Consider the following 115,343-nt stretch of genomic DNA (forward strand, 5'->3'; position numbering starts at 1 on the left):
TTTGTAACCAATTCTCGAACCTCTTTTAAGACAGAACGCGCGGTTTGGTTGATATCCAATATTTCTATTTTAGCGGCTTGTGGATTTTTTTCGATCAATCGACCCGCTAAATCACTTTTAAGTCCGATCAGCGAGAGCTTTTGTCCAAGCGTATCATGCAAATCTCTCGCGATTCTTTCTCTTTCTTCAATAATAATATACTGGGAAATCTTTATTTGTGCTTCTTCTAGTTGGTCCTCTAATGCTTCTCGTTGGTTTCGAGTATATGTATTGAAGGGCAACAAAATAACACCTATCAAACAAATGATAAGAAACGGCATATGGGATAGAAATAACTCAGTTTGGGTAAAAAATCCGATAATAACGGCCACAATTGTAGCAACTAGATGAATACTATAAATAACAAAGAAGCTAAATCTTCTCTTTATATTCCCGATTAAAAAGGACAAGAAAATAGAGAAGTATATATAACCGTATAGGTAGGTCATCCAAACACTGATGGAAATTTGTAGTGCAACGGAGAGATATAGTAACCAACCTTTAGTAGAAAAGGATGAACGATAGGCAATGAAAAATAGTAAGGTTAGTGCTAAACCAATAACAATCTCTAAAGGAGTTGTAGATCTAAATATAAAAAAGAATGGAAAAATGCAAAAAACAATCCAAGCATAAATACTTAGCCAAGGATATTTGGGGAATATTTGATACCATTTGGACATGTATTTCACCTTCTTACCTATGTATAGTTATATTCATTATAATGCAAAAACCATTCCTAGGTAATTCTGGGAATGGTTTTTGCAGAATTTTACTTACTTTCAAATGTTGAGTTTTTTGAGTTCAACTTCGTATTTTGCTTAGTATTATTTAATAAATGTTTTATCTCTTTAAAGTTAACAAAACTTTTATTGTCCTCATCGAATAGTCGGAAGTGGATAGACTCCAAACTCTTACGCAAGTTAATCGTAGTAGCTTGGTGTAAAGGTGGTGTAGAGTCATGCGCTTTTTCTAAGTTATAGTTAGGAACACGTGGACTTAGATGATGCACATGATGGAATCCGATATTTCCAGTTACCCATTGTAAAACACGTGGCAACTTGTAATAAGAGCTTCCTTCTATAGCTGCTTTTACATAATCCCATTCTGACTCATCTTCAAAATAAGAATCTTCAAATTGATGCTGAACATAAAATAACCAAATTCCTAATGAACCAGCTACGAAAAGTATTGTTCCTTGGATAATCGCAAATGCTTGCCATCCAATTAACCAAATCATTAACGCATAAATAGCAACTACAGATATATTGATTAAATACGTATTGTTGCGTTCTTTTCCGCGGGCACCTTTACGGTTTATACGATTGCTTACTAAGAAAAGTAGCGCTGGTCCTAAACCGAACATTACGATCGGGTTTCTATATAAACGATAGGAAAGTCTTTTCATTGGTGTTGCTTCTATATATTCATCAACGGTCATCATCCAAATATCGCCGACACCGCGTTTGTCTAGGTTTCCACTAGTAGCATGATGGATATTATGTTCGCGTTTCCATTTTTCATAGGCAAAAAGCGTAATGATTCCGGTGATTGTTCCAGTAATATCATTGGCTTTTTTATTTTTAAAGAAAGAACCATGTGTACAATCATGAAAGATGATGAATACTCGAACGACAAACCCTGCTGCGATAACAGACAAAGCAACGGTTAGCCAAACGGACACATCTAAACTTATATAAGCTAAAAACCATAAGATGAAAAATGGTGGGATAGTGTTGATTAGTTGAATAATACTCTTATTTAACTCTGAGTTTTCAAAGGGTTTTACGTTTTTACGTAATGCGAGTGTTTTTTCTCTGCTCATTTTATTCCTCCTAGTAAGAACTATTACCTTAATAATAAGGAAAATCACAAATTAGTAGTAGGCATAAACGTCAAGTCATAAGTATGACAAGTGTCATATAGGACATATAGGTTATACCAACATAAAAGAGTGAATAGTCCTTTATAATAAAAGCAAAAGCAGCACCTCCATGAAGAGATGCTGCTTGCATAATCATATAATTATCCTTACCCAGTTATTAAATAACCTTTGAATAACAAAACGTATTCATAGAAATACTTTGTGTAAGAAATTTTTACAAATCCGTGTTATTACTGGATTTTTAATGTTATTTTTCTTTACTTTCCTTCAACAAACGTAATGTTTCATCGAATTCTTTTTCGATTTCAGCATTCGGTTTGTATGTCATTAAGCTGACTACAACTGCCACGATTAATGCAAGAACAAAACCAGGGACGATTTCATATAGTGCTCCTGAAAGTGTATCATTTGTACCCCAGAATACTACAACGACAGCCCCGACAATCATACTTGCTAATGCACCAGTGGAAGTAATTTTTCTCCAGTAAAGTGTTAGCAAGATAACCGGACCAAATGCTGCACCAAAGCCTGCCCATGCAAATGCAACAAGACCTAAGATTGTTTCATTTTGTTCCCAAGCAAGGATTGCAGCAGCTACGGAAACTACTAATACAGCGATACGACCATAGTTTACATATGTTCTGTCGGATGCATCTGTTTTAATAATGGCTTTGTATAAATCCTCTATTAAAGCTGAAGAAGTAACGATTAATTGAGATGAGATTGTACTCATAATAGCTGCTAAAACTGCTGCTAATACTAAACCAGCGATAAACGGATGGAAAACAACTTGTCCTAGTACGATGAATACTGCCTCAGGACTTGAAAGTGAAACATCCGGATTTTGTTGGAAATATGCAACACCAACAAGTGCTGTAGTAATTGCGCCTAGAAGACTTAGAATCATCCAACCAATACCAATTCTGCGAGCTTGTTTAGTTTCTTTAACAGAACTAATAGCCATAAAGCGAACGATAATATGTGGCTGTCCAAAGTAACCAAGGCCCCAAGCTATAGAGGAAATGATACCTGCAGCTGTTGTTCCAGCGATAAGACTTAAGTGCGTAGGATTCACAGCTTTAATAGACTCCACTGTTTCACCAATTCCACCAGTCATAAATACACCAAAGATTGGTACACATATTAAAGCAAGGAACATAAGTAATCCTTGAAGGAAATCTGTATAACTAACAGCAAGGAACCCTCCAAATAATGTATAAGCTACAACTACTGCTGATACGACTAAAAGTCCTGTATGATAGTCTAAACCGAATGAGCTTTCAAAGAAAACTCCTCCTGCTACCATTCCAGAGGATACATAGAACGTGAAAAATAGTAAAATGATTAAACCGGATGCAACACGTAATAATCGAGATGATTGCTTTAAACGGCTTTCTAAATAACTAGGAATTGTAATAGAATTGCTTGATACTTCTGTGTATACACGAAGTCTCGGTGCTACGTATAGCCAGTTTAAATATGCACCAATTGTAAGACCGATGGCAATCCAAGCTTCACCCATTCCTGATAAATAAATTGCGCCTGGTAAACCCATAAGTAACCAACCAGACATATCTGCAGCCCCAGCACTAAGTGCGGTAACAGCGGGACCTAGTGAGCGTCCGCCGAGCATATAATCCGTTAAATTGGTAGTTTTTCTATAAGAGTACCACCCAATTGCGAGCATTGCGATCATATAAATTATAATGGCCGCGAGTTGATAAGTTTCTGCTGACATGATAAATCCTCCTCCCTTTTTTCATCATAACATGGAGGTAAACGAGGTGCATCAAAAATTTTTCAATATCCATAATTTCCTATTACTTTAGAATTATCAAATAAACGAATAATAATAGAAGGAGTGAATTAAATTGAAATTTTTTCACACAGCAGACTGGCATCTGGGTAAATTGGTTCAAGGGATATATATGACAGAGGATCAACGATTTGTATTAGAACAATTTCTCCAAGCAATTGATATAGAAAAGCCAGATGCAGTAATTATTGCAGGAGACTTGTACGATCGAGCAGTACCACCAACGGAAGCGGTACACTTATTGGATGAATTGTTTGCAGAGATTGTGTTGAAACGCAATACCCCATTATTAACTATTGCAGGAAACCATGATAGCCCTAGTCGACTAAACTTTGGTAGCCAGCTTATGAAAGAAACGGGTTTACATATTGTGGGACAATTAAGTCGGAACATGAAATCTATAGTTTTAAACGATACTTATGGAGAGGTGCATTTCCACCTTGTGCCATACGCGGATCCTTCCCAAGTCCGATATCTAATGGAAGATGAGACAATAATTACACATAACCAAGCTATGAAAAAAATAATAGAATTAATAGAAGAGAAGATGGACAAAACAAAAAGGCATGTATTTGTAGGACATGCCTTTGTTACCCCACATGGTCAAGAACAGGAAAATACAAGTGATTCCGAACGTCCTTTAGCTATAGGTGGAGCAGAATATGTAAATGCAAGTCTATTCCAACCGTTTCATTACACGGCTCTAGGGCATTTACATCAAGCCCACTATGTTTTAAACGAAACAATCCGCTATTCAGGTTCACCACTAAAATATTCTATTTCGGAGGAGCACCATAAAAAGGGCTTTTTCATCGTGGAGATGGATGCAGAAGGTAAAACGACTGTAGAAAAAAGATTACTTGCACCAACTCGAGATATGAGAACGGTTGAGGGTTTTTTGCAGGATATATTAATGCAACCTGTTAGTGAAGATTATGTGTTCGTGAAATTACTAGATGATACGCCAGTTTTATCTCCGATGGAACAAATCCGGACCGTTTATCCTAATGCCATGCACGTCGAAAGAAAAGCGTTTCAATTAATTGGTTTGTCAGAAGAACCAGAAGTTGGACGGACGAAAAAGGATGAATATACACTGTTCCGTTCGTTTTACTCCGAAGTTAGTGGTAAAGAAGCATCGGTAGAGACCGGGGAAATATTTAAAGAAGTATTAACTGTATTAGCACGAGAAGAACGGGAAGGGGGAAAATCCAATTGAAACCGATTCAACTGAAAATGAGTGCGTTTGGTCCTTATAAATTCACAGAAACAATTGACTTTACTGAACTAAAAGGAAATAGGCTATTTGTTATTTCCGGAGCAACAGGAGCAGGGAAAACAACTATATTTGATGGGATTTGTTTTGCGCTTTACGGTTCAGGAAGCGGGGAGGATCGTCGCGATACGAAAACGATGCGTAGTGATTTCGCAACAGATGATACACATACTTCTGTTGAGTTAGTCTTCGAGATACATAATAGACGTTACCGCATATTGCGACAATTAGGTCACGTGAAAAAAGGCAATAAAGGTGCAACGGGTGAACGATATGAATTTTTTGAGATACAAGCTGCTGAAGAAGTACCTGTTGTCGAACGACAGATTGTATCGGAGATCAACAAAAAGGTAGAAGAAATCATTGGGTTGACTTTAGATCAGTTCAGTCAAATTGTCATGCTCCCACAGGGAGAGTTTCGAAAGCTATTGACCTCTACTACAGAAAACAAAGAAGCTATTTTACGAAAGATTTTTAAAACAGAGCCCTACAAAATGATTCATGAAAAACTCAAAGAGAAAAAGATAATTGCAGAGGCAGAACTTAGAAAAGAACAATTGACACAGGATAATTTTACAGAAAAAATTATTGCTTCCTTTCCACTACGTGAATCTAACCTTTTTACATTAATAAATGAAGCTAATTTTAACACCTTTCAATTAGTAGAGGCATTAAAAGAAGAGACTAGCTTTTACAAAGAGAAAATTATACAAGACGAACGTAAATATGAAGAAGCATATGAGCTTCATATGAACAAACAGAAGGTCTATCATGAAACCAAAGCTATCAATGATCGCTTTATCGAGTTGGAAGTAAAGGAACAACAACTTAAGGCCTTAAAAGAGCGTGAAAATGAGTTCTTAGAAAAGCAGCAACAGTTAGATTCTGCGGAGCGTGCAAGTATTATAGAGCCAATTGAAGCTTATTTCAATGAGCTTGAGCTAGAGGTTAGAGGAAAGCGGACTTTATTGGAGAAAGCGCAGAAAGAAAATATGATTGCAGAGGATAATTTGAAACAAACAGAAATTATCTTTACAACCGAATCGAATAATAAAGAAGCACGCGAAAAAAGTGTGGAAATGGTTATCTACTTAAACAGTCTATTACCTATATTTGAAGAGTTGGAGATTAAGAGGAAAGAGTTGTTATTACTTGAAAAAGGTAGTTTAGAGGCTGAACAAAAGCTTTCGACAATAGCTGCTAATCTCCAAAAACATAAGAACTTGTTAAAAGAACAGAAGTTAGAAATAGAGAAGTTAGAAGAACTACTAGAACCTTTAGACAGTAAGGTACAACAGCTTACTTTGCTCCAAGCGCAGCATAACAAACTGCAAGAATATAAAGTCGTTGACCAGGAACTGCATATACTGATCTCAGCGGAAGCCAAGCAACAGGACAAATTTGAACAATGCAAAGAAACGTATGAGGATATTGAACAACAGTGGTTAGGGAATCAGGCAAGTTTAATTGCATCTAAACTAGTAGAGGGCGAGCCATGTCCAGTATGCGGTAGCAAAGAGCATTCCACATTGCATATTGATATAGGTGAAAGTTTTGTTGATGAAGGTGAGCTTCGAATGGCGAAGGCTGCGTTAAATAAGGAAGAATCGACTTTATTGACCTTTAAAGCGAAAAAAGAAACAGCAGAAGCTCAAATACAAAAAGTGCTCGTTCAGTTGAAGGAACATGAAGTAGAGGCAGAATTGGTCGAGCAAGTAGAAACCAATCTGCTCGATTTGCAAAGAGAGGTACAGCAACTTCGCTTAAAAAAAGAACTGCTATTTTCTTTAAAACAACCTTATAAAGAGTCCATAGCCAAAGTTGAAAATCTAGAACAGAGTAACTTAGTGATGGAAGCATTTTACAGAGAGCAGTCAAGCCAAGTGAAGCAAGCAAGAGCGGTATATGAGTCGAAGCTTTCCACAATACCTGGTCATATACCGACTTTACAAAATCTACAAACAGAAATTACTTTTGCAACAAAGCAAAAAGAACAATTAGCCCTTGCATGGGAAAATGTACAAAATAGGATGCAGTCAACCCATGATGCGTGTACCACAGCCCGCTTAGCACTAGAGCACACCTCTAAATCATTACAAGAAGCGGAAGTAAAACGCGAAAAAGCTTTAACCCAATTTAGAGAATCCTTGAGCAAAGCAACGTTTGAAACTTTAGGAGAGTATTTGGCTGCTAAACTAACCGAAACAGAGCGCTCAACCCTAAAATATCAATGTGAAGAATATAAGCAAAGGCTCCATACATTTACGGAGCAAGTAAGAGAAAGAAAAGGACAACTGGAAAACAAAACAAAAGTTGAACTAAAGCCTCTCGAGGATGAATTGAATCAGTTAAAAGAAATGTACGAGCAGGCTTTAACGATATGTAATAGTACAAAAGAGTACGTAAAGGCAGGAAAAGAAATAGAAGATAAGATTGCTTCTACTAGTGAGAGAATTACTCTATTAGAGGAACAAGTACATCGAATTATGGATCTCTATGACATATTGAGGGGGCATAACCAAAAGAAAATATCATTTGAGCGTTATGTACAAATAGAATACTTGGAGCAAATTGTTCAGGCAGCGAACGAACGATTAAAGCATATGTCGAATGGTCAGTTCCAATTGCTGCGAAGTGATAGACAGGAAACACATGGGAAACAAAGTGGACTCGGGTTGGATGTATATGATGCCTATACAGGTCAGAAACGAGACGTAAAAACATTGTCAGGTGGCGAAAAGTTTAATGCTTCATTATGTCTAGCACTTGGAATGGCCGACGTTATTCAAAGCTTCCAAGGCAATATTCGTATCGAGACCATGTTTATCGATGAAGGATTCGGATCTCTTGATGAGGAGTCTCTCAACAAAGCAATCGATACATTAGTTGATCTGCAAAAATCTGGACGTATGATTGGCGTTATCTCCCATGTAGCAGAGCTAAAAGCAGCGATCCCAGCCATTTTAGAAGTGGAGAAACAAAAGGCAGGTTATAGCAGTACAAAATTTGTTATTAAATAGACCAATTTCATAATAGATTATTTAGTGAAATCCGGATATGATTTGAGGTTTACACGGACCCTGACAGTTTATAATGAATTAATTAGCAGCAACTAATAAATGAGTAGAAATTGATTAATTATAAATAGAACGGAATAAAATTGTGTTATTTTGGATAGAAGATAATAGTAGTCTAGCTCAATAAAAAGTACCTTTCATTAGTTGTCTAAGAGATGTAGGCAGGCGACTGACTGACAAACAACATAAGAATAACAAAAAAAGTGATATTGGTTATGACGGTCGTCACAACCAATATCACTAAAATTCAAACGATAATAATAGAAAGTCTAAAGTCCTTCGAAAGCAATAGAAACAGGACATCTTATGCTTTATCTCAATACTTATCTTATAATATCTAAAAATTCTTCCTCGCTATACACCTCAAGCATATTTAAGGCGGATAAACCTTGTGGGTCAACTATCTTTGGATCTGCTCCATACTCATATAGGAGAGCAGCCATTTCATAGTTTTGGTATTCCAATGCAGCGGTTAACGTATTAGAGTAATTATCTGAGGTATTTGGATTAGCCCCAGCCTCTAATAACTTTTCTGCTATCGCAATATTTCCTGCGTATATTGCATAATGAAGAGCAGTTGTTCGCTCTGAGTCCATCTCTTCTATATCAATTCCACTAGATAGTAGACTATTAACTTTTTCTTCATCCCCATCTGAAACAGCTTCCATTAGAGGAGTTAAGGTCAATGAATACTCATCACTTAAATAATCTTCTTCAGGAGATAGTTCATTGAAAATACTCCCAGAAAACAAACTAGCATAAGTGAGTGTACCAGCTGCAAATAAAGCTATGACCGCAATATAACAAACAAAGAAAATTCCAATGAGTGCACCCACTCCAAGAGCAATTTTGCTGGAGTTAGAATAGTAATTTGGTGTACCTTCTATTCTCATAAAGTTCCCGACAGCTTGAATTCGTTTAGGTAAAAGTGGATGACTGGATAACACTTCGCTTAACCATACGGCAATATTCGATTCTGTATGGATTTGTTCCAAATATGCGTCTTCGTTTACTTCTGAATATAACTTTTTTCCAACGCCAAGAATAGTAAGCGCTTGTTTAGCAGCCATTCCATTTTGTATATAATAGGCAGCTTCACGATCACAGGTATATTCACAAGATCTACTATACGCTTGCGAGAGAAATGGTATAAATTGTGCAGGCATGATTAAAATGTTCTTCCACACATGTCTTCTCTTTACATGAGAAAGTTCGTGGGCAATGATAAAATCAAGCTCTGCTTCACCTCGTTCTCTAGCTAACTCAAAAACTTCCGAATAAATAACTACCATATTTCTTCCTAGAAATCTTGTAGCAAATGCATTAAATGCTCCTTCTGAATGAATAACGAACACATCAGGAACTTTTTTTATGTTCATTTTTTCAGACAAAGACACGACACGCGCGTATACATCCGGGAATTGCTTTTCACTAATACGTATCCCATTTCCTCGAATAGAGCCGAGCATAACTACATTAGCATAAAGCAAAAATACGAAAAGAATTAATAAAATAGCTATACCAAATAAAGACACGATAGCAAGTATGTATAATAACAAACTGAAAATAACACTAATAACGAAATATGGCATTTCCCTATTAGAAGTTAACTCCTTCGACGACAAATAAATTACCTCCCCCAAATATTTACCAATTTATCATCCTACGTCTTTTCTGTCAAACTAGAAAATTCTGATAGATGCTATCTAGTATACCGTATGTCTTTCACACAAATTCCCCTTTCATCATATTATTTTTACAAGAGGTGGTGAAAAATGCACGAGGAAAAAGAGGGTAAATTATACAATCCCTATGAAATGGAACAACAAGAATGGAAGAAGCGACAGGTAAAAGAGAGAGGAAAACAATTATTAACCATTATTTCTCCTATTTTCATTCTTTTACTTTGGGAAATTTGTTCAAGAACAGGTGTACTTGATATACGATTTTTTCCACCCCCATCTGCCATTGTTTCTACATTTTTTGAATTGATGACAAGTGGGTTGTTATGGACACATATTTCTGTCTCTTTGTATAGAATAGCCGCAGGATTTTTATTAGGTGTAATACCAGGAATAATTATTGGGCTACTAATGGGATTGTACGCCCCGATCCGTCATTTTATCTCACCGATTGTCATGGCTTTTATGCCTATCCCGACTTTGGCTTTACTACCGATCATCATTATCCTTTTTGGTATTGGAGATTTTTCAAAAGTTGTTACTATTGCAGGAAGTGTATTTTTCCCAGTGGTTATTAATACTGTCGCTGGCGTATTGAATATAGAAAAAGTTCACTTAGACGTAGCCAAAAATTATGGTGCAAGCCCCACTGATTTCTTTCTTAGAATTGCTTTCCCGGGCGCCCTTCCAGTTATGTTAGAAGGAATTCAAATGGGGCAGGCGATTGCGCTACTGACGATTGTCGCAGCTGAGATGATGGGGGCAACATCAGGTATCGGTTATTTAATCTGGACTTCCTATAAAGCGTTTATGTTAAAAGAAATGTTCGTCGGATTGATCCTCATTTCTTTCTTTGGATTTATGTTTTCTCTTTTATTACGCGGACTACAAAGAAAAATTATCCCTTGGAGGTGATTAGATGGACCAACCAGTAAAAATTTCTATTGATAATCTCACGAAAGTATTTTATAAAAAAAATAATAGTGTGACAGCTATACAAAATATTACGTTAAACGTAGAAGAAGGAGAGTTTGTCTGTATAGTTGGTCCAAGTGGATGTGGAAAAACAACTTTACTACGAATACTTGCTGACCTGGAACAACCAAGTTCGGGTACATTTTCAATAGAATCAGATACAGACTTCCGGCCATTGCAATCAATGGTATTTCAAGAAAAGGGAGTTATTCCTTGGTTGACTGTAGAAGAAAATGTAGCATTTGGACTGAATATGCGTCATCTGCCTAAAGAGTTTGTTCGAAAGCAAACCAATTATTATTTAAAGAAAGTTGGTCTTACAAAGTTCTCAAAGCTATACCCAAAAGAACTTTCAGGGGGCATGAAACAACGGATAAGTATTGCACGAGCTTTTGCAAATGATCCGGAAATATTGCTAATGGATGAACCATTTGCAGCGCTGGATGAACAGAACAAGTTCATCTTGCAAGAAGAGCTGCTATCTATTTGGTCTGAGACGAAAAAAACGGTGATTTTTATTACGCATAGTATCGATGAGGCTTTGTTATTAAGTGACCGTATTGTATTGATGAGTGCTCAACCGGGAGAGATAGTAGAAGAGATAAAAGTACCTCTGCCAAGACCACGTACGATGGAGCAAGTTCGTGCCAATCTGGAAATGGCGGAGCAGTTTATAGCGATCTGGAATCATCTACAGCAGGAAGTTCAAAAGTCGAGAAAGTAAGGAGGAAATATGTGAAAAAGTGGGGCTTTTTAATTGTAGTATCTTTTGTACTTTTACTAAGTGCATGTAGTTCTAAAGATAAGGACAGTTCATCCAAAGTAGATGATGAGGTGAGTAAAGAAAATCCTTCAGGAGATCTTGCACCACTAGAGGAAAAGGTTAAGGTTGTTATCGCTGAAGATGGATCTGCCTCTGGAGCTGGGTTTTATATCGCAAAAGAAAAAGGGTACTTTGAGGATTACAATATAGATGTAGAGTTTGCGGTGTTCTCGAATAGTGATGAAATGTTGCCGGCCCTTGCTTCTGGAGATGTAGATATCGCAGGAGGAGTATCGACTGCGTCATTCTTTAATGCTATTGCACAAGGAATTGACGTGAAAATTATTGCAGACAAAGGGCATAATGTTCCAGGAAAATCTTATTTTTCATTTGTAATTGGAAATCAAATGGTAGATGAAATAAAAAATTATGAAGACTTTAAAGGAAAAAAAATTGCAATATCCTCTAAAAACTCGATTGATGAATATATCTATTTGGAAATGCTAAAGCATGCTGGATTAACGACTGAGGATGTAGAGCTTGTATTACTTGCGGATTTCGGAAGTATGCTAGGTGCAATTGAAAATGGCTCGATTGATGCAGCGTTACAAATTGAGCCATTAATAGCGCAAGGTGTTGAAAATGGATTTCATCAACGGTTTGGAGATGCGACTGACTATGCACCTGAGTCTCAAATTGCTATGGTATTAGGTTCACCACAGTTCATGAGTGATGAACAGGAGGTCTCCCTGCGGTTCATGGCTGCCTATTTAAAAGGGGTTCGTGATTACAATGATGCCTTTATTAAAGGGGAGAACAAAGCTGAAATTATAGACATCATGACAAAGCATACATCTCTAAAAGATACTTCGCTCTGGGAAAAAGTATTTGTAACTGGATTAAACCCAGACGGTACAATGTTTTTAGATGATGTATTAAAACAATATAATGCATACAAAGAAAACGGAGCTATTAGTGGGGATGTAGATTTTGATAAGGCGGTAGATACGTCGGTAACAGAAAAAGCAGTAGAAATTTTAGGAGCATATGAAAAGTAAACGTCCAGAAATTTGGGCGTTTTTTTTCAAAGATAAGGATAAGTAGGAAGGTTAAAAGGCAATTCCGACAGATTATACTTTACTAGATTGGATATAATATAATGTAAGGATAAGCAAGTGAAAATGAGGTGCGTAAAATGGTAAATGTTTTAGTTGATGCTGACGGATGTCCAGTAGTAGATTTAACGATTTTTGTGTCGAAAAAGTTTAATATGAACGTTACTTTACTATGTGATACTGCGCATTATATGCAACGAGAAGGTGCAGATACAATAATGGTATCTAAAGGAGCAGATGCAGTAGACTTTGTTCTAGTAAATAGAGTGAAAAAAGGGGACATAGTCGTTACCCAAGACTATGGCCTAGCGGCAATGGTATTGGCTAAGCAAGGTTTTGCAATCGATCAAAACGGACGATGGTATACTCCTGAGAACATTGACCAACTGTTAGACAGTCGCCATATATCTAAGAAAATTAGGCAGGCAGGGGGGCGCTTAAAGGGTCCTAAGAAACGTCAAAAAGAAGACAATGAAAAATTTGAAGCAAGCTTCCATAAATTATGTGAGCATGCGCTTCAAGCAGGAAGTTAACTTTCTACTGGAGCTCACTTAAGATGGGATTATCAACAAATACCCCGTTTGCATCAAGATGGATCGCATTCTTCATTTCATTTTCAGTTTTAATAGAATATAGATGCACCTGCATTCCATTTAATTGGGCTTCGTGAATAAATTCTTGATCGACCGATTTTAAATTAACCCCAATTCCACTAGCATAAGTTTGCAAACGTTCATAATCTAAATGAGATAACGCAGCTTTCTCTTTAAAACTAAACAGTTGAACAAGAGGAAGCGTCGGCTCTAGTGTATGAAACTTTGTTAAAGTATCCTCATTGAATGACTCCACAATAACTTTTGGCAAGGTGTGGTCCTCTCCTAATAAATCATACTTTTTTAATAAACTGAAAAGCTTCTCTTCCATTCCCTTATAAATACGTGGTGACTTTAACTCAATATAATAATTTACATCATCCCCGAACTGAACAAAAATCTCTTCTAAGGTGGGGACTTTCTCTTGTTCAAACTCTTTGTTAGCCAAATCTGGATATGCTTCATTAAACCATTTCCCTGCATTTAACTGCTTCAATTCTTCCAACGTATACTCCTTTACAAAGCCAAGTCCATCCGTTGTACGATCAACCTTTTCGTCGTGCATAGCAACTAACACTCCATCCTTTGTCATTTGTAAATCTATTTCAATATAGTCTACATCCGCTTGGTGGGCTATCTCATAAGCAGTCATCGTATGCTCCGGTGCAAAAGCAGAAGCCCCGCGGTGCGCTATGATTAATAACTTGTCGTTGGAAATTGGTTGTATACTGTTTTCCGAGTTATCACAGCCTGCTATTAAACATAAACTTACTAGTATAGTAAATAATAAGCGCATGAGAGACTCCTTTCTAGTAAAGTTTTAATAAGATTTAGTTAAAAATGTAAATATTCAGTAAAAACTGACAATTACTTTACATTATAAAGTTTTGTCTAGTAGAATGAGTTTATTGGAATAATTAACATCTATTTTAGCTAGGTCGTCACTATAATTTTACTTGATAAAGGTAGAGAGGATGGAATGCTATGAAGAGGGTTGAATTGATTGATGTCTCGAAATCGTATGATAAGCAATCTAACGTTATATCCAATATTAACGTAACTATTGAACCGGGGGAATTTTTTGTTCTCGTCGGTCCTTCAGGATGCGGAAAAAGTACAATGCTTCGAATGATTGCGGGATTAGAAGATATAACGGGTGGTATCTTGAAAATTGGTGACATAGAAGTGAATGACTTGCCACCAAGCAAACGAGATTTATCCATGGTGTTTCAAAACTATGCATTATATCCTCACCTATCGGTTGAAGACAACATTCAATTTGGTTTACATGTAAAAAAAATTGATAAAAAAGAGCGAGCTAAACGAACAAGTGAAGTAGCAGAAATGCTTGGGTTGACGGATTACTTAAAGCGGAAACCTAGAGAGTTATCGGGTGGTCAGCGTCAAAGAGTCGCATTAGCTCGAGCAATTGTAACAGAAGCACCTATTTGTTTAATGGATGAACCCCTATCTAATTTAGATGCAAAGCTACGGGCACATATGCGTTCTGAAATAAGGCAAATTCAAAGACGTTTAGGAATTACGATGATTTATGTGACACATGACCAAATCGAAGCAATGACTATGGGTGATCGAATAATGATTCTCCATGAGGGATCCATCCAGCAAATAGGCAAGCCTATCGATATTTATAATAATCCGGCTAACCCTTTTGTCGCTACATTTATAGGTTCACCTCCTATGAATCTAGCAACTGGTGTTGGCGATAAAATAATGAGTACAATTCGATTAAGCGATTCTATTGTGATTCCAATACCAACAGCAGATGCGCATTATTTAACTGAACAAATAATTGTAGGGATACGACCTGAGCATATTAAAGCGGCAACCAAAGAGACAGTGGAAAAAGACAAATTCATAGTGGAAGTTTCTAATGTAGAAATTTTAGGTAATGAAACAATTTTCACCTTTTTATTAAATGGGGAATCCTGGCAAGTTAAGTGGAGTGGACAATGGCAAATTGAAATAGGCGATAATATTCCTCTAATGATGAATTATGAATCCTTCTGCTTCTTTGATAGTGAGACAAAGAAAATTATTAAAACTCCATCAGACGTCGAAAATCATGTATTTGGTAAAGAGGTATTTGTATGACGACGGTAACCAAACGAAGAAAAATTAGCTATTGGCAACGGTCATCTAATGTGAGGACCGCCCTATTGTATTTATTGCCCTCCATTATACTATTTACAGTATTTGTTTTTTATCCGATGTTTCGAACTATTTACTTAAGCTTCTTTTTAACAGATCAAGCAGGTGAAGCTGCGATTTTTGTGGGTCTAGAAAACTATACTTATTTACTAGAATCAGATGCATTTCTCAATAGTATTAAAGCAACGTTCTTATTTGTTTTGTATACAGTTCCAACAGGAATCATTATTGCCCTCATTTTAGCGTTACTTGCAAATGAAAAACTGAGAGGAATCGGGTTTTTCAGAACGATCTATGCTTCCACAATGGGGGTATCTGTAGCAGCCTCCTCAGTCGTTTGGTTATTTTTATTTCACCCAAGTGTTGGGATGTTCAATAAATTTTTGAATATCTTTAATCTCCCACAAATTGAATGGCTATTAGATCCAACATGGGCATTATTTTCAGTGTCCCTCTCGACTATTTGGCTAAATACAGGGTTTTCCTTTTTGATAATACTTGGTGGTTTACAAAACATTGATGAGTATTTATACGAGAGTGCACGTATTGATGGTGCTAGTTATTGGTATCGATTAAAGAGGATTACAATCCCTATGCTTTCTCCAACTTTGTTTTTCATCATTACCATTTCACTTATAAATGCTTTTCAAACTTTTGGACAAATTGATATTTTAACGAAAGGTGGACCCTCTCAATCTACCAATTTAATCGTATATTCCATTTATAGAGAAGCGTTCATCAATTATCAATTCGGAACAGCGAGTGCCCAGGCGGTGTTCTTGTTTATATGTATTTTAATCGTAACAATTTTACAATTTAAGCTTGGGGAAAAGAAGGTGCATTACCAATGAGGGTATGGAAAAAGCTAATTCTTTATTTCTTATTGATTGTTACATCAATTATTATGTTTTTTCCAATCATTTACGCATTTATGATAAGTTTCATGACGGGTGGAGAGATTTTATCTGGAAAGTTACTACCGTCTACCTTTAGTCTTGATAATTATGTAAAGGTGTTTGATCGGCTTCCTTTATTTAATTACCTGATCAATAGTTTTGTCGTTTCACTGGGAGTAATGCTTGGTCAGTTAGTTGTTTGTAGCTTGGCTGCATATGCATTTGTTTTTATCTCGTTTAAGGGTAGAGACTTTATCTTTTTCTTATTTATCTCGACAATGATGATTCCGTGGGAAGCGACGATGATTCCAAACTTTTTCACCATCCAAAAACTAGATTGGATTAATACTTATCAAGGAATGACATTGCCGTTTTTTGCTTTAGCATTTGGGACATTTTTACTGAGACAACATTTTAAGACTATTCCAAAAGAACTTCATGAGGCTTCGCAAATAGCAGGATTGAGTAAGTTTGGATTTTTCTTTCGAGTAGTATTACCTGTTTCAAAAACAAGTCTTGTTACATTAGGGGCTTATGGGTTTTTGACAACATGGAATATGTATTTATGGCCACTTTTAGTGACAACCAATAACTCGGTTCGTACCGTCCAAATCGGTTTGAAGCAACTTCAATCGCAAGAAGTAGCAACAGAATGGGGGGTGGTTATGGCAGGCGTAATTGTAGTAATCATACCAACACTACTATTATTATTTTTAGGTCAAAAGCAATTACAAAAAGGGTTAACGCAAGGAGCTCTAAAATAACGGTTGTTCAAAACTAAAAAAGAGGTGTACGTTAATTATGAGGAAATCATCTAAATTTGGATTTTTAGCTTTATTATTACTTAGTCTTTTTGCTTTAGTAGCATGTACCAACAGTGATAGTAGTTCGTCTGAAAAGGATGGTAATGAGGGAAAAACAGAAAAAGAAGTAGTTACCACTGAAGAAGGCAAAACAGTTATTTCCTTTTGGCATGCAATGTCTGGAGCAGGTCAGACTTCTTTAGATGCTATTGTTGCAGATTTTAATGCATCTCAGGATAAATATGAAGTGCAGGCAGAATTCCAAGGGTCATATGAAGAATCATTAACGAAGCTTCGTAGTGTTGGAGGTACAAAAGATGCCCCAGCCATAACGCAGGTATTTGAAGTAGGAACAAAATATATGATTGATAGTGGCTTTGTAGAGCCAATCCAGAATTTTATCGATAAAGACAAATATGACCTTTCTCAGCTGGAAGAAAATATATTAAATTACTACACGGTAGATGATCAGTTATACTCTATGCCATTTAACTCATCAACACCCGTAATGTTATATAACAAAGATGCATTTAAAGCGGCTGGTCTGGATCCAGAAAAAGCCCCAGAAACATTTTCGGAGGTTATTGATGCAGCTGCAAAATTAAAAACAGATGATATGAAAGGTTTCTCCATGCTGACATATGGATGGTTTTTTGAAGAGTTAGTTGCTACGCAAGGTGGTCTATATGTAAATGAAGAAAATGGTCGTGCTGGTGATGCAACAGAAGCTACTTTCAATGGACCAGAAGGACTAAATGCCTTCAATTTTTTAGACACGATGAACAAAGCAGGAACTTTCGGGAACTTTGGAACAAATTGGGATGATATTCGCGCAGCATTCCAATCTGGAAAAGTTGCAATGTATATGGATTCCTCTGCAGGGGTAAAAGGTATTATTGATAACGCTCCTTTTGAAGTAGGAGCAGCATATATTCCATACGCAGACGAAGTAAAACGTAATGGTGTTGTAATTGGTGGTGCATCCCTATGGATGTCTAAAGGAATTGCAGAAGCAGAACAAGAAGCAGCTTGGGAATTTATGAAATACTTAACTACGCCAGAGATTCAAGCAAGATGGCACTTAGAAACAGGGTACTTCGCCATTAACCCATCTGCATATGAAGAACAAAACGTCAAAGATGCATGGGAGGTTACACCACAGTTAAAAGTTACTGTAGATCAATTGCAAAGCACTGAGCCTTCTATTGCAACACAAGGTGCTCTAATATCGGTATTTCCTGAATCACGTCAACAGATTGTAACGGCTCTTGAAAATCTATACCAAGGAATGGATGCTCAGGAAGCGCTAGATGCAGCTGCAGAAGGTACCAATCGTGCGATAGAAATTGCCAATAAAACAAAATAGACAAGAATATATAAACGAACAAGAGGCATTCATATGCTTGCTTGTTCGTTTTTTGTTATGCTCCCGTAAATAACATAAACATATTATAACGCCTTACCTATGGAGCTCAACTTAATCTTTTTGATGGAGATACGATATACTAAAATTCTATTATTCCAGGGTAGATAATTCCTTGTATTGCTTTAGGACATCCACTAAAAACTGCAGATCATAACCAGTTATATCATTTATTTTTTCAGCCCAATCTTCTATTGAATGCAACTTCGGTTCATTAAACAACCCCTCACTTGTACTTAAAAAACTTTCCCAGTTATAGAATTCCCAATGTGCAATTTCATTTTTAAAAGGAGTTCTACATTCTAATAAAGGTCGCGGCTTAATAAAGTTTTGAGAGAACTCGGCGGCTTGCATAAAGTAATTCATTTCTATTGGTTTAGTATCAAATACCTGATTCGATATTTTCCCATTTGGTCTGTGGTAAAGGATCTCTATACCGCGTTTGCTTGGTTTCACTTGAATCGTTGCTGCTGGAAAAAAACCATTGAGTTTTTCATCAGTATATTCTTGGGTGTCGGTATCTATTAAGATTGGTCTTAACCATTGGTCTCCTAAATCACAAAAAAAACGGTTACCTAACTCATCTAAAGCGATGACTGCAACATGAGCATGAGGGGTACTTAAGTTATGGCCTATCGGATAGGCAGTGATACCATCCTTTTTAAATTCATCAAGTAACAGAAATGCAAGGTCAAAGCAATTACCCGATAAACCAAATTGATGCCGGTGTTCTCTCATAAGAGAAACATCTCTTTGTTTTGTTACGCTATTTTTGTGGTAAAACAAAACTTTTGTCAATGTCTCCATGGGGAAATCATCAAACTTCATCCAGGTATTTAAAATGCTTTTGGATGCTAACATAATATTAAGGTCACCTACTTCTGGAAATTGTTATTATCTACTCGGTAAATTATTTTAAATAAACCTACTGCCACTATATTAGATTCTCTACAAGTACTGTAAAACCTTCACGCCAAACTGCTTAAATACAGTATATGGTGGCTCTACTATTAAACAGAGTACCTAAAAGAGAATTTAAACTTTCTATCTCAAGTCTTTGAGTTGCTTTTTAAATTTTAAAAAGAAACAATCTATTTAACATTTGCTATTTTTTTTGGTATATTATACGGTGGACAAAATTAGAAAAGGTGGAGTAAAAAATGGACACAAATGCATACAGAGTATTACTTTACTATAAATATGTCCCGATTGAAGATCCAGTAACATTTGCGCAAGAACATCTTGCAGCATGTAAGGAAATCGGGTTAAAAGGGCGTATTTTAGTATCAGACGAAGGTATAAACGGAACTTGTTCAGGAACGTTTGAACAAACTGAGGCATACATGAATATGATGAAGGCAGACGAACGATTTGCTGACATGGTGTATAAAATAGATGAAGCAGAAGGACATGCCTTTAAAAAAATGCATGTACGTCCTAAAAAAGAGATTGTGCATTTAGGATTAGCGGACGATATTAATCCAAATGAAATAACAGGACAATACCTTTCTCCGAAAGAGTTTTTCGAACAAATGCAGGCAGAGGATACAGTTGTCATTGATGCTCGTAATGATTATGAATTTGATCTAGGACATTTCCGTGGTGCGATTCGTCCAGAAATTCGCAACTTCCGGGACCTACCAGACTGGATGATTGAAAACAAAGAAATGTTCGAAGGTAAAAAAGTACTTACGTATTGTACTGGCGGAATACGCTGTGAAAAATTCTCAGGATGGTTAGTAAGAGAAGGCTTTGAGGGTGTAGGTCAACTACATGGTGGAATTGCAACTTACGCCAAGGATCCAGAAGTACGTGGACAACTTTGGGATGGACAAATGTACGTATTCGATGAGCGTATCGCTGTCCCGGTAAACCAGGTAGAGCATGTCGTGGTTGGTAAAGACCATTTCACAGGGGAGCCATGTGAGCGTTATGTAAACTGCGCAAATCCTGATTGTAATGACAAAATTCTTTGCTCAGAAGAAAACGAACATAAGTATCTGCGCAGCTGTTCGGACGAATGCCGCGAGCATCCTCGCAATCGCTACATCGTAGAACATAAATTATCTGATGAAGAAGTAGAAGCTAGATTAGCTGCTATAAAATAATAAACGAAAGCCCATGCTGATTTGACTAGCATGGGCTTATTTAATAGATATGAAAATCATTTCCACGAGCACGACTTCAAACTACCGACCTCTAATTTAAATGGAATATTTCTGAAATGATTTCAGCACTTCCTGGAGAAAACATAAATATTGATAACGCAATACATAATAGTCCAACAACTATTAAAATGAATTTTTTGTTTCCAAGTAGCCCCTTAATTACTAAAAATATTCCTACGAATAGTATTAAGAAATACCAAAATCCCATTGTCTCACTCCTCTGGTTAATTTAATATAGGGACGTTAATGTTCCTCATAAGTTCTGCCATAAGCAAACGATACATTGATTTTACTTGCTTCAACGGGCTCACCAAAATAAACACTGATTGTAAATGACGTATACTAAGCAGGACAGTATAAAGCATGGATGATGGTAATATATTAAACATATAGAGGGGATTTGCCTTCCTATATAGAAAGTAACAAAGAGTTCATTTTTCAAAAATAGAATGGAGGAACGTATATGTCAATCGAAGTGAAAAATATTTCAGATTTGAACGCAGTCAACGTATCCAAACTAATTCAAGAAAGTGAAAAGGAAGGGTATCGTTTTGTATCCAGATTAGCTTCCGAATATGAAGACGGGACACATCGCTTCAGCGAACAAGGAGAGGCAATTTATGGAGCGTGGGATGAAGATGAACTGGTAGCACTAGGTGGTTTGTTTAAAAATACTGCTAGTGAAGCTGACAACTCCGCAAGACTATATCGATTTTATACATTACCTGAGCATCGTCGCAAGGGTATAGGAAGCGAACTGTTGAAAGTGGTTTCTGAAAATGCCAAAGGTCACTTTAAGGAAATAACAACTAAAACAGAGTCCGCAAAGGCAGATTCATTTTACCGTGCTAATGGGTTTAAATTTGACGAGCGCTCTCCGGATACTACGCATGTGTTGAGCTTAGAATAGAAAGGGTTTACAACGATGAATAACCAACAATTAGAAATGAAATTCCCCTTAATCTCCAAGATGCAAAGGAAAGAAGAAATAATATGGTTTAATCCAAATAAAATAGATTCAGAAGAGGCATTAAAAAATGTTTCTGTTACTGCTGAAATGGTTCAAGATGCAAGCGATCGTTTAGATCGCTTTGCATCTTATTTATGTATTGCTTTTCCAGAAACAGCAAAAGCAAAGGGGATTATTGAGTCTCCACTTGTAAAAATTCCTACAATGGAATCTTCCATAAAAAAATTCTTTCATACAGAGTTTGATGGAGAATTGCTGTTAAAATGTGATAATGCCTTACCAATTTCAGGATCTATAAAGGCCCGTGGTGGTATTTATGAGGTGCTTAAAATTGCAGAGCAACTTGCGATGCGAGAAGGTTTATTGGAAGAAACAGATGATTATGCTATTCTCTCAACCGATAGATTTAGACAGTTTTTCTCAAATTACTCGATTGCAGTAGGTTCTACTGGAAATCTTGGATTAAGCATAGGAATAATTAGTGCCAAATTAGGATTTCGAGTAACTGTGCATATGTCTAGTGATGCGAAACAATGGAAAAAGGATATGCTTCGTTCAAAAGGCGTAACGGTTGTAGAGTATGACTTTGACTATAGTATTGCGGTGATGGAAGGTAGGAAACAGGCGGAGAAAGATTCAAAGTGCTTTTTTATCGATGACGAAAATTCCATCGACTTATTTGTCGGATATGCTGTTGCTGCAAGTAGGTTGAAAACTCAACTAGAACAAATGCAAATCATTGTCGACGCCGAACATCCACTTTTCGTATATTTGCCTTGTGGAGTTGGTGGTGGGCCAGGAGGAGTGGCGTTTGGACTAAAACTAATATTCGGGGACTATGTGAAGTGCTTTTTTGCAGAGCCTACGAACTCCCCTTGCATGCTACTTGGTTTAATGACCGGATTACATGAAAATATTTCAGTAGCTGATATCGGCCTTGATAACAAAACAGTTGCAGATGGACTGGCTGTAGGTCGACCGTCAGGGTTTGTAGGAAAAACGCTTGAGCAGCTCATAAGTGGAAGCTTCACGATTAAAGATAAAACACTTTATGAGCTTTTAGCTTTATTGGCTGACACGGAAAATATTCTATTAGAACCTTCTGCACTTGCGGGCATGACAGGACCAATTCATTTAACAACACAAGGAGTACCCTTGAAAAAAACTACTCATATAGTTTGGGCAACTGGCGGAGGAATGGTTCCTTCTCAGGAAATGCAAATCTATTATGAAAAAGGAAAACAATATCTTTTGAACTAAATATCAATCCTACTTAGAGTCTAAGTAGGGTTTTTTTATTGTTATTTGCTCTACTATATATAGAACAAATGTGTTATGCTATATATAGAACAAAATAAGGGAGGGTGACTCATGTTTATTGAAATAGAATCTAATTCTGATGTCCCCATCTATTTGCAGTTGGCACACCAACTTATGGAAGGTATAGTACGAGGTGAGTTAAAGCCAGGTGACTCGCTACCGTCTGTTAGAGCGTTTGCGAGTGATCTTGGGATGAATATGCATACAGTAAATAAGACATATCACTATCTAGAGGAAAAAGAGTTTATACAAATAGTGGCAAAATCAGGTGTAATTATTCGACCAAGTGGTATTCCGAAGGCAACAGAGGAAGAAAAGCAAAAACTTGAAGCTCAGCTAAGACCAATTATTACAGAGGGATTAGTTCGAAAGCTCTCAGAAGAAGAACTAGTAGAGATGGTACGCAAGCTCGTACAGAATATTGAGGAGGGGAACAAATGATTATTACACTCTTTGGATTCATCCTATTATTTATAACTATTTTACAAGCATTTATGCCGAAATTTCTAAAGCCAACAGAAGCATTTGGCGTGTATATACCAGATAGTCATACAAAAGATTCAGTGGTGATAAAATTAAAAAATACCTATACGACGGTTGTACTAACGTTCGGAATGATTATTTTTGGGGTCTATCTCTGGTGGGCTTTAACTCAAAATCCGGCAGAAGAAACGTTAGCTTTAGTGAGTGTAGGAGTTCAGTTTACAACGTTGTTTGTGAGCATTGGCTATTATTTTATGATGCATCTTCGAATGAAAAGACTAAAAGAAACACAAGGGTGGTTAATAGGGAAAAGTGAAGTGAGAGTAGTTGATGTAAAGTTTCAGGAAAAACTCAAACTAATACCCCGTGTACTCTTTATCATTCCTATGTTTGTTACTATAGGTTTAATCATATATACATTTATGAAATATGACCAAATGCCAGAGATGATTCCTACTCACTGGGGACCTACAGGAGAAGCAGACGCGTTCAGCGAAAAAACATATTTTAGTGTAGTTGCACTGCCACTTATTTTACTTGTGATGCAAGGTATGTTCCTTATGATGAGTGAAGGTATGAAATTTTCGGGAGCTCGCCTTAATCCAGCCAATAAAAAAGCTTCACTTGTGCAGCAACTAGCATTTCGAAAATATACGAGTTTGTTAGCGCTCTTTATCACTATTGGAATAACACTTATGATGGGATATTTTCACTTGCAGACGATTCATCCCGAGATATCCTCATCTCTTATCATGTGGGCTCTCCCTCTAACTTTCTTAATACTAACATTTGCAGTTGTTGGCATTTATGTAATTAAAGTAGGACAAAGTGGATCTCGATTAAAAGTAGAAGAAAACAGTCCAGCCATAGAAAACAAGATAGCTGTTGACGAGGACCGATATTGGAAGGGCGGGATGTTTTACATGAACAAAAACGATCCAAGTATTATGGTAGAAAAGCGATTTGGTGTAGGTTGGACTTTAAATTTTGCTCATCCTATAAGTTGGATTGTTTTACTCGTGCCTCTTCTACTTATATTCGGCATATCATTTTTATTATAAGAAAAAGCAGCTCCCCAATTATTGGGGAGCTGCTTTTTGCTTGTTTCAAGAAAGAGTATGCTTTGCGCTGCAAAGCGGCGTCAGTTTTCTTATTCAGCGTCGAAAACTTCTACTTTTTCCATTTTAGCGCCATTTTTCATAGCTTTTGCTACTTCAAGTCCACTTGTAACTTGACCGAAAACAGTATGAACACCATCTAAATGTGGTTGAGGTGCGTGTACGATAAAAAATTGGCTAGAACCAGTGTCTTTACCAGCATGTGCCATTGAAAGGCTTCCTGCTTGGTGTTTGTGTGGGTTTCCAGCTGTTTCACATTTAATGTTTTTGCCGCTACCGCCCATACCTGTACCAGTTGGGTCTCCACCTTGACTTACGAAACCAGGAATTACACGGTGGAATACTACTCCGTTATAGAATTCGCTGTTTGCTAACTCTTCAAAGTTTGCAACTGTGTTTGGTGCCTCATTTGGGAATAGATCAAATTCAATTTTTTCACCAGAATCCATTAAGATATAACCTTTTTTTGTCATTTAAAACACTCCTTTTTCGTTTAAATCCTTCATTAGTATAGCATGTACCTAAATCATTTTCCAAAAACAGAGACTGTAGAAGAGTTTCGTATATTTTTAAAAAGAAATTAGCCTATTGTGGTCAAAATCCTTACCTAATACTAATGATGTTTTACAGATAAAGGTTATTTAGCACTCCTGTCGAATTAGTTAATTGAAAGAATCTTTATAAAAATATTAATATTCTATTTATAATTACCAAAATTTGCTTTACAATATAATTATTACCTAAAAAGGGGGACTATTTAAATTGAAGAAGATAGGGATTATATTAACTGCATCTGCTTTATCGATTGGGATGTTTTCATCTGCTGTTAGTGCAGCGAGTACAGTTACTGTAGGAGGACAACCAGTAAATGTGGTAGCACAGGTGAATTCAACAGAAAAGGTTGTTACTAAGGAGGACTTACTTAAAAAGTTTCGCTCTGCTTTTCCAGGGTTTTTTGACTTTGTGAATGCAAGTGATTTTCATATGAGTTCATATGATTACCCGGAGAGGGAGGAAACAAATTATCAGATGTTTTTCAATAAGTTGCAGAATGGGAAGGATACTTATGGGAATATATCGTTTTATGGAGAAGATTTAGAGGTAGAATCCTTCAGCTATGAGCCGATTAGAACTCCAGACTCTTTGTTTCCAGCCAAGGTTTCTAAAGAAGAAGCTAAAAAAGTGGCAACTGACTTCGTTAAGAAGTTTCTTAAAGCTGGCAATTACAAATTAAATGAAGAAAATAATGATTACTTTTATTACTCAAAACAAATATTAACTAGTCCTATTAGTTATTCTTTTTCTTTCAATCGTATGAAGGATGATGTTGCGATTGCTGATCAACTTGTAACTGTAACAGTTCTTGGAAACGGAGACATTGTCAATTTTTATAATTCAGCAATAACTAAATCTCCTACTTTTGACGATGTAAAAAAGGTGAAAGATCAAAAGGACGCATTCGAAAAAATTAAAGAAAATCTTACCGCGAGGCTACAATATCAAGTTAACACCAACTATGAAACTGGGAAAAATGATGTGAAGCTGGTTTATGTGCCTGATGTTCTGAGTGTTAGTGCTGTTACGGGTGAATGGTTTAACGGTAAAGAATTTTTAGTGGAACAACCAACTAAAAAGGAATATGAAAAGGTTACTAGCTCAACATTGCCAGTCAGGCAAAATGGAATGACGAAGGAAGAGGCAAAGAAAGCAGCAGAAAAGTTATTACAAGTAAAGTCTGACAAGGTCAAGTTGAGTATTCAATCAGTAGAAGAAGTAAAAAATAGTTATGGGCAAGAAGTAATAAGTATTCAATATATGTATAACTACGCTAATGGAGGAAGTGGATCCTCATTAGAATTTGATAAGAAAACTGGGGAGTTGCTTCAGTATCATAATGTACAAAATAGTATGATGATTGAACTGAACGGTACTAAGGAGGAAGTTGCTCCTATTTCTAAAGAAGAGGCGATTGCTCAAGCGGTCAAGTACTTAAAGGAATTAGTGCCATCTTATCTTCATGAATATGCTATGCCTTTAGAGGACAGTTATGTCGATGACGCAAGGGGGAATTACTACTTAAACTTCCCTCGTATAGTAAATGGGGTAATGGTTAGTGGGGATCAAATTAGTGTAAGTATTTATAAGGACGGCTCTTTGGAAAATCTAAGTGTAAGCAGGCCACAAATTGAAGAATGGCCGACATTGGATAAAGTTATTTCTTTAAAAGAAGTGGAGAATACGTTGAGTAAAGCATTAAGTCTAAAAATGAGTTATATGAAGGGAAATCACAAGAAAGAAAATAGTCATTATGATTTAATATACTCTTCGTTATTCAATGAAACTGCCTTTAATGTGTTAGATGCCAATTCTGGGAAATGGATTAATCAATACAACATAGAAGTGACACCTGAGGTTTCTCATGCAACAGCAGCAGAAGAGCTGAACTATTTAATTAAGGCAAAGGTATTGACGGTGAATGATCCAAAAACCTTTAACGGGGATGCAGCTGTGTCTAAAGGGGAAGCAATAAAGATCATGATGAATTCTTTAACGTATATTTATGAGACAAACATTAGAGAGTCAGAGAGTATGAAGCAATCTTTTACAAACATTAACTCCAAACATGCTTCCTATCAAGCTGTTGAGCGTGCAGTAGAAGCGGGTATTTTAAAAACAGATCAAAAGACCTTTGATGTAAATAATCCTGTTACTAAAGAAGAGCTAGCCGTATGGTATATTCGAGCACTAGGTCTTGAGCAAGCAGCTATACAAAAAAATATTTTTAAAAACGAATTTACTGATGGCAAAAAAGTTACGGAGGCAAATATTGGTTATGTAATTTTGGCAAACTCACTTGGATTAGTAAAGGCAGAAAAAAATCATTTTAACCCCAAAAAAGAAATAACATATGCAGATTTAGCGGTGTCCTCAATCCGCTTAGCTCATGAAATCTCCAATAAGGGAAGAGATTTCAGATACAGTTATTAAATCATAGAAATATAAATAAAATTAGAGGGTCATGACAACCAGTCATGACCCTCTATATTGCTGCGTTAATATAACTGGTTAAGGAAAGAATTAGATTAGGATTTACCTTCAATGTCACACTTTAATTTTCAAAATACTGAAACTAGATCATGAAAGTGGTACGATAAAAAAAGAGGTGAATCCAAATGAATGGACAGAATAGAAAAGACGTTAAACCTGGCATAGAAGTGTATATCGTATTAAAAAAAGATCAACGATCAGGAGAGAAAACGAAAGGGATCGTAAAAGATTTATTGACGAATTCTTCCTTTCATCCGCATGGCATAAAAGTTCGCTTAACAGATGGACAAATAGGACGAGTTTGTGAAATCATAGGATAAATTATAAGGTGAAAAGGAGTGTAGTTGAAGTGCAAGTAGAATCTCAAATTTTACAGTGGTTTAACCACTTTCATCAATATCCAGAAGTGAGCTGGAAGGAATATGAAACGACGAATAAACTTGCGGAAATTCTGGATAGTTTGGGTATTTCCTATCGTAGATTTGATGATGTAACTGGATTGCTAGCGGAAATCGGGGAAGGGTCAGAAGTAATTGCGGTTCGAGCTGATATTGATGCTCTCTGGCAAGAAGTGGATGGAGAGTTACGTGCCAATCATTCCTGTGGACATGATGCCAATATGTCTATGGTGTTGGGAGCATTATTGTTACTAAAGGATAAAAAGTTGAATAAACGAATCCGCTTCATCTTTCAACCGGCAGAAGAGAAAGGTAATGGAGCAAATTCGATGATTGACCGTGGGGCCTTGACGGATGTAACACATCTATTTGGTGTGCATTTACGACCAATTGAGGAACTTCCTTTTGGAAAAGTTTCACCAGCTATACACCATGGTGCGGCATTATTTGTAGAAGGTAAGATAAAAGGAATAGATGCACATGGCGCTAGACCTCATCAAGGCAATAATGCCATTGATGTAGTAATGGCCATTCATCAAGCATTGAAAAACATTTACTTTTCCCCATTCGAATCATATTCTGCGAAGCTAACAAAAATTCAAGCAGGCGGAGAAAATGCGAATATCATTCCGGGAAATGCTACGTTTTCTATCGATGTGAGAGCAGCGAGTAATAGTGTTTTGTTTCAACTAAAAGATCAGATAGATAAAGACTTGAATACAATTCAACAATTATTTGATATAAAGATCGAGTGGGAATTTCAAGATATTACACCAGGTGCTGAAGTATCGAAGGAGGCCGCAGCAATTTCAAAACAAGCGATAATGGAAGTTATAGGTATGGAAAATTTAGCAGAAGAAGTAATTACTTCAGGAAGCGATGATTTCCACTTTTATACTATTAGACATCCAGAAGTAAAAGCCGCAATGATTGGTATTGGTGCGGATTTGACACCAGGATTACATCACCCCAATATGACCTTTAACAAAGATGCATTAATAATAGGTGCAAAAGTAATAGAGAAAACGCTTTCAAATAGTGCAAAATAGTATTGACTAGTGTTTAGTTTCGATTTAATATTACTCTATTAACGACTATTAAACGTCAATTTAGAATTGTCTCAAAGTTGTAAGGGGGAAATATTTTGCCAGAAAAAAAAGTAGTAAATAAAAAAGAGATGTCTTTACTTTGGGCTCTTACACCATTAGTTATTATGATACTGACGATGATTATAACAATTATTAAATTAGATCAGGGGCCCCATATTCCATTAATCGTTGGAACCACAGTTGCAGCAATTGTTGCATGGAAGCATGGATTTAAATGGTCTGATATTGAGGAAATGATGTACAAAGGTATAAAATTAGCATTACCAGCAGTAGTTATTATTATTTTGGTAGGACTAATCATTGGTGCTTGGATTGGTGGAGGAGTAGTCGCTACAATGATTTTTTATGGTTTGAAAATTATTACTCCTGCTTTCTTCTTAGTGACAATATGTGTAATTTGCGCCATTGTTTCTCTAGCCATCGGTAGTTCATGGTCTACTATGGGAACTATTGGTGTTGCAGGAATGGGAATTGGTCTTAGTATGGGAATTCCGGCTGGAATGATTGCTGGAGCTGTAATTTCAGGAGCTTACTTTGGGGACAAGATGTCGCCATTATCTGATACGACAAACCTTGCTGCCGGATTAACGGGCACAGATCTTTTTGTACATATTAAACATATGTTATATACGACAATACCAGGAATTCTAATAGCTCTTGGTGTATATGCTTTCCTTGGAAATAGATATAAATCTAGTAATATCGACCAAGAAGGTATTAACCAAACAATATCCATGTTAGATCAAAGCTTCGTCATTTCGCCATGGTTATTACTAGTTCCACTTGCAGTAATAGTATTAGTTGCGCTTAAAGTACCAGCTATACCAGCATTGCTTGTTGGGATTTTATTGGGCTTTTTATCTCAAATACTTATCCAAGGCGGCAATGTTGCAGATGCAGTTGGAGCATTACAAAGTGGGTATGTAATCGATACTGGGAATGCGATGGTAGACGAATTGTTTAACCGTGGTGGCTTAGATTCGATGATGTATACAGTTTCCATGACGATTGTTGCGATGACTTTCGGTGGGATACTGGAATACTCAGGAATGCTTCAATCCATTATGAGTCAAATCTTAAAATTTGCTAAATCAGCAGGATCGCTTATCGCATCTACAATTGTTGCATGTTTCGCGACGAATGCAACTTGCTCAGAGCAATACATTTCTATCGTTGTGCCAGCTCGTATGTTTTCAAAGTCATACACAAAAATGGGATTACATTCTAAAAACCTATCACGGGCTTTAGAAGATGGAGGTACACTTACTTCGGTCTTTGTTCCTTGGAATACGTGTGGAGTGTTTATCTTAGCGACATTAGGTGTTGGGGTAGCGGAGTATGCAGCATTTGCCGTTTTAAACTTTATCGTACCAATTATTTCTATTATCTATGCCATGACTGGCTTTACGATTCAAAAAATATCAGAGGCTGAGAAGTTAGAAATATTGAGTAAAGAAACTGCAGAAGCATAATTCGAAAATGTGCTAGCATTGAATATAAAAAGGGAGTTCTTATTAGAACTCCCTTTTTTGATGGAAGGCAAACGCTATAAATTTACCGAAAAGAAATATCGGTCATGATGATAGTCATGATTAGCTTCAAGAAAAGTAACCTGGTAATCAAATAGAAATAAATCTGTCTGTCCAAAGCACTCCGGAAATAATAATTTTGTTCTTAAAGGACCGGGAATCTTTTTCCAGGTTTTTCATAGAAATTCTATTAAAAGATATTGATTGATATTGCAATGCAGATGTCGAGTTTCTAGCTGTAGGTTGGAAAGTTTAGCTCGTATATAGCGCGTGGTCGGCCTTGTTGATAAGTCATCTCTTCCCCTATGATATATGCATATCCATGATCTGTAAGTTTTTTTAAGATACGCTCAGTGGTTCTTCTACTAACTTGTAAATAGACTTCTAGATCATATGCAGTAAACTCGGTGGACTTTCTTAGACGACTAAACTTTACTACTTTGGACAAGTTTGCTGGGCTTAATGTTGTTTGTTTCGCTATTTGCACAAGTAGTGGATCACTATTTTTCAGTTCTACCTGTCTATTGCTGTTCGGAAACGGTCCGAGTAATTCCTTGGAATCCGTTAATAAGTAAGCTGTATTATCAGTAGTATAAGATAGGGCGTCCTTTGCATTTTGAGTAGCTTCTATAACTGTTTTTCCATAGCCGAAAGCGATTTTAATGGGTGAAGAAGATGAACTCAACCAGGAATTAATCATGGAATTATTGTTTAAAGCTTCTTCCACATTACCTTGAGTTGAAAATAAGCTATATAAATTGTCTGCTTCTTTTACGGTGTTAGCTTGAATAGCTGCTGCAATCTGTTTTACTTTGTGTTCTGAAATGGCCTGACTTTTACTTGTTTGTATATAACCAATGGCTATTTTGGCTGACTGACTTTTGTATAGAAGGGCAAGTGATTTTGTATCCTCTAATCCCTTAATGATAGAGCTTTTTGGATCAATCATTCGAACGACAGACAAACCGTTGTCCCTTAATCTTTGATAAACTGCGTGAATACTAGTTATGGCTAATAAGGAGGATCCATTTTTCTGCAAGTTTGTATGGAATGCTACTATTTCCTCTAAGTCAAAGGAGGTATCAATTTTCATCAAAAAGGGTGTTTCATTGAACTGCCCAATATCCTCTAAAACACTCATTGCACTTGCTGGATCGATTATGTCAATTGATAATTTATGTATGGCAGTTGGATGAGTAAAGCTAAGTGATAGTAGAGTAGTAGTGATAACGCTTTCATCTTGTTTCAAATAAAAAGATGGAATTGGTAGTTTTAAAACAGACTCTTGCGCGTAGTAAAATGGAAATGATCCTGAAAAAAATACGGCATCACAAGGTTTTATAATTGATACTATATCTTTTGCATCAGAAGGTATATTATATGTATAATAATCCATTTTAATGGATGGAAGTTCATGTTCAAAACTTCTTAAACGTTTGATGAAATTGGCCGATCCTAGTACAGCAATGCGTGTAATCATTGGGTCACCTCTTTTTTAGGTTTTTAACGACTATTTAACGACAACTATATCGAATTACATTCATGATGTAAAGAAAGTAGGAATTTATAATGAAAATTAAAGAAATAGATATTTACGCAATTAGATTACCTTTAATAGATCCATTTATAATAAGTTATCATACCTACGAAGATATGCCATCTATTATTGTTAAGCTAACGACAGATACAGGTTTAGTAGGATACGGAGAAGCAGTTGCAGATGAGCATGTGACAGGGGAAACTTGGGAAAGTACATATGCATTACTGAAATCTACATTAGCACCAGCTATTATTGGAGAAAATCCTATGGAGTTTGAACGATTACATGAAAAAATGGACAAGGCCGTTTATCTGGCTCCTGCAGCAAAAGCAGCCATAGACATTGCTTGCTACGATTTAGCAGGAAAAAAACTTGGTGTTCCTGTTTACCAATTACTAGGGGGGCGTTACCACGAAAAGTTCCCTGTCACACATGTTTTAAGTATTGGAAAACCAGATGATATGGCAGAAGAAGCTGAGAGAAGGATAGAAGAAGGGTATTCCTCTTTTAAAATGAAGGTCGGGACAGACGTACAGGTTGATGTAAAACGTATTCAGGCAGTACGGGCTAAAGTTGGAGAAGAGGTTGCCATTCGTGTAGATGTGAATCAGGGTTGGAAAAATAGTGCTACTACCATTATGGCTATGCAAAAGTTAGAAAAGGAAGGACTAGATTGGTTAGAGCAACCGGTAGTAGCGGATGACTTCAATGGAATGGTAGAAGTGAAGGCTAAAACGAGTACTCCTCTGATGATGGACGAAGGCTTACGAAACTTTCGTGATATGCGTGAGCTAATCGAAAAACAGGCAGCGCATAAAGTGAATATTAAACTGATGAAGTGCGGTGGGATTTACCCAGCGATGAAATTAGCTCATATGGCGGAAATGGCAGGTATCGATTGCCAAATCGGTTCCATGGTTGAATCTTCTATTGGATCTTCAGCAGGATTCCACGTTGCATTTTCTAAAAAAGTATTTACTAGTGTAGAACTAACTGGTCCTTTAAAATTCTCTAAGGATGTTGGGAACTTACACTACGATGTTCCATTTATACAGTTAAATGAACGCCCTGGACTAGGAATTGATATAGATGAAGAAATACTAAAGGAGTTAACTGAGTTCTCCACAAAAGTAACAATGTAAGAGGAAGTGTTCACATGAAGGAATGGAAAGGTAAACTTGGAGAGAAAGAATATATTGTTCGTAAGTTAAAGCCCGATCATATGGATAGCATTTTACGTTTACAGAAAATAGTTTTACAAACGATGGAAAATGATAATTTCCTCTCTCCACTAACAAAAGAAGAATATGAGTACTCCATAGCACATAACTTAATGATTGGAGCATTTGTAAACAATAAGTTAATCGCATTTAGAGCTTTGGCGTTACCACCAATGGATGATGATCATCTAGGTATTGATATTGGTCTGTCCTCGGAGAAACTGGGGAAGGTCGTTTATCAGGAAATTACGAATGTTCACCCAGATTATCGAGGATTTGGTATGCAAAAGAAACTTGGCGTTATCATTATGGAAATCCTAGACGCTTCAACTTATACACATGTATGTGCAACAGTTGCACCATTTAATATTCCTAGCTTAAAAGACAAACTTAGCCAAGGAATGGTAATAGGCGCCTTAAAAAAGAAATACGGAGGCATGCTGCGATACGTATTTTATAAAAAAATTCATGTGAATCGTGCCAGTGGAGAAAAGTTATTAGAAATTCCTATGGATGCGATTGAGAAACAGCAGCAGGTTATTGCGGATGGTTGGATTGGTACAGCTATTTTTCAAAAAGAAAACAAATGGTATGTAAACTATGAAGAAAAAGGGACATATATTTAAATCCAAACCACTTAGTGATTAATCTCACTGAGTGGTTTTTTCTGTATACAATATGATTAATTCACGAAAAGCTATTTACAATCTATCAGTTGCTTCCGTCAAATGTATGAGGAAGACTCAAGACCAATGGCTGAACCAAATAGCAGAATTTTCAATTATAGTGAAATAATAAGAATAAGTTAAGGGGTGTTTCAAATGAAAAACTTATATAAAGACTCCCGCTTTCGACTCATTATATCAGCTAATATTGCTTCTTCTATTGGTTCGGGAATAACGATGATTGCGATACCATGGATGCTTGTATCAAGTGATGATGGGAATAAGGTTTTTGGAATTATAACAATTGGTATGACGATACTGAGTTTTATCCTCACACCATTTATAGGGAATCTAGTGGATAAAGTATCTCGAAAGAAATTACTAATTGTTAGTGAAATCGTATGTTTTGTTCTACTGTTTATATTTTCTCTGCTAGGCTTTATGGGTTTACCATATGAAATTTGGCATTATACGATTATCTATATGATTGGTAGTTTGTATTACACTATTTTTTATCCGACGATGTTTGCTCTAAATCAAGAGATATTTACGAAGGATCATTATAAATCATTAAATGGAACGATGGAAGTCCAGGGACAACTATCTAGTATGATTGCGGGTGGTTTAGCTAGTATCTTGTTGATGAAATGGGAACTGCATTATATTCTGTTACTAAATACGATATCTTATGGTGCTGCTATTTTCTTTTATTTGAAGTTACCGTATGTGAGATTACCAACTATAAAAACGGAGGTTGTTAAATCACAGGTAAGTGAAGGAATTAGGTATATGTTGGCTCGTCCTGCTGTATTTATATTTTTATTGTTTTCTTTCATGCCTTTTATCGGAGTGATGCTTACAAATTACTTATTTCCTGTCTATTTAGTGGATGTACTTGAGGCAGATGCGAGTGTTTATGGAATTGAAGGAATGATCTACGCAATAGGAGCAGTAATTGCTGGTGTTTTCGTACCGACATTATCCAGTAAGTTTGGAAATGAAAAGACGATCGTTTTTGGGATATTGGTATATACGATAGCCATATCCTTAATAGTCTTCGTGGATTTACCTGTATACCTATCCCTTATGTTATTTTTGGCAATAGGTAATAGTAGCACAAGGGTTGCTAGAAACTCTTTCTTAATGGATCATATTCCCAACAATATAATAGGGAGAGTAGATAGTTTGTTTCGTACATTAGGTCTTTTAATCAGAATTCTCTTATTAGCACTATTTACTGAAATGGTGTCCTCAGACCTCATCGTTTATTGTTTTATCGTGCTAAGTGGGATATTAATGGTTTCTTTGTCATTAGTACTTATATCGTTGAAAAAGGGTGTTAAAGAAAAGGAAATAAATTGTCCAGTTATAGCAAATACTTAGGGAGCTAGTGCAAGTTGGTTGCTACTCTAGCGTCTTTTTTGAAACCATTTCCCATCTCGTCCGTAAAATAACTATGAACAAAAAAGAGAGGGATTGAGAAAATGACCAGTGTATTTATTATTTCGGCAGTTGCAGCTATAATTACCGCATTATTAGTTGTTCCGTTAACAGCTAAAAGAAAAGATATGGTAACTTCCATTATTGGTCTGTCTATATTAACTTTTATCGTACTAGCGATTATATATTATGTAACGAACTTAGATCGTAATTGGACAGCGTTATGGCCGTTACTAGTTATTACAACATTAGCAGGAATGTTGTTAGCTAAAGGAAAAGAGCAAAAAGCAAAAGGTATTCTGTTTTTAGGAAGCTTAGTAATCGCAATTTTCATGCTGACGGCGCCTTTTTGGAATGCTGATGAAAAATTTAAAGTAGCAGAAATGAAACAAGAGGTGGAAATTGAAGCATTTGATGAAACGAAGACACCTGCTAGTGTACCACCAAAATTTGCACGCAATAAAATGAAAAAAGCTTTTGGTCAAGTACCAAATACAAGCTATTATGAATTAGGTAATTTACAAATTCAAAAGGTAAAAGATGAGTACGTATATATTGCTCCAGTAGAATTTTCTGGACTATTCAAATGGTGGAATGGAGACGTAACACCGGGTTATTTTACAATGAGTGCAACAGATTCATCGGATAATCCAAAATTTGTAGAAGCAGAAATGAGCTATACACCGTCTTCTTACTTCCATAAAAATTTGGAAAGACATATGCGTATGAAACATCCAACTAAAATTTTCTACGGTGCACCTCAGTTAGAAATTGACGAGGAAGGAAAACCATATTACATCAGATCTTACGGTAGCTTCATCTCAGCACGAAATGGATTTGAGGTAAAAGGTATCGTTGCGGTAGATCCTGCTACAGGACAGACGGATTCCTATAAAATTGCAGATGTCCCGGCATTTATAGACGGCGCTGTATCACCTGAAACGGTGAGTCTACAAAATAGTTATTTTGGTAACTATATACATGGATTTATCAATAGTCTATTTGGTAAAAAAGATGTGAGATTACCATCAGATGAAGGAACAGAAGCAAATGTTAGTCCAATCTTCGGAGAAGACGGACAAATGTATTACTTCACAGACTTTACGAGTCCAAAAGAGGGAGTAGACTCGATGCTTGGTTACTCATTAACCGATGGTAGAACAGGCGAGGCTACGTTTTATACAGGAAATCTAGAAGACTCATATATGGATTCTCAAGGGGCATTACAAATTATCGAAAAGAAATTCATTGAGAAAAAATGGTCTGGCGAGATGCCCGTATTGTACAATTTTTACGGAGAAGCTAGTTGGTTAACACCAGTGTTAGACTCTAATGGGTTCTTGCAAAATTACTTTATAGTATCAGCAGCAAATCCTGAGATATCTGTTTACGGAAATACGCCAAATGAAGCGCTAAAACTATATAAAACAGCTATTCAACGTGGTGGAAGTTCGGTAGATGGTAGCTCCGATGCAGAAGAGAAATCGATAACTGGTACGGTTGTACGTGTATTTAAAGAACGTGTAGGCGACTTTACGCAAGTATCGTTCCTATTAGATGACAAACAAAGTTATATCGTATCTTCCGAAGTTGCTCCCCTTGCCGTTTATATGCAAGAAGGAGATAAAGTACAAGTAACTTTCTTAAATACAGGAGAACTTTTCTTGCCAGTAAAAGAGGTAACGATTCAAGGAATTGAATAGTATATAAATGAAAGCTATCCTAGATTAAATAGGATAGCTTTTATTAGAGCTTAATAAACGGAGGAAATGATTTTGAAAGTTCATTACTTAACGATAGGGGAAGTAGCAAAGCTAAGCAATATATCGGTTCAAACTTTACGATACTATGATCAGATTAATTTGTTTAAACCTTTCGAGATAAATACGAGCAATAATTATAGGTATTATCAAAATACGCAATTATATTATTTAGACATTATTAAATCATTAAAGTACCTTGGATTATCGCTAGAAGAGGTTAAATCAGTCTTAAAGTTAAAGCCTGAAGAACTAGTTATATATTTAGAAACCCAAGAGAAAAGAATTGAGGAACAATTTCAAAGGCTCCATAATACGAAGCGGGTATTACAGCGCAAAAAAGAGCAAATACAATCTTTCGTGCTGGAACCAAATATGATGACGGTTAGCAAAAAGAACTTACCGGCACAAAAAATAGTGAAGATTAAAACCTATAATATGAAGGTCGATGATATTCCAAATAGGGAGTTTGGTCGTATTAGTAAAGTGTTAGAAGATGAAGGTAGCATATTTGATACATTGTATGGTGGAGCGTTTTCCTTCCAAAAATATGAATTTTTAAATGATATAAACTATGATTATTTTTTTGCATATATCGTAACGGATAAGGATTTTGAAGAAAAATATGAAGATGTGGAAATTAGTGTGTTACCTGCTGGAGAATACCTTAGCATTTCATTTGTTTTGGAAGACAATGAATATGTGGAATGCTACCAAAAGTTAATCGACTATATAGAGAAACACCAAGTAGTAATAGATCCCATTGTATATGACGTGTGGATGCCGATAAATTATTCGGCTTCCAAGGAAGATGAATTTTTAGTAGAACTCAAAATACCTATTCAAACTACTTGACCCTATAGTTACTATAGGGTTTATTTTTATTTATATGCTGAGTAAGAATTATAAGGAGTTTTAAAGATGGGTTCGCAAAAAAGTGGTTTAAATAAAGTAATTTATCTAGTTTTAGTAAATTTGTTTATTGTATTTTTAGGTATAGGATTAATTATTCCAGTGATGCCAACATTAATGCGTGAGATGAGCTTAGAAGGCTCTACGATGGGCTATTTAGTTGCGGCTTTTGCATTTGCACAGTTGTTAGTCTCTCCAATTGCAGGTAGATGGGTAGATTCGATTGGTCGTAAAAAGATGATTGTCATTGGTATGTTCATATTTGGGGCATCGGAAATGCTCTTCGGTCTTGGACAAGATGTGAAGGTATTGTATATGTCTAGAATATTGGGAGGAATTAGTGCGGCATTCATCATGCCAGCTGTAACGGCTTTTGTTGCCGATGTTACTACCTTAAGGGAAAGGCCAAAAGCGATGGGCTATGTGGCTGCAGCAATCAGTGCTGGATTTATCATCGGGCCAGGAATCGGCGGATTCTTAGCGGAACATGGAACGAGACTTCCCTTTTTTGTTGCTGCAGGTCTTGGAATTTTAGGTGGAGTATTTTCACTTATTATTTTGAAGGAGCCTGAAAGAGCTCATATAGAAAGCGAAGGAGAACCAGTTAAACCACGTTTTCGTAAAGTATTGGAACCAATTTATTTGATACCGATGATTATCATTTTAGTATCTAGCTTTGGCTTAGCGGCCTTTGAAACAGTATATTCGCTTTTTGTAGATCACAAATACGGATTTACACCAAAGGATATTGCGCTAATCATTACGGTAAGTGGTGTTCTAGGAATTATATTCCAAGTGCTAACTTTCGATCGTATTGTAGGTAAAATAGGAGAAATTCGGTTGATTCAAATTTGTATAGGTGTATCAACGATTTTCATTTTTGCCATGATAAAGGTTTCTGCCTACTGGTCTATATTGCTCGTAACTTTTGTGATTTTCTTGCTGTTCGACTTAATGAGACCAGCGCTGACAACTTATCTATCCAAAATTGCTGGTAATGATCAAGGCTTTGTTGGAGGACTAAACTCTACGTTTACGAGTATAGGTAATATTATTGGTCCAAGTATTGCAGGTATACTGTTTGACGTGCATATTGATTATCCATATGTATTAGCAATGGTCATACTAGCGATTAGCTTTGTAATTTCATTGTTTTGGAAGAAACAAAAGCCAGTTTTTAAGGAAACAGCTGAATAAAGCTACTGTGGCTTTTAGCATTGTACTCATCAAAATGGGAGTCATTTTATCTTTTAGTAAAAATCCTATACAATAGAGTATATAGGATTTAACGTGAATCATTGAAACGGAGGACTAGTCGTGCATGATGTAGCAAAGTTACAAAAAGAAGCGATGGACATGCTAAAGAAAACAAGTAGAACTTTTTATATTCCAATTACTTTTTTAGAATCTAAACTGAAAAAGGCGGTTGCCTCTGCTTATTTATGTATGCGTGCGATAGATGAGATTGAAGATCATGAGTCATTAGGTGCACAAGAGAAACAAGAACTGTTACTTGCTACTAGCAAGATGCTTAAAAATGGGTTTGATAAGAAGCTATATGAACAGCTAGTTGAACCATTTCAGGAAATTCTTCCACCTGTATCGTTAAGACTTGGCGACTGGCTAGAAATTTGCCCGGATGATTTAGTAGAAAAAGTAAAAGATTCAACGAGTGAGATGGCAGAAGGAATGGCTAAATGGGTAGGTAAGAACTGGCAAGTGAAGACGAAAGAAGACCTCGATGAGTATACCTACTACGTAGCTGGTCTTGTGGGAGTGATGCTTTCGGATTTATGGAAGTGGAGCGCAGACATTGACACAGACCGTGATTTAGCAATTGCATATGGACGAGGACTCCAAGCAGTGAATATATTGCGAAACAAAGATGAAGATAGCGAACGAGGTGTACAATTCTTCCCAGAAGGTTGGACAAGAGCGGATATGTTCGAGTATGCGGAAAGTAATTTAGCTCAAGCTGATGAGTATGTCAAGAGTATCGACAGTAAAAGTATATTGTTATTCTGCAAACTACCTCTTGCACTTGCACACAAAACACTAAAAGCACTGAAGAGCGGGAAAGAAAAAATGACTCGATCGGAAGTAGAGCAAACTGTTGAGGAAGTACAAGCAGAGGTGTAAGGTCGTATTTAATATGGATAAAGCTGTATACTAAAAGATGAAATGAAATATTTCTACTATGAGAGGAGTTTTACTATGTTATCAAAAAAATTACATGAAGCATTAAACGATCAAATGAACTTTGAGTTTTATTCTGCACATACATACCTTGCAGCAGCTGCATATTGTACGGCTGAAGCATACGATGGATTTGCTAATTTCTTTTTAGTTCAGGCAGAAGAAGAACGTTTCCATGCCATGAAATTTTATAACTTTTTAAGTGATTTGGGATACCGAGCTACAATTGATGGTTTTGACAAACCGGGTAATGAATTTACTTCGACTTTAGATGTTTTTGAGACTTCCTTAAAACATGAAAAAGAAGTGACGCGTCGTATTTATCATCTTTCTGATATTGCATTAGATGAGCGTGAACATGCAACGATGGCATTCTTAAAATGGTTCATTGATGAGCAAGTGGAGGAAGAGGCTTCATTTGATACACTGATTAACAAAATTAAACGCATTGAAAATGATTCCAATGCTATGTTTATGTTGGATTCTGAGCTAGCATCCAGATCATTCACACCAGACGAAGCTTAATAAGTAGCTTCGAGAGTTGGTTCTAAGTCTAATATAACGTTATTAAAAGGCTCTAATATTCTGAAGTTTACTTCGGTTATTTGGAGCTTTTCTTCCATAAAAGTAGAGTTCTTTTTGAGAGGTTTAAGTTATATATCAAAAGATAAAGGGAGGAATAAAAGAATGCTGAAAACAATTGTATTCGACCAAATAAAACGCGCGATGAAAGAAAAAGATGTGCTAGCAAAGGGAGTATTAACTATTCTCAAGTCTGCGTTAGATAGTGCAGAAAAAGAAAAAGGTTCTGCCCTTTCGCCCGAAGAAGAAATTGCTATTGTAAATAGAGAAGTAAAACAAACAAACCAAGCATTAGATGGTGCAAAAGCAGCTAATCGTGAAGATTTAATAGAAAAAGAAAATGCAAAACTAAAATTACTAGCAAGCTTCTTGCCTACCCAATTAAGTGAAGAAGAAATAGTAACACTTTTAACGGAAGCTGGAGTCGTAAAAGGAATGAACATGGGAGATGCCATGAAAATCGCTAAACCAATACTTACAGGAAAAACAGATGGATCCACCATGTCCAAAGTAGTGAAAAGTATAATTTAAAGCGTATCAACGCCATTAGATTACTAAAAAAGAGAGGTTGGTTGTGACGTTCGTCACGACCAACCTCTCTAAAATTCATGGTGAAATTTCTGTTCACAGTACTCGATAGGAAATAAAGAACACTTAACGCTTTTCTTTCCGATGTTCTACCTTACTTTGCTCGTATAAATAGAACTTTTAAGTAATTACCTTCTTTAAAAAGTGGAGAGGTTCTAAAATCGGTTGGAAGAGAGAACTCTTCCTCAACTGTATATTTTCGGTTGCATTCTTTAAAAGCTTTCTCTACAAATGTTTTGAACTTCTTCATCCCAAACGTGGCATTATTAGTAGAAGCGACAATGACACCATTTTTTTCTGTAATATTAATGGCATCTATAAGCAGTTTAGTATAATCCTTGGCAGAACTAAACGTATACTTTTTAGAACGAGCAAAACTAGGTGGATCGAGAATAACCATATCAAAGGATAATTCTTTACGTTTCGCATACTTGAAGTAATCAAATACATCCATCACAATAATATCTTGTTGTGCTACATCGATTCCATTTACTTCAAATTGTTCCGTCGTCTTACTTAAGCTTCTTTTAGCAAGATCTACACTTGTTGTCTTCGTAGCACCACCAACTGCAGCAAATACAGAGAAAGCTCCAGTATACGAAAAGGTGTTTAATACCGTTTTCCCTTTTGAATAATTATCTCGAATTGTTTTACGAACATCACGTTGATCTAAAAACACTCCAACCATTGCCCCATCATTTAAGTAAATAGCAAAGTTTTGCCCATTTTCTTTTACAAGAAGAGGGAACTCTCCGCGTTCACCTTTAACAAAATCATCGTCTTCCACATACTGTCCTTTCGTATCAAAACGTTTCTTTTCATAAATACCTTTATAGGGAGTGGAAGCTTCTAGGGCTTCTAAAATGATTTTTTTAAAGGAATAAATTCCCTCACTATACCAGCTGACTAAATAGTATCCATCAAAATAGTCAATGATTAAACCACCGATACCGTCTCCTTCCCCATTAAATACACGAAAGGCTGTTGTATCGGCATTATGATAATAGTCGTCACGGTGTTTAATCGCCGTAGCTATTTTTTTTTGGAAAAATGACTGATCAATTTTCTCGTTTTCATTTTTTGTTAGGAGCCAGCCAAGTCCTTTGTTTTGTTTTCCAACATAGCCTTTTCCGATAAACTGGCCAGCAGCATTTTGAATTTTTAGTATAGATCCTTCTTCAAGAGACTCTGGTTCTAGGAAACCGTCTTTCATCAATATCGGAACACCTTTTTGTAATTCTTGAGCAAGTGTTTCAGTTACTTTAATATCGAATTCATTTTGTGTCATTTTATTCATCCTTATATGTTTTTTATATATTATCTCATACGTCTTGGTAAAAACCCTTGATAGTCTTATGGTACAATATACTATACATGCGCAGAGGAAGGAAGTTTGCAATGAAAAAGTCAAAATTAATCCCACCAATTATGATTGTTGTGGCGGTGCTGGCAACTATTATTTTAAACCAAGAAGAATATTCGGAAGTAACCATTATAAACAAAATACTTATTATTGTAGGAGCAGCTGTTTTATCTTCCGTAATTGGTTATTTCCTGCTAGGAACAGACGTAGATAAAGTGGATCCAAAACCAACTAATAACGTAGTAAATAAAACTAATAAGAAAAAATAGAGGCTTTACTTTCTCAAAAATGATTGGAGTGACCTAAGTGTTAGATAAAGCACGGCAATTATTACAAACTTACTTTGGATATGATTCCTTTCGTGAGGGACAAGAAACAGTTATTAACTATGTACTAGATGAGAACTCTAGCCTTTGTGTAATGCCTACAGGGGGAGGGAAGTCTCTATGTTACCAAATCCCCGCACTTATGCTAGAAGGCACTACGATTGTCATTTCTCCTCTAATCTCCCTTATGAAAGACCAGGTGGATACTTTAATTCAGGCTGGGATCCCTGCAACCTTCATAAACAGTACATTAACTGCAGAAGAAGTGAGACAAACAATGGAGGAAGTACAAAATGGCCAATATCGGTTACTTTATATAGCTCCAGAGCGTCTAGAATCTCCCAACTTTTTAAACCAATTAAAAAAAGTTAAAGTTCCTTTAATAGCAGTGGATGAAGCACATTGTATTTCTCAATGGGGTCATGATTTCCGTCCAAGTTACCGGGCTATTCATCGATTAAAGGAAGTATTTACAGAGCAGCCAACAGTACTTGCCCTAACAGCTACCGCAACGCCAGCCGTACGAGATGATATTTGCCGATTGTTACAAATTCAAGAAGATAATACAGTTATTACGGGATTTGCACGATCAAATTTAGCTTTTTCGGTCGTACTTGGACAGGATAAAAATAAGTTTTTAAAAGAATTTATTAAAAAAAATGCCAGCGAAGTAGGCATTATCTATGCTGCAACTAGAAAAACAGTGGATTTGTTATATGATCTATTAAATAAGGCGGGAATTGAGACGGCAAAGTATCATGCCGGGCTGCCAGAGAGTTTTCGAAACAGTGAACAAGAACGTTTCTTAACAGATGAAGCGCAAGTAATGGTTGCAACCAATGCATTTGGTATGGGGATTGATAAATCCAATGTACGCTACGTAATTCATTATCAGTTGCCAAAGAATATGGAAAGCTATTATCAGGAAGCTGGAAGAGCAGGGCGAGATGGCTTACCAAGTGAATGTGTAGTTTTGTATGCATCACAAGATGTTCAAACGCAACGATTCTTAATAGATCAAGCAATGGACCGTGATCGAATTCCTCAGGAACTAGAAAAACTGCAGGGAATGGTGGATTACTGTCACACAGAAAACTGTTTGCAACAATTTATAGTTACTTATTTTGGAGAGCCAGATGCTCCTAAATGTGGCAGATGTGGAAATTGCACTGATTCAAGAGAAGTACAAGATGTAACAAAAGAGGTTCAAATGGTTCTTTCATGTGTGGTTAGAATGGGGCAAAGATTTGGAAAGACGATGACTGCTCAAGTATTGACTGGTTCTGAGAACAAAAAAGTAATCGATTTTGGTTTTACGAAGTTATCAACTTATGGAATATTAAAGGGTAAATCATTAAAGGAAGTTTCTGGACTAATGGAGTTTATGATTGCAGAAGGGTTTCTTTCAGTGAAGCACGGTAGTTTGCCAACCATTTATGTATCTGATGCTGGAAAAGAAGTATTGTTGGGGAATAAAAGAGTGGAACGTAAAGGTGTAACGGTGACGAAACAAATTGCGAAGAGTGATCCATTGTTCGAAAGACTAAGAATACTTCGGAAAAAAATTGCGGACGAAGCTGGTGTACCACCATTTGTTATTTTTTCTGATAAGACTCTGCAGCATATGTGTGCAGAGCGCCCGCAAACCGAAGAACAATTATTAGAAATTCACGGAATCGGTGAAAACAAACGAGAAAAATATGGACAAGTTTTTCTCGAGGAAATTCACAATTATACTATCGTGTAGTTTTTATGAGATACTACTGTAAGATTAGAAGGTACATTAATCTTTTTGGCATCTTCAGTAGAGATTTCGACAATTACTGATTGCTCTAGAATTTTAAAAATAGTACCTTGAACTTCGTGATCATTACGAGTGAAAGAGATCTTCTCATCAATTTTCCTAGCTGCCACAAAGGGGGAAACTTCCTTAGGTTGTCGTTGAAAACTCATGTGTATGCCTCTTTTCTAGTTTTATTCCGCATTAGCGATAGTTTAATTATACCATAGATTAGGGTTGAAAATCTGTAAAAGAGATTATTAAAACTCGAATACAAGGGAATGACGTCGAATATTTTTGATATATTGGAGAAACTAAGTATATGATAGGGTTAACAGATTTGTTTGGAACCAATATGAATGGGAGGAACGTCAGATGAATTTAATCGGAACACCTTATGTATTGGACGAAAAAGAAAAACAAATTACGACCGTTATTAAAGAAGAAGATTTTGATATCATGAATATTCAATTGCGTGCTGGGGAAGAAGTAAAAGAACATCATGCTAATGCAAATGTATTGATTGTTGTTAGAAAAGGGAAAGTACAGTTTACGGTAGAAGGTGTGGAGCATACTGTAACGACTGGGACCATCTTGCATATGAAACCATTGGAAAAGCATGCCTTAAAAGCATTAGAAGATTCGGATATAGTTGTAACTAAAATAAGTTTGTAAGAGGAGATTATGCATAGTGCATTTTAAAGAGTTTAAGTTAGATGAGAAAATTTTACGTGCCATTGAACAATTAGGCTACACAGAGCCAACAGAAGTGCAACAGAAGGTAATACCAGTAGTTTTGGAAAAACAGGACGTATTAGTGAAATCTAAAACCGGCAGTGGAAAAACAGCTTCTTTTGCTACACCATTATGTGAGCTTGTAGACTGGGAGGAAAACAAACCTCAAGCATTAGTGCTAACACCTACAAGAGAGCTTGCTGTTCAGGTTCAAGAGGATATTACCAATATTGGCCGTTATAAACGTATAAAAGGGTTAGCTCTTTACGGAAAGTCACCTTTTGCTAGACAAAAGTTAGCTTTAAAGCAAAAAACGCATGTGATTGTAGGTACTCCAGGTAGAGTACTAGACCATATCGAAAAAGGAACGTTAGATGTATCTAAGATGGAATATCTAGTTATTGATGAAGCAGATGAAATGCTGAATATGGGCTTTTTAGAACAAGTAGAATCTATTATTAAATTACTTCCAAAAGCTCGTACAACAATGCTATTTTCAGCAACTCTTTCTGACCAAATAAAAAAATTAAGTACAAAGTATATGAAACAAGCAGTATCCATTGAAATTGATGCATCGGAAGAAAATGCTCCAGACATTGAACATGTGAAGTATGTTGTAGTTGAGGAGTTAAAGCTTTCATTACTAGAGAAGCTAACAATTGTGGAGAACCCAGACAGTTGTATTATCTTCTGTCGTACAAAAGAACGCGTAGAACAACTAGTAGATGTGTTAGATGAAAAAGGATATACCGCTGACAAAATACATGGTGGGATGATGCAAGAGGATCGCTTCGAGGTAATGGATGATTTCCGAAAAGGGGAATTCCGTTATCTAATTGCTACGGATGTGGCCGCTCGTGGGATTGATATTGATGATATTACTCATGTAATACATTATGATGTTCCATTAGAGGAAGAAAGCTATGTACATCGTACTGGTAGAACAGGTCGCGCAGGGCGAAGTGGTAAATCGATAATGTTAGCAACTCCTTTTGAAGATAAGTTTGTAAGAGGAATCGAATCATTTATCGGCTTCGAAATTTCCACAGCATCAGAACCTACTAAAGAAGAGATAGTAAAAAGTCGTGCTGCATTTGATGTGAAAATGCAGGAGCAACCCGAGGCTAAAAAATCTAAGGGTGAGCAACTAAACGCCAATATTACTAAACTATATTTCAATGGTGGTAAGAAAAAGAAAATCCGTGCCGTCGATTTTGTTGGAACCATTGCAAAAATTGAAGGAATCACTGCAGATGATATTGGAATTATTACGATTCAAGACACAGTATCCTATGTAGAAATTTTAAACGGTAAAGGCTCGCTTGTATTGAAAAATATGAGAAATACAACAGTCAAAGGTAAATTACTAAAAGTGCATATTGCCAACAAATAAAGAAGAGGCTTTCCAATGGGAAGCCTCTTTTATTGCATTCCACTATCATTCGAAAAAATTATCCCTTTTGCTAGTAAAATGTAGTAATGCAAAAGTAAATATAGACTTAAAAGTAACATCCCAAAGACCGTTAGTATTCTACAAACAGAAGCTAGTAAACTATACATGAGCACAAGTAAAATCCAAATTGTAGCTTATTACTTTGACACAAGGAACTACCGGAACTTTCCTATAAGTACTAAAGTAAAGCATCCTCAATAAACTTTCGATAACTCTCCATAATTCCATTAGGCAATTGTGTAGGAGGATAAAACTGAAGACTAATGGATTCAACATCATCTGCTAAAACTTCTCCGCTATATTCTGATGTTTTGAAAACTGCAGAAACGGAGTAAAATTTATCGCCGTTCGGGTTTTCAATATAATAGTCTGGGCCAGAATATACATTACAGAGTTGTAGTTTCCCTACAAGTAGAGCAGTTTCTTCCAGTACTTCACGTCTGGCTGTATCCTCAAAACTTTCACCGAGTTCCATTAGACCTCCAGGTAGACCGTAAATACCTGGTTCACGTTCTTGCAGTAATATTTCACCTTTATCGTTCAATATAAGCACATTAGAGCCAGGTAATATTAGAGGTTGATGTCCTACATATTGTCTTAGCTGTTTGTAGTATTCCATGTAAAATCATCCTTCCGATAATAATTGTAAAAGTGTAACTTAAATAATGGTACGATATGTATTAATAATTGAAACTTTCAATTAGGAAAAAACGTAAAACATAGTACTTATTAATAATAGAGGAAGTGAGCATCACATGACAAAGAAACTGTGGTTTCAAACAGGAGTAGCAATACTACTGACGCTAGTTATTATACGCATGTTCATGGAAGTCAAAAGTATTTTTTCACCGCTTTTGATCATTGGACAAACAATATTCTTACCATTACTTTTAGGTGGTGTTCTTTTTTATCTGTCACGTCCATTATTAAAATGGTTAGAATCAGTTAAATTCCCGAGATGGGCAAGTATTCTATCGGTATTTGCTGTTATTGGCTTAATAGGCTGGCTTTTTTATGCACTAATTGGTCCGCCACTCACCAAGCAGGTGAACAACTTAGTTAAAAACACTCCAGAAATAGTAGAAGACGTGGAGCAGTTTACAAAATATGCGCTATCTCAAAAAGATCTTTTACCAGAGACACTACAAGATACAGTGGATGATGCAACAGGGAAGATTAACGATATAGCTGTTTCAGCTGGTTCGTTGCTTTTCAAATTCATTCAAGGTGTGTTCCAAGGTATCTTTGTACTTGTACTTGTGCCGTTTTTCCTTGTCTATATGTTAAAAGACCATGAAAAGTTTGCACCCTTCGTTTCTAGTTTTGCTAAAGGGGAGAAAAAGACCTGGATTCGTAAGACTTTAGCAGATATTGATGATACATTGCGCTCATATATTCAAGGTCAATTATTTGTCAGCTTTTTAGTTGGATTAATGTTGCTGATTGGCTATTTTGCTATTGGATTAGAATATGCCTTATTACTAGCAATATTTGGAATGATGATGAATGTTATCCCGTTTTTAGGGCCCTATATTTCGGTGATACCAGCGATAATCATTGCCCTTACTCAAGAACCAAAGTTGGCAATTTATGTAGCAATTATTATGTTAGTGGCACAACAGATTGAAAGTAATTTCATCACACCGAATGTTATGGGGAAATCCTTAGATATTCATCCATTGACGGTCATTACAGTTATTTTGGCAGCGGGGAATATCGCAGGGTTATGGGGAATTATATTAGCTATTCCTACCTATGCAGTGATAAAGGTTATTTTAAAAAATATCTATGCTAACCGAGTGGGGATAAAGGATGCTGCTACAAAGTCAGTGTAGGAGGTAGAATTGGATGAAATTCCGTTCGAAAATGGATAGGACGTTTAAGATGATGATGTCGGTTGCGCTAGTTATTATTGCGTTAGCGATAATGTGGCCAGTAGCATACGAATTGTTCTATACAAATTCACCTGATTATTTGGCTATTTGGATTATGATTGCTTTATTTTTAGTATGTACCGGTTTTCTCATATGGATTTCTTTTGACATTCATTACATATTTTACGATGACTATTTATATGTCAAAGGAGGTCCTTTTCGAAGTAAAATAAAGTATAAGGATATGACGAAGGTAAATAAATCATCGAATATATTAGTGGGCTATCGTATTCTTTCCTCCAAGGATGCACTGGAAATTCATTATAAAAACTCGTTAATGGGGAGTATAATAATTTCTCCAGACAATCAGGAACAGTTTTTACAATTATTATTACAAAAGGCGCCACATGCTACCTCTAATGTAATACCTCACGTATAGCTAGCGTTGGGGGCAGTAGATGATCGCACTTGCATAGTATATTATTAATGGCATTCCAAGATGAAATCAATCATTCAGGGAAGAGGTGCATTATGGATAATGATAGCTTCAATAAGCCAAGTAATGACTTGATAGGGGATATTCTTAAAGAGTATTCGAAGACAGGTGGCATGGACAACTTAAAGGGCGCGGGGAAGCCAATATCGGAGGAATACTTAACCGGTGATATCTTTCAACACTTCCAAAAAATTGCGAAGGATGCTGGATATAAACCACACTGGTTAAAGCTTCAGCATGAGATAAGGGACGAACTGCATGATATTGCGAAAAATTATTTAAATGGTGAAAAAGAAGGACTACAATTTAGGGTAACAAAGGTAAATGATAAAATAATGCAGTACAATAAAGCATGTCCACCACCTATGCAAAAAGGATTGGTGAGATTAGAAACAATAGATTCCGCCGCTAGCAGATGGTAATAATAACTAAGCCACAATCCTCTGGATTGCGGCTTTTTTTAGCGTTAACGTACTTCTTAAATAATTGTATTGACGGAAGTTCTATTTCTTATTAAAATACAAATGAGTTAACATTAAAATTAAATTAGGTTAACTCATTTATTAAGGGGGAAACTTTTATGAGAAATGAACGTTTAAAAATGATGATTGTAGCCGCATTGTTTGCAGCTATCATAGCAGTTGCTGCACAAATCATGATTAATGTTCCACCTGTACCATTTACATTAATGACAATTGCGGTAATGCTAACAGCAACTATATTAGGGGCTAAGTATGGAACTCTTGCAGTAACGGTATATGTATTAATGGGCGTAATTGGAATTCCAGTATTTGCTGGGATGAAAGGTGGATTTGGTATTGTACTTGGACCGACAGGTGGATACCTGTTAGCAATAATACCTGCTGCGCTATTTGTCGGGTGGTATTTGGATACTTTTAAGTATTCGAGGATGCAAGCAATTATCGCAAATATCATAGCCGTATTTATCATACTAATACTTGGTTCTATTTGGTTGAAAATAGTAGCTGAACTTCCTTGGGATGCAGCGTTTAAAGGAGGAATGCTACCATTTATCCTTCCCGACCTTGCAAAAGCGGTTGTTGCTGCACTAATAGGCATTATTATTCGGACAAGACTGGTAGCGGCAAAACTAATATAAGCTTCTGTGTAAAGTCATTGTATAAAAAAAGCACTTGCTCCTAGTGGGATAGTGGAGCAAGTGTTTTTCTTATTTGGGGTATCGTTCTGAACTAAGTGAACGATTTTTTGTGTGGTTGTGGTCTTTTTCATCTAGAAATTCAATATTTATATCCTCGACAGGAAGGGCATCTACAGTTTGCATGTCTTCATGCATATCAAATAGGCTTTCCTTAGTGGTACGTACTCCATCGGGATTGTCAAGGATCCTTCCAGTTGCTTCCTTACGAATATCAGCCATTTTTAACCATGTTTAAAAGCATATGACTAAGGGCTTGTTGCTGCTCTTTGTCTCCACTTTTCCACAATTGTTGAAGAACATGTTCTTCTCGGTTGCGTGGTTCTTCGTGGTTGGCTAAATAACCAGCAACTTTTTCAGTAGCTTTAGCTAATGTTTCATCACTAAGTCCCATTTTTTCACCGGCTGCAACTTTTCCAGATAAATACGATTTAAAGTTAGAAAAATTTTGTAGAATTTGTTCTTTTTCTTCTTGACCAATACTATCAAGCTTAGCATCGACACGCTCATCTATATTGTTTCCCAATCTTCCTCACTCCTTTTTTATTGAACTCTACTTAGGTATGTCCAAAGAGTGTGCAATCATGCATAAGTAATCTAATAATTTTATTTTGATTGTGGACAAAAGCCACATTTTTGCAATCCGGGTATATCCTTTGAAAAGCAGCAAGTGGTTCTAATTGTTGTATTTAATAGTTCTGCGGGTTGTTGATCTTTCAAATAAAGCCGGAAATATTCTTTCGTACTAAATGACTCCCAAATGGACGAATCCTTTAACAGATACCAATCATTTCTGGCTTTCTCTTCCAACGCGGGATTTTCAAAAAAGGTATAGTAATGCCATAGTAAGTAACCAAACACATTTTCCCAAAGAACTAATGGAGATATACTACATTTTGAGCGGAGTTGTTTGATTATAGAAAAACATTGTTGTTCCCATATAAGTTGAACATCCAATTTGCGATTTTCTTGTACGTCTCGAAAATATTCTGGAGGGATAAATGTACTGATTGTTTTATTCCCATATTCTGTTGTACTAAAAAACTGGAGCTGTTCTATAGGTCCATCCCAAATTTCATCATACATAGTCATCATATAAAACTGCATGGAGATGAACATTCCGACCCTTCTCATAAAGAAAGAAGCTGCAATGGGTTCATTAGGTGAAGAAGAGATTAGCTTAATAATAGGGAGTGCATTAGCGATATCATTCCCTTTGAATAATATTGTTCCGTTAGGTTGGATAAATACACTATAGTTATTTAATTGTTGGATTTGGTCACTCGATAAGTTTGTCATATATGTAGTATACATTTTTTTATAGAAACAGTTGACTTTTTAATTGAAAATGATTATCATTACCATATAGAAAGTTTCTCCTAGTTGAGAAGTTTAAAAACAGCGACTTTTCTCCAAATTGTAGCTGGTGATAGGCACACCTTAACCCCCTCAAAGTTGAGATAGTGCATAAATACGTCGGTAGCCTTTAATAGGTTACCGATTTTTTTATTAGAGCAAAAGAATTAAATCGATCTCCAAAATAATTTAACTTTATTTTCCAGTAAAATATAAACATAGGAAGTTATTTGTGAAGAACTTCACTAATCATTAACTGTTGACATCCACTTTAATACTATCTATAATTCTCAGAATATAAAGATTATTTAGATAAAACTTAATAATCCTTATCAATTGGGAAAATACTAAAGGATGGTGGATGTGTCGATGGATTTAAGAACAAGAGCATTACGATTGCATCGTGAAAGTAAGGGAAAGATGGAAGTTGTCTTTAAGGTTCCCATGAACAGCATGGAGGATTTAAGTTTAGCCTACTCACCAGGTGTTGCAGAACCGTGTATTGAAATCCACAACAATCCATCCACTATTTATGACTATACTGCTAAAGGAAACTTGGTTGCAGTAGTGACAGATGGTACTGCAGTATTAGGACTCGGTGACATTGGACCAGGAGCTGCCTTGCCTGTTATGGAAGGGAAAGCAATTTTACTAAAAAGGTTTGCTGGTGTAGATGCCTTCCCGATTTGTTTGGACACAAAAAACGTGGATGAAATAGTCCAAATTGTTAAGGCGTTAAGTCCAACTTTTGGTGCTATAAATTTAGAGGATATTTCGGCTCCACGTTGTTTTGAAATTGAAGATAGACTTCGCATGGAATTAGATATTCCTGTTTTCCATGATGACCAACACGGTACTGCAATTGTAGTAGGTGCTGGACTTCAAAATGCGATGAGACTAGTAAACAAAACAAGTAATAATGTTAAAGTTGTGATTAATGGAGCAGGTGCTGCTGGCATGGCAATTTTAAAAGTACTTCTCCAGTTGGGATATACTAATATCATTATGTGTGATTCAACGGGGATTATTTATGAAGGCCGTGAACAAGGGATGAATCCTATTAAACAATCGATTGCAAGTTTAACAAACCCACTTGGTTTAACAGGTTCTTTAAAAGATGCGATGGAAGGATCAGATATATTTATCGGTGTTTCTGTAGCTAATTTACTGACAAAAGACTTAGTTCTTTCGATGAACACGGATTCCATTATTTTTGCACTAGCCAATCCTAATCCTGAAATTTCATATGAGATTGCAAAGGAGTGGGGAGTTAGAGTAGTAGCAACAGGCCGATCAGATTATCCAAACCAAGTAAATAATGTATTGGCTTTTCCTGGAATTTTCAGAGGTGCTTTAGATGTTAGAGCCACCGATATTAATGAGGATATGAAGTTGGCTGCCGTTGAGGCAATTGCTTCATTAGTAAATGACAATGAGCTTAAAGATGACTATATAATTCCAAGAGCTTTGGATGAAAGGGTTGTTCAGGTTGTGGCTTCAGCAGTAAGTAAGGCTGCAATTTCTTCGGGAGTGTCCACACTTTATGAGCCAGTACTTAAAAGTTAGTAAGTAATGGAAGGATATAGGTAAATATAGCTTATTTAACGACTTAATGTAGTAATTAAGTCGTTTTTTGTCGCATATTTTATAGTTCAAATTACTATTCTAGAAAAATAATGAAATTTCCAAATATTTAAAATATAATAGATGTAGAAGGGAAATGAATGGTCATTCATTTTATTCTAAAAAAGGGTAAAGGGGATAGAGTATGGGAGCGTTCAAAATGCTAGGTCTGGAGTTAGCTAGGCTTACAGAGAAGAAAGGGGTGTTGTTTTCTGTATTAGGAGTATTACTAGTACCAATTGTTTATGTAGCAATCTTACTTTCAGCAACATGGAGTCCTTACGATAATCTAGATAATCTACCTGTGGCATTTGTGAACAAAGACTTAGGTGCAAACTCCGGGGGATCAGCCATTAATATTGGACAGGACTTAGTAGAAGAATTACAACAAAATCCTGCCTTAGGTTGGGAATTTGTCTCACAAGAAGAAGCAAACAAGGGGTTAAAGAGTCAGAAGTACTATATGGTAGTGGAGATTCCTGAGGACTTCTCTCAAAAAGCATCCTCTGTACTTGATGCAAATCCAGTAGTGCCAGAATTACGTTATATTCAAAATGAAGGCCTAAATTTCATGGCTTCTCAAGTAACAAAAAGTGCTACAGAAAAACTAAGAGAACAACTAGGCAATAAAATAACAGCAACCTATACTCAAACATTATTTTCTAGACTTGGAGATATTTCAAATGGCTTCGCTTCTGGTGCAGATGGATCCAATAAGCTTTTTGAAGGAACTACAACATTGAGTGATGGAACAAGCCAGTTACTACAATCTTTAAATGATAAGTCTGGTGATATTCAAAAGTTAGCAACTGGTGCTGCAACAGCGGAAAGTGGCGCAGGGCAACTTCTTAGTTCCGTAAAAAACGGAGAAGGTGATATTAAGAAGCTAGCGGCAGGTTCTAAAGAAGTGGTACAAGGTATTAATAGTCTTAAGGCTGGTTCCGAACAAGTACTAAATGGACTGAAATCGGCTAAAGCGGGTAGCACTAGTTTAACTACCGGATTAGAAAAACAGTTACAACCAGGAAGTCAGCAATTAGCAAGTGGTTTAGGAAAAGTGACAGAAGCTACGAAAACGCTTACAGGAGGGTCGCAAGGATTAACAGAGGGATTAAAGGCATATTTAGGGAAGCATCCTGAACTTGCACAAGATATTGAATTTATGACTCTTGTTGGTACGAGTGATGCGGTTTCTAAAGGCTTAACGCAATTTAGTCAACAAGTTCAACCTTTAAAAACGGGAGCAGATGCTTTAGTTGCAGGTGCTTCGCAACTGACAGCAGGTTCTAAACAGCTAGATGCAGGTCTTAACCAATTAGTAAGTGGTCAAACAGCAGCTACAGCTGGTATTGATCGTTTAAAAAGTGGTGCTACCCAAGTTGCGAATGGTAACGCAACGGTTTCTACTTCTTGGACGAAAGTTGGTAATGCCGTTTCTGGACTTAAAGATGGACTAACTCAAATAAGTTCTGGAAACCAAACAGTGGCTGTTGGTTGGGAAACAATGACTTTAGGAGTTACTTCACTAAACGATGGTGCAACACAACTTAAGTCTGGTAGCCAAGAGCTTTCTACTGGATTAGCTGGTGGTGCTAGTGAGGTTAGTGGTATTCAAGTGAGTGATGCTAACATAGCGATGTTTGCAAATCCCGTAACTTTAACTGGAGAAAAGGTTAATAATTATAAATTCTATCGTGATTCTACAGCTCCTTATATTATGTCTTTAGCATTGTTTGTAGGTATCTTATTATTATCTTTTGTAGTTGAATTTAAACGACCTGCTACTACTCCAGGATCTGTGATTAGTTGGTATGCTAGTAAATTGATGCAGCTTTCTTTGTTTGCAATAGCACAAGCATTAATCGTGTCGCTATTTACGTTAGTATTTATTAAACTACAAGTGGATAGTATTCCTTTGTTTATATTGTTCACTATTTTTGTTAGTTTAACATTTATGTCCATCGTATTTTTCCTAGTAACATTGGGAGGGAATATTGGTCGCTTTGTAGCACTTGCTTTTATTGTTTTGCAACTATCTACTACAGGATCGAATTTACCAATTCCGATGTTACCAGAAAATTTACAAGCATTAAGTAAATATCTACCGTTAACATACTCTAATGCAGGGTTTAAATCGATTATTTCTTTAGGAGATACAGGTTTCATGATTATGAATATGTGGTTCCTTCTAATTTGTTTAATCGTAAGCTTAATATTAACTTTTGTAGTCTTTGCTTTCAATTTTAAACGCGTTTCTACAAGCAATCATGACAATGATGGATTAACTGGTGCAAACGTGTAATTGCATAATTAAAAGAGGATTGACGGCTGCTAAAGCTGTCAATCCTCTTTTTAAGAACAAAAGTGAGATAATGCGGGTCTAACACAGCACCCGAATCCACTTAATCTTAAAAATTATATTTTAGTTTGTCCTTTTAAAGCTCTCGTATTTAATAATTTTGTATAGTAACTATGTAAGAATATACCTAAAATAATAATTCCAAGTCCTATAAGTGCAATTGGTGCTGGTAAAGGCACATGTAGTAAAAACATTTCACCAATAATGACGAAAATGATTTCGGTTGACTGTGTCGCTTCTACAGCAGCTAGTTTCCCTTGGTGATTTCGAACTCGATCTGTTGCCATGAAAAATAGAATAGTAGCGATCACTCCAGAACTCACAGCTACAATAAATGATTGAAACACTTGGCCAGAAGATGGTAAACCTACGGTAAAAATCGCATAAATACCCATTAAGATCCAGGCGGGCATAGACGCAACAGTCATGCCTAAAACGCGTTGAAATGTATCCAAGCGTCCATTCAAATGTTCCATCATTTTACGATTCCCTAAGGGATAAGCCAATGCAGCTATAAGTACAGGTAAAATCCCTAAAAAAATCATTTGCAAATTAACTGTATCTGTATTTGGAATCTGTATAAGAATAATTCCTACTAAAATAAGTAGGGAAATAAATAATGAGACGACCGGGATTTTTTGTTTAATGATTCTGTTTTCCATTTTTATCAAAAATAATGGCGCAAGTAGAACTCCAGCAACAATCGTGAATTGCCACATTCCAGATATTAACCAGCCAGGCCCATAAGCTGCTGCAAAAGTGAGCGGTGCATAAAATAATACAAATCCTACAAAGCTCCATAGAAACCAAGCAGCAGGTGCAGATTTTATTTCTTTATAGGTTTCAAATAAACCTTTTCGATTGTAGACAATGATGAATAAAAAAGGCAGCATGAAGAAATATCGAAGGGAGGAGCTCCAAATCCAGCTCCCCCCAGATATTTCCATAGAACGATTAAGTATAAAGGTTACTGCAAAAAATAGGGAGGCTAAAATACCTAGTAATATTTCGCGCATATTAGCACCTGCTTAAGCTTGCTGTTCAAACGACTGGATAATACCCTTTACAACTTCTGTTGATTTTGCCATATCATTTACAGAGATGAACTCGTATTTTCCGTGATAGTTTTCTCCACCTGTAAATACATTAGGTGTAGGCATTCCCATATAGGAAAGCTGTGAGCCATCTGTTCCTCCACGTACTGGAATAATAAGTGGTTCTATATCTAAAGCAATCATCACATCTTTTGCTACATTTAAAATTTCAATAACAGGTGTGATTTTTTCACCCATATTGTAGTATTGATCGTTTAACTCTACAGAGATAGCAGTTGCTCCGTATTCTGCTTTAATCTTTTCAGCAGTATCTAGGAATAATTGTTTTTTCGCTTCAAATTTCTCACGGTCATGGTCACGAATAATATAGCTAAGCTCTGTTTTTTCTGTATCGCCATTAATATTCATCAGATGTATAAAACCCTCGTATCCATCGGTTTTTTCAGGTACTGCATCTGTTGGCATGTGAGATTGAAATTTTGTAGCCATTGTAATGGAGTTCACCATTTTGTCTTTTGCAGACCCTGGGTGCACACTTTTCCCATTTGTAATAACCTTGGCACTAGCTGCATTAAAGCTTTCATATTGTAATTCTCCTAATGGACCACCATCCATTGTATAGGCAAAGTTTGCTCCGAATTTTTCCACATCAAATTTATGAGGACCACGCCCGATTTCTTCATCTGGTGTGAATGCCACTCGAATTTTCCCGTGTTTTACTTCGGGATGTTGGATAAAATATTCCATTGCAGTCATAATGATGGCAATTCCTGCTTTATCATCGGCACCAAGAAGCGTAGTACCATCTGTAGTTAATAGTGTGTGACCAACATAATTTTTTAGTTCAGGGAAGTCTTGAACGGTCATGACAGTATGCTCATTGAGAGTAATATCTTGTCCATCATAGCTTTCGATTCGCTGTGGATTTACATTTTTTCCTGTGTAATCTGTAGCTGTATCTACGTGAGCTAAGAAACCGATTGTTGGCATTTCTTTATCAGTATTAGCGGGTAAAGTGGCGAAAAGATAACCGTTTTCGTCTAATGTAATTTCCTCTAAACCAACTGTAGTCAATTCCTTTTTCAGCTCATGGAGTAAGTCCCATTGACCTTCAGTGGTTGGACATGTTGTACTTGAAGCATCGGATTGTGTATCTATTTTTGCATAGCGCACTAGTCGCTCTATTAAAGTCTCTTTCATGAGATTAAATCTCCTTTCGATTTGTAAAGCTAGTTCTTATTTTAACAGATTCTTTCGAGTTGCGGAATAATTAATGCTAAGAGCAAACATAAATTGAGCTCCGTAATAAGAAATCATTATAAGTGCATCTGAGAAAGGAATATCTACTATGAATTTATTAATAGCAAGGGTTGAGTCCGAAAAGATAAATAAAATAGCCCCAATAATAACAAATTTGTTTGCAGTTTGGAAAGCGTTCCAACCCATCGTCAAAATAACTGCAATATAAATAATAACTGCCAGCGCTAAGACTGTATCTCCTTGAGACCAGAGTGTTCCAGCTAACCAAATTACCATTGATAACCCGTATATTAATAGCAATGCGATTGCCCATTTTGGAATGGATGTTTGTTTGATGTTTCTAAATGCGAAGATATACCAAATATGTCCGATCAAAAAGGTTATAAGTCCGACTATAAACCAATAGATTAATCCGTCAGCAAACATACATACAGTGAGTCCGATTAAAATAAGTGTCTTGTACTTTTTAGATTCTCCTCCAGATTGTAGAGAAGCAAACAAGATAATAAGTAGCATCGGAATAAGTTTGAAAATAATCTTTGTCGATACAGGGTCACTTGGAATAAAGAAAATATAAATAATACCCATAATTGCAATTAAAACCCCAATAATTTTGCTCCACATAAAACAAACACTCCCCTTTCTTATTAAATTCGTTACGGAAGATAAAACTTCCTCCACATTGTATGCGAATCTAAATAAAAAAAAGAACCAGCTGCCATAGTGAATAGGGCAACTGGTTGTATTTCTGATTGGTATTGTCTTGTGGAAGTTGAGCTTTATTTATTAGTAAGCAGTCCAACCAGCATCAGCGGCAATAATTTGCCCATTAACGAAGCTTGATTCATCAGAACCTAAGAATACTGCAAGTTGTGCAATTTCTTCTGGTTGACCGACACGTGGCATAGTACCGCTACCTGTTTGCTGACGACCCATACCGAATTCAGAAAGGCTAGTCATAGAATTTTGAATATTAGTCATGACGCCACCTGGAGCGATTCCGTTACAGCGAATCCCTGAGTTAGCGTACATATAAGCTGTATTTTTAGTTAAACCAGACACTGCATGTTTAGATGCTGTGTATGCTGCACCTGCGCGAGCACCACGTAATCCACCTGCAGAAATGTTGTTAACGAATACTCCATGTCCTTGTTCTAAGAAAATGTTAGTTGCTATACGCATTGCACGCATAACGCCAGTAGTATTCACTGCGAATAACTGATCCCATTTTTCATCAGTAATTTCACCAACAGGCTCCATTCCATCCATGATCCCAGCGTTATTTACTAAAATATCTAATTTACCAAATGCTGCTTTTGTTTCAGCGAATAAGTTTTCTAAATCAGCAAGTACTGCTACGTTTGTACGGTTAGCGATTGCTTCTCCGCCAGCTGCTTTAATAGCTGCTGCCACAGTTTCTGCACCTTCTAAATTGTAGTCGGAAACAACGACCTTTGCGCCTTGTTTTGCATAAGCCTCAGCGATAGATTTCCCCATCCCAGAAGCAGCGCCTGTAACGATAGCTACTTTGTTTTGTAATCTCATAATTATTTCCTCCTCATATGTTATTATACAGTTGTACAATAACAGTATAGTTTAAAATGAAAACGTATTCAATCAACAATTATCGCAATAGTTGTACAATATCAAACACATATTGCAATAAGTGTTCGATAAGGAGAGATATTATTGAAAACAAAAGATTTAAGAGTTGTGAAGACAAAAAAAGCTATCTATCAAGCATTAACTCATATATTAAAAAACAAAAGTCTGACTGATATTAATGTGTCCGAGCTTTGTAGACAAGCCGGTGTAAATAGGGGGACTTTTTACTTCCACTATGAGGAGGTTGGAGATGTTTTTAAGGAATTTTTTGAAGAGGTCATTTTAGATTTGCAAGAATCTTATAAAGAACCATATAAATACATTTCTGCACTTCAATTAAAGTCTTCAGTTTACAAAAATCTAGATCCAAAAACAGTTCGTATTTTTCACCATGTCAAAAAGTACGAAGACTTTTACCGTATTATTTTATCAGATAATGTGTCTACAACATACTACTACATGTTTTTTGATGCAATCCGTTCGAATTTTATAGAAGATAGTAAAATAGGGGAGTATGATGAATCTAAAAAATTTGTATATTCTTTTATGACAAATGCAATAATTGGTTTAATTATTGAATGGCATCGAAGTGATTTTAAAGAGTCCGTTGATGACATGAACATTCATTTAGTTCAAACATTGAATGCGATAGCGAGGAATTAGTGAACTTAGTATATATGGTATTTCTCATATTTGAAGAATAAAAGAATAAGTGGAGAAATAAAGAAGGTTAAAAAGTTGTACAAAAAAGACTCATCCGAGAGGATGAGTCTTTTTAATCAAAACTTAAACTTCTTGTAAAGTATTGCTTAATTACTTGCGTACAGTTTTTAAGGCAGTTGTCCAAGGGATAACTTGATCTAGCATTTGGTTTACTGAATCAGCTTGTACTGCTGCTGGTTTGAAGTCTGTCCCATTTTCAAAGTCTGTAAACAAAGATAGTGCTGGATGTACACGTACATGCGCTACTAGTAATTCACTTAAAATACCACGTAAATGCTCGGTTGCTCGAGCCCCACCTACTGAACCGTAAGATACGATTCCTGCTGCTTTGTTGTTCCACTCTTCACGTAAATAATCTAAAGCATTTTTAAGTGCTCCTGTGATTGAGTGATTGTATTCTTGAACGATGAATACAAATCCATCTTGTTTTGCAATGGCTGCTGACCAAGCTGCTGCACCTGATGCGTCGCCGCCTGCTTCACCTAATAGAGGTAATTTGAAATCTGCAATGTCAATAATTTCATATTCTGCGTCTCCACGCTTGTCGGCTAACTCTTTTACCCATGCTCCAACTTGAGGACTAACGCGTCCTTCACGTGTACTTCCTAAAACGATACCAATTTTCATCATGTCATTTCCTCCTGTTTGCTCTTCATTTGAATTTAATCCGAATATTTTTTTCATAAAGCTCATGTTTATACCCCAAATCTTTACTTATTTTTTTGTGACAGTTTTTCATCAAGTGATAAGTTAATTGGATTAACTAAGACAAAGTAAATACCGATAGCCAAGTAGACTAGTTCTAATTCGTATCCAGCGGATACACCATCGCCTAATAATCCGAATGATAATTTCGCTGAGAAAATTGCTCCTAGCATTATTACCGCAAATAGCCCGCTAATTACTCGTGTTCCTAGTCCAACTACCAGTAATGCTCCACCGACTAATTCAATAATCGCAATTGCGTATGCTAGAGAACCTGGTAAACCAAGGAACTCAAAATATCCAACGGTATTTGAAATACCACCTTGGAATTTTGCTATGCCATGTATTAAGAACATAAGTCCAAACACGACACGTAAAATAAGTGTTGCAAGTTGTTGCTTCTTCATAATAAAAAAATCCTCCATTTAAGTTACTTAACGTAACTTACTATAATATAGTTATTAACTAAATACAATACATTTGATTACAAAAAGTAATCATATAAGCGAAAAAAATGATTTTCTGCTTATTTATCAGAAAATCAATGAGTAAGAAAGCTATAGAAATGTAAGGAAATCAACTAAAAACAAGCATTCTGATGAATGCTTGTTTTAAAAACTATTTTTGCCAAGGAGGATAGAAAGTTACATAAGTTCCTGCTATAAAATCATGAATTGCTCGTTTATCTTCACGAATACCAACCATAAAAGCACTAACAATAGCACCAATGCCAAATGTAAAACCATAGATAATACCGGCTATTAAGTGACGTTTAATCATTATCCAAAAGTTGACGTCAGTTTCATCGATATTCACAATACGAATACCAAGAATTCTCTTACCTACAGTGTATCCAACCCAAAAGACAGGTAGTAATATAAAATAAAGATATGACCCTATAGTAGTAAACCATGTATTGCTTTCTCCAAGAATAAGGTAACTAATGATAGCTAGTGGAGCCCCCATAATAATACCATCGAATAAACTAGCACCAAACCTAATCCAAAAGCCAGCAGGATTCAATAACTTCAACTCCTTTTAAATGCCTATAATGCAGAGTCATCCACGCTATTTAAATATTCTTCAATCGAGCCAATAACGGATTCCACACAACCTTCCTCGAATGGAGAGATCAAATTAGCTTCTGCTACTAATTTAGTGAAAGATGTCGACCCACCAAGCTGACAAAGATGTAAATAATCCTTCCATGCAGCTTCGTGATCCTCTCTTGAACGCTTCCAAAATTGGAATGCACAAATTTGAGCAAGTGTGTAGTCAATATAATAGAATGGGCTAGCAAAAATATGTGCTTGGCGTTGCCACAACCCACCTGCCTCATAATAACTATTACCATCGTAATCACTGTGAGGTAAATAAACTTCCTCGATTTTCTTCCAAGTAGCTTTACGTTCAGCGGGGGTCATCTCTGGATTTTCATATACAGCATGTTGGAATTCATCGACTGCCACACCGTAAGGTAGAAACAGCAGTCCACTACTTAAGTGAGCAAACTTATATTTGTCTGTTTGATCCTTAAAGAACAATTCCATCCAAGGCCATGTGAAGAATTCCATACTCATCGAGTGGATCTCACATGACTCATAGGTCGGCCATACATACTCAGGGATTCCAATGTTACGACTTGTATACACTTGGAAAGCGTGACCTGCTTCATGCGTTAATACATCAATATCTCCAGATGTTCCATTGAAGTTAGAGAAAATATAAGGAGATTCATAGTTATCGATAAACGTACAATAACCACCTGCTTCTTTTCCCTTTTTCGCAACTAAGTCCATCAATTCACGGTCAATCATAAATTGGAAGAACTCCGCTGTTTCAGGAGAGAGCTCCTCGTACATTTTCTTGCCGTTTTCAACAATCCACTCCGGAGAACCTTGTGGTGTTGCGTTCCCACTTAAGAAGTTAAAAGGCTCATCATAATACTTCAGACTGTCTACGCCTATGCGTTTTGCTTGTCGCTCATAAAGTCTAGTTGCAACAGGAACGATAAAATCACGGACCTGATCACGGAATTTTTTTACCATCTCTGCATTGTAATCGATACGGTTCATACGAATATAGCCGAGCTCTACAAAGTTCTTGTACCCGAGAGTTGTTGCTATTTCATGGCGTACTTTTACTAGTTGATCATAAAGGTCATCAAATTTCGCTTCATTTTTATGGAAAAATCCACTACTAGTCTCTTTTGCTTTTTTACGAGTATCACGATCGGTAGATTCAGCATATGGTCCCAGCTGTGCAAGTGTTAATGTTTCCCCGTTAAATTCTACTTGTGCGGAAGCAACTAGCTTCGAGTAGTCGGATGCAAGCTTATTTTCTTTTTGCATAAGAGAAATAATTTCCGGTGAGAATGCCTTAATCTGATAATCTGCCAAATCGAATAGTTGATTGCCCCATTTATCCTCCAGTTCATCTCGAAAAGGTGATTCAACCAACGCTTTGTAGTATTCAGTAATCATCTCTTCAATTTCAGGATTCGTTTCATCAAAATAATCACGCTCTTTTTGATAGAACTCATCATTAGTATCGATAGATGCACGAATATAAACTAAGTTTGCTTGTGTAGAATAATCATTGCGAAATGCATTGATATTCTCGATTGCCTCATTCTGTTCTGCTACAGAAGAAGCTTCTTTAAATTTTGTTAATAACTCTCTAAATGTAGATTTGTCTTGTTCTAAATTTGGACGTTTATATTCATAATCGTTAAATGTAACCAATGGAATTCCCCTCTCTATCGTTTCGCTTTACGAAACTCCTTATTCATATTGTTTATTATTTTCAGATAAATTGCAACCACATTTTTACATATTGATAATTTACAAACGTTATTATATAATGTTTGTAAATTAATAAACAAAGATTGGTTGTGTTTGTATATGGAAGTGTCAGAATTACTTTGGAGTGCCTCCTCAGAACAGTTAAAGTCAGGGTATGCTGAAGAAGACGAAATGTATATTTGTATTATGTGCGGTTTTAAAGTTGAAAAGGGATTCATTTATCCAAAGAATAATATGTTATATGAAGCAGAAAAATTCATGAAGCATCATATTGAAATGGAGCATGACTCTGTTTTTCAATATCTAATAGGGCTTAACAAAAAATTTACTGGCTTAACCGAACATCAAAATAGCCTATTACGCCTCTTTTATGAGGGTAGAAGTGATGCAGAAATACAAACAGAGTTAGGAATTGGAAGCTCTTCTACGATTCGAAATCATCGTTTCGTATTAAAGGAAAAGGAGCGACAAGCAAAAGTGTTTTTAGCGATGATGGAAATGTTAAAGGCAAAAGACAATCATGCACCGACATTTTTACCGCTTCATAAGACTGCAACGATGGTGGACGATCGGTATAACATCACGCAAGAAGAACAAAAAGATATCGAAAGTAAATTCTTCCCAGACGGAATAGATGGACCTCTTATGAAATTTCCGAGGAAAGAAAAGCAAAAACTAGCAACCTTAAGAGTTCTGATCCAAAGATTTGAAAAAGGAAAAACTTACACAGAGAAAGAAATAAATCATGTACTAAAGAATGCTTATGAGGATTTCGTAACATTAAGACGTTACTTAATAGAGTATGGATTTTTGGACAGACAAGACGATGGTAGTGCGTATTGGGTGAAAAACTAAGTAGAAGGATGGAATATAAATGGATCGCAAAAAAGAATTAAAACAAGAATATAAAGAAATTAAAATCGAGGGCGGAATTTACGTCATCACAAACAAACGAAACGGTAAAAAGTATGTAGCTTCTACACCTAATTTTAAAACGTTGAATGGGGTTAAATTTACATTAGAAAACGGACTCCATTCAAATAAAAATCTGCAAAAGGACTGGACTCAGTTCGGCAAAGATAATTTTGACATAGAGCATATGGAGATTATTAAAAAAGAGGAAACTGAAAGTAGGGTAGGCAAAAAAGAATTAGAAAGGTTATTGGAGAAATGGTTAGAAAAACTACAACCTTTCGGTGAAGAAGGGTATCATAGCTAAAATGAATTTTATGGAATAGTAAAAAGATGGGTATCAAGAAAATAACACGATAATTACTTAATACCCATCTATTTGTAACAATCAATTCCCCAAAATATATGCCTTTAACAACGCGACACGTTCTCGCGTACGAACCTTGAATTCAACCACTTTGGGAGTTTTAGCAGCCACGACATCTGATTTCCATCCTAGTTTACTTGCTAGTACTTTGGATCGTTGTAAATGGTAGTCGCTTGTTATAAGGGTGACGGAGTCGATATTACTGGGTAGTAATTCTTGTGAGAACAGTAGATTTTCATATGTTGAGGTGGCTTTGTCTTCTAAGATGAGTCGATCTTCGGCTATGCCATTTTCCAATAGAAAATCTCTCATCACCACGGCCTCTTCGATATCTTCATCGGGACCTCGTCCACCTGAAAGTACTAATTTTACATGGGTATATTTTTGGGCATACGCAAGAGCAGCCTCCAATCGATACTGTAAAGCAAAAGAAGGGATATTCCCTTTTTTCACTTTGGCACCAAGCACAATAGCATATTGATTGGTGCCATCTGCCTTTGGATTTTGACCATTTTCAAGCCAATTACTCGTGAGAACCCATATCCCAATTCCACTAGAAATAATCACTACTAATGGGATAAGCACGATCCACCTCATTTTCTTCTTCATGATATTCACTCATTTCATACAGATGGTTTCTTCTTACTTAAGAAAGTGGAGATTCTCATCTCTTCCTTTCGCATTAAACGACGGAAATTCTCGAGATGTAGTACAACAGCCATCAAAAATAGGAATCCGGCAATAGCCATTGGCCCTACTCCTTCTGCAAACCAAATGGATGCACCGATAAAAACAAAGTAAAAAACAAACACACCAATTAATAAATAGTCCGTTAATAATGTAGTTCCGATTAATAATATAAGTCCGATTAAACCAAGCGGCCAGCTAAGAGCAAGTAGTACACCAATAAGGGATGCAGTGCCTTTACCACCTTTAAATTTAGTGTAAAGAGGGAAGTTATGTCCAAGTATTACAGCAGCACCTGCACTATATAGCAGGATGTCCTGTTCCACTATCGAAAAATGTGCGTACTGTGAAACCCAAAAACCCGTCCCAATTACGACTATAACTCCCTTTAAAATATCAATTATGGCAACTAAAATGCCATATTTTGCGCCAAGAACAATAGCTGCATTTGAGGCGCCAGAATTTTTTAAGCCCTCTTTTTTAATATTTACCCCACTCAGATACTGAGCTATTTTAGAACCGTGAATGGACCCAACAAGATAACTGATCACAAGGATACAAATCATCGGAATGAGCATTTTTTTCACCCCCATTAACTTCAATATATTAAACGAATGAAAAGATGAGAAGTTTCAGAATTTTAAAGTATATGTTTTTTAATTATTCAAAAAAGTATTGACAAATAGATTGGTAGAAATCTATACTGTGTAACAAGATGGAAAACTAAATCTAATACTCTTATCAAGAGTGGCGGAGGGAATAGGCCCTACGATGCCCGGCAACCAACAAGTTCTCAACTTGGAAAGGTGCTAAATCCTACAAATTCTAAATTGAATTTGGAAGATAAGAGGAGGAACATGCGAATTTGCACCCTCTTCTTAATTGAAGAGGGTTTTTTGTTTGTTCTAATCCTCCCTCGCCTCCATAAGCGTCCATCTAACTACATTTTAGGAGGAATTCAAATGACCAATCTACAAAAAGAAACACTACTTTTACACGGTGGCCAACAACCAGATCCAGTGACTGGATCACGAGCAGTACCCATTCATAAGACGACATCCTTTGTATTTAGAGATACAGAACATGCACAAAACCTATTTGCTCTTGCAGAAACAGGTAATATCTATTCACGTATTACGAATCCAACTGTGGATGTATTTGAACAACGAATTGCATTATTAGAGGGGGGAACGGCAGCAGTTGCATTTTCTTCAGGAATGGCAGCTATCGCATTTTCTATATTAAACATTGCAGGAGCAGGAGACGAAATTATTGCTGCTGAGAATTTATACGGTGGTACGTTTAATTTATTTGCTCATACATTGCCGCGATATGGTATAACGGTGAAATTTGTAGATTCTACAGATCCAGAAAATTTCCGAGCTGCTGTGACAGATAAAACGAAAGCATTTTTTGGAGAAATTATAGGAAACCCAAGCTTAAATGTATTAGATATAGAAAACGTAGCAGCCATTGCTAACGAAGTAGGAGTGCCTTTACTTGTAGATAGCACATTTGCTACTCCATATGGATCGAACCCTATTAAGTACGGTGCTCATGTCGTAATTCATTCAGCGACTAAGTGGATTGGTGGTCATGGTACTACGATTGGTGGAGTTGTAGTAGATGGAGGAAACTTCAATTGGGACTCCGAGAAATTTCCAGGATTCACACAACCGGATGTGACCTATCATGGTCTAAGATATGGAATAGACGTTCCAAACGTGGCATTTGCAGTGAAATTACGCGTTCAATTGCTTCGTGATTTTGGTCCAACTTTAAGTCCTGAAGCAGCATTTTCCTTTTTACAAGGACTAGAAACACTTCATTTACGCGTACCAAAGCATAATGAAAATGCACAAAAAATTGCGGAGTACTTAGAAAGTAACGAAGAAGTAACTTGGGTTAACTACTTAGGTTTAGAAAGTCATCCCTCCCATGAGCTTGCTAAAAAGTACTTACAGAATGGTTTTGGTTCCATCCTAACTTTTGGAGTGAAAGGTGGTAAAGAGGCAGGTCGTAATATTATCGATAATATTGAAATTTGGTCGCATGTAGCTAATGTCGGGGATGCTAAATCGCTAATAATCCACCCTGCATCTACAACACATCAGCAGTTAACTCCTGAAGACTTGGTGAAATCGGGCGTTACAGAAGACTTAATTCGCTTGTCTGTTGGACTAGAGGCGGTTGAGGATTTACAGTCTGCCCTTGATAAAGTACTTGTGGGAAAAACAAATGTCCTCTCTAGATAGAATTTTATTGATAATTGAGTAAAAATGGGCTACAATATGTAAAATAGTTCTTCGTATATGAATGCGATTAGATTTTACAAATTGAAGCAAATTGGAACTCAATTGTGCAAATTCAGTTGGAGGAGATAGCATGGCGACGATAAAAGCAGCAATCCTAGGTTTCGGAACAGTCGGGCAAGGGATTTACAACATTGTAAATGAAAAAAGAGAAGATCTGAAAAAGTCTTTAGGATTAGAACTAGAAATTAGTGCGATCCTCGTAAACAATGTTGGAAAAGAAAGAATGGCTACACCTGGTGTGTTAGTAACTGATAACTTTGAGGATATTATTAATATACCTGGACTCCAAGTGGTATTCGAGGCAATTGTAAATGAGGAACCGGCATATAACTACTTATGTAGAGCGATTGATAAAGGATGTCATGTAATAACAGCAAATAAAGTAATGTTCTCCAAATATAGTATTCCATTACATGAGCGTGCAAAGTCTCGTGGAGTATTTATAGGATATGAAGCAACAACAGCCGGCGGAGTTCCAGTTATTAAGACATTAAAAAATCTATTACAAGTTAACTCAGTGAAAAGAATCCAAGGGATCTTAAATGGTACATCGAACTACATTTTGACACAAATGCGTCAGGATGAATGTCCATTTGATGACTCATTAAAAGAGGCGCAGGACCTTGGTTATGCAGAAGCAGATCCATTTAACGATGTGTCCGGGCAAGATGCTTTCCGAAAACTGATGATACTAAGCGCACTAGCGTTTAAAAAACAGCCAAATTGGAACGATGTTCGTGTAGTTGGTATTGATGAAATCTCATTAGAGGATGTCCGCAAAGCCAAAGAACAAGGACTACGTTATCGCCATGTAGCAGAAATAGAGCAAGACGAAAACGGTGAACTATACGCATCAGTTGGTCCACAACTAGTAGGGCCAGATCATCCATTATACTCAATAGAAGGTGTAAACAACGCAGTTGCACTAGATACAAACTATATTGGAACATTAACATTAGTCGGTCCAGGAGCAGGTATGTACCCAACAGCAAGTGTGATGGTAGAAGATTATGCAGAAATAATCGGAAAAAGAGCTGGATTCTTTATTACTATATAATTTTTAGTTTAGGGTACTAGTATATTTTATTTATTTACTTAATTGATTGAAGTGGAGGGCGGCGACTCCAGCGGGAAGCGTCCGCCTGAAGCGAAAATCAACGGTATTGTTTACAGGACCTATTAATAAAAAAGGACATTCTCCTCATTCGGAGAACGTCCTTTTCCTTTGTATTAATCTTCGTCTTTTACATCAATATCATCCGGAATCGGAGTATTTCGCCATTCATCGATTTGTCGCTTCAAATCCTCAATTTGCAGTAAGTGCGTTTCAAATTGAGCACTATTCACGTAATACTCTTCCCCATCAAAAATAGCACGAATTTTTTTCTCTGAAATATATCGTTTTACTTGATCAATAGGCATTGATAAATAATTCGCAGTTTCTTCTACTGTCATATACATGTAAAATGCCTCCTATCCTTATTAGTATAAGATACGATTGGCGGTAACTCAATATGTGCTATATTGGAAGTTAGAAAATGTGGAAAGGTAGGGAGAAAACTTGACCGTATTACCATACATATTTGTTCTACTTGGTGCTATTTTATGGGGGACAACAGGCACTGCACAAACATTTTTACCAGACAGTGCGCATCCTTTTATCATTAGTGCTGGACGATCAGCAACAGGTGGATTATTCCTGCTGATCATTATGGTTTTATTAAAAAAAATTAAATTCCGTTCATGGCCCTGGAAGCAAACACTATACGCCGCTGTATGTATCTCTTTGTTTCAGCTCTTATTCTTTTCTTCTGTGCGTTTAACAGGTGTAGCTGTAGCAAGTGTGGTTGCCATTGGAAGTGCACCAGTATTTTCAGGTTTAATAGAATGGATATTTTTAAAGATGCGCCCTACAAAAGTGTGGGGATTCTCGACTGGCTTAGCTATTATAGGTTGTATGTTATTATTTGTTACAAAAGGTGAAGTGAGTATAAATCCATTTGGGGTTCTGTATTCCTTAATCGCGGGTATTATCTTTGCATTGTATACAATGACAAGTAAATCTATGTTGCAAAAAGAAGAGGCAATGTCGGTCGTTGCAATGACTTTTTCACTAAGTGCTTTACTGTTGACGCCTTCTTATTTCCTATTTGACGTGAGTTGGTTGAATGATGCAGGAAACATAGGAATCATTTTTTACTTGGGAATAGCAACAACTAGTATTGCATATGTATTATACGGCTGGGGTCTTCGTAAAATACCCGCCTCCTCTGCGTTAACTTTGTCTCTGGCAGAACCGACGACAGCTGCTTTACTTGGGGTAGTTGTGGTAGGGGAAATTCTTAGTACAACCTCTTGGATGGGGATTGGTTTATTGCTTGGGAGTATCGCTATTTTAACACTAGGGAGTAAATCGGCTAGGGGACAATCTGAAGGCGTAGGTAAAGTGTCTGTTTAACTAAGACTGTAAATAAGGAGGGCTGTTTCGAGAAATCGGAACAGCCTTTAATTATTATTCTCGTTTAAAACCCTAACACTGCTCGAACATCTGTCATATAAGACTGACTTACCGGTAATTCGGTTCCGTCCTGTAACTGTATTAACAAATTAGAAGAAAAATCGCGGACGATTCGGTCGATAAATGAAATATTAACAATATAAGAGCGGTGAATACGTAAAAAGTTATCTGGTAACCGGAGTTGTAATTCCTTCAAAGGGATACTAGTTTTATAAGGCTCTTTATTGGCGTAGAACCATGTCTTTTTTTGAAGACTTTCAATATGAGACACTTTTTCAATAGAGATTGGTTTCCATTCGTCTTCCTGCTTCCCCGTTAAAAACTTATAAGGAGAAGTAATGGGAACTGCATGATGAGGGGGGAGTATAACAACCAATGCCGCTTTTTCCCCATTAATCTCAATTGGATAACCAATTCCGTAATAGGGAACTTGAAATAATGCATCTTCTAATACAGCTTCTATTCTACATCCTCTCGTCAGTACTAGATCAGCTACACTATTAGGATGGATTTTCTGTCCTGCTTTTAGATGAAGATCATGCCCTCCTGCTTGGTAGTATATATACTGATCTCCAGCCGCTATAGCGATAGAGGCCTCTTTGGGCACCCATTCCTCCATTATTAAACTATACTGTTTTAGTTGCTCTATTTTAAAATCCACTAACACACCTCGTTTTCTTAATATTCTGTGTTCATCTCACTAATTCTTCGTTCATCCTAAAAAAACAATATTTCATCCAAATATCTATACAAAAAACAACTTTCTGTTATATATTAGATTACAAGAAAAGGAACTGTTATGATACAGTAAAAAAGTCGTATTTTTAAACAGTGTTCCTCTACAAAACATTAAGGGGTGTATGTACATGTCAAAAAGACAACAACAGGTAGAAGAGCTTCAACAACAATGGAAAGAAGAAAACCGTTGGAACGGTATTGAACGTCCATATTCTGCAGAAGATGTAGTGAAATTACGTGGCTCGGTCATTATTGAACAAACATTAGCGCGAAAAGGTTCTGAACGTTTATGGAAGTCGCTTCATCAAGAAGACTTCATCAACGCCCTTGGAGCTTTAACTGGTAATCAGGCAGTGCAACAGGTAAAAGCTGGACTTCAAGCAATTTACTTAAGTGGCTGGCAGGTAGCAGCAGATGCAAACCTTTCAGGTCAAATGTATCCAGATCAAAGCTTATACCCTGCAAACAGTGTGCCGGCAGTAGTTAAGCGTATTAACCAAGCGTTACAACGTGCAGATCAAATTGACCAAGCGGAAGGTAGAGAAGATGAGTTTGACTGGTTTGCACCTATTATTGCAGATGCAGAAGCTGGGTTTGGCGGACCATTAAATGTTTTCGAACTGATGAAAGGTATGATTGAAGCTGGAGCGGCGGGTGTCCATTTAGAAGATCAACTTGCTTCTGAAAAGAAATGTGGACATCTTGGTGGGAAGGTTCTTCTACCTACTCAAAATGCCATTCGTAATTTAGTATCAGCTCGACTAGCAGCAGATGTAATGGGGGTTCCAACTGTATTAATTGCACGTACGGATGCAGATGCGGCAGATATGGTAACGAGTGACATTGACCCACGTGACGCAGATTTCATAACTGGTGAAAGAACACCTGAAGGGTTCTTCAAAACAAAACCAGGAATTGACCAGGCAATCGCACGTGGTTTAGCATACGCGCCATACGCGGATCTTATATGGTGTGAAACTTCTCATCCTAGTTTAGAGGAAGCTAAACAATTCGCTGACGCTATACATGCAAAATTCCCAAGTAAATTGCTAGCGTACAATTGTTCACCTTCCTTCAACTGGGAAGCAAACTTGGATCAGGAAACAATTGCAAAATATCAAGTAGAGCTAGGGAAGATGGGTTACAAATTCCAATTCGTAACACTAGCAGGGTTCCATGCGTTGAACCACAGCATGTTTGAACTAGCGCATGATTATAAAACAAATGGTATGGCAGCATACTCTAAACTCCAACAAGCAGAATTTGCAAATGAAACAAAAGGATATACAGCTACGAAACATCAACGTGAAGTTGGGACCGGATACTTCGATGAGATCTCACAAATCGTGTCAGGTGGAACTTCCTCTACTACAGCGATGAAAGGCTCTACAGAAGTAGCACAGTTTGCTTAAACCAAACATGGGGATGGGAGGTTAATGATAAATGGAACAACTAAAGACTAAAAGGATTGAAATTTTAGGGAAAGAGGTTGAAGGCATTGACGAAATTTTAACGCTAGAAGCATTAGATTTCGTAGCTTCCCTCCATCATCTCTTTGATAGGAGAAGAAAAGAATTGCTACAAGCACGTCAGTTTCGTCAAGAGAAATTAGATAACGGGGCAACATTGGACTTTTTATTGGAAACCAAAACAATTCGAGAAGGAGACTGGACAATAGCTCCCCTCCCAGAGGACTTACAGGATCGCCGCGTCGAAATAACTGGCCCGGTTAATCGTAAAATGGTCATCAATGCATTAAATTCAGGGGCAAAGACATTTATGGCTTGTTTTGAAGACGCTACTTCGCCCACTTGGGAAAATATGATTGATGGTCAGCTCAATATGCGTGATGCTGTTCGCAAAACAATCTCTTATACACAGCCTGAAACGGGTAAAGTATATAGCTTGAAAGAACAACCAGCAGTCCTCATTGTAAGACCTAGAGGATTCCATCTTTTGGAGAAAAATATACGGATAGATGGTGAGTCAATCTCTGGTAGCTTCTTCGACTTTGGACTTTATTTCTTCCACAATGCAAAGGAAGCGATTGCTCAGGGAACTGGTCCTTACTTTTACTTACCGAAGTTAGAAAGTCATTTGGAAGCACGATTATGGAATGATATTTTCGTCTATGCACAGCAACAATTAGAAGTTCCTAACGGGACGATTAAGGCAACTGTTTTAATCGAAACAATCATGGCGGCATTCGAAATGGATGAAATTTTATATGAGCTTCGAGAGCATTCGGCAGGTCTAAACTGTGGACGTTGGGATTATATTTTTAGTTATATTAAACGACTTCGCAACCAGTCCCAGGTCATCTTGCCCGACAGAGGTCAAGTGACGATGACGTCACCATTTATGCGTGCTTATTCGCAGTTATGTATCCAAACCTGCCATCGACGAAATGCATCAGCCATTGGTGGAATGGCTGCACAAATTCCCATAAAAGGGGACGAAACAGCAAACGCAACAGCTTTCGCAAAAGTAAGCGAAGATAAACGGAGAGAAGCAACGGATGGACATGATGGAACATGGGTGGCACACCCAGGGTTAGTGCCTGTCGCTTGGGAGCAGTTCCAAGAACATATGCCTACGCCAAACCAAATTCATCGAAAACGAGAAGACGTCCAGGTAACAGCGGCTAATTTACTCGAAGTACCAAAGGGAACTATAACCGAAGAAGGCCTTCGTATGAACTGCAGTGTAGGGGTTCAATATATAGCATCTTGGCTACGTGGAAATGGAGCAGCTCCGATTAATAACTTAATGGAAGATGCTGCAACGGCAGAAATTTCTCGTACACAAGTATGGCAATGGATTAGGCATCCAGAAGGAAAGATAGAGGATGGACGAAAAATTTCCATCACTTTAGTAGAACAAGTTTTAACAGAAGAATTAGGGAAACTGAAAGCAACTTTTGGAAATGACATATACGGAAACGGTCGCTACACAGAAGCGGCAGAGTTATTCCTATCATTAGTAAGAGAAGATGAATTTATCGAGTTCTTAACATTGCCAGGCTACGAAAAGATTAGCTAAAAAAACAATCCATTCAAGGAGGTGATTTGCATGAAATTAACTACTCAAGAAGTAAATACAAAGCATTGTCGTGAATGTGGATGTGTTATTAATGAGCAAGTAGAATCATCCCTTTACGAGTGTGAACGTTGCATCGGCATGAACGAGGAATAACTATATCGAAAAAAACAGGAATTTCTATAAATCTTAAGAACTTGTAAGCAAATTTAAATTATAGAATATAAACCTTTTAACTAATCTTTTATAGATATGTTAGGAGGTTTTTATTTTTTTAAAGCATTTGTGTCATAATAGTAGTTAATATTAGGTATTAGAGAATCTAAGGGGTGTTAAAATGGCAACTTCTGAAAAAGAGTTAAGGACCTGCAACAAAGGGCATAAGTATTATAAAAGTAGTGACTGTCCGACTTGTCCAATGTGTGAGCAAGGAAGCAAACCTAATAGCGGTTTTCTATCGCTGCTCTCTGCACCAGCAAGAAGAGCGTTGATGAATAACGAAGTTACTTCCTTGCAGAGGCTCTCTGAATTCAGTGAGAAAGAAATTTTAAAGTTCCATGGTATAGGTCCCGCTTCTTTGCCAACACTTAAAGAAAGTTTAAGAAGAGAAGGTTTAACCTTCAAAAGTTAATAATGTATACAAAATGCACCGCAAAAATGCGATGCATTTTTATGTGGTTATTTAGATTGTTATTCTGCAGGATACGTGGTCTGAACAGTTTTTTGCCCATTTTCTTCTACATATTCAATGATTAAATGTGTGCCTTCTTCTACGTTTTCAAACTGAGGCATCGCCACCTCAGATAATTGCATTACTTCTGTTTCACCAGCTAGGTTTTTTACTTCAATAGAGTGTGGATCCACTAGTCCGGTAAATTTTATTTCCTGTGTTTGAACGACAAGTTTTCCCGGTGAAGTCAAAAACTCATACGCAACTTTTTCTTTTTGGTCATTTAACCCTTTGGCGGTGGACCAAACGGTCAATGTGTAAGGACCTGGGGGAATTCCCACAAGTTCTTCTTTCAGATTAAGTGGGATCGTCCATTCCTCATTAGGCTGAAGTTTCTTTTCTTGTATTTCTTGCATGAATAATTTATTTGCTGAATATGTGTAAATGATTTCCTTCTCATTATTTAATAGTTGGAATTCGATTTGTTGACCACTCGACATTTCCAAAACTGCTTCTTCTGAAGTATCATTCTTTAGCGTAAATGATCCTTCTCCATTTGTTGTTATATCAATTCGTGTGGATACAGTATCTTCTACGGCATCACTTCCAGTTGTATATTCACTTAGACTGGATCCACAACTAGCCAATATAAAGAGGGGGATTACAAGTAATAAAATCCAATTGATTGTTTTGTTCTTTCTCATGTTGTACACCTCCTGTTTACAAATTAGACCATCTTTTGGATAAAAAGTTTCATACGATGAGAACAAAATTTTCCACAAAAAAACTTCCCTGTGTTAATCACAGAGAAGTAGTTATTATGCTTTTACTGGGCTAAATTCATGAACCCATACAGTCATATGAGGTAACCAAGGCATACCAGGGTGATAAGACAAGATGGACTGTTTATAATCTTCCACTGATTCAAAGCCTTCTTGGTTTGCATGTTCATCCATCAAGTCACCAAGTGTTTGAATATATACACGGTCTACAACGAATGATTGTCCTTGAAGCTCCATAATCTCGCCTACATCTGCGTAGCGACCATTACGTCGTGTAGCAGTTTTTTTACCTTGTAATACTAAAGCAACATCAGATTCCATTGTCACTAATCGTTCAATGGAACATGTTTTTGGAGGTAAAGTTGTTGTTTCTTCGTGATTTGTCATTGATAGTCCACCTTAAAAAATATTTTCTACTTCTAACTAGTGTACATGTAAAATGTATTGCGGACTATGGTTAGATAAGCACTTTTTAGGTTGTTGGAGCAAATTGCACCGAGATCACTTTATGCTCAAGTTCAACTGGAGACTGTTTTCCCCTCATTTAAGAACATTTTCGTGTTATTAAACTATTTTCCAGCCCATTCATAGGCTATCTCTTGTTTCTTATCACTTAGTTCCTTTGCAGCTGACCAAGCGATAAGGGTGTATGAGCCAGCAGGAACTTCCGCCAATTCTGTTTTTAACTCAAGTTGGATAACGACTTCTTCGTTTGGTTGTATCACATTTTCGGACATCATAAGGACAAATACTTTGTCGGCAGAATAAGTAAATACAATATTTTTTTCATTGTCTAAAAGCTGATATTCTACTTCTTGGCCACTACCATACGTTAAAGTTGCTTCTTCATTTGTTTCATTTTTAATCGTAAAAGTAGCATTCCCATCTTCTTTAACTTCTAATTTAGTTGTAATAGTTTTTTCCTCCTTTGGTTTAGATTCATTTCCAGTAGTAGTATCTGTATTGTTCGTTCCGCAGCTTGCTAATATTAATATGAGGGAAAAGGTACATAAACCAAAAATTATTCTTTTCAAATTAATCACTCCTCTACCTTATTAGACAGTTCTGCGGATGAAAAGTTACATATGAACTTCCTGACTTATTTTCTTAAGAATTTCTTCATATTTTCCCTACTGGAATGTTAAGGAATGAAGGGTACAATAAGTAACATAAGAGTGATGAGGGATACATAAATCATATCGTGCAGACCAAGGGGGTAAACGAATGACACAGTTCACAGTATTAGTAACCGACGATGACAAGGACATTCGAGATGGTATCGAAATTTATTTGAAAAATGAAGGCTACCACGTTTTAAAAGCTGCAGATGGATTAGAAGCATTGCAGTTAATAGAAGAAAACGAGGTTCATGTCATTGTATTAGATATTATGATGCCTAAAATGGATGGAATTTCAGCGACTTTTAAAATTAGAGAACAAAAAAATATTCCTATTATTATGCTAAGTGCAAAAGCTGAGGACTCAGACAAAATTCATGGGTTATCGGTTGGAGCAGATGACTATGTAACGAAACCTTTTCATCCGATGGAATTGGTAGCACGTGTAAAGTCTCAGCTTAGAAGATATACCAAGTTAGGAAATTATCAGGGGCAGCAGCAAGTTATTGAACTAGATGGACTAACACTAAACAAAGAAGCGAAGGACCTCTCAGTAGAAGGAGAGTCCGTTAAACTAACACCAATTGAATTTAAGATTACAGAGCTACTAATGGTTAATGCAGGACGTGTTTTTTCGATCAATGAAATATATGAACGCGTTTGGAATGAACCAGCATATAACGCTGAAAATATAGTAGCTGTTCATATCCGGAAAATTCGAGAAAAGATAGAAGCGGATCCTAAAAATCCTAGATATTTAAAGGTGGTGTGGGGCGTTGGCTATAAGATCGACAAGTAAAATGAGTTTACTTTTATCTGTAGTGGCAATTGTCTGCGGGATACTTTGTTTGTTTTATTGTATAACCAACCTTGTGCCTATAGTAGAAATTAGAGAAAGCTTTGTAGAAATTATTCAAAACATGAAAGGGGGAATAGTGGGGTGAAGAAACCAATTATAAAGGATATAATACTTTCTTTGTTAGCGGTGATAATGGTTTTAGCATTTTTTACTTTAACTAGAGAAAGTGGTAATTATATAGGGAAAAACTATTTTGATAGTGATGGGTTTAAAATAGAAGTGAGCAATTTTGAGTCGTCCATTGTTTCGCTTATTTTAGCTGTTCCAGAAAAAGAAGAAATGAAGAAGAATATTACTGTAACAGCGGAGGAAATAGATGAACATCGCTATCAGTTTGGTAGTTTGCAAGAGCAACTTGACTCTATCACCGCTCAATATGAAGCAAGAACAGACGAAGCATCAATTGCAGAGCGAAACAAAAAAATGGAAGACATTACAAAAAACTTCGAGAATAATGAATATGTAGCTGATAAAGTGAGAATGGAAAAGGAAAAGCTAGTGGATGAGTACTTTCAAGCTTTAGAGGCAAGTAAAAATGAATTCCTAAATTATAATGACGAATTTATATATAGTTTAAAAAATACAGAGACGGGTGAAAAATTTAATAACGGCGATTTAGATACAAAGCTTGCTTATAAAAAAGAGTATTCAAGTAAGTCGACGTATTTAAAGGGCAATGTGATAAATGAAAATACAGAAAACTCCTCGTATCTGCAAAATTTAGTTGGCTATAGTTTTCCGAAATTCGAAGGAACTATTGCTATACCAGAGGCTAGTATTATAAATGGGGATCGGGCGGATAACTATCAGTATTTTAAAAAAGAAGAGAGATTCTTTTATGGGATCCTCATTCTAGGTGTCCTAGCCACTATTGCATTTATTAGCTTATGGAAGAAAGACAAGGTTCATTTTCAGCATGAAGAAGGAAAACGTAAATATCATAGACTGCCAATAGATGTTCAGTGGGTATTATTTTTTGCCAGCATATTTATTGTATTTATTGCTACGAATGAATTGAGAATGAGTATTTTACATTATGGTGGATTCGATATTCCAATCTTTACATTACTCCTTGCAGTGTTCTTAACAGCTTTAGCGTTCTATCAATGGCAGTGGATTAAAGGAAGTTTTGAAGATATAGATTGGAGTAAAAGCCTCTTATACAGTTGGTTTAAATCTTTAGAAGGATTATTCTTAAAACGCACTATTGGGATGCAAACGTTGATCATGCTCACGGTTATATTCCTCTGGGGATTTGGAACAATGATGGTTTTCTGGCAACCTGCAGTATTACTACTTTGGATACCAGCAACTATATTTATAGGTATTCCAATACTGGTGTTCTTATTGGCTAGAATGTCATACTTGAACCGAATTATTATGAAGACGGAAGAAATGGCAAGAGGCGTAATTGGCAATGAGATTGAAGTAAGAGGGAAGTCACCGATTGCTGAGCACGCCGCTAACTTAAATGGACTTCGTAGCCGTATAAAATCATCCCATTCGGAGCAAGCAAAAAGTGAACGCTTGAAAACGGAGCTTATTACAAATGTTAGCCATGATCTTCGTACACCGCTAACATCTATCATTACGTATACCGATTTGTTAAAAAATCCAAGCATTACAGATGAAGAGCGAGCATCCTATATTGCAATATTGGATAAAAAGTCGATGCGTTTGAAAACACTAATTGAAGATTTGTTTGAAGTATCTAAAATGACAACCGGCAATATTGAATTAGATAAACGAAAAGTAGACTTAACGCAGCTCTTGCAGCAAGCAATAGCTGAACATCAGGAAGACATTGATCAGTCGGGTCTAGACTATCGTGTAGTTATTGGCACAAAACCAATCATGTCCTATGTCGATGGACAAAAGTGGTGGAGAGTCCTGGATAACCTGATCATCAATACACTAAAGTATGCCCTACCTAATACTCGTGTATATATCAATTTGGACCAAATGGACGGAGAAGCTGTGTTTGTCATCAAAAATATAGCGAAGTATGAGCTAGGCAACGATGTGAATGAATTAACTGAGCGATTCAAACGAGCAGACACATCTCGTCATACAGAAGGATCCGGACTTGGTCTTGCAATCGCACAATCCATCGTGGATTTACATGGAGGCAGCTTGCAAATGGAAGTAGACGGAGATCTGTTCAAAGTAACGGTGAAAATTGCAGTAATAGTATAAAAAAGAGAGAAATCCCAGTGGGGTTTCTCTTTTTTGTGTTTCGGAAATGCTCTTAGTTGTAATTTTGAGCTGTTTAGTTGGAATAGTGGAGAGGTTAGTTGGAATTTTGAATGATTTAGTTGTAATAATGAGCATATTAGTTGGAATAGTAAAAAAATCCCACAAAAAAGACCGCCAAAATTAGCGGTCGTGAGACATCACGTAATGTCTTAGTTTATGATTATTCACTGGTTGGAGGGGAAGCTTATTTAATAAATAGTTTCCAGCATGCTTGTCCTTCAATTCAAGGAAGTAGACACATTCACGGTTTGTAATAGAGTCTTTCATTAGGTAAAACCAATCTTCAACGGCCTGTTGCTGGAGAAGGAGTTTACCCACTTTGCAAGTGGGGCACTTTAACTGACCACTCACTTTCCTTTTACAAATAGGGCATATCAAACCGGTTTTCACATCAGCAAGTTTCACTGGATATGTTTGTGCTATTGAAGGAGGGATATATTCAAAGGATTTAGCAGCAAGTTGCCTGGATAACTGATTGAATTTGGTGGTTGATAGCACATCGGGCAACTGATTATAATCATCCATATAGATGGAGATGTCGCAGCCCATAACAATTGTGGTATATTTTGGAGGAAGTACTACATGTGTGTTTTACTGTAGGCAAGAACAATGAGTTTTTTTATAGGAAGATCTATTTTTAATTCCTATAGGATTACCTGGAGCTTTTTTGTTTGACGTGTTATTTGCTGTTCGGGGCATTTAAAGGGAGTGACTTCGCCGTCAAACTCTCTTATAAGTTGATCAGGATTTTTTTGAAAGGCAATTTTCCCTCGGATGTTTTTAATTTCTAAAAGAGCTATATATTTCTTTGTGAGAATAAGCGTATCCATTTGGAGATAACTGTTGGAATCTATTTGAATGTGGAGGTCTTTAAGTATGGCATAGCTTTTAGGGAAGGGAACCTGTTCGAGAAAGTTATCCACATAGCATTCTCCGTGAAATCCTGCTTCTATTGCTTTAATACGTTTCTCTACTTCTATATAAGTAGGGTGATAGATAGGTAAACGTTGTAGAATTCGCCTGTAGATTGGAATCGACTTTGGAAATTTGCGTGGTATATCGATGACACATTCCTCCTTTTCAATGAAAATACCATTTTTACAAACATATAACAAGTAGGGGATGAAAACATGGAAACGTTGAATCAATTAAATTTTGCTCGGGTTTATACATTAGGAAGAATTAGCCAAGTAAATGAAGCTTCATGGGATATACAACCGACAGGATTCAATAATACTATTCGGTGGAATGTAGGACATATTTACGTGAATGCTGAGATACTAACGCAAAGAGCAATTTCAACCTATGAAATTGTACATCCGGAGTGGGTAACACTGTTTGTTCCGGGAACAAAACCAAGTGATTGGAATGTGGAACCGCCAACTTCAGATGAACTAGTCAGTGCTTTAAAGGAACAAGCGGAGCGAATAAAATCAGTGCTAGACGATCAGCTAGCCAATATTTTAATAGAGTCGATGTCTATAGGTAAGCTCCATGAAATGAAGACAGTTGAGGCACTAGTGCAATTCTTGGTTTGGCATGAAGGCGTACATGCTGGAATTATCCACGCATTGAACCGTGCAACAAGTGATTGACGATGAAAATATATATTGTAGGCTCAGTAGGAAGTGGCAAAACTACCCTTGCTCGTAAAGTTGCAGCCCAACTTCACCTACCACACTTTGAAACGGATAATTTCGTATGGAACCATCAGCCAACTGGTGACATCCGAAATGAAATAGATGTTAGAAACCAACTATTTATCAATGCCGTTAAACAAGAAAAATGGGTAATAGAGGGCGTTCACATCGACTGGACAGATGAGGCGTTACTCGCAGCAGATCAAATTGTTTTCTTAGACATCCCTGTGAATAAAAGAACATGGCGCATTATTAGAAGATACATTCGTCAACTTTTAAAAATAGAAAAGGGTAACTACAAACCGACCTTTACTATATTCCGGAAGATGTTCCAGTGGAACATGTACTTTGAAGAACAAATGAAACCAGCTTTCATGCAGAAATTTGAAGTCTACGGATCGAAAGTGCATTACCTTTATACAAATGAAGACGTCGAAGATTGGTTTCGGGAACTTTAAATAAAAAAATGGGATGGCGGTTTGTTCAAATGAATATATTTATTGAAAAATTACATGTGGCAGACGAAGAAAATTTGTTTAATTTTGAACTTGAAAACAGAACTTTTTTTGAGGAAATGGTACCTACGCGTGGAGATAATTTCTATAACCCAGAGAATTTTAAAAAAATCCATAAAACTTTACTTGAAGAACAAGTTAATGATGATTCCTATTTCTATTTAATAAAAGATAGTGAAAGCTCAATTTTAGGCAGAATTAATTTAGTCGATATTGAGAAAATGGATAAAATCGGTTACCTCGGTTATAGGGTGGGGCAGGCACACATTGGAAAGGGAATTGCCAATAAAGCATTGAAATTATTAATAGAAACAGTAACTGGGAAGGGCATAAAACAGATTAAAGCCAAAACAACAACTAATAACATAGCATCCCAAAGAGTTTTAGAGAAAAATGGATTTGAAAGAATAGAAACTAGTAGTGAAGAGTTTGAAATGAATGGTCAGATGCTGAAATTTGTTTACTATATTTTAAAAATCTAGTTTTACATATGGTTTTTTTGAAGTCGAGCAGTTTTACTAAGGATAGCATTTGTTTTATACACCCCCAAAATAACTAAATAACTTTAATGAGCCAAATAAAAAAGGATCACCATCTTCTAAAATGGTCATCCTTTTTTTTCATTGTATCTATTTCCTTTATCAAATAATCCAGTTTACTTTGTATATCTGATAACTGCTGTTGATTTGCTTGCTTTTTTTGTTCTACATTCTTTTCTTCTTGAGCCAGCTCCGAAAGGGCAATGCCTTCGCCTATGGTTTCAATAATGTACCCAATCGTTACAACAACAGTACCTAGAAATCCTACTTTTGCAGCTAGATTACCCTGTTGCTCACTCTCGTTCTCCTGCTGTTCATTAGGGTCTAGTGGGTTCATGCGCACTAACATCCTTTATGCTATCTTTTTGTCCCGGTTTAACAGGAAGTTTTCCTTTAATAGCATATGATGGCGATAATGAATTAGTTATTTTTTTGTGGGAACCATTTTATGTTCAAATGCATAAATTACGGCTTGTGTACGATCACTTACCTCGAGTTTTGATAATATATTACTGACATGCGTTTTTGCTGTTTTTAATGCTATAAAAAGAGTGTCTGCTATATCTTGATTTGTTTTGCCTTCTGCCATTAGTAAAAGTACTTCATGTTCTCGGTCTGTTAAATCCTCATGGAGAGCATGATCCGATCCTTGACGCATACGCTTCATCATTTTATTGGTTACTTCAGGCTCTAATACAGCATCTCCATTCAAGGTTTTACGTATAGAATCTGCAATATGAGAGGCTTTTGACGTTTTTAACAAATAACTGATAGCTCCAGCTTCGAGTGCTGGATACACTTTGTCATCATCTATAAAGCTGGTGACTATCATTACTTTCGCTTCTGGCCATTGCCCGACAATTTCCCGTGTAGCTTCTGCACCATTCATAATCGGCATAACCATATCCATCAAAATAATATCAGGCTTGTGCACTAGAGCCATATCCACAGCTTCTTTTCCATTTACCGCTTCAGCGACTACTTCCATATCAGGCTGTGCTTGTAAGTAAGCGGAAACCCCAATACGTACCATTTCATGGTCATCCGCTAATAAGATTCGAATCATTTTTTTGCTCTCCTTTCTCCAACTGGATTGTTTCAATATCTATCTTCTCAATCGGTAGCTTCACTTCTACAATTGTACCTTGAGAAGGAACAGAAACAATTTTACTTGTTGCACCAATTTCCACAGCTCTCTCTTGTACACTTTGCAACCCGTAAGAGCCATTTTTGGAATCGACCTGTTCAAATCCTACTCCATTATCTTGAACTCGGAAAATAGCAAGATTATCTCGTTCCACGAATAATATATCGACTTCAGTTGCGTTTGCGTGTCGTAGTGTATTGGATAACGTTTCCTGTGCAATTCGGAAAAGATGATCCTCTGCTCCTTTTGACAAAGGGACATCTTCTAAGCGATAACGAATCGTGAAAAATACTTTTTCTTGTAATTCTATAAGTAGTTCCTCCAAACCTTCTTTTAACGTTTTATCATGAAGGGCTGCTGGACGGAGATGTAGTAATAATGCTCGCATTTCTAATTGTGCTTGTTGAACTATTTTTTCTGTTTGTAACAATGTTTTTGGGGCTTTTTCATGTTGTGATTCTTCTATTTCTACCATAGCAGACAAAAGCATAGACGCAGCGAACAATTGTTGAGATACGGAATCATGTAGTTCTCTAGCCAGTCGCTGTCTTTCTTGCACGATTCTCTCTTGAATAACTCTATCTTGGTCCTCTGCTTTTTCATTCGTAATGCGTTGTAATGTCTTACGCTGAGTTATGATAAGTTGCTCTAACTGTGTTGTAGTAACATGTAATCGTTTAGAGTACGTATATTTCCTCTTTGTTGGTTCAAATGCCTCGGCCGCTAGCAAAGGGCGAAGGCTAATATCAATCTTCTTTTCCTGATCTCGAACCTTTAGTAGTGTATTCAGTGAAAAACTAAAACTTATAATAGCAAGAATGATAATAATCCAAGCACCAAAAGGCACCTCTGCGTACTTTGATTCTAATAAGGACCACCAAGCATTTTCATTGGGCCAACCCCATAGTGCATAAAGCAAAAGTGCTGCAAGTGATAATAAGGTGAAAAAAATAGAGAAACCTTGCCCCAAAATAATTTTCATTTGCGGATCACCTCAATATCCCCAATCCATGTGGATACAGTAATGACTAGCTCTGAAGCATACAGAACGTCGTCTAAATAACCATCTTTCACTAGAACAGATTGGTTCCATAGACGTTGAACGCCACGACCAAAGATGTCCGCCTCTCCGATTATCGTTGCAAAATGTAGTCTTACTGGAATTTCGTATGGTACATAGATGGTCACCTTTCCAAGGGACTGGCGAACGGAAACAAAAGATAGGCCTTTTGGCAATACTGTTTGTGTTACATCAATCACTTGTTCTCCATAAAAGCTTTGCACATGGACATCTTGCCACTCGTAAGCATTAAAGGGAGTTGTTTGAGAAGAGAATAACTTATTCTGTATAATACTATTTGGAGTTTCTTTATATACTGTGTCAAATGGACGGACCATATGTTGAATAGGTTCATTTTTCCAGAGTTTATACAGGATGTACCCCATTATAGCGAGAAGTAGAAGTCGCAAACTCCACATAGAAAAAATCGCTATAATCAAAAGAATAAATCCAGTCCAAAATAAAAAGCGGGTACGTTTTCGCAAGCTAAAATACATCATCCCGATGCCAAGAAGAACTAATACAATACTGCCATTCCCGAAAATTGTAGCCTCTATGAACATAAGGAAAACAAAACAAATGAGTATAAAAGCTAACTTGTTCGTTTGGTTTTCTTTCATAATGAGTATTCCTCCTTCTTCGCATTAGGTGAAAATTCCATCAGCGGTTTCCGCTAATGGCTAGTTGAACCTGGATAAAGGAGAAGGCGAGTGCCTCCTCCTCTTTAATGCCTGCTACGCTTTTCCATCTGTCTTGCGTCTTTCCTCTAGTTTACACAATTTCTTCTTTAGTTTGTGCATTTTTTTCTAACATTTGTAAACGCTGTTCCATCGAAGTGACTTCATGCTCTTTTTCAATCTTTTGGCCCAGACGTTCGATGTACTGTTCCATGTCTTCGAAAGTACCGAAATTCTTTTCTTTTTGTTCAGGTTGTAGAATTCGATCCATTTGATGGTGTGCACGAGTTACATTTTCTTTTCCCATCAATTGTAATTGGCGAACTTTCATGTCTTTAATTTTATGTTTCATCTCTTCGTATTTACGTTCTAAACCGAAAAGCTCTTCCGTTGTTTGGTGAATACTGTTCTGCAGTACAATGGCACGTTCTTCGTAAGCTGTTACTTCAGCTAAGGCGAAAGCAGCTAAGTCTTCCTCACCACTTGCAGTTGCTAGATTTACTTGGTTTTTACGTTTTTCAACCATCTGCATCGTTTCCACTAATTCTTTTTCAAGTTCTTGCTTTAAGTTTCCTTGACGCTCTAACCATTTACCAGTTTGTTCTGTTTGTTTCTCTGCTTCCCTAATATATTGGTTAAGCATTGCAATCGGATTTTTTTCTTCTTTTTTGTCAAAAAGCTTGTGTAAGTCTGCTTCTATTGAGTATTTTAGTCTGTTTAATAGTGATGTCATTTTCATTTCCTCCTTATTTTGAAAGCTCGTTCCATTGTTTTTCAAAGTTTACAAATGGGTCATCTGTTTTAACGATTGAAGATGAAAAATTTTCTTCTTCGTTGTTCCATTTCTTCACTACATACCAAACCGCTAGAATTGCTAAGATACCGAAGAATCCAGGCACGTTTACAACGGCACTGATTAAACCAAGGATTCCTACGCTTGCCCAAAAGATTTTCAAGAAGGTTGAATCACTCTTTAAGTAAAAATGTACCCCTGCAAAAACGATTGCTGCGGAGACCCCAAGAGCTAAGAGCGAACCTAAGTTAGCTAATGCTACAATCCCTGCAATAATTCCTAGTGTTAATAAACCAAATCTTTTTTTCATATATTTGTTCCTCCTCTCGTTTGTATTACAAGCTTACCAATATTAGAAATGAATCCAAACGGGCTTAGAATTGATTTTCTTATCGGTCTTGAGCCTTAGGGGTACTAAGACATTTTCTGCTATACTTATGAAAAAGTAGTCAGGAATCTACTCGTTATCCGATACTTTGTTAAGTGAAAAATACATACATTGGAGAAATGATACATGAAAAGAATCGCTGGAGCAGCAGTAGTAATCCTCTTATATTCTGCAATCGTATTTTACTTTGGCTGGGGAGTTGCCAAGTGGTTAGATCTTTATCTTCCTATAAATACTTGGTTATTTAGTTTTGTCTGGGGAATACTTGCTTTTGGATTTTTCATTGGGAGAATCAGTCATAAGCTGCGACTCTTTAGTATAATAGGGTCCTACTGGTTTGTTGTCATGCAGTATGGGATTATTCTTTTCCCAATTGCGACCATACTTTTGTGGATTTTCCCAACACATCTAAATTTAATAGGGTGGTTAGTTTGTGGGATTTTCCTCTTTGTTTTAATATTTGGCACATATAACGCATACACACCGGTAGTTCGTGAGCTTTCTATCGTAATGCCGAAAAAGGGCTCTAAACCAGATTCTATTAAAGTAGTAGTTGCATCTGATTTCCACCTTGGTTTATTATCCAATAAGGCACATTTAACTCGCTTTGTGAAAAAAGCAAATGCTCAGAAGCCAGATTTAGTGTTGCTAGCAGGAGATTTAGTCGATGATGATCCAATTTGGTTTGTGGAAAAAGGTATGTCCGAAGTTATGAAACAGCTACAATCTACGTATGGTATATACGGGGTGCTTGGAAACCATGAATATTATGGAAAGAAAATTCCTCTATTAGTAGAAGAGATGGAAGCATCCAACGTTCACATGTTATTAGATGAAACTATTTTAGTAGCAGATTCGTTCTATTTGACGGGTCGTGAAGACATAACGAACAAAAACAGAAAGCAATTATCTGAGTTAGCTCCGGAAGAAAAGGATTTACCATGGTTTGTAATGGACCATACACCGTCTAATTTATTAATACCTGAGAACGAAAAAGTAGATTTTCATGTGTCCGGTCATACACATCTTGGGCAAATGTGGCCCAATCATTTATTTACAAGAAGGATTTTTGAATTAGATTATGGGTATAGGCAAAAGGGAAGTTTACATGCAATTGTATCTTCTGGATTTGGCTTCTGGGGACCACCTATAAGGTTAGGTAGTCAATCAGAGCTATGGTCAATAAACATTAAGTTAGAGGATGTGGAAGTATAATGGAAGCATGGATTACAGACTGGATGAATCAGTTTGGTTATCTAGGAGTATTTTTATTAATTTTAGCAGAAAATATTTTCCCGCCAATTCCTTCTGAAGTGATTTTAACCTTGGGAGGATATATGACAACGATGACTAGCATGACGAAGCTTGGTATTATTATTGCTTCCACGGCCGGTTCTGTCATTGGTGCGACTATCTTGTATGGTATCGGGTTACTTTTAGATGTGGAGCGGTTGGAGAAAATTGTTGGGAAGTATGGTAAGTTCCTACGATTAACGATTAAGGATATTCATAAAGCCGACGCTTGGTTTGATAAATATGGAGTCTGGGCAGTCTTTTTCGGAAGATTAATACCACTGGTGAGAAGCCTTATTTCAATTCCTGCAGGGATGTCGAATATGAAGTTTGGATTATTTCTTCTATTTACGACACTTGGAACGTTAATATGGAATACAGTATTAGTCTCGGTAGGAGCGGCGGTTGGAGATAACTGGGATGAAATTGTTGGATATATGGATATTTACTCCAATATTGTATATACCATTATAGCTATTTGTGGTATTGCATTTCTGATTTGGTACTTTAAAAAACGAGATTAAGGAGATTTTATGGAAATTTTAGAGTTATTAAAAGCACTTATACTTGGATTTGTAGAAGGAATGACAGAGTTTGCACCGGTATCGTCTACGGGACATATGATTATTGTCGATGATATGTGGTTGAAGACGGAAGATTTTTTAGGGAAATATTCTGCTAATACATTTAAAATTGTTGTTCAATTGGGTTCTATTTTAGCGGTAGTAGTAGTGATGTGGAAGCGATTATTCAGTTTAGTCGGCTTGTATAAAATTGATACAGAAGAATCGAGTAAACAGTTCAACTTGCTTCATGTTATTGTTGGGATTATTCCAGCGGGAGTATTGGGAGTTCTATTAGAAGATTTTATCGATAAGAATTTATTTGGTGTAGAAACCGTAATATTTAGTCTTATAGCGGGTTCTATTTTAATGATTATTGCAGATAAATTTGGACCGAAAAATCCTTCTATCGTAAGTCTAGATCAAATTACATATGCACAAGCTTTCAAAGTAGGTTTAGTACAATGTCTTTCGTTATGGCCGGGGTTCTCACGTTCAGGTGCTACCATTTCTGGTGGTGTATTATTCGGGATGAATCATAAAACAGCAGCAGACTTCACATTCATCATGGCTGTTCCGATTATGGCTGGAGCAAGTTTGATATCTGTTTTGAAAAACTGGGAAGATATTGATATGAACCACTTGAGTTTTTATATAGTAGGATTTATTAGTGCATTTGTTTTTGCACTTATTTCTATTAAGTTCTTCTTGAAATTAATTTCACGTGTTAAATTAATGCCGTTCGCAATTTATCGCATTATTTTAGCAGTGGTTCTTGCAGTTATCGTATTTCTTTAAATAAGTTGGCGAATTTTATTAAGTAGTTCGTGAGTGGGACAAAACAATAGGGAAAAAGCATTGCCTCTGGCAGTGCTTTTTTTGAGTGGATTTGATATGGACTACTTAGTGAAATAAGAAAAGCACGTCTCTCTTTAAAAGAAAGAATTTGTTAAGGGAAAAGGATGAATATTGGATAATGATTGTCCCTACTACTGGATATTTATGTTGAAATAAAAGATTGTGAACGTGTTCACTTAAATTATATAGGGATTGAAGCTTTAAGGTGTCTAGAAGAACTAAAGATCGGGTAAAGAATACATAGGAAAAGCAATCAGGAGGTAATTTTTAATGAAGAATCATATTGTTGGCGTATACGAAAATGAACAACAAGCGGCTGAAGTTGTGGAAGATTTAAAAGCGAAGGGCTATACAACCGAAGAAATTTCAGTTATTGCTAAAAATATAAATGAAACATCTGAAATCACACAGGAATTAAAACCCTCCACAAAGGATGGAGCAATTGTTGGAGCTGTAACTGGAGGAGCAATTGGAATTGCAGGGGTGATAGCAGGGTTATCCACTATATTAATCCCAGGGTTTGGAGCTGTGTTGGCTGCAGGTCCAATTATTACAACAATTGGAGGAGCAGTAGTAGGAGCCAACTCTGGTTCTGGAGGATTAAAACATGCTCTTATGGAAATTGGAGTTCCAGATAATGAAGCTGAAATCTATTCGAATGAAGCACAGGATGGTAAAATCCTGGTATTTCTTCACCCTAAAGAGTGAGGGTGGATTGAATGGTCAAATGTAATGTTTGCAAAAATAATATCAAGTGATTTTAGCTAAAAATCGCTGAATCACTTGATGTATTAGTTACCCTAGAGAATTGACAGCTTGAATTAGGAGTTGCTCAGTTAAACACAATATGTTAGATTATATAAATGAACTAAACACAATATATAGTATGTTAACGATGAAAAGGTACCTTTATGGTTTAAAAGGGAATTCGGTAAAATGCCGAAGCTGTCCCCGCAACTGTAAGTGTGGACGACTGTTGAATAGCCACTGCGAGTGATCGTGGGAAGGACAACAGAAGGATGAAACACGAGCCAGTAGACCTGCCTTTTCATCGGTAAGCAACACTTTCTTCGGGGGTTGAGAGGTGGGAGCGAAGGCCTCTATCTCGAATGATTGATATGTCTTGTTGTATCCTACACTTTTAATTTTGAGCGATGTCTCAGCCGAAGATGGCTGTGTCATCGCTTTTTTTGTTTTGGAGGGAAGTGCCACATAACTGTAACCGTTTAAAAAATAGGAGGAATTCAAATGACAATAATCTCAAACACAACGAAACAAGAAGTCCTACATAATCTAACAAAAGAATTTGGGGAGGAAAAAATTACTCCTCTTATAAAAACACATGAAAGATGGATGCAAAAACACCCGGAAGGTACAATAGCTGCTTGGTCGAAGTCAATGTCACTAGAAGCATTAAGTTTTCTAGATGAACAAGAAACGTACTGGACCTTTGTAGCAGCAAGAGTTCATTTAGCGCAGGTGTATGAACAAGTAGCTGAGAGAAGAAACACAACTGTGGATGCAGTGTACACAAAGTTTGCTAGTAATGTTCAACTGTTAAGTGATAAAGGTATTTACGATAAACGTCTTAAACAAGCATACTCACTACAAGAACTAGAGCAGCTATCTGAAATCCTCGTACAGGAAAGAGATTATTTATTTACTTATATCGGTTTAAAAACACTATTGGATCGCTATGTAGCGAAGGACTTTGATAAAACAATAGTCGAACTTCCTCAGGAACGTTGGCTTATTATTGCAATGACACTGATGAAGGATGAGCAAGAAAATCGCTTAGAGAAAGTAAAAGAATCCTATTGGGCGATGAGCAACCTATATATGACAGTAGCAACACCAACACTATCTAATGCAGGTAAGCCTCATGGACAGCTCTCTAGCTGCTTTATCGATACGGTAGACGATAGCCTTCAAGGAATCTACGATAGCAATACGGACGTTGCAACCCTATCCAAATTTGGCGGGGGTATAGGTGTGTATATGGGCAAAGTGCGTAGCCGTGGATCTTCTATTAGAGGTTTTGTTGGTGCTTCCAGTGGTGTGCTTCCTTGGATTAAACAACTTAATAATACAGCAGTAAGTGTTGATCAGCTTGGGCAACGCCAAGGGGCAGTAGCTGTGTATTTAGATGTTTGGCATAAAGATATATTTACATTTTTAGATTTACGTTTAAATAACGGTGATGAACGACTACGAGCGCACGATATTTTTACTGGTGTATGTTTGCCCGATTTATTCATGGAGAAAGTCGATGCTAGAGAGGAATGGCATTTATTTGACCCTCATGAAGTTCGTCAGCTAAAAGGCTACTCATTGGAGGACTTTTATGATGAAAAACGTGGCGATGGATCATTCCGCCAAAAGTACGAGGAATGCGTTAGCGATCATCGCTTGTCTCGTGAAACTGTTCCCGCTATTGACTTGATGAAGCGAATTATGCGTTCTCAGCTAGAGACAGGAGTACCGTTTATGTTTTACCGCGATGAAGTCAATCGCAGCAACCCTAACAAGCATGCAGGGATGATTTATAGTAGTAATCTTTGTACGGAAATTTTCCAAAATCAAAGTGCAACTACATTTGAGTCGATTCAAATTGAAGACGATATCATTGTCACTCGTCGTAAACCAGGGGATTTTGTCGTATGTAATCTGTCGTCTATAAACTTAGGGAATGCAGTTCCGGCAGATGTATTAGAAAAGCTTATAAAAATTCAGGTTCGGATGCTCGACAATGTGATTGATCTTAATATGATTCCAGTTCCTCAGGCGGAACGTACAAATTCTAGGTACAGAGGGATTGGACTTGGTACATTTGGATGGCATCATTTACTTGCACTAAAGAGTATTCGCTGGGAGTCTGATGAAGCGGTTGAGCTTGCGGATTCATTGTATGAAAAAATTGCATACTTAACGATTAAAGCTTCTGCGGAACTTGCGAAGGAAAAAGGAGCATATCCATTATTTGAAGGGTCAGATTGGCAAACAGGAGTTTATTTTGACAATCGTCAATACGACAGCGAATCATGGAATGAATTACGTGAGCAAGTAAGTCAAAGTGGGATACGGAACGGATATTTAATGGCAGTTGCTCCGAACTCTTCAACATCGATCATAGCTGGAAGTACTGCAAGCATAGATCCTATATTCCAGAAGTCATACTCGGAAGAGAAGAAGGATTATAAAATTCCGGTCACTGTACCAGATTTGAATTCTGAGACTACATGGTATTACAAATCAGCGTATTTCATCGATCAGCATTGGACGCTTAAACAAAACGCTGCACGCGGGCGTCATATCGACCAAGGAGTTTCATTAAACCTATATGTGCAAAACACAATCAAAGCAAAAGAATTATTAGATTTACATCTAGATGCATGGAATAGCGGGTTGAAAACAACTTATTATGTGCGTTCCACTTCAGTTGAATTAGTAGATTGTGACTCTTGTTCAAGCTAATGAAAGCGATCATTTGCTATTTAAGCTATAGCGGTAATACCGAGGAAGTAGCGGATCTATTGAAGAAGCAATTGGAAGCCGGCAACTTTGAAATAGATATGTATAGTGTTGGCTATGGAGCAGTACCAAATTTGTTTGAATATAACCTTATTTTTCTCGGAACTTTTACTTGGGATAAGGGAAGCACGCCCGAGGAAATGAGGGACTTTGCAAGAGAAGTTGGTGACAAGCCTAACAATGTCTATATCTTTGGGACTGGGGACACACAGTTTGGTGGAGATGATTTGTTTTGTAATGCTGTAAACAAATTAGCTCGTTTCTATAACAGTGATTATCCGGGTTTGAAAATTGAGCAATCACCGAGAGGCAGCCAGGAGAGGCTGGTAAGTAAATGGTTAGAAGGAGTTTTGGAACATGCAGAAGGCAAAAACATTAGAACCTAGAAATCCGAACAAATCGACAGGAATTTTCAACGGCCAGTCAAGTGGAATATTAAATTGGAACGATATTGCGTATCCACACTGGCATAAGATGTACAAGCGCTTGCTAGGTAATTACTGGCAGGCAGATGAGATCAATATGTCCAATGATATAAAGCAGTTTGCAAGCCTTAGTCAGTCGGAGCAGGATGCCTATTTGAAAATTATTGGCTTGCTTGCAACATTGGATGCACCTCAAACACGTACAGCACTGTTATTATCGCTTTACGCAACTGACCCGTCAGTCCAATCAATCATGGCGGTAATTGCACAGCAAGAAGCGGTGCATAATGAAAGTTATTCGTATGTATTATCTTCCATCGTTTCGCTTGATCAGCAAAATAAGGCATTTGAATTTGGGAGAACAGACGAAATTTTACTCAAGCGAAATAAAAACATCGCGAAGTATTATAATGACTTTGTAGAAAACCCGACGACAGAAAATATATTAAAAACGTTAACATACACTACCTTATTAGAAGGACTGTTTTTCTATTCAGGCTTTGCCTATTTCTATAATCTTGCTCGCTATAACAAGATGGTTGGGACTTCTACAATGATTAGCTATATAAACCGAGACGAGCTAGAGCACGGACGATTTATATCAGAACTGTTTAGAGCGACTCTTTCTGAAAACCCTGAACTGAATAACGAAGAGCTAATTGGATGGGTATACGAACAATTTAAAGAATCCGTAGAGTTAGAAATAGAATGGTCGGAGTATGTATTGGCTGATATCGAGGGAATTGAATTAGAAGAAATGCATGGGTATATTAAATACCGTGCTAACAAAATGTTACGTTTAATCGGTTTGGAAGAAATATATCCTGAATATGTAGAAAACCCAATGAAATGGATACGTGCCTATGCAGATAATATTGATGGAACAAAAACAGATTTCTTTGAACAAAAATCCCGTCAATATGTAAAAGTAAATGCTATTGATAATGGATTTGATGATCTTTAATATAATAGTGGAAACTATTAATGGGTTAAAATACGGATAACAAAAAATTGCTTTATTGAACTATTACATACGTTCAATAAAGCAATTGCTATAAATCGTGAGATAGACCGTTAACATAGCGGCCTAGAAATTTTAAAGTTTTAAAGTTTCATTTGTACTCTTACCAGGTTCAACAGGCTCTTCTTTGCCTACTACTTTTTTCATGAAATTATATGCAGACTTGATCATTGATCCTGTCTCCCAATATTCGGCTGTTTCAGATTTTACTTTAATCAGTATCAGTCGAGGGTCCGTATAATCCATATCAAACATCACTTCATAGGCTTTATTCCAAAACTCTTTTTTCTTATTAAGGTCATCGACAATTTCAGCTGTTCCACTAATCGACGCATATGATTTTTCCGAAATGATAACGTTGACGTCATCATTTGTTTTGATTTCTTCATATTTATCGGTATCCGTACGTGTTAAAAACCATAAATCACCGTCAAATTCTACCTCTTGTAATTGCATCGGACGTGCTACTAAGCGGTTTTCCGGACTGTGTGTTACAAGCATCGCGACCTTGGCACTTTTGATAATTGATTTTAGTGCATCTAAAGTTTCTGGTGTATTTGTCATGAGAAATTCCTCCTTAATAATATATAGATAAAATCCCCTTATTTCGCAACAATAAACTTATTCGGAGCTTTTTTATAAAGATCTTTATTTGACTTTATAAATGAATTACAAATAGCCCATATTTCATTAAGAAATATGGGCTATTATTATATTAAATCAGGAAATCCACTCTAATATTTCGATGCGATTGCCAAATGGATCGTGTATATATATCCGATTGGCTCCGGGTAAGTCGACATCGACTATAAAATTCACATCACATTCAGCTAAATGTCCCTTTAAAGCATCTAAATTTTCTACTTGAAAAGCAGGGTGGGCTTTTTTAGCTGGAGCAAATGGCTCTTCAATACCGATATGGATTTGATAAGAGCTGAAAGCAAACCAAACGCCACCTCGTTTTTTTAGAAGTGCTGGTTTTTCTACTTCCGTAAAACCTAAAATTTCCCCGTAAAATTTTCTTGCGATAGATTCAGAACCCTTTGGAGCTGCTAATTGAACGTGATCGATTGATTGAAATACAAATGACATCGTTAATCCCTCCTCATACTTTCATTGTATGGGAAAGATAGTTATAAGAATAATTTATAAAATTCATCATTATACATAAATAATACTTATGACATTTTTGCAATTATTTTGTTAACCGTATTTTTATTGCGAGCTGTGGAGGGAATCCCGAGTTTACGTTCAAAATAAGCATTCGTAAACTTTGTTTGATGATAGGTTTTAGAAAGACTAATAATCACGTTTCGGTTTTTCCAAACAACAAATTCATCATCTATTAAACCTACAAGCATTTCTTGTTGCTCCTTCGAAATTTCCTGTGTTAAAAACATTACATACACTTGGTCTTTGTAAAAGATAGGATGCTGCTGAATCTCTTCCAACTCTTCTTTTGAACGGATTGTTACAGGTATTTCAAATCCATAAGATTCTAGAAGAACAACCTCTAAAGAGGGGCCATCAATAACAGACTGTTCCACTATTACGTTTCCAGTCTGAATATAGGTTTGTACATTTTCATAACTCATCTCTTCAAAAAGAGATTTTAAGGATTTCATATCTACTTTATTTTTAGCACCGAGATTGATCCCTCGTAGCAATATTACTGATGGCATCCAACAACACTCCCAACTGTTTTAAGAAATTCTACTTCTATTTTAACCAAGCCAGAAGGAGTTCGTACAGCTTAAAACTAATACAAATAAAAATAGTACTCCTAAAAAAGCATCTACTTTATCTACTAAGATCTCATGAAAGAAACCACCTCTCCGTTCTCCTGTAAAGCCCCTTGCTTCCATGGCAAATGCTGATCGCTCGGCTTTACGGACAGCACCCGCAAGCAAGGGGATAAGGACTAGGCGAGTATCCAACAAACGCTGTAAGACATTTTTTTTCTGAACAATTCCTCTCAACCGTTGTGCCTGCTGAATTTGTATAAATTCGTCTTTTATAACAGGTAAAAACTGAAAGCCTACTAAAATGCCATAAGCTATTTTAGGGGATAGTTTTAATTGTTGCATTAAACTTAATATGAACGTAACGGGATTAGTTGTTAAAGCAAACAATAGAGACAAACTTGAAAAAGCTAAAACACGGAAGCTCAAAGAAAGTGCATGGTGTAGCTGGAGTTCTGTCACATGAACAGACCCGATTGACCAAATGATAGGACCGACCGTTTCCTTAGCAAATACAAGTGTCGTCCAAAAATAACCAAAAGACATTATAAAAAATGGAATCATAAAGAATAGCCACTTCTTCCAATCAGTTTGACTGAACAATATTTGCATTAAAAGTACACCAGCCCAAAATAGAAGGGGGGGCACTGGATCAAAGAAAAAAGCCATCGTGAACATGCACACAGTGATTAAAACAAACTTCACGGAAGGATTCATTCTATGCAAAAGACTTCTCACATTGCATCAGTCCTTTCGGTGGGAGTAAATGATGCTCCAGTAATAACTTTTCGTTCTCCCAAACGGCTAACGCAGGAAACTTCCCAGTTAAACTACCATCCTCCATCAATATAATAGAATCTGCTAGACAATAGGCGAACTCCATATCGTGCGTAACGATTAAAAATGTAGTGCCATCATGAGCACGCTCATCTATTAGTTGATATAGCTCTGATAATGCGGCAGCATCCTGACCTGAGGTAGGTTCATCCATTAAAATTACTTCTCTCCCATCACAAAGCATTGCGGCAATGGCTACCCTTCGTTTTTGACCATGACTAATAGAAAAAGGATGTGAAGCAGCAATGTCCATTAGTTTTAATCGCTGCAACATGTTATCCACACCATATCCACCGCCAAATGCCACTTCATCTTGAACAGTCTTAGTAAGAAACAAAAACTCAGGTGATTGCGGAACATAGCCTAAAAACGTCGGTTCTACTAATCCATTTCTAGGAATCAAATGACATAAGGCCTTTAATAAAGTTGATTTACCACTACCGTTAGGTCCAGCAAGAATGGTAATTTCTCCGCGCTGTAAAGAAAATGAGGCGGGCTTCAAAAAAGTTTTTGTCTCTATTTCTGTTGCTTGAATGGAAATCTCTGGTTTTATAGAAGTCATTCTTTTAGGAAGTATGGATGGTTCATCGCTTTCGCTCAAAGGAATGATCCTGTCAAAAAAATCTCCCCATAAGTCCAAGCGATGTTCAATTGCAACAATTGTCATTTGCCGATTTTGCTGTAGCTGATCCAACCATTCTATATATCGTTTAGCGGTATAAGGGTCCAAATGAGCGATTGGTTCGTCTAACAGCAAAATCTCAGGCTCCATAATAAGTGCACATGCAGTAGCGATTTGTTGCTTCTGCCCACCTGAAAGCTGTTGAATAATAGAATATCGAAAGTCAGTTAAATTTGTGAGAGCAAGTACCTCTTTTATTCGATTCTCCATCTCTTCACGTTTCACCTGCAAATTTTCTAGCGTAAAAGCAAGCTCCTCTTCCACTGTTTGCATACAAAATTGCGCATCTGGATCCTGAAAAACGGTAGCAATTCGATGATTTATTTCCCCGGCAATGAATGTCCGACTATCCTTCCCAAATAGCTCAATATTGCCCGTTAAAATACCATCGCAATTATCGGGATATAATCGATTGCACAAGTAAAGTAGTGTCGTTTTTCCACAGCCGCTAGGACCAGTTAACACAACCCTGGAACCTTTTTGTACTGCAAATGAAAAGTCATTCAAAGTCCAATTTTCCTCATCTGGATATCGAAAGCTGACCTTCTCAAACGAAATGACGTCATGCACGAGCATCACCTTTTTTCGGTCGTGAAATAGCGTATCCTCGAAGAGAGCCTGTTGCTAGTAAGCCATCGGCAACCGCTTTACCTCCAACACCAGCAAGGAGAGCTCCACTCAATATGCGAATGCCAAGCATCAGTGCAACATAACCAGTACTGAATACCGTAAAGCCACCTAACAAATACCCGTAGGCAAAACTAAATACCGAAGATCCCACACCCGCTAGGATTAGAATCCAAATATCAAAGCGTTTGTATCTAGTTGCAGCAAATACTGCTTCTGCCCCTAAGCCTTGAATAACACCTGATAGAATTAGTCGGGGTCCAACGGCATTTCCTAACAACACCTCAATGGCAGCGGCGATTGTTTCTGAAATAACTGCAGCACCTGGCTTTCGAATAATATACATACTAATAATAGACACGATAAACCAAATGCCAAAAATCCATTCATATGCAATCGGACCTATAAATCCAGCCCAAATATTACCGATATGCAAGAACAATAAATAGACAATGCCAAATACAACGGCAAGTAAAGACATTAACACGATTTCTTTTAGCTTCCATGATTTCAGCATGTTAACGACCTCCATGAGAGGGGCTGTTAATACTCATAGAAACGGTCATAACCAAATGCTTATGCTCATCTGAGCGGGCATTCGTGAATGCTTCTTCATAAAATGCAAACACATCATGAATATCTCCATGAATACCACTCGCATAATGTATGGAATCATTAAACACACCTTGTGCTTTAGCACGATCCACTTCACGGTAAATAATGTCCATATAACTCGGGTTATTCATCGGGTATAGAGCAAATTGAGAAGATACATATTGTTTTGTTATATCTGTGTTGGCAATTATATCGCCTTTGTCTAGATAGACATCTCCTGCAGAATCACCGGGGCAACCAGCGGAAAAAGTACCGGACAGTGCAATATGTTCTCCTGTTTTAGCAGCATGCAATGTAATTGCTTTTGCCACATTAAATACATGTACTTGTTTGCCACGAATAACCGTCGACACATCATCTGTGTACATCCACACATTCGTCGTATCCGTCTCCTTCAAAGCACCTTTAATCACTTTGATAAAATCATTTGTCATCGGATGTAACGAAAAACGAAATCCGATAATTGGGCTCAATCCACATTCCATTTAAAAAACCTCCCTGTATTTTTTCATAAAAAAAGACCACATCCGTGAAGATGCAGCCACTTATCCAATACAAAAATATTAGGGAAGTCACCGCACTTCCTCACGCAGGTATTATCCTGATCGAGTTTTAAGGGATCGGAGCAAAATGCTCGCATCTCAGCCAAAGTGGGCACCCCTAGTGCGCAAAACGGTATGTAGTTTTTTAATATGCCCAAAGTATAACGTAGCTATTTGAAGTTGTAAATATGTTTGCAAAATTTCGTACTTTCGTCCATGCTTTATCTATCCCGATTGTTTGAGGGCTGGGTGAATCATAATGGATATTTGGAGAAACACCGGAATGTTGAGAATAATCACCCGAATGTAAAAGAGAATCACCGCAATAGAACAAAGAATCACCCGAAAGCACCAGAGAAACACAAGAATACATAACTCGAGGGAGGATAAAGTTTTGAAGAAAATATACATAACTCGTAAACTACCCGAAGAAATCATTGAGCCTTTAAGAAAAAAGTTTGATGTACAAATGTGGCATAGCGAAACTATTGGAATGACAAATGAAGAAATAATAACAAATGCTAAAGACGCGTACGCTCTATGGACGATGTTATCCGATAATATCGATCGTACACTAATTGAAGGCCTTCCAAATTTAAAAGTAATTAGTAATTTTGCAGTTGGCTATAACAATATAGACATAGAGGCGGCAAAAGACCGTAGTATTGTCGTAACAAATACTCCGGGAGTATTAACAGAGACAACGGCAGACTTAGCATTTGCTTTACTATTAGCAACTGCTCGAAGAATAACAGAAGTAGAACAAGAAATTCGTTCGGGTAACTGGGATTCCTGGTCACCAATGCAATATACAGGAATGGACATTTTCGGTGCAACGCTCGGTATTGTAGGAATGGGACGTATAGGGGAAGCGGTTGCTAGACGTGCGAAAGGCTTTGATATGAATGTGTTATATCATAATCGCTCTAGAAAACTAGATGCAGAAGAAACGTACGGCTTTACTTACGCGGAATTAGACGAATTACTTAAGCAATCTGATTTTGTCATTCTATTAACTCCACTTACACCTGAAACAAAGGGACTTATAGGGGAACGTGAACTTAATATGATGAAAGAAACTGCAGCAATTATTAATGTCGCACGAGGTGGCATAGTAGATGAACAAGCTCTTTATGAAGCACTGGCGTCGAAAAAGATATGGGCTGCAGGACTAGATGTATTTGAGCAAGAGCCTGTACCGGTGGATCATCCTCTACTAACTTTACCTAATGTAACGGTGTCTCCCCATATCGGTAGTGCCAGTATCCGCACTCGCCAAGCGATGATGCAAATGAATGCAAAAGATATAGAAGCAGTTTTAGAAAATAGAGAACCTCAAAATAGAATTCTCTAATACTTAAGTAGTGGTCCTCATATGCAGGGCCACTCTTTTTGTTTACTTGAAATGATGATCGACATCAGTAAGTGCAAATGATAAACTATAATGAAAACGATTATCATTATCAGTAGTGATATTCATATAAAAGGGAGTCAGTTGCATGCTAGATAAAATGCAAATGTTTATCGTTCTAGCTGAATGTCGTTCATTTACAGAGACGGCTCGTAGAATGTTTTGTTCTCAACCAACAATTAGTCATCAAATTCAACAGCTAGAAGAAAAATATAAGACCATATTAATTCAACGTAAAAATAGACAAATTGAATTAACAGAGCAAGGGGAAGTTTTTTTACAATATGCTAGGAAAATATTATTACTAGATAAGCAAATGGAACAAGAATTGCACCAAGTAAATTCTCCACTTTCCGTACACATAAGTCATTACATAGCTGAAAAATATTTTGCGACTATTTTACCTCTCCATATAGATGAATTTGAACAGCAATCATTCTCCATTAAAAGCAATTGTTATGAAAGCCTTAAGGAAAAGTTACTTCTTGAGAAAACAAATTTTGCAATTATGCCAATCTATGAGAATGACTCAGAATTTCAACAAGCATATAAAGTGGACTTATTATTTGAAGAGGAATTATTTTTAATAATGCATTGCAGTCATCCGCTGGCAGGAAGAAAAGTGATTTACGCACGAGATTTAAAAAACCAAACTCTCTTACTACCAGAAAACTTGTATTTGCAACAACTAATCAAAGATAAAATCGATCAAAAGAATGCACAAGTCCAATATATGCAGATGACGAATTTTGAAATTATAAAACAAGCTGTCTTGTCTGGTATGGGTATTTCTTTTTTGCCCTTAAAAATAATAGAGCCTCTTTTAGGTCAGAACAAGATTATGGCGAAGTCGATTCATGGACTTTGTATTAAACGTCAAAATGCAATTGTATCTAATCCACAAAAAATGCTAACCCAAAGAGAGTTAAATTTCTGCAAATACGTCAAAAATCAATTTATACATATGGAAAGCCTTTGAGTGCCAATAGAATGAACTAACCCAAGCTTCTTATAGCTTGGGTTTTTCTATATTTTCAAATCTAGTTTGCAACTATTAATAAAATGAATAATACTATTTATTTATTTTATTGATAGCGCTTACTTCCATGGAGCTAGGTGAAAAGTCGATATGTGAATTATAAATGATATTGAGAATCATTATCGTTGGTGTTAAAGTACGAAGGCAGGAATAAAAAATCAATTATTTAATAAAAAGGAGAAAGCATAGTGTATAAAGGGATTAAAAAATTATGGGGCTTACCGCTTATACTATTAGTGTTTTTAGTAGCAGGTTGTTCATCGAATGAAGCTAAAGGACAAGCTGATGAAACAAATTTAGAAGGTGAAGGAGCAGTAACGGAACAAGTAGCAGAGTTAAAAGTGGGGATTCCATCAGATGTTGGTCCATTAAATATATATACCGGAAACGTCGACTGGTTAACTGATTTAGTATATGACAAATTATTTTCACCATCGCCATATGTAGATGAACCGATTCCATGGTTAGCAGAGTCTGCAGAGCAACTTGATGATACAACTTGGATTGTAAAGGTACGTGATGGTATAAAGTGGCATGACGGGGAAGACTTTACGGCAGAAGATGTCAAATTTACATATGAATACTTCCGCGATGGTTCAGCCAACCGCCATACACATCATGTTAGCGAAGTACCGAAAATTGATGAAATTGAAGTTGAAGAGGATGGAAAAACGGTTCGTTTTGAGTGCGCCTATGCTTGTCCATCACTAGCGAGTATTACCTTTGCCGATTTGCCGATTTTACCAGAGCACATTTGGAAAGATGTTGAAAATCCACGTCAATATAATAAGTTAGCTGTAGGAACAGGTCCTTTTGTTTTAAAAGAATATGAAGCAGACCAGTATTACAAATTTAAAGCGAATAATGAATACTTCATGGGTGAACCAACAGTTGCTTCCATAAATATGCCGATTATAAAGGATGCAACAGCTATGTTTAACGCATTACGTGCAGGTGAGATTGATGCATCTACGCGTACAGTACCAGCTGAATTACAAGATTCATTTAAAAATACCGAGGCGATGAAGTTAGCAAAAGTATCTCCATTATCTATTGTCCAATTCGGTTTAAATTATGAACGAAAGCCATTTAATACAGAAGAGGTACGCCGAGCGGTATCTCTAGCGATAGATCGTCAAAGCATTGTTGATACTGTGTTATTAGGTCAAGGACGTGCTGGTTTAACTGGATATCCTCACCCGGATTCTCCGTGGACAAATCCAGATTTATCGACACCATATGATATAGCGAAAGCAACAGAAATTCTAGACTCACTTGGCTACAAAGATACAAATAATGATGGTTTTCGTGAAACACCAGAAGGTGAAACGTTACGGATGAATACAATTGTTTCTGCAAGTGAACCTGTTTATGTGCGTGTAGCTGAAATGCTGAAGGAGCAATTAAAAGATATAGGGTTACAGTTTGAAGTAGAAGCAATGGATGCTACGACTTATGCAGCTGCCAATTCAGAGGATAATTTTGATACGTATGTTAGTTTAATAGGTCCGCATGGTGTAGCAGATCCAGATCAATTCATTATGTCTCATCGTGCATCATATCTATGGACGAAAGATATAGCCTATCCTGCTATGGATACATTGATTGAAGATTGGATGGCGGCATCCACAATTGAAGATCGTAAAGCAATTTCATTTGATATGCAGGAGTTATACAATAACCAACCTACTGCAATTGCCGTTTATTATCCGGAGGAAGTTTTCGCTTATAACGCTACGGTGTATGACCAATATGTAGAGTCTTTAGGTTACGGGATTGTGCACAAATATTCATTCTTACCAGAAGAAACGCGTCAAGCTGTTTCGGCAACAGCTCCAAAATTTGTGGAATAAGGAGAGTTGTAAGGAATGAATAGGACTCTATCGTCAATTGGAAAAAAGCTAATTCAATATGGACTGGTGTTCCTCGTAGCATTGACGATTAATTTCGCTTTGCCGCGATTAGCCCCAGGTGATCCGCTGTTATATTTTTTCGGCGATACGATAAATGAACTAACAGAAGTACAAAAGCAGCAGGCTCTTGAATGTATAGGTCTCGATGGGTCTTTATGGGAGCAGTATATTGTATATTTACAAGGGATTGTGACATTTGATTTTGGGGTGTCAATTAAATATGCAGAGCCTGTGATGACAATAATAGGCGATAGATTGCCATGGACATTGTTATTAGTGGGGCCAGCTATGTTATTAAGTGCTGTAATTGGCGTTATATTGGGCGCTTATTCTGCTTGGAATCGTGGGAAAGGTCGTGATGTCTCACTATTAATAGGAATGCTGACCTTACAAGCTGTTCCAGGTTTTTGGGTAGGACTATTATTTTTAGCTGTTTTAGCGGTTCAATTAGGCTGGTTTCCTACATACGGGGCTTTTTCAATGATGCAAGATGGAACAACTTGGGGGTATATAAAGGACGTTGCAGTGCATGCGATCCTGCCGCTTGCTACGATCACATTAGCAACAGTAGGATCGAATTATTTGCTAACACGTTCTTCAATGCTTGAATCTCTTGGGCAAGATTATATCACGATGGCAGAGGCAAAAGGTGTACATAAAAAAGGGTTAATTTTTAATCATGCCTTACGCAATGCTTTGCTACCCATTTATACGCATTTTACGATGACATTAGGCACTTTAGTGGGTGGAGCAGTGGTAGTGGAATCTGTCTTTTCTTATCCAGGAATTGGTCGATTGTTATATGAAAGTGTTATTGCAAGAGACTTTCCAATGATGCAAGGCATATTTTTAATTATTACACTTGGTGTGATTGGAGCAAACTTATTTGCTGATTTAACATATCCACTTATTGATCCTCGTGCACGTACGCTTAAAAAGACAAAGGGAGCGGAATGAATCATGCGTAAATCAACAAAAGTCATCGGTACTGTAGGATTCATTTTATTTATTGCTGTTGTACTCTTTGCTGTACTTGGACCTTTTATCATCCCATATGATGCATATAAGCAATCTGGCCCTTCCTTTCTGGCTCCTAATAGTGACCACTTACTTGGAACGAATGATATGGGACAGGATATTTTAGCGGAGCTTGCGGAGGGGGCACGAACTTCATTAACCATTGGAATCTTGACAGCTCTATTTGCCACACTCATTGGAGGTAGTGTTGGTATTCTAGTGGGTTATATCGGAGGTTGGTTTGAGGTAATTGTGATGCGTGTTATTGATGTCGTATTAACACTGCCATTTCTACCTCTGATGATTGTTATTGCCGTATATATGGGACCAGGAATATTTACACAAGTATTTGTTATTACTTTAGTTATGTGGGCTGGAAAGGCAAGGCAAATTCGCGCACAAACTTTATCCATTAAAACAACAGGACCAGTGCTAGCAGCTAGGACGATGGGTGCAAACCATTGGTATATTTTCAATAAACATATTTTTCCAAGCGTTTTTCCCCTATTCATCCCACAATTTGTTGGCGCTGTAAATACAGCCATCTTATTGGAATCTTCTCTTAGTTTTTTAGGGATGGGAAATCCATTAGTTAAGAGCTGGGGAAGTATATTATATTACGCCAATAGTCGAAGTGCATTTTTAACAGAAGCATGGGTTTGGTGGATTATTCCTCCTGGTATTTGTATTGTCCTAGTGGTCTTAGCCTTTTCTTTAATGGGCTATTTTTTAGAAGAAAAAGTGAATCCAAGACTAAGTTCATACGCGGTCACACCGAAACGTCAAAAACAGGAGAAAGTAGAGGATTTAACGCTAGTTGAGCGAGATATTATGCTGTCCGTTCAAAATTTGACTGTGGAATACCCTAAAAAGGGCTGTTATCAAGAAGTAGTATCTAATGTTTCTTTCGAAATACAACGAGGGGATGTGCTAGGAATTGTGGGAGAGTCAGGAAGCGGTAAATCAACAGTAGCTGCGAGTATTATCCAACAGCTGAAGTTACCGGGAAGAAGCAAAGGCTCAATTTATTTTGAAGGACAAGCACTAGAAACATTGGATGATGAGCGAATACGTCAACTTCGCGGGCGGGACATTGGATATATTGCACAAGCTGCGATGAATGCGCTTAATCCTGTTATTACTATAGAAAAACAGTTAAAAGAAGCAATCAAAGTACATAAAAAATTAGATGAATCTAGTATGGACCAACGTGTAATAGAAGTAATGACACAAGTCGGACTCGATACTAAATGGAGATTTTCTTTTTCTCATGAATTATCTGGTGGTATGCGTCAGCGCGTAATTATTGCGATGGCCTTAATAAATCGACCGAAACTTATTATAGCTGATGAGCCGACAACCGGACTTGATGTAATTGTTCAAGTTGAAATTGTTCAGTTACTACGAAAATTGCAACGTGAGTTAAATATTTCAATGATTTTTATATCACATGATTTACCAGCTGTACTATCGGTTACGGATCAGATAATTATTATGAAATATGGTCATATCGTAGATAGAGGTGAGTCGATTGAAGTCGCTGAAAACTCAAGTCATCCATATACGAGACGTTTAGTCGATTCAATCCCGTTATTGAAACCGAAAAAAGGGAGAGAGACGGTGCTGATTTCATGACATCTTTAGTGGAGGTAAAGGAATTACAAAAAACATTTGGTCGCACAAAAGAGGTACAAGTAAATGTGCTGAAATCTGTTTCATTTTCATTAAAACACGGTGAAATTATCGGGCTAATCGGGGCCAGTGGCGCAGGGAAGAGTACGATTGGTCGTATAATTGCTGGTCTCGAGACGTCGAACGGAGGAGAGGTTTTTTTCGAAGGCCAAGAAGTTTTATCTCTTACTGGAAAAAAACGTCGTTCCCTTGCTAAGTATATTCAAATGGTGTTTCAAGATCCATACGAAGCCCTCTCATCACGTATGAAAATTGGTCAGCTTGTAGCAGAGCCACTTGTGATTCAGGGAATTGATAAAGGAAACAAAGAAAAACGTTTAGAAAAGGTACGATATGCGTTAAATAGTGTGTCATTAGATCCTGATAAATATATAAATCGTTATCCACATGAATTATCTGGAGGAGAGCGACAACGGGTTGGTCTTGCGCGTGCTTTCGTATGTGAACCGAAGCTTATTATTGCAGATGAACCAACGTCCATGTTAGATACTTCACTACGTTTAGAACTACTGGAATTAATGAAAAAAATGAATGAATACAATCAAGTCTCTTACTTATTTGTTACACATGATATTGCTTTGACAAAAGGGTTTTGCGATCGATTAATCGTGTTACAACAAGGTGAAATTGTAGAGGAAGGTAAAACAAATGATATTATTCAAAATCCGCAACATCCTTATACAAAATCACTCATCGAGGCATTGCTCGTATTAGAAAATCATAAAGGAGATCAATAATGAAAGCTAACTTTATAGAACTAAATCCAGGAGCAATTTTTGCACAACGTGGTAAAAATAAAACAAGAGAAGATTTTACGAATGTCGATATTTATAACCTATCCAACATCGATTTAACAGCTTATAACTGTTTAGTTATAAGTGGATTTGCCGATCAAGACTTTTTATATGAACAACGTCAAATCATTCTAGATTTTGTGAATGCGAGAAAAATACTCATATTTTCAGGTAACTTAGTAACAGATTGGTTGCCTGGTGGTCAGTTATTTGTGCCAAAAAAGATTAATAGTCATAAAGACTATGAGGTGTCGATTCATAAACAGCATCCAATATTTGAAGGTGTATTGGAGGACGATATGACCTATAACAAAGGGGTTTCTGGATTTTTTGCGCGAGGGCATCATCCTACTCCAGAGGGCGCCGAAGTTCTCTTAACTTTACCAGGGGATACTCCAATAACGTATATTGACCGTGTGAGCACAAAAGGAACCATTTTAGTCCATGCGGGTTCGGACTTGTTTGGTTATATGAAACCTGAGATCAACAAAACAACCGACCGAATTGGTCCACAGTTAGTAAAATGGGTACATGAAGAGATTGCGATGCTACAAGAAGAGGTGACTACATGATGAAAAAAATAGCAGTTGTTTATGGTGGTAGCTCACACCATCATCGTACATATAAAACATCTGAGTTTGCCAAGTACATTAATCGACTTATTCCCATACGCGAATTAGAAACTGCTTCTTTGGAAGGGGTCGATGTATTGCTTGTTCCTTCTCAAACACATTTGGGATTACTTAAGAAAAATGTAGAGAAGATTTATGCGTTTGCAAATGGTGGGGGAACAGTCATTACGTTAGGTCCACAGGGATTTGATTGGTTACCTAGTCACAAATGGGAATTCCGTCCTACGAACTTTTGGTGGTGGCTAGATAAAGATCCGAAAAGTGGTCTAGTATTATCTGCTCCTGAGCATGATTTATTTAAAAATTACTTAACTCTTTCTGATGCAACATGGCACCAACACGGCGTATATTGGCCGCCAGATAACTGTGAAGTGCTCGTTTCAACAGATGACGGTGGGGCAGTTATTTATATAGATAAAGTAAGCACAAAGGGTACTTGGTTAAATACAACACTGGATCCGGATTTCCACTACGGTTCCTATTTCATGCCTGCAACGGAACGATTTTTAAGAGGCTTTTTACCGTGGCTGGTGGAAGGAAAGCTATAGATATTGCCTCGGTATAGTTTCTGGAGAATTTGTTTTTCTCATAAGACGCGCAGGCTCAGAAAAAGGGTAAAGCTCAAAAATAAATTAGGGGATAAAACGCATGCAAACAATCAAGATCTATGATCGTAATGATTTAATAGAAATTAGCTTTGAGGACATTTACAAATATCATGGGACACTTGCTTATATGGCGATAGGTGTAGGCTTCCGAGTTATTCAAGCCGCTTTTGAAGCTTTATATGGTGAGGACGTTCCAAATCGTAAAGATATTTCCATCCTATCTGGTCATGGAGGTCCTGGATTTCGCGATGTTTTCGAATTTGTTACCCGTGCTCAATCAAGAGGTACATATATAGTCGATACAACTTATCCAAAAGCTCAATACGATCCATATCGTCCAACATCCTATGCGTATATTTTTACACGTGAAACCGGAGAAGCAGTAGAGGTGGTATTAAAGGAGAACTTCTTACCTCCTATTTTTTATGAACTTTTGAAAAAAGGCCGTGAAGACTCATTTACACCTGAAGAATACTTATACAATGAACAACTAAAACAGAATCTTGGTAACCGAGCATTACAATTACCGATTAACGAGTTAGTAGAAGTAACAAAACTGAAATAAGTTTAGTTCAAGTTACTAATGAAGTCGCTTGTAGACCGGTGTCAAATGCTTCCCTGGAGATCTGAGAACTAAACTAGGGAAGCTATTCGACATCGCAATGAAAAAAATTAGTAAATCTTTTTTGTGATTTTCTCATCAAGGAAACAATGATCGTAGGCATGCCCTTCAAAGAGGTAACTCTTAGATTATAGTAATCCGCCAAAAATTCCTCCTTAAATGTTGTATTCAATCGAATAAGTCAAACTAGCTCTTCTGTTAATATACCTCTGTTTACCTCCATCTATTTCCCCTCTCGCTTTAAACTCTACTAACATGAAAACTCTTAGAAAAGCGCATCAAATTTTTGAAAATTGTGGGTACATAAAAAATAACATGATTAAACTTTAAAAAATAGGGTATGTAATAGGGGGTTAGGGCTATGTGTCTAATTTAATAAATAGAGAAACGGGGATAAATTATGAGAAAAATGATGTTGTTTACTTCTTTGTGTGCACTTTTAGTACTTGGTGCATGTAGTAGTGAAACGAGCACAGACAGTATTGAAGTGATTAAATTTGCAGATGCAGGATGGGATAGTATCCGTGTACATAATAGTATAGCTCAATTGATTGTGGAAGAAGGTTACGGCTATGACACTGAGGTTACAAGCGGAACCACGGCAGCTACTTTGCAATCATTAGAAAAAGGTGACATAAATGTCTATATGGAAATATGGACGGATAATACAAAAGAAGTTTATGAAAAAGCAATTGAAAGTGGAAGTATAGTGAAACTAGCAACTAATTTCAATGATAATTCGCAAGGACTATATGTTCCAACCTATGTTATAGAAGGAGATGCGGAAAAAGGGATTGAAGCGGTTGCACCTGACTTGAAAACTGTACAAGACCTAGAGAAGTATCCAGAGCTGTTCCAAGATCCTGAAGATAGCACTAAAGGAAGAATAATTGGAGCGCCATCTAGTTGGGCGGTAAGTGAACACTTGGAGTCGAAACTTGAAACTTATGGTCTAGATGCAAAATTCAACTATTTAGCACCAGGATCAGACTCTGCAATCGTTGCAGATCTAGCGGGAGCATATAAAAAAGGTGAACCTTGGGTAGGGTATTACTGGTCACCAACATGGGTAACAGCTAGTTATGACTTAACATTACTTGAAGATGTTCCATATGAAGCAGCAACTTGGGAAGAATCCAAAGGAACTGAATTCCCTCCAAATGATGTTGTAATTGCTGTTCATAAAGATTTACCAACACAGGCAAAGGATGTTACGGAATTCCTTAGTAAATATGAAACTAGTAACGCTTTAACAGAAGAAGCGTTAGATTATATGAACGAAAATGAAGTGGAACCAGATGAAGCCGCACAGTGGTGGATGAAAGAGCATGAAGATATTTGGACGACGTGGGTGTCTGAAGAAGTTGCAGAAAAAGTAAAAGCAGCTTTGAACTAATAATTCATGATAAAAAGTAATCTATCCTATAAAAAATGAGGTGAATGCGACTGTTCTTTGAAACAGTCCATAGTCTATGACAGAATTTCCAGATGTACGAATACCAATAGGGGATATAGTAGAAAATTTTATTGATTTTTTGGCGATGAATTTTGATGCATTCTTTGATTTTATTTTTGTTATTTCTTCTTCCATGATCAAGGGTCTAGAAGCGGGTCTTCTAGCAATCCCTTGGTGGATTTTTATTATTATTATTTTTTTACTAGGATGGTATTTTACTAATTTGTATGGAGGACTTCTTTTTGGTTTCTTTATATTTATGATAGGTACATTCGATTTATGGCCAGAAACAATGACTACTATTTCAATAGTATTAATCTCTGTTATATTGTCTTTATTAATCGGGATTCCACTAGGCGTTGCGACGGCATTTAGTAAATCATTGTCTACTATTATGAGACCAGTTTTAGATGCCATGCAAACTATGCCAAGCTTTGTTTATTTAATACCTGTAATATTTTTCTTCCCATTAGGGAATGTTCCAGCCGTTATTGCTACTATTATTTATGCACTCCCCCCAGTTATCCGACTGACTGAGCTAGGAATTCGTAATGTAGATAAGGAAGTAGTAGAATCAGCACAATCATTTGGTTCTTCCACTTCTCAAATGCTTATGAAAGTACAATTACCTCAAGCATTGCCAACTATTATGGCGGGTGTTAACCAAACAACAATGATGGCGCTATCTATGGCAGTTGTTGGATCGATGGTAGGTGCTCAAGGACTTGGAGAGCGCGTACTGTATGCGATAAATCGTATTGATATTTCACTTGGTTTTGAAGCGGGGATTAGTATTGTATTCTTAGCGATAATAATTGACCGAATTACCGGAGGAATTGCAAATCGCCTTCAGAAACATAGGAGGGATGTAGCATGACAGTTAAACTTAAGGTAGAAAATGTATCTAAAATATTTGGACCAAGACCTAAAAAGGTCATTTCAATGGTTGAAAAAGGTGTTCCAAAAGATGAAATTCTTGCGAAAACGGGCCATACGGTAGGTGTATATAATGCATCTATGGAAATTATGGAAGGCGAGACATTTGTCATTATGGGACTATCTGGTAGTGGAAAATCTACGCTCATTCGTTGCTTAAATTTATTGAACAAGCCTACCTCTGGGGCAATTTACGTCGATGGCGAAAATGTAGTTGGATATAACAAAAATCAGCTAAAGTATTTCCGTCAGAAAAAAATTGCAATGGTGTTTCAACATTTTGGTTTATTCAGCCATAGAACGGTACTAGAAAATATTGAATATGGCCTAGAAATACGAGGGATGTCTAAAGCAGAGCGTCGGGAGATTGCCGGGAAACATTTAGAAACAGTAGGGCTAAAAGGATACGAAAACCAATTTCCGGATGAACTATCTGGAGGGATGCGTCAACGTGTAGGAATTGCTAGAGCACTTGCGAATGATCCGGACATTTTACTTATGGATGAACCATTTAGTGCGCTTGATCCGTTGATCCGACGTGAAATGCAATTAGAATTACTAGATATACAAAATAAACTACAAAAGACTATTATTTTCATCACACATGATGTTAACGAAGCTTTTAAAATTGGTGACCGTGTAGCGGTGATGAAGGATGGCAAAGTTGAACAAATCGGTACTCCAGAAGAAATTCTTGAAAAACCGGCAAGCAATTACATTTCAGAATTTATCCGAGATATTGATCGTTCTAAAATTTTGCAGGCGGAACATATTATGTCTAAGCCATATGGGTTAGTTTCCTTAAAAGATGGGCTGAATGTCGCTATTCAAGTAATGAGAGAAAATGGTATTTCTAGTGCATTCGTTACGGATCGTAAGCGCCAGCTACAAGGAATAGTTACTATTGACCAAGCGATTAATGGTCTCAAAGAGAAAAAGACCTTACAAGAAGTAATGTCTACAGAAGTGAAAACAGTAAAGGCGGATGAATATGTACAAGATATTATTCCGTATGTATTAGATTCAAAATACCCCATCGTCGTTACGGATGAAGAGCTAATGATTAAAGGAATCATACTAAGGGTTCATGTATTAGCAAGCTTAATCAGCGAGAGTATGGACGAACAAAAAGAGACACAGAAACTATAACTAGTTTCTGTGTTTTTTTCAAGTAACAAATATTCTTTTCCTGAAATTTTATCCTCACTATATAGTGTTAATATAAAATTAATAGTACTTTTAAATTTTTACTTATATATTACTTTGAATTAAGTATGTTATAGTCTAATTGGTATAGTGAGGTGGAGAATATATTTAATTTTAACAATACTAGTCCTTCAAAAGATGCATATTTGGAAATTAGCGGTGAATACTCTATGACAATAGTGGTATTTTCAATTATTATAGCGATTGTAGCATCTTACACGGCAATTTCCTTGAAAAGAAGAGCAAAAGAAAATAGTTTTTTTCATAAAAGCTTCTGGTTACTGCTTGCCTCGCTATGCTTGGGGTTTGGTATATGGTCTATGCATTTTATAGGAATGGGTGCATTTTCATTGCCAGTAAATATGAGCTACAACAAAACTATTACGCTTATATCAATTATTCCTGCTATGTTAGCTTCATTTATAGCTTTCTATTTGGCAGACCTTCCAAGACGAAACTATTGGTCGTATGTATTCGCGGGGATAGCGATGGGGATAGGAATTTCCTCCATGCATTATATAGGAATGTATTCGATGGAAATGGACGTTATTTACACTTATGACCTTCTACTTTTTTTAGTTTCTATTTGTATTTCAATTTTTGTTTCTATTATAGCAGTTTACATTCTTGCGAAGGTTCATACCTATCAGTCGAAAAATATACTTCTGATTTTAATCTCTTTAATCATGGGGTTGGCTATTTCTAGTATGCATTACACCGGTATGGCAGCTATGAACTTTTATATTCCCAAGGGGTATGAATTGAATCATGAGGCTTCTCATATGACCGAAATGTATGGATTAGCAGTCATTGTAGGTTTAGGAATGGCTATACTTTTGGGAGTATTATTACTTTCAAGTTTGTTAGACCGGTATATTGAGTATCGTGGGAATTACTACGATGCATTAACACAATTACCTAATCGACGGTTGTTTGAAAAGAAAATTCAGTCACCTAAAGTTTTAGCTATTTGGCATATACATGATTTAGAGCATATAAACAGAGAGTTCAATTATGCTTTCGGTGATGAGGTGATTCGAGAACTAGTACATATGTTCAAATCTATATCACCTTCCAAAACAGAGCTTTATCGGATAGGAGGGAATCGTATTGCTTTGCTAACTAGGGATGTGGATAGTGCAAAGCAGTTAAAAGAGGTGTTGAAGAAGCTAGCAGAGTCACTTCGTGAGCCTATTCGAGTCCAAGATAGAGAAGTAATGCTGTTTGGAGTATGTGCTATATCTCAAGCCGATTACGGTGAGAAGGACACTGATATCTATAGAAATGTACTTGCCGTTTTAAACTATCCTTCTATTATGTATGATCATGATATTATTTACTATGATTCTAGTATTCATAGGTATACATTTAATCTTGAAATAGCTGAAGATGTAAATCGAGCTATGAAAGAAAGCGAGTTATATCTTGTTTATCAACCGAAATTTAGTTCGTACTCGCAGTGTATTGATGGGCTCGAGACATTATTAAGATGGAATCATCCTAAATACGGTAATCTATCACCTGCTGTTTTTGTTCCAATTTTAGAGGAATATGACCGTATGGTTAAAGTGACTGACTGGATAATAGATGGGGTTTGTAAACAAATAGCATCTTGGAAATTGGAGGATATTTCATTCAAACAAGTAGCTATTAATATTCCAGGCGAGTATATAACTTCCCCTTTGTTATTAGGGGTATTCACAGAAAAGTTAAGCGAATATGGGTTGGAGCCATCGCAAATAGAATTAGAAATAACTGAGAATAGTTTTGTGAAAAATGTGGAAGAAGCTATGAGGGCGGTAAGTAAATTTAGAGAAGAAGGTTTCTCTGTTGCATTGGATGACTTTGGTACTGGGGTATCGTCGCTATCTTATTTAAAAGAAATGCCAATATCAACCTTGAAAATTGATAAGTCTTTTATAGATGATGTACCGAAATCCTCTAAAGATTCATCTATAATTACCGCTATTATTGCTTTAGGAGAATCATTAGACTTAAATGTTGTCATA

General features: G+C 36.8%; 117 protein-coding genes and 3 riboswitches (2 of these 120 cut by a window edge). Of the genes, 73 read left to right on the top strand and 44 right to left on the bottom strand.

The window, feature by feature from the left end:
- From MHI47_RS00610 to putP, 3 genes are all read right to left on the bottom strand, one after another.
- Window positions 1-719, bottom strand: the 5' portion of a protein-coding gene (locus tag MHI47_RS00610) for an ATP-binding protein (RefSeq protein ID WP_340829016.1). Its footprint begins 412 nt before the window's first position; 719 of the gene's 1,131 nt are visible here — the first part of the coding sequence; the start codon lies at window positions 717-719; the stop codon falls past the left edge of the window.
- 89 nt (window positions 720-808) lie between these two features.
- On the bottom strand, window positions 809-1,861 hold the full coding sequence (locus tag MHI47_RS00615) for a fatty acid desaturase (protein ID WP_093536670.1): 1,053 nt from the start codon (window positions 1,859-1,861) through the stop codon (window positions 809-811).
- A gap of 307 nt (window positions 1,862-2,168) precedes the next feature.
- Window positions 2,169-3,659 carry a sodium/proline symporter PutP gene (putP, locus tag MHI47_RS00620; RefSeq protein WP_093536668.1) on the bottom strand — a complete coding sequence of 497 codons (1,491 nt, stop codon included), beginning with the start codon at window positions 3,657-3,659 and terminating at the stop codon, window positions 2,169-2,171.
- A 133-nt stretch (window positions 3,660-3,792) separates the two neighbouring features.
- On the opposite strand from putP, the gene MHI47_RS00625 reads away from it, so the two are divergent.
- Complete coding sequence (locus MHI47_RS00625; RefSeq protein ID WP_340761110.1) at window positions 3,793-4,956, top strand: exonuclease SbcCD subunit D; 1,164 nt, start codon at window positions 3,793-3,795, stop codon at window positions 4,954-4,956.
- A complete protein-coding gene (locus MHI47_RS00630; RefSeq protein ID WP_340829017.1) occupies window positions 4,953-8,033 on the top strand; it encodes an SMC family ATPase in 3,081 nt (1,026 codons plus the stop codon). The genes MHI47_RS00625 and MHI47_RS00630 overlap by 4 nt, the downstream gene beginning before the upstream one ends.
- 380 nt (window positions 8,034-8,413) lie before the next feature.
- On the opposite strand, the gene MHI47_RS00635 is transcribed toward MHI47_RS00630, so the two are convergent.
- Window positions 8,414-9,715, bottom strand: a complete 1,302-nt coding sequence (locus MHI47_RS00635; protein WP_340761112.1) for a M48 family metallopeptidase — start codon at window positions 9,713-9,715, stop codon at window positions 8,414-8,416.
- Window positions 9,716-9,865: 150 nt separating this feature from the next.
- On the opposite strand from MHI47_RS00635, the gene MHI47_RS00640 reads away from it, so the two are divergent.
- The 4 genes from MHI47_RS00640 (at window position 9,866) to MHI47_RS00655 (ending at window position 13,158) form a co-directional block, all read left to right on the top strand.
- On the top strand, window positions 9,866-10,687 hold the full coding sequence (locus tag MHI47_RS00640; protein WP_093536662.1) for an ABC transporter permease: 822 nt from the start codon (window positions 9,866-9,868) through the stop codon (window positions 10,685-10,687).
- A 4-nt stretch (window positions 10,688-10,691) separates the two neighbouring features.
- Window positions 10,692-11,471: an ABC transporter ATP-binding protein gene (locus MHI47_RS00645; protein WP_093536660.1), complete on the top strand. Its 780-nt coding sequence runs from the start codon at window positions 10,692-10,694 to the stop codon at window positions 11,469-11,471.
- Between the two features lie 11 nt (window positions 11,472-11,482).
- Window positions 11,483-12,568, top strand: coding sequence for an ABC transporter substrate-binding protein (locus MHI47_RS00650; RefSeq protein WP_093536658.1), 1,086 nt, complete (start codon window positions 11,483-11,485; stop codon window positions 12,566-12,568).
- A 137-nt stretch (window positions 12,569-12,705) separates the two neighbouring features.
- On the top strand, window positions 12,706-13,158 hold the full coding sequence (locus tag MHI47_RS00655; protein WP_340767894.1) for a YaiI/YqxD family protein: 453 nt from the start codon (window positions 12,706-12,708) through the stop codon (window positions 13,156-13,158).
- Between the two features lie 4 nt (window positions 13,159-13,162).
- On the opposite strand, the gene MHI47_RS00660 is transcribed toward MHI47_RS00655, so the two are convergent.
- On the bottom strand, window positions 13,163-14,014 hold the full coding sequence (locus MHI47_RS00660; RefSeq protein WP_340767895.1) for a glycerophosphodiester phosphodiesterase family protein: 852 nt from the start codon (window positions 14,012-14,014) through the stop codon (window positions 13,163-13,165).
- A gap of 188 nt (window positions 14,015-14,202) precedes the next feature.
- Here MHI47_RS00660 and MHI47_RS00665 point away from each other — a divergent pair, with 188 nt between their 5' ends.
- The 4 genes from MHI47_RS00665 to MHI47_RS00680 are packed head-to-tail and all read left to right on the top strand — an operon-like array spanning window position 14,203 to window position 18,455.
- Window positions 14,203-15,333, top strand: coding sequence for an ABC transporter ATP-binding protein (locus MHI47_RS00665; protein ID WP_340829018.1), 1,131 nt, complete (start codon window positions 14,203-14,205; stop codon window positions 15,331-15,333).
- Entirely contained in the window at window positions 15,330-16,241 is a 912-nt protein-coding gene (locus tag MHI47_RS00670) for a carbohydrate ABC transporter permease (RefSeq protein ID WP_093536650.1), read from the top strand. The genes MHI47_RS00665 and MHI47_RS00670 overlap by 4 nt, the downstream gene beginning before the upstream one ends.
- On the top strand, window positions 16,238-17,050 hold the full coding sequence (locus MHI47_RS00675; RefSeq protein ID WP_093536648.1) for a carbohydrate ABC transporter permease: 813 nt from the start codon (window positions 16,238-16,240) through the stop codon (window positions 17,048-17,050). The genes MHI47_RS00670 and MHI47_RS00675 overlap by 4 nt, the downstream gene beginning before the upstream one ends.
- Before the next feature lie 37 nt (window positions 17,051-17,087).
- Window positions 17,088-18,455, top strand: coding sequence for an ABC transporter substrate-binding protein (locus MHI47_RS00680; protein WP_340767898.1), 1,368 nt, complete (start codon window positions 17,088-17,090; stop codon window positions 18,453-18,455).
- A 150-nt stretch (window positions 18,456-18,605) separates the two neighbouring features.
- Here the strand turns inward: MHI47_RS00680 and MHI47_RS00685 are convergent, their stop codons facing one another.
- Window positions 18,606-19,373: a hypothetical protein gene (locus tag MHI47_RS00685; protein ID WP_445678289.1), complete on the bottom strand. Its 768-nt coding sequence runs from the start codon at window positions 19,371-19,373 to the stop codon at window positions 18,606-18,608.
- A gap of 299 nt (window positions 19,374-19,672) precedes the next feature.
- Between MHI47_RS00685 and trhO the strand changes: the two genes are divergently transcribed.
- Window positions 19,673-20,620, top strand: a complete 948-nt coding sequence (gene trhO, locus MHI47_RS00690; RefSeq protein WP_340767899.1) for an oxygen-dependent tRNA uridine(34) hydroxylase TrhO — start codon at window positions 19,673-19,675, stop codon at window positions 20,618-20,620.
- Window positions 20,621-20,711: 91 nt separating this feature from the next.
- On the opposite strand, the gene MHI47_RS00695 is transcribed toward trhO, so the two are convergent.
- The gene (locus MHI47_RS00695) at window positions 20,712-20,888 is read right to left on the bottom strand and encodes a hypothetical protein (protein WP_340767901.1); all 177 of its coding nucleotides are present in this window, start codon (window positions 20,886-20,888) and stop codon (window positions 20,712-20,714) included.
- A 255-nt stretch (window positions 20,889-21,143) separates the two neighbouring features.
- Here MHI47_RS00695 and MHI47_RS00700 point away from each other — a divergent pair, with 255 nt between their 5' ends.
- From MHI47_RS00700 to MHI47_RS00715, 4 genes are all read left to right on the top strand, one after another.
- The gene (locus MHI47_RS00700; RefSeq protein WP_093536640.1) at window positions 21,144-21,590 is read left to right on the top strand and encodes a GNAT family N-acetyltransferase; all 447 of its coding nucleotides are present in this window, start codon (window positions 21,144-21,146) and stop codon (window positions 21,588-21,590) included.
- 15 nt (window positions 21,591-21,605) lie between these two features.
- Window positions 21,606-22,910 (top strand): D-serine ammonia-lyase, encoded by a 1,305-nt coding sequence (locus MHI47_RS00705; protein ID WP_340767902.1) that lies wholly within the window; start codon window positions 21,606-21,608, stop codon window positions 22,908-22,910.
- 111 nt (window positions 22,911-23,021) lie between these two features.
- A complete protein-coding gene (locus tag MHI47_RS00710; RefSeq protein ID WP_340761118.1) occupies window positions 23,022-23,411 on the top strand; it encodes a GntR family transcriptional regulator in 390 nt (129 codons plus the stop codon).
- Window positions 23,408-24,514, top strand: a complete 1,107-nt coding sequence (locus tag MHI47_RS00715) for a DUF1648 domain-containing protein (RefSeq protein WP_340767903.1) — start codon at window positions 23,408-23,410, stop codon at window positions 24,512-24,514. The genes MHI47_RS00710 and MHI47_RS00715 overlap by 4 nt, the downstream gene beginning before the upstream one ends.
- Window positions 24,515-24,603: 89 nt before the next feature.
- Here the strand turns inward: MHI47_RS00715 and MHI47_RS00720 are convergent, their stop codons facing one another.
- A complete protein-coding gene (locus tag MHI47_RS00720; protein ID WP_093536632.1) occupies window positions 24,604-25,044 on the bottom strand; it encodes a peptidylprolyl isomerase in 441 nt (146 codons plus the stop codon).
- A 289-nt stretch (window positions 25,045-25,333) separates the two neighbouring features.
- Between MHI47_RS00720 and MHI47_RS00725 the strand changes: the two genes are divergently transcribed.
- From MHI47_RS00725 to nhaC, 4 genes are all read left to right on the top strand, one after another.
- The gene (locus MHI47_RS00725) at window positions 25,334-27,559 is read left to right on the top strand and encodes an S-layer homology domain-containing protein (protein ID WP_340829021.1); all 2,226 of its coding nucleotides are present in this window, start codon (window positions 25,334-25,336) and stop codon (window positions 27,557-27,559) included.
- A gap of 185 nt (window positions 27,560-27,744) precedes the next feature.
- Window positions 27,745-27,939 carry a YwbE family protein gene (locus tag MHI47_RS00730; protein ID WP_093536628.1) on the top strand — a complete coding sequence of 65 codons (195 nt, stop codon included), beginning with the start codon at window positions 27,745-27,747 and terminating at the stop codon, window positions 27,937-27,939.
- 29 nt (window positions 27,940-27,968) lie between these two features.
- A complete protein-coding gene (locus tag MHI47_RS00735; protein ID WP_093536626.1) occupies window positions 27,969-29,066 on the top strand; it encodes an amidohydrolase in 1,098 nt (365 codons plus the stop codon).
- Window positions 29,067-29,194: 128 nt separating this feature from the next.
- Complete coding sequence (nhaC, locus tag MHI47_RS00740) at window positions 29,195-30,598, top strand: Na+/H+ antiporter NhaC (RefSeq protein ID WP_340764327.1); 1,404 nt, start codon at window positions 29,195-29,197, stop codon at window positions 30,596-30,598.
- Window positions 30,599-30,887: 289 nt separating this feature from the next.
- Here the strand turns inward: nhaC and MHI47_RS00745 are convergent, their stop codons facing one another.
- Window positions 30,888-32,135: a hypothetical protein gene (locus MHI47_RS00745; RefSeq protein ID WP_340829023.1), complete on the bottom strand. Its 1,248-nt coding sequence runs from the start codon at window positions 32,133-32,135 to the stop codon at window positions 30,888-30,890.
- Between the two features lie 89 nt (window positions 32,136-32,224).
- Between MHI47_RS00745 and MHI47_RS00750 the strand changes: the two genes are divergently transcribed.
- The 9 genes from MHI47_RS00750 (at window position 32,225) to MHI47_RS00790 (ending at window position 41,501) form a co-directional block, all read left to right on the top strand.
- Window positions 32,225-33,337, top strand: a complete 1,113-nt coding sequence (locus tag MHI47_RS00750) for a mandelate racemase/muconate lactonizing enzyme family protein (RefSeq protein WP_340829025.1) — start codon at window positions 32,225-32,227, stop codon at window positions 33,335-33,337.
- A 14-nt stretch (window positions 33,338-33,351) separates the two neighbouring features.
- Complete coding sequence (locus MHI47_RS00755) at window positions 33,352-34,041, top strand: GNAT family N-acetyltransferase (protein ID WP_340829027.1); 690 nt, start codon at window positions 33,352-33,354, stop codon at window positions 34,039-34,041.
- A 195-nt stretch (window positions 34,042-34,236) separates the two neighbouring features.
- A complete protein-coding gene (locus tag MHI47_RS00760) occupies window positions 34,237-35,463 on the top strand; it encodes an MFS transporter (RefSeq protein WP_340829028.1) in 1,227 nt (408 codons plus the stop codon).
- 101 nt (window positions 35,464-35,564) lie between these two features.
- Window positions 35,565-37,223, top strand: coding sequence for a hypothetical protein (locus MHI47_RS00765; RefSeq protein ID WP_340767913.1), 1,659 nt, complete (start codon window positions 35,565-35,567; stop codon window positions 37,221-37,223).
- 72 nt (window positions 37,224-37,295) lie between these two features.
- Window positions 37,296-38,135, top strand: coding sequence for a MerR family transcriptional regulator (locus MHI47_RS00770; RefSeq protein WP_340767914.1), 840 nt, complete (start codon window positions 37,296-37,298; stop codon window positions 38,133-38,135).
- A 66-nt stretch (window positions 38,136-38,201) separates the two neighbouring features.
- On the top strand, window positions 38,202-39,389 hold the full coding sequence (locus tag MHI47_RS00775) for an MFS transporter (RefSeq protein ID WP_340761128.1): 1,188 nt from the start codon (window positions 38,202-38,204) through the stop codon (window positions 39,387-39,389).
- 120 nt (window positions 39,390-39,509) lie between these two features.
- A complete protein-coding gene (locus MHI47_RS00780) occupies window positions 39,510-40,331 on the top strand; it encodes a phytoene/squalene synthase family protein (protein WP_340829029.1) in 822 nt (273 codons plus the stop codon).
- 75 nt (window positions 40,332-40,406) lie between these two features.
- Window positions 40,407-40,913, top strand: a complete 507-nt coding sequence (locus tag MHI47_RS00785) for a ferritin (RefSeq protein WP_093536608.1) — start codon at window positions 40,407-40,409, stop codon at window positions 40,911-40,913.
- A gap of 162 nt (window positions 40,914-41,075) precedes the next feature.
- Window positions 41,076-41,501: a GatB/YqeY domain-containing protein gene (locus MHI47_RS00790; protein ID WP_093536606.1), complete on the top strand. Its 426-nt coding sequence runs from the start codon at window positions 41,076-41,078 to the stop codon at window positions 41,499-41,501.
- 151 nt (window positions 41,502-41,652) lie between these two features.
- Here the strand turns inward: MHI47_RS00790 and MHI47_RS00795 are convergent, their stop codons facing one another.
- Window positions 41,653-42,846: a class I SAM-dependent rRNA methyltransferase gene (locus MHI47_RS00795; RefSeq protein WP_340767916.1), complete on the bottom strand. Its 1,194-nt coding sequence runs from the start codon at window positions 42,844-42,846 to the stop codon at window positions 41,653-41,655.
- Between the two features lie 110 nt (window positions 42,847-42,956).
- On the opposite strand from MHI47_RS00795, the gene MHI47_RS00800 reads away from it, so the two are divergent.
- Both MHI47_RS00800 and recQ read left to right on the top strand, forming a co-directional pair.
- Window positions 42,957-43,190, top strand: a complete 234-nt coding sequence (locus tag MHI47_RS00800; protein ID WP_340767917.1) for a hypothetical protein — start codon at window positions 42,957-42,959, stop codon at window positions 43,188-43,190.
- Window positions 43,191-43,227: 37 nt separating this feature from the next.
- Window positions 43,228-44,994 carry a DNA helicase RecQ gene (gene recQ, locus MHI47_RS00805; protein WP_093536600.1) on the top strand — a complete coding sequence of 589 codons (1,767 nt, stop codon included), beginning with the start codon at window positions 43,228-43,230 and terminating at the stop codon, window positions 44,992-44,994.
- Here recQ and MHI47_RS00810 read toward each other — a convergent pair.
- Window positions 44,979-45,200, bottom strand: a complete 222-nt coding sequence (locus MHI47_RS00810; RefSeq protein ID WP_093536598.1) for a DUF2187 family protein — start codon at window positions 45,198-45,200, stop codon at window positions 44,979-44,981. The two genes, recQ and MHI47_RS00810, sit on opposite strands and share 16 nt — an antisense overlap.
- Window positions 45,201-45,402: 202 nt before the next feature.
- Between MHI47_RS00810 and MHI47_RS00815 the strand changes: the two genes are divergently transcribed.
- On the top strand, window positions 45,403-45,702 hold the full coding sequence (locus tag MHI47_RS00815) for a cupin domain-containing protein (RefSeq protein ID WP_340767918.1): 300 nt from the start codon (window positions 45,403-45,405) through the stop codon (window positions 45,700-45,702).
- A gap of 13 nt (window positions 45,703-45,715) precedes the next feature.
- Window positions 45,716-47,155 carry a DEAD/DEAH box helicase gene (locus MHI47_RS00820; protein WP_093536594.1) on the top strand — a complete coding sequence of 480 codons (1,440 nt, stop codon included), beginning with the start codon at window positions 45,716-45,718 and terminating at the stop codon, window positions 47,153-47,155.
- Between the two features lie 238 nt (window positions 47,156-47,393).
- Here MHI47_RS00820 and MHI47_RS00825 read toward each other — a convergent pair whose 3' ends face one another.
- Window positions 47,394-47,834 carry an NUDIX hydrolase gene (locus MHI47_RS00825; RefSeq protein WP_093536592.1) on the bottom strand — a complete coding sequence of 147 codons (441 nt, stop codon included), beginning with the start codon at window positions 47,832-47,834 and terminating at the stop codon, window positions 47,394-47,396.
- Between the two features lie 136 nt (window positions 47,835-47,970).
- Between MHI47_RS00825 and MHI47_RS00830 the strand changes: the two genes are divergently transcribed.
- The 4 genes from MHI47_RS00830 to MHI47_RS00845 all read left to right on the top strand — a co-directional run bounded on the left by MHI47_RS00830 (window position 47,971) and on the right by MHI47_RS00845 (window position 50,705).
- The gene (locus tag MHI47_RS00830; RefSeq protein ID WP_340767921.1) at window positions 47,971-49,050 is read left to right on the top strand and encodes an AI-2E family transporter; all 1,080 of its coding nucleotides are present in this window, start codon (window positions 47,971-47,973) and stop codon (window positions 49,048-49,050) included.
- Window positions 49,051-49,063: 13 nt separating this feature from the next.
- Window positions 49,064-49,528 carry a PH domain-containing protein gene (locus tag MHI47_RS00835; protein ID WP_340761140.1) on the top strand — a complete coding sequence of 155 codons (465 nt, stop codon included), beginning with the start codon at window positions 49,064-49,066 and terminating at the stop codon, window positions 49,526-49,528.
- Window positions 49,529-49,620: 92 nt separating this feature from the next.
- Window positions 49,621-50,007 carry a DnaJ family domain-containing protein gene (locus MHI47_RS00840; RefSeq protein ID WP_093536586.1) on the top strand — a complete coding sequence of 129 codons (387 nt, stop codon included), beginning with the start codon at window positions 49,621-49,623 and terminating at the stop codon, window positions 50,005-50,007.
- Between the two features lie 158 nt (window positions 50,008-50,165).
- The gene (locus MHI47_RS00845; protein WP_093536584.1) at window positions 50,166-50,705 is read left to right on the top strand and encodes a biotin transporter BioY; all 540 of its coding nucleotides are present in this window, start codon (window positions 50,166-50,168) and stop codon (window positions 50,703-50,705) included.
- Window positions 50,706-50,774: 69 nt separating this feature from the next.
- Here MHI47_RS00845 and MHI47_RS00850 read toward each other — a convergent pair whose 3' ends face one another.
- The 3 genes from MHI47_RS00850 to MHI47_RS00860 form a co-directional block, all read right to left on the bottom strand.
- A complete protein-coding gene (locus tag MHI47_RS00850) occupies window positions 50,775-50,984 on the bottom strand; it encodes a hypothetical protein (RefSeq protein WP_093536582.1) in 210 nt (69 codons plus the stop codon).
- Window positions 50,977-51,288 (bottom strand): DUF3243 domain-containing protein, encoded by a 312-nt coding sequence (locus tag MHI47_RS00855; protein ID WP_093536580.1) that lies wholly within the window; start codon window positions 51,286-51,288, stop codon window positions 50,977-50,979. Before MHI47_RS00855 ends, MHI47_RS00850 begins: the two co-directional genes overlap by 8 nt.
- 80 nt (window positions 51,289-51,368) lie before the next feature.
- Entirely contained in the window at window positions 51,369-52,061 is a 693-nt protein-coding gene (locus MHI47_RS00860) for a hypothetical protein (RefSeq protein WP_340761142.1), read from the bottom strand.
- Between the two features lie 426 nt (window positions 52,062-52,487).
- Here MHI47_RS00860 and MHI47_RS00865 point away from each other — a divergent pair, with 426 nt between their 5' ends.
- The gene (locus tag MHI47_RS00865) at window positions 52,488-53,684 is read left to right on the top strand and encodes an NAD(P)-dependent malic enzyme (protein WP_340761143.1); all 1,197 of its coding nucleotides are present in this window, start codon (window positions 52,488-52,490) and stop codon (window positions 53,682-53,684) included.
- A 202-nt stretch (window positions 53,685-53,886) separates the two neighbouring features.
- A complete protein-coding gene (locus MHI47_RS00870) occupies window positions 53,887-56,043 on the top strand; it encodes a YhgE/Pip domain-containing protein (protein WP_340761144.1) in 2,157 nt (718 codons plus the stop codon).
- Between the two features lie 113 nt (window positions 56,044-56,156).
- On the opposite strand, the gene MHI47_RS00875 is transcribed toward MHI47_RS00870, so the two are convergent.
- The 4 genes from MHI47_RS00875 to MHI47_RS00890 form a co-directional block, all read right to left on the bottom strand.
- The gene (locus MHI47_RS00875; protein WP_340829031.1) at window positions 56,157-57,116 is read right to left on the bottom strand and encodes a DMT family transporter; all 960 of its coding nucleotides are present in this window, start codon (window positions 57,114-57,116) and stop codon (window positions 56,157-56,159) included.
- Window positions 57,117-57,128: 12 nt separating this feature from the next.
- Complete coding sequence (gene pepT, locus MHI47_RS00880; protein WP_093536570.1) at window positions 57,129-58,355, bottom strand: peptidase T; 1,227 nt, start codon at window positions 58,353-58,355, stop codon at window positions 57,129-57,131.
- Window positions 58,356-58,391: 36 nt separating this feature from the next.
- On the bottom strand, window positions 58,392-59,039 hold the full coding sequence (locus MHI47_RS00885; RefSeq protein ID WP_340761146.1) for a lysoplasmalogenase: 648 nt from the start codon (window positions 59,037-59,039) through the stop codon (window positions 58,392-58,394).
- Between the two features lie 162 nt (window positions 59,040-59,201).
- Complete coding sequence (locus MHI47_RS00890; RefSeq protein WP_340761147.1) at window positions 59,202-59,960, bottom strand: SDR family oxidoreductase; 759 nt, start codon at window positions 59,958-59,960, stop codon at window positions 59,202-59,204.
- A 144-nt stretch (window positions 59,961-60,104) separates the two neighbouring features.
- Here MHI47_RS00890 and MHI47_RS00895 point away from each other — a divergent pair, with 144 nt between their 5' ends.
- Window positions 60,105-60,683 carry a TetR/AcrR family transcriptional regulator gene (locus MHI47_RS00895; RefSeq protein WP_340761148.1) on the top strand — a complete coding sequence of 193 codons (579 nt, stop codon included), beginning with the start codon at window positions 60,105-60,107 and terminating at the stop codon, window positions 60,681-60,683.
- Window positions 60,684-60,833: 150 nt separating this feature from the next.
- Here the strand turns inward: MHI47_RS00895 and MHI47_RS00900 are convergent, their stop codons facing one another.
- The 4 genes from MHI47_RS00900 to MHI47_RS00915 all read right to left on the bottom strand — a co-directional run bounded on the left by MHI47_RS00900 (window position 60,834) and on the right by MHI47_RS00915 (window position 64,192).
- Complete coding sequence (locus tag MHI47_RS00900; RefSeq protein WP_093536562.1) at window positions 60,834-61,436, bottom strand: NADPH-dependent FMN reductase; 603 nt, start codon at window positions 61,434-61,436, stop codon at window positions 60,834-60,836.
- Between the two features lie 17 nt (window positions 61,437-61,453).
- Window positions 61,454-61,855, bottom strand: a complete 402-nt coding sequence (locus tag MHI47_RS00905) for a DoxX family protein (RefSeq protein WP_093536560.1) — start codon at window positions 61,853-61,855, stop codon at window positions 61,454-61,456.
- A gap of 211 nt (window positions 61,856-62,066) precedes the next feature.
- Window positions 62,067-62,480 (bottom strand): RDD family protein, encoded by a 414-nt coding sequence (locus MHI47_RS00910; RefSeq protein WP_340761149.1) that lies wholly within the window; start codon window positions 62,478-62,480, stop codon window positions 62,067-62,069.
- 14 nt (window positions 62,481-62,494) lie between these two features.
- Complete coding sequence (locus MHI47_RS00915; protein ID WP_093536558.1) at window positions 62,495-64,192, bottom strand: M3 family oligoendopeptidase; 1,698 nt, start codon at window positions 64,190-64,192, stop codon at window positions 62,495-62,497.
- Between the two features lie 159 nt (window positions 64,193-64,351).
- On the opposite strand from MHI47_RS00915, the gene MHI47_RS00920 reads away from it, so the two are divergent.
- Together MHI47_RS00920 and MHI47_RS00925 are read left to right on the top strand one after the other, a co-directional pair.
- Entirely contained in the window at window positions 64,352-65,107 is a 756-nt protein-coding gene (locus MHI47_RS00920; protein ID WP_340829033.1) for a DUF2087 domain-containing protein, read from the top strand.
- Window positions 65,108-65,126: 19 nt separating this feature from the next.
- On the top strand, window positions 65,127-65,471 hold the full coding sequence (locus MHI47_RS00925) for a GIY-YIG nuclease family protein (RefSeq protein WP_340761151.1): 345 nt from the start codon (window positions 65,127-65,129) through the stop codon (window positions 65,469-65,471).
- 81 nt (window positions 65,472-65,552) lie between these two features.
- Here MHI47_RS00925 and MHI47_RS00930 read toward each other — a convergent pair whose 3' ends face one another.
- Window positions 65,553-66,140, bottom strand: a complete 588-nt coding sequence (locus MHI47_RS00930) for a YdcF family protein (RefSeq protein ID WP_340761152.1) — start codon at window positions 66,138-66,140, stop codon at window positions 65,553-65,555.
- A gap of 14 nt (window positions 66,141-66,154) precedes the next feature.
- Window positions 66,155-66,796, bottom strand: coding sequence for a glycerol-3-phosphate acyltransferase (locus MHI47_RS00935; RefSeq protein ID WP_340761153.1), 642 nt, complete (start codon window positions 66,794-66,796; stop codon window positions 66,155-66,157).
- A gap of 157 nt (window positions 66,797-66,953) precedes the next feature.
- Window positions 66,954-67,068: riboswitch (SAM riboswitch) on the top strand.
- 112 nt (window positions 67,069-67,180) lie between these two features.
- Here MHI47_RS00935 and MHI47_RS00940 point away from each other — a divergent pair.
- Together MHI47_RS00940 and MHI47_RS00945 are read left to right on the top strand one after the other, a co-directional pair.
- A complete protein-coding gene (locus tag MHI47_RS00940) occupies window positions 67,181-68,473 on the top strand; it encodes an O-acetylhomoserine aminocarboxypropyltransferase/cysteine synthase family protein (RefSeq protein ID WP_340761154.1) in 1,293 nt (430 codons plus the stop codon).
- A gap of 130 nt (window positions 68,474-68,603) precedes the next feature.
- Window positions 68,604-69,590 (top strand): homoserine dehydrogenase, encoded by a 987-nt coding sequence (locus MHI47_RS00945; protein WP_093536548.1) that lies wholly within the window; start codon window positions 68,604-68,606, stop codon window positions 69,588-69,590.
- A 173-nt stretch (window positions 69,591-69,763) separates the two neighbouring features.
- Here MHI47_RS00945 and MHI47_RS00950 read toward each other — a convergent pair whose 3' ends face one another.
- Window positions 69,764-69,994, bottom strand: coding sequence for an excisionase family DNA-binding protein (locus MHI47_RS00950; protein WP_093536546.1), 231 nt, complete (start codon window positions 69,992-69,994; stop codon window positions 69,764-69,766).
- Between the two features lie 100 nt (window positions 69,995-70,094).
- Here MHI47_RS00950 and MHI47_RS00955 point away from each other — a divergent pair, with 100 nt between their 5' ends.
- The gene (locus MHI47_RS00955; RefSeq protein WP_340761155.1) at window positions 70,095-70,991 is read left to right on the top strand and encodes a DMT family transporter; all 897 of its coding nucleotides are present in this window, start codon (window positions 70,095-70,097) and stop codon (window positions 70,989-70,991) included.
- A gap of 64 nt (window positions 70,992-71,055) precedes the next feature.
- On the opposite strand, the gene MHI47_RS00960 is transcribed toward MHI47_RS00955, so the two are convergent.
- Window positions 71,056-71,712 (bottom strand): LytTR family DNA-binding domain-containing protein, encoded by a 657-nt coding sequence (locus MHI47_RS00960; protein ID WP_245762660.1) that lies wholly within the window; start codon window positions 71,710-71,712, stop codon window positions 71,056-71,058.
- Window positions 71,713-71,917: 205 nt separating this feature from the next.
- Between MHI47_RS00960 and aceA the strand changes: the two genes are divergently transcribed.
- The 4 genes from aceA (at window position 71,918) to MHI47_RS00980 (ending at window position 75,459) form a co-directional block, all read left to right on the top strand.
- A complete protein-coding gene (gene aceA / locus MHI47_RS00965; protein WP_340829035.1) occupies window positions 71,918-73,201 on the top strand; it encodes an isocitrate lyase in 1,284 nt (427 codons plus the stop codon).
- A 31-nt stretch (window positions 73,202-73,232) separates the two neighbouring features.
- The gene (gene aceB, locus MHI47_RS00970; RefSeq protein WP_340829037.1) at window positions 73,233-74,831 is read left to right on the top strand and encodes a malate synthase A; all 1,599 of its coding nucleotides are present in this window, start codon (window positions 73,233-73,235) and stop codon (window positions 74,829-74,831) included.
- Window positions 74,832-74,861: 30 nt separating this feature from the next.
- Complete coding sequence (locus tag MHI47_RS00975; protein ID WP_139219905.1) at window positions 74,862-74,984, top strand: protein YhfH; 123 nt, start codon at window positions 74,862-74,864, stop codon at window positions 74,982-74,984.
- Between the two features lie 181 nt (window positions 74,985-75,165).
- Window positions 75,166-75,459, top strand: a complete 294-nt coding sequence (locus MHI47_RS00980) for an RNA polymerase alpha subunit C-terminal domain-containing protein (protein WP_093536538.1) — start codon at window positions 75,166-75,168, stop codon at window positions 75,457-75,459.
- A gap of 59 nt (window positions 75,460-75,518) precedes the next feature.
- On the opposite strand, the gene MHI47_RS00985 is transcribed toward MHI47_RS00980, so the two are convergent.
- The 3 genes from MHI47_RS00985 to MHI47_RS00995 form a co-directional block, all read right to left on the bottom strand.
- On the bottom strand, window positions 75,519-76,202 hold the full coding sequence (locus tag MHI47_RS00985; RefSeq protein ID WP_340761159.1) for a BsuPI-related putative proteinase inhibitor: 684 nt from the start codon (window positions 76,200-76,202) through the stop codon (window positions 75,519-75,521).
- 114 nt (window positions 76,203-76,316) lie between these two features.
- The gene (locus MHI47_RS00990; protein ID WP_093536534.1) at window positions 76,317-76,667 is read right to left on the bottom strand and encodes an ASCH domain-containing protein; all 351 of its coding nucleotides are present in this window, start codon (window positions 76,665-76,667) and stop codon (window positions 76,317-76,319) included.
- Between the two features lie 182 nt (window positions 76,668-76,849).
- Complete coding sequence (locus MHI47_RS00995; protein WP_340761160.1) at window positions 76,850-77,314, bottom strand: BsuPI-related putative proteinase inhibitor; 465 nt, start codon at window positions 77,312-77,314, stop codon at window positions 76,850-76,852.
- A gap of 190 nt (window positions 77,315-77,504) precedes the next feature.
- On the opposite strand from MHI47_RS00995, the gene MHI47_RS01000 reads away from it, so the two are divergent.
- Window positions 77,505-78,197 carry a response regulator transcription factor gene (locus MHI47_RS01000; protein ID WP_093536530.1) on the top strand — a complete coding sequence of 231 codons (693 nt, stop codon included), beginning with the start codon at window positions 77,505-77,507 and terminating at the stop codon, window positions 78,195-78,197.
- 141 nt (window positions 78,198-78,338) lie between these two features.
- Window positions 78,339-80,453, top strand: a complete 2,115-nt coding sequence (locus MHI47_RS01005) for a sensor histidine kinase (protein WP_340829039.1) — start codon at window positions 78,339-78,341, stop codon at window positions 80,451-80,453.
- Between the two features lie 704 nt (window positions 80,454-81,157).
- Here the strand turns inward: MHI47_RS01005 and MHI47_RS01010 are convergent.
- On the bottom strand, window positions 81,158-81,661 hold the full coding sequence (locus MHI47_RS01010; RefSeq protein WP_340829040.1) for a nuclease-related domain-containing protein: 504 nt from the start codon (window positions 81,659-81,661) through the stop codon (window positions 81,158-81,160).
- On the opposite strand from MHI47_RS01010, the gene MHI47_RS01015 reads away from it, so the two are divergent.
- Genes MHI47_RS01015 through MHI47_RS01025 form a run of 3 tightly spaced genes read left to right on the top strand, consistent with a single transcriptional unit; the run spans window position 81,644 to window position 83,150 of the window.
- Window positions 81,644-82,108, top strand: a complete 465-nt coding sequence (locus tag MHI47_RS01015) for a DinB family protein (RefSeq protein WP_340829042.1) — start codon at window positions 81,644-81,646, stop codon at window positions 82,106-82,108. The genes MHI47_RS01010 and MHI47_RS01015 overlap by 18 nt on opposite strands.
- A gap of 2 nt (window positions 82,109-82,110) precedes the next feature.
- Complete coding sequence (locus tag MHI47_RS01020) at window positions 82,111-82,611, top strand: DNA topology modulation protein FlaR (protein ID WP_340829043.1); 501 nt, start codon at window positions 82,111-82,113, stop codon at window positions 82,609-82,611.
- 29 nt (window positions 82,612-82,640) lie between these two features.
- The gene (locus MHI47_RS01025) at window positions 82,641-83,150 is read left to right on the top strand and encodes a GNAT family N-acetyltransferase (RefSeq protein WP_340829045.1); all 510 of its coding nucleotides are present in this window, start codon (window positions 82,641-82,643) and stop codon (window positions 83,148-83,150) included.
- A gap of 106 nt (window positions 83,151-83,256) precedes the next feature.
- On the opposite strand, the gene MHI47_RS01030 is transcribed toward MHI47_RS01025, so the two are convergent.
- The 6 genes from MHI47_RS01030 to MHI47_RS01055 form a co-directional block, all read right to left on the bottom strand.
- On the bottom strand, window positions 83,257-83,544 hold the full coding sequence (locus tag MHI47_RS01030) for a hypothetical protein (protein ID WP_340761166.1): 288 nt from the start codon (window positions 83,542-83,544) through the stop codon (window positions 83,257-83,259).
- A gap of 87 nt (window positions 83,545-83,631) precedes the next feature.
- Window positions 83,632-84,273, bottom strand: a complete 642-nt coding sequence (locus MHI47_RS01035) for a response regulator transcription factor (RefSeq protein ID WP_093536519.1) — start codon at window positions 84,271-84,273, stop codon at window positions 83,632-83,634.
- Window positions 84,248-85,336, bottom strand: a complete 1,089-nt coding sequence (locus tag MHI47_RS01040; protein ID WP_340761168.1) for a sensor histidine kinase — start codon at window positions 85,334-85,336, stop codon at window positions 84,248-84,250. The genes MHI47_RS01035 and MHI47_RS01040 overlap by 26 nt, the downstream gene beginning before the upstream one ends.
- Entirely contained in the window at window positions 85,333-86,034 is a 702-nt protein-coding gene (gene liaF / locus MHI47_RS01045) for a cell wall-active antibiotics response protein LiaF (protein ID WP_093536515.1), read from the bottom strand. The genes MHI47_RS01040 and liaF overlap by 4 nt, the downstream gene beginning before the upstream one ends.
- A gap of 151 nt (window positions 86,035-86,185) precedes the next feature.
- On the bottom strand, window positions 86,186-86,824 hold the full coding sequence (locus tag MHI47_RS01050; protein WP_093536513.1) for a PspA/IM30 family protein: 639 nt from the start codon (window positions 86,822-86,824) through the stop codon (window positions 86,186-86,188).
- A gap of 13 nt (window positions 86,825-86,837) precedes the next feature.
- The gene (locus tag MHI47_RS01055; protein WP_340829049.1) at window positions 86,838-87,194 is read right to left on the bottom strand and encodes a lmo0954 family membrane protein; all 357 of its coding nucleotides are present in this window, start codon (window positions 87,192-87,194) and stop codon (window positions 86,838-86,840) included.
- A gap of 204 nt (window positions 87,195-87,398) precedes the next feature.
- Between MHI47_RS01055 and MHI47_RS01060 the strand changes: the two genes are divergently transcribed.
- From MHI47_RS01060 to MHI47_RS01090, 7 genes are all read left to right on the top strand, one after another.
- Window positions 87,399-88,487 carry a metallophosphoesterase gene (locus MHI47_RS01060; protein ID WP_340829051.1) on the top strand — a complete coding sequence of 363 codons (1,089 nt, stop codon included), beginning with the start codon at window positions 87,399-87,401 and terminating at the stop codon, window positions 88,485-88,487.
- A complete protein-coding gene (locus MHI47_RS01065; protein WP_093536507.1) occupies window positions 88,487-89,089 on the top strand; it encodes a DedA family protein in 603 nt (200 codons plus the stop codon). Before MHI47_RS01060 ends, MHI47_RS01065 begins: the two co-directional genes overlap by 1 nt.
- A gap of 9 nt (window positions 89,090-89,098) precedes the next feature.
- The gene (locus MHI47_RS01070) at window positions 89,099-89,926 is read left to right on the top strand and encodes an undecaprenyl-diphosphate phosphatase (protein WP_093536505.1); all 828 of its coding nucleotides are present in this window, start codon (window positions 89,099-89,101) and stop codon (window positions 89,924-89,926) included.
- 330 nt (window positions 89,927-90,256) lie between these two features.
- Window positions 90,257-90,694, top strand: a complete 438-nt coding sequence (locus MHI47_RS01075; RefSeq protein WP_340829053.1) for a general stress protein — start codon at window positions 90,257-90,259, stop codon at window positions 90,692-90,694.
- A 176-nt stretch (window positions 90,695-90,870) separates the two neighbouring features.
- Window positions 90,871-91,048: riboswitch (cobalamin riboswitch) on the top strand.
- Between the two features lie 186 nt (window positions 91,049-91,234).
- Entirely contained in the window at window positions 91,235-93,460 is a 2,226-nt protein-coding gene (locus MHI47_RS01080) for a ribonucleoside-diphosphate reductase subunit alpha (RefSeq protein ID WP_340829054.1), read from the top strand.
- A complete protein-coding gene (locus MHI47_RS01085) occupies window positions 93,460-93,903 on the top strand; it encodes a flavodoxin (RefSeq protein ID WP_445678306.1) in 444 nt (147 codons plus the stop codon). The genes MHI47_RS01080 and MHI47_RS01085 overlap by 1 nt, the downstream gene beginning before the upstream one ends.
- Window positions 93,875-94,906 (top strand): ribonucleotide-diphosphate reductase subunit beta, encoded by a 1,032-nt coding sequence (locus tag MHI47_RS01090; protein WP_340829058.1) that lies wholly within the window; start codon window positions 93,875-93,877, stop codon window positions 94,904-94,906. The genes MHI47_RS01085 and MHI47_RS01090 overlap by 29 nt, the downstream gene beginning before the upstream one ends.
- Window positions 94,907-95,038: 132 nt before the next feature.
- Here the strand turns inward: MHI47_RS01090 and MHI47_RS01095 are convergent, their stop codons facing one another.
- From MHI47_RS01095 to MHI47_RS01125, 7 genes are all read right to left on the bottom strand, one after another.
- The gene (locus tag MHI47_RS01095) at window positions 95,039-95,527 is read right to left on the bottom strand and encodes a pyridoxamine 5'-phosphate oxidase family protein (RefSeq protein WP_093536494.1); all 489 of its coding nucleotides are present in this window, start codon (window positions 95,525-95,527) and stop codon (window positions 95,039-95,041) included.
- A gap of 156 nt (window positions 95,528-95,683) precedes the next feature.
- Complete coding sequence (locus MHI47_RS01100) at window positions 95,684-96,055, bottom strand: VOC family protein (protein ID WP_340829061.1); 372 nt, start codon at window positions 96,053-96,055, stop codon at window positions 95,684-95,686.
- 86 nt (window positions 96,056-96,141) lie between these two features.
- Window positions 96,142-96,645, bottom strand: a complete 504-nt coding sequence (locus tag MHI47_RS01105; RefSeq protein WP_340829062.1) for a DUF1697 domain-containing protein — start codon at window positions 96,643-96,645, stop codon at window positions 96,142-96,144.
- Window positions 96,646-96,687: 42 nt separating this feature from the next.
- Complete coding sequence (locus tag MHI47_RS01110) at window positions 96,688-97,422, bottom strand: energy-coupling factor transporter transmembrane component T family protein (protein WP_340831973.1); 735 nt, start codon at window positions 97,420-97,422, stop codon at window positions 96,688-96,690.
- Window position 97,423: 1 nt separating this feature from the next.
- Window positions 97,424-98,800, bottom strand: coding sequence for an ABC transporter ATP-binding protein (locus MHI47_RS01115; RefSeq protein ID WP_340831975.1), 1,377 nt, complete (start codon window positions 98,798-98,800; stop codon window positions 97,424-97,426).
- Window positions 98,787-99,368, bottom strand: a complete 582-nt coding sequence (locus MHI47_RS01120) for an ECF transporter S component (protein ID WP_340829063.1) — start codon at window positions 99,366-99,368, stop codon at window positions 98,787-98,789. Before MHI47_RS01120 ends, MHI47_RS01115 begins: the two co-directional genes overlap by 14 nt.
- A 1-nt stretch (window position 99,369) precedes the next feature.
- The gene (locus tag MHI47_RS01125) at window positions 99,370-99,951 is read right to left on the bottom strand and encodes a YkoF family thiamine/hydroxymethylpyrimidine-binding protein (protein ID WP_340829065.1); all 582 of its coding nucleotides are present in this window, start codon (window positions 99,949-99,951) and stop codon (window positions 99,370-99,372) included.
- 80 nt (window positions 99,952-100,031) lie between these two features.
- Window positions 100,032-100,138: riboswitch (TPP riboswitch) on the bottom strand.
- 264 nt (window positions 100,139-100,402) lie between these two features.
- Between MHI47_RS01125 and MHI47_RS01130 the strand changes: the two genes are divergently transcribed.
- From MHI47_RS01130 to MHI47_RS01190, 13 genes are all read left to right on the top strand, one after another.
- A complete protein-coding gene (locus tag MHI47_RS01130) occupies window positions 100,403-101,362 on the top strand; it encodes a 2-hydroxyacid dehydrogenase (RefSeq protein WP_093536480.1) in 960 nt (319 codons plus the stop codon).
- Between the two features lie 145 nt (window positions 101,363-101,507).
- Window positions 101,508-102,398, top strand: coding sequence for a LysR family transcriptional regulator (locus MHI47_RS01135; RefSeq protein ID WP_340761178.1), 891 nt, complete (start codon window positions 101,508-101,510; stop codon window positions 102,396-102,398).
- 248 nt (window positions 102,399-102,646) lie between these two features.
- On the top strand, window positions 102,647-104,311 hold the full coding sequence (locus MHI47_RS01140; RefSeq protein ID WP_340829068.1) for an ABC transporter substrate-binding protein: 1,665 nt from the start codon (window positions 102,647-102,649) through the stop codon (window positions 104,309-104,311).
- Window positions 104,312-104,326: 15 nt separating this feature from the next.
- Window positions 104,327-105,328 (top strand): ABC transporter permease, encoded by a 1,002-nt coding sequence (locus MHI47_RS01145; RefSeq protein WP_340829071.1) that lies wholly within the window; start codon window positions 104,327-104,329, stop codon window positions 105,326-105,328.
- Between the two features lie 3 nt (window positions 105,329-105,331).
- Entirely contained in the window at window positions 105,332-107,023 is a 1,692-nt protein-coding gene (locus MHI47_RS01150; protein ID WP_340829075.1) for a dipeptide/oligopeptide/nickel ABC transporter permease/ATP-binding protein, read from the top strand.
- Complete coding sequence (locus MHI47_RS01155) at window positions 107,020-107,817, top strand: ABC transporter ATP-binding protein (protein WP_340829077.1); 798 nt, start codon at window positions 107,020-107,022, stop codon at window positions 107,815-107,817. Before MHI47_RS01150 ends, MHI47_RS01155 begins: the two co-directional genes overlap by 4 nt.
- A complete protein-coding gene (locus tag MHI47_RS01160; protein ID WP_340829079.1) occupies window positions 107,817-108,446 on the top strand; it encodes a phosphate starvation-inducible protein PhoH in 630 nt (209 codons plus the stop codon). Before MHI47_RS01155 ends, MHI47_RS01160 begins: the two co-directional genes overlap by 1 nt.
- Window positions 108,446-109,054 (top strand): hypothetical protein, encoded by a 609-nt coding sequence (locus MHI47_RS01165; protein WP_340831976.1) that lies wholly within the window; start codon window positions 108,446-108,448, stop codon window positions 109,052-109,054. The genes MHI47_RS01160 and MHI47_RS01165 overlap by 1 nt, the downstream gene beginning before the upstream one ends.
- A gap of 100 nt (window positions 109,055-109,154) precedes the next feature.
- Window positions 109,155-109,679: a hypothetical protein gene (locus tag MHI47_RS01170; RefSeq protein ID WP_340761184.1), complete on the top strand. Its 525-nt coding sequence runs from the start codon at window positions 109,155-109,157 to the stop codon at window positions 109,677-109,679.
- Between the two features lie 457 nt (window positions 109,680-110,136).
- The gene (locus MHI47_RS01175) at window positions 110,137-111,132 is read left to right on the top strand and encodes an ABC transporter substrate-binding protein (RefSeq protein ID WP_340829080.1); all 996 of its coding nucleotides are present in this window, start codon (window positions 110,137-110,139) and stop codon (window positions 111,130-111,132) included.
- Between the two features lie 76 nt (window positions 111,133-111,208).
- Window positions 111,209-112,069 carry an ABC transporter permease gene (locus MHI47_RS01180; protein ID WP_340829081.1) on the top strand — a complete coding sequence of 287 codons (861 nt, stop codon included), beginning with the start codon at window positions 111,209-111,211 and terminating at the stop codon, window positions 112,067-112,069.
- Window positions 112,066-113,277, top strand: a complete 1,212-nt coding sequence (locus MHI47_RS01185; protein WP_340761187.1) for a quaternary amine ABC transporter ATP-binding protein — start codon at window positions 112,066-112,068, stop codon at window positions 113,275-113,277. The genes MHI47_RS01180 and MHI47_RS01185 overlap by 4 nt, the downstream gene beginning before the upstream one ends.
- Window positions 113,278-113,504: 227 nt before the next feature.
- Window positions 113,505-115,343 carry the 5' portion of a bifunctional diguanylate cyclase/phosphodiesterase gene (locus MHI47_RS01190; RefSeq protein WP_340761188.1) on the top strand. Its footprint extends 138 nt past the window's final position, so 1,839 of the gene's 1,977 nt are visible here — the first part of the coding sequence; it begins with the start codon at window positions 113,505-113,507; its stop codon lies beyond the right edge, outside the window.

Origin of the sequence: Psychrobacillus sp. FSL H8-0487 (assembly GCF_038008385.1) — a bacterium.
In the GTDB taxonomy this organism is placed as follows: Bacteria; Bacillota; Bacilli; order Bacillales_A; family Planococcaceae; genus Psychrobacillus; species Psychrobacillus psychrotolerans.

Excerpts from the sequence above, each read along its gene's own strand:
- MHI47_RS00615 (WP_093536670.1), bottom strand. The coding sequence starts at position 1,861 with ATGAGCAGAGAAAAAACACTCGCATTACGTAAAAACGTAAAACCCTTT.
- putP (WP_093536668.1), bottom strand. The coding sequence starts at position 3,659 with ATGTCAGCAGAAACTTATCAACTCGCGGCCATTATAATTTATATGATC.
- MHI47_RS00640 (WP_093536662.1), top strand. The coding sequence starts at position 9,866 with ATGCACGAGGAAAAAGAGGGTAAATTATACAATCCCTATGAAATGGAA.
- MHI47_RS00645 (WP_093536660.1), top strand. The coding sequence starts at position 10,692 with ATGGACCAACCAGTAAAAATTTCTATTGATAATCTCACGAAAGTATTT.
- MHI47_RS00655 (WP_340767894.1), top strand. The coding sequence starts at position 12,706 with ATGGTAAATGTTTTAGTTGATGCTGACGGATGTCCAGTAGTAGATTTA.
- MHI47_RS00660 (WP_340767895.1), bottom strand. The coding sequence starts at position 14,014 with ATGCGCTTATTATTTACTATACTAGTAAGTTTATGTTTAATAGCAGGC.
- MHI47_RS00665 (WP_340829018.1), top strand. The coding sequence starts at position 14,203 with ATGAAGAGGGTTGAATTGATTGATGTCTCGAAATCGTATGATAAGCAA.
- MHI47_RS00670 (WP_093536650.1), top strand. The coding sequence starts at position 15,330 with ATGACGACGGTAACCAAACGAAGAAAAATTAGCTATTGGCAACGGTCA.
- MHI47_RS00675 (WP_093536648.1), top strand. The coding sequence starts at position 16,238 with ATGAGGGTATGGAAAAAGCTAATTCTTTATTTCTTATTGATTGTTACA.
- MHI47_RS00680 (WP_340767898.1), top strand. The coding sequence starts at position 17,088 with ATGAGGAAATCATCTAAATTTGGATTTTTAGCTTTATTATTACTTAGT.
- MHI47_RS00685 (WP_445678289.1), bottom strand. The coding sequence starts at position 19,373 with ATGTTAGCATCCAAAAGCATTTTAAATACCTGGATGAAGTTTGATGAT.
- trhO (WP_340767899.1), top strand. The coding sequence starts at position 19,673 with ATGGACACAAATGCATACAGAGTATTACTTTACTATAAATATGTCCCG.
- MHI47_RS00695 (WP_340767901.1), bottom strand. The coding sequence starts at position 20,888 with ATGGGATTTTGGTATTTCTTAATACTATTCGTAGGAATATTTTTAGTA.
- MHI47_RS00700 (WP_093536640.1), top strand. The coding sequence starts at position 21,144 with ATGTCAATCGAAGTGAAAAATATTTCAGATTTGAACGCAGTCAACGTA.
- MHI47_RS00705 (WP_340767902.1), top strand. The coding sequence starts at position 21,606 with ATGAATAACCAACAATTAGAAATGAAATTCCCCTTAATCTCCAAGATG.
- MHI47_RS00710 (WP_340761118.1), top strand. The coding sequence starts at position 23,022 with ATGTTTATTGAAATAGAATCTAATTCTGATGTCCCCATCTATTTGCAG.
- MHI47_RS00715 (WP_340767903.1), top strand. The coding sequence starts at position 23,408 with ATGATTATTACACTCTTTGGATTCATCCTATTATTTATAACTATTTTA.
- MHI47_RS00720 (WP_093536632.1), bottom strand. The coding sequence starts at position 25,044 with ATGACAAAAAAAGGTTATATCTTAATGGATTCTGGTGAAAAAATTGAA.
- MHI47_RS00730 (WP_093536628.1), top strand. The coding sequence starts at position 27,745 with ATGAATGGACAGAATAGAAAAGACGTTAAACCTGGCATAGAAGTGTAT.
- nhaC (WP_340764327.1), top strand. The coding sequence starts at position 29,195 with ATGTCTTTACTTTGGGCTCTTACACCATTAGTTATTATGATACTGACG.
- MHI47_RS00745 (WP_340829023.1), bottom strand. The coding sequence starts at position 32,135 with ATGATTACACGCATTGCTGTACTAGGATCGGCCAATTTCATCAAACGT.
- MHI47_RS00750 (WP_340829025.1), top strand. The coding sequence starts at position 32,225 with ATGAAAATTAAAGAAATAGATATTTACGCAATTAGATTACCTTTAATA.
- MHI47_RS00755 (WP_340829027.1), top strand. The coding sequence starts at position 33,352 with ATGAAGGAATGGAAAGGTAAACTTGGAGAGAAAGAATATATTGTTCGT.
- MHI47_RS00760 (WP_340829028.1), top strand. The coding sequence starts at position 34,237 with ATGAAAAACTTATATAAAGACTCCCGCTTTCGACTCATTATATCAGCT.
- MHI47_RS00765 (WP_340767913.1), top strand. The coding sequence starts at position 35,565 with ATGACCAGTGTATTTATTATTTCGGCAGTTGCAGCTATAATTACCGCA.
- MHI47_RS00775 (WP_340761128.1), top strand. The coding sequence starts at position 38,202 with ATGGGTTCGCAAAAAAGTGGTTTAAATAAAGTAATTTATCTAGTTTTA.
- MHI47_RS00785 (WP_093536608.1), top strand. The coding sequence starts at position 40,407 with ATGTTATCAAAAAAATTACATGAAGCATTAAACGATCAAATGAACTTT.
- MHI47_RS00790 (WP_093536606.1), top strand. The coding sequence starts at position 41,076 with ATGCTGAAAACAATTGTATTCGACCAAATAAAACGCGCGATGAAAGAA.
- MHI47_RS00795 (WP_340767916.1), bottom strand. The coding sequence starts at position 42,846 with ATGACACAAAATGAATTCGATATTAAAGTAACTGAAACACTTGCTCAA.
- MHI47_RS00800 (WP_340767917.1), top strand. The coding sequence starts at position 42,957 with ATGAAAAAGTCAAAATTAATCCCACCAATTATGATTGTTGTGGCGGTG.
- MHI47_RS00810 (WP_093536598.1), bottom strand. The coding sequence starts at position 45,200 with ATGAGTTTTCAACGACAACCTAAGGAAGTTTCCCCCTTTGTGGCAGCT.
- MHI47_RS00815 (WP_340767918.1), top strand. The coding sequence starts at position 45,403 with ATGAATTTAATCGGAACACCTTATGTATTGGACGAAAAAGAAAAACAA.
- MHI47_RS00825 (WP_093536592.1), bottom strand. The coding sequence starts at position 47,834 with ATGGAATACTACAAACAGCTAAGACAATATGTAGGACATCAACCTCTA.
- MHI47_RS00830 (WP_340767921.1), top strand. The coding sequence starts at position 47,971 with ATGACAAAGAAACTGTGGTTTCAAACAGGAGTAGCAATACTACTGACG.
- MHI47_RS00835 (WP_340761140.1), top strand. The coding sequence starts at position 49,064 with ATGAAATTCCGTTCGAAAATGGATAGGACGTTTAAGATGATGATGTCG.
- MHI47_RS00840 (WP_093536586.1), top strand. The coding sequence starts at position 49,621 with ATGGATAATGATAGCTTCAATAAGCCAAGTAATGACTTGATAGGGGAT.
- MHI47_RS00845 (WP_093536584.1), top strand. The coding sequence starts at position 50,166 with ATGAGAAATGAACGTTTAAAAATGATGATTGTAGCCGCATTGTTTGCA.
- MHI47_RS00850 (WP_093536582.1), bottom strand. The coding sequence starts at position 50,984 with ATGGCTGATATTCGTAAGGAAGCAACTGGAAGGATCCTTGACAATCCC.
- MHI47_RS00860 (WP_340761142.1), bottom strand. The coding sequence starts at position 52,061 with ATGACAAACTTATCGAGTGACCAAATCCAACAATTAAATAACTATAGT.
- MHI47_RS00865 (WP_340761143.1), top strand. The coding sequence starts at position 52,488 with ATGGATTTAAGAACAAGAGCATTACGATTGCATCGTGAAAGTAAGGGA.
- MHI47_RS00870 (WP_340761144.1), top strand. The coding sequence starts at position 53,887 with ATGGGAGCGTTCAAAATGCTAGGTCTGGAGTTAGCTAGGCTTACAGAG.
- MHI47_RS00875 (WP_340829031.1), bottom strand. The coding sequence starts at position 57,116 with ATGCGCGAAATATTACTAGGTATTTTAGCCTCCCTATTTTTTGCAGTA.
- pepT (WP_093536570.1), bottom strand. The coding sequence starts at position 58,355 with ATGAAAGAGACTTTAATAGAGCGACTAGTGCGCTATGCAAAAATAGAT.
- MHI47_RS00885 (WP_340761146.1), bottom strand. The coding sequence starts at position 59,039 with ATGTGGAGCAAAATTATTGGGGTTTTAATTGCAATTATGGGTATTATT.
- MHI47_RS00890 (WP_340761147.1), bottom strand. The coding sequence starts at position 59,960 with ATGAGATTACAAAACAAAGTAGCTATCGTTACAGGCGCTGCTTCTGGG.
- MHI47_RS00900 (WP_093536562.1), bottom strand. The coding sequence starts at position 61,436 with ATGAGCTTTATGAAAAAAATATTCGGATTAAATTCAAATGAAGAGCAA.
- MHI47_RS00905 (WP_093536560.1), bottom strand. The coding sequence starts at position 61,855 with ATGAAGAAGCAACAACTTGCAACACTTATTTTACGTGTCGTGTTTGGA.
- MHI47_RS00920 (WP_340829033.1), top strand. The coding sequence starts at position 64,352 with ATGGAAGTGTCAGAATTACTTTGGAGTGCCTCCTCAGAACAGTTAAAG.
- MHI47_RS00925 (WP_340761151.1), top strand. The coding sequence starts at position 65,127 with ATGGATCGCAAAAAAGAATTAAAACAAGAATATAAAGAAATTAAAATC.
- MHI47_RS00930 (WP_340761152.1), bottom strand. The coding sequence starts at position 66,140 with ATGAAGAAGAAAATGAGGTGGATCGTGCTTATCCCATTAGTAGTGATT.
- MHI47_RS00935 (WP_340761153.1), bottom strand. The coding sequence starts at position 66,796 with ATGCTCATTCCGATGATTTGTATCCTTGTGATCAGTTATCTTGTTGGG.
- MHI47_RS00940 (WP_340761154.1), top strand. The coding sequence starts at position 67,181 with ATGACCAATCTACAAAAAGAAACACTACTTTTACACGGTGGCCAACAA.
- MHI47_RS00945 (WP_093536548.1), top strand. The coding sequence starts at position 68,604 with ATGGCGACGATAAAAGCAGCAATCCTAGGTTTCGGAACAGTCGGGCAA.
- MHI47_RS00950 (WP_093536546.1), bottom strand. The coding sequence starts at position 69,994 with ATGTATATGACAGTAGAAGAAACTGCGAATTATTTATCAATGCCTATT.
- aceA (WP_340829035.1), top strand. The coding sequence starts at position 71,918 with ATGTCAAAAAGACAACAACAGGTAGAAGAGCTTCAACAACAATGGAAA.
- aceB (WP_340829037.1), top strand. The coding sequence starts at position 73,233 with ATGGAACAACTAAAGACTAAAAGGATTGAAATTTTAGGGAAAGAGGTT.
- MHI47_RS00975 (WP_139219905.1), top strand. The coding sequence starts at position 74,862 with ATGAAATTAACTACTCAAGAAGTAAATACAAAGCATTGTCGTGAATGT.
- MHI47_RS00980 (WP_093536538.1), top strand. The coding sequence starts at position 75,166 with ATGGCAACTTCTGAAAAAGAGTTAAGGACCTGCAACAAAGGGCATAAG.
- MHI47_RS00985 (WP_340761159.1), bottom strand. The coding sequence starts at position 76,202 with ATGAGAAAGAACAAAACAATCAATTGGATTTTATTACTTGTAATCCCC.
- MHI47_RS00990 (WP_093536534.1), bottom strand. The coding sequence starts at position 76,667 with ATGACAAATCACGAAGAAACAACAACTTTACCTCCAAAAACATGTTCC.
- MHI47_RS01000 (WP_093536530.1), top strand. The coding sequence starts at position 77,505 with ATGACACAGTTCACAGTATTAGTAACCGACGATGACAAGGACATTCGA.
- MHI47_RS01015 (WP_340829042.1), top strand. The coding sequence starts at position 81,644 with ATGGAAACGTTGAATCAATTAAATTTTGCTCGGGTTTATACATTAGGA.
- MHI47_RS01020 (WP_340829043.1), top strand. The coding sequence starts at position 82,111 with ATGAAAATATATATTGTAGGCTCAGTAGGAAGTGGCAAAACTACCCTT.
- MHI47_RS01025 (WP_340829045.1), top strand. The coding sequence starts at position 82,641 with ATGAATATATTTATTGAAAAATTACATGTGGCAGACGAAGAAAATTTG.
- MHI47_RS01030 (WP_340761166.1), bottom strand. The coding sequence starts at position 83,544 with ATGAACCCACTAGACCCTAATGAACAGCAGGAGAACGAGAGTGAGCAA.
- MHI47_RS01035 (WP_093536519.1), bottom strand. The coding sequence starts at position 84,273 with ATGATTCGAATCTTATTAGCGGATGACCATGAAATGGTACGTATTGGG.
- MHI47_RS01040 (WP_340761168.1), bottom strand. The coding sequence starts at position 85,336 with ATGAAAATTATTTTGGGGCAAGGTTTCTCTATTTTTTTCACCTTATTA.
- liaF (WP_093536515.1), bottom strand. The coding sequence starts at position 86,034 with ATGAAAGAAAACCAAACGAACAAGTTAGCTTTTATACTCATTTGTTTT.
- MHI47_RS01050 (WP_093536513.1), bottom strand. The coding sequence starts at position 86,824 with ATGACATCACTATTAAACAGACTAAAATACTCAATAGAAGCAGACTTA.
- MHI47_RS01055 (WP_340829049.1), bottom strand. The coding sequence starts at position 87,194 with ATGAAAAAAAGATTTGGTTTATTAACACTAGGAATTATTGCAGGGATT.
- MHI47_RS01060 (WP_340829051.1), top strand. The coding sequence starts at position 87,399 with ATGAAAAGAATCGCTGGAGCAGCAGTAGTAATCCTCTTATATTCTGCA.
- MHI47_RS01065 (WP_093536507.1), top strand. The coding sequence starts at position 88,487 with ATGGAAGCATGGATTACAGACTGGATGAATCAGTTTGGTTATCTAGGA.
- MHI47_RS01070 (WP_093536505.1), top strand. The coding sequence starts at position 89,099 with ATGGAAATTTTAGAGTTATTAAAAGCACTTATACTTGGATTTGTAGAA.
- MHI47_RS01075 (WP_340829053.1), top strand. The coding sequence starts at position 90,257 with ATGAAGAATCATATTGTTGGCGTATACGAAAATGAACAACAAGCGGCT.
- MHI47_RS01080 (WP_340829054.1), top strand. The coding sequence starts at position 91,235 with ATGACAATAATCTCAAACACAACGAAACAAGAAGTCCTACATAATCTA.
- MHI47_RS01085 (WP_445678306.1), top strand. The coding sequence starts at position 93,460 with ATGAAAGCGATCATTTGCTATTTAAGCTATAGCGGTAATACCGAGGAA.
- MHI47_RS01090 (WP_340829058.1), top strand. The coding sequence starts at position 93,875 with ATGCAGAAGGCAAAAACATTAGAACCTAGAAATCCGAACAAATCGACA.
- MHI47_RS01095 (WP_093536494.1), bottom strand. The coding sequence starts at position 95,527 with ATGACAAATACACCAGAAACTTTAGATGCACTAAAATCAATTATCAAA.
- MHI47_RS01100 (WP_340829061.1), bottom strand. The coding sequence starts at position 96,055 with ATGTCATTTGTATTTCAATCAATCGATCACGTTCAATTAGCAGCTCCA.
- MHI47_RS01105 (WP_340829062.1), bottom strand. The coding sequence starts at position 96,645 with ATGCCATCAGTAATATTGCTACGAGGGATCAATCTCGGTGCTAAAAAT.
- MHI47_RS01110 (WP_340831973.1), bottom strand. The coding sequence starts at position 97,422 with ATGAATCCTTCCGTGAAGTTTGTTTTAATCACTGTGTGCATGTTCACG.
- MHI47_RS01115 (WP_340831975.1), bottom strand. The coding sequence starts at position 98,800 with ATGCTCGTGCATGACGTCATTTCGTTTGAGAAGGTCAGCTTTCGATAT.
- MHI47_RS01120 (WP_340829063.1), bottom strand. The coding sequence starts at position 99,368 with ATGCTGAAATCATGGAAGCTAAAAGAAATCGTGTTAATGTCTTTACTT.
- MHI47_RS01125 (WP_340829065.1), bottom strand. The coding sequence starts at position 99,951 with ATGGAATGTGGATTGAGCCCAATTATCGGATTTCGTTTTTCGTTACAT.
- MHI47_RS01135 (WP_340761178.1), top strand. The coding sequence starts at position 101,508 with ATGCTAGATAAAATGCAAATGTTTATCGTTCTAGCTGAATGTCGTTCA.
- MHI47_RS01145 (WP_340829071.1), top strand. The coding sequence starts at position 104,327 with ATGAATAGGACTCTATCGTCAATTGGAAAAAAGCTAATTCAATATGGA.
- MHI47_RS01150 (WP_340829075.1), top strand. The coding sequence starts at position 105,332 with ATGCGTAAATCAACAAAAGTCATCGGTACTGTAGGATTCATTTTATTT.
- MHI47_RS01155 (WP_340829077.1), top strand. The coding sequence starts at position 107,020 with ATGACATCTTTAGTGGAGGTAAAGGAATTACAAAAAACATTTGGTCGC.
- MHI47_RS01160 (WP_340829079.1), top strand. The coding sequence starts at position 107,817 with ATGAAAGCTAACTTTATAGAACTAAATCCAGGAGCAATTTTTGCACAA.
- MHI47_RS01165 (WP_340831976.1), top strand. The coding sequence starts at position 108,446 with ATGAAAAAAATAGCAGTTGTTTATGGTGGTAGCTCACACCATCATCGT.
- MHI47_RS01170 (WP_340761184.1), top strand. The coding sequence starts at position 109,155 with ATGCAAACAATCAAGATCTATGATCGTAATGATTTAATAGAAATTAGC.
- MHI47_RS01175 (WP_340829080.1), top strand. The coding sequence starts at position 110,137 with ATGAGAAAAATGATGTTGTTTACTTCTTTGTGTGCACTTTTAGTACTT.
- MHI47_RS01180 (WP_340829081.1), top strand. The coding sequence starts at position 111,209 with ATGACAGAATTTCCAGATGTACGAATACCAATAGGGGATATAGTAGAA.
- MHI47_RS01185 (WP_340761187.1), top strand. The coding sequence starts at position 112,066 with ATGACAGTTAAACTTAAGGTAGAAAATGTATCTAAAATATTTGGACCA.